This window comes from Azospirillum lipoferum 4B (assembly GCF_000283655.1).
GTDB classification, from domain to species: Bacteria; Pseudomonadota; Alphaproteobacteria; order Azospirillales; family Azospirillaceae; genus Azospirillum; species Azospirillum lipoferum_C.
The window spans coordinates 435,818-543,177 of the sequence record NC_016622.1; the positions used below are offsets into that span (position 1 = coordinate 435,818).

Below are 107,360 nucleotides of genomic sequence, written 5' to 3' on the forward strand. Positions count from 1 at the left end.
CGGCCTAGACGCAGCCCGAGACGAACAGCTCAGGCGCGCCTCCACGGGGGCGCGCCGACTGCTGAACGGAACATCCCCTTCGCGCCCGGTGCGCAGGGGATGTTCTTTTTCGTATCGGCCCGTCGCATCGGTCACAGTGTCGCCCGTCGGCCCCGCTTCGGTGGTTCGGCGCGCGGCCTTGTGCTGTCGGCGAAGCCCCAAAGCAGCTCGTGGAGTTCCGGTGACGCGTCCGCGTCATCGCTAAAAGGTGCAAGGGACGTTTGGACATGGACAGCCAGAACATCCGCATCCGTCTGAAGGCGTTCGATCATCGCGTGCTCGACCAGTCGACCAGCGAGATCGTCAACACCGCCAAGCGGACCGGCGCGCGCGTGCGGGGCCCGATCCCCCTGCCGACGCACATCGAAAAGTTCACCGTGAACCGCTCGCCGCACATCGACAAGAAGTCGCGTGAGCAGTTCGAGATCCGCACCCACAAGCGCCTGCTCGACATCGTCGATCCGACGCCGCAGACCGTGGATGCGCTGATGAAGCTCGACCTCGCCGCCGGCGTCGATGTCGAGATCAAGCTCTGATTTTGGTTGGTAAGGGACCTCTCCGGTAAGCGGATGTCCCTGGTCAGGAGATAAAGAACAATGCGATCCGGTTTGATCGCGCAGAAGGTCGGCATGACCCGCGTCTTTACGGACGACGGCCAGCATGTTCCGGTCACTGTGCTGAAAGTCGACAGCTGCCAGGTCGTCGCCGTTCGCACCGAGGAAAAGGATGGCTACACCGCCGTCCAGCTCGGCGCGGGCGCCATCAAGGTCAAGAACGTCAACAAGCCTGAGCGTGGGCATTTCGCCAAGGCGCGTGTGGAACCGAAGCGCAAGCTCGTCGAGTTCCGCGTCGATGCCGATGCCCTGATCGAAGTCGGCGCCGAGCTGTCGGCCGCCCATTTCGTCGCCGGCCAGTACGTCGACGTCACCGGCACCTCCATCGGCAAGGGCTTTGCCGGTGCGATGAAGCGCTGGAACTTCGGTGGTCTGCGCGCCACGCACGGCGTGTCGGTGTCGCACCGCTCGCACGGTTCGACGGGTAACCGTCAGGACCCCGGCAAGGTCTTCAAGAACAAGAAGATGGCCGGTCATCTCGGTGACGAGAGGGTTACGGTCCTGAACCTTCAGGTCGTCGCCGTCGACGAAGCTCGTGGTCTGATCATGCTCAAGGGTGCCGTCCCCGGCGCCGAGGGCGGTTGGCTGCGCATCCGTGACGCCGTCAAGAAGAAGGCTCCGGAAGGCCTGCCCTTCCCGGCCGGCATCAAGTCTGCTCCGGCGGCGGAAGCCCCGGCCGAGACGCAGGAGTGAGCGCCATGAAGGCCACGATCAAGAACCTGAACAACGAAGCCGTCGGCGAGATCGAGCTGTCGGATGCCGTGTTCGGCCTGCCGACCCGCACCGACCTGCTGGCCCGTATGGTGAACTGGCAGCTGGCCAAGCGCCGCTCCGGTAACCACAAGACCAAGGGCATCAGCGAGATCAGCGGCACGACCAAGAAGCCCTACTCGCAGAAGGGCACCGGTCGCGCTCGTCAGGGCTCCATCCGTTCGCCGCAGTTCCGCGGCGGTGCGACCATCTTCGGTCCGGTCGTGCGGTCGCACGCCCATGACCTGACGAAGAAGGTCCGCAAGCTGGCGCTCAAGACTGCCCTGTCGGCCAAGGCCGCCGAGGGCAAGCTGATCGTTCTCGAGGCTGCCGCTGCCGAGACGCACAAGACCAAGGAACTGGCTGCCCGTCTGGCCACCCTCGGCCTGACGTCCGCGCTGATCATCGACGGCTCGAACCTGGACGAGAACTTCGCCAAGGCTTCGCGCAACATCCCGTTGATCGACGTGCTGCCGGAGCAGGGCGCCAACGTCTACGACATTCTCCGCCGCGACACGCTGGTCCTGACCCGCAACGCGGTCGAGCAACTGGAGGCTCGCCTGAAATGAGCAAGCAGTCGAAACCTGCGGTGAGCCAGGAGCGGATGTACGACCTGATCCTCGCTCCCGTCATCACCGAGAAGTCGACGTTGGTGTCGGAGCACAACCAGGTGACGTTCCGCGTGCCGCTCACGGCCTCCAAGCCGGAGATCAAGGCCGCCGTTGAAGGTCTCTTCAACGTCAAGGTGACCGCGGTCAACACCCTGGTTTCCAAGGGCAAGACCAAGCGGTTCCGCGGCACCATCGGCCGTCGCTCGGACTTCAAGAAGGCCGTCGTCACCCTCGCCGAGGGTAACAAGATCGACGTGACCACGGGCATCTGAGCGGGAGTGTGATCCGATGGCTCTGAAGCAATACCGCCCGATTACGCCGTCGCTCCGTCAGCTGGTCATCGTCGACCGCTCGGAGCTGTGGAAGGGCAAGCCGGTCAAGACCCTCACCGAGGGCCTGACCAAGTCTGGTGGCCGCAACAACACCGGCCGCATCACTGCGCGCCGCATGGGTGGCGGTCATAAGCGGACCTATCGTCTGGTGGACTTCAAGCGTCGCAAGTTCGACGTTCCGGCCACCGTCGAGCGGCTCGAATACGATCCGAACCGCACGGCCTTCATCGCGCTGATCAAGTACCAGGATGGGACTCTGTCCTACATCCTGGCGCCGCAGCGCCTGAAGGTCGGCGACACGGTCGTTTCGGGCGAGCGCGTCGACGTGAAGCCCGGCAACGCCATGCCGCTGAAGAACATCCCCGTCGGTTCGATCGTGCACAACGTCGAGCTGAAGGCCGGCAAGGGTGGTCAGGTGGCTCGGTCCGCCGGTACCTACCTGCAGCTGGTCGGCCGCGACGGCGGCTACGCCCAGCTGAAGCTGCCGTCCGGCGAGCTGCGCATGGTTCGCGGCGAGTGCATGGCCACCCTCGGTGCCGTGTCCAACCCGGACCAGATGAACACCAACCTGGGCAAGGCCGGCCGCAACCGCTGGCTGGGCAAGCGTCCGTCGGTCCGTGGCGTCGCCATGAACCCGATCGACCACCCGCACGGTGGTGGTGAGGGTCGCACCTCGGGCGGCCGTCATCCGGTCACGCCGTGGGGCAAGCCGACCAAGGGCAAGAAGACTCGTCACAACAAGAAGACGGATGGCCTGATCCTGCGCCGCCGTCATTCGAAGTAAGGAGGTCGAACGATGGCACGCTCCGTTTGGAAGGGCCCGTTCGTCGACGGCTATCTGCTGAAGAAGGCGGACAAGAGCCGGGCTTCGGGCCGCAACGAGATCATCAAGATCTGGTCGCGTCGTTCGACCATCCTGCCGCAGTTCGTCGGTCTGACGTTCGGCGTCTACAACGGCCACAAGTTCCTGCCGGTTCTGGTTACCGAGCACATGATCGGTCACAAGTTCGGCGAGTTCGCTCCGACGCGGACCTTCTATGGCCACGCGGCGGACAAGAAGGCGAAGAGGAAGTAAGCCATGGGCAAGTCTGCCAATCCCAGCCGGATCGCGGAGAACGAGGCTCTGGCCCGCAATCCGATGATCCGCACCAGCCCGCGGAAGCTCAACCTCGTCGCCCAGCTGATCCGGAACATGGATGCCAGCCGCGCCGTGGCCGAGCTGACCTTCTCCAAGCGCCGCATCGCCGGCGAGGTGAAGAAGGTTCTGCAGGCCGCGATCGCGAACGCCGAGAACAACCACCAGCTCGACGTCGACCGTCTGTACGTGTCGTCGGCGACTGTCGGTCGCGCTCTGGTGATGAAGCGCTTCCACGCCCGTGCCCGCGGTCGCGGCGCCCGGGTCGAGAAGCTGTTCAGCAACCTGACGATCATCGTTCGCGAGCGTGACGCCGCCGTTGCCGAGGGGGCCGAGTAATGGGTCAGAAAATCAATCCGATCGGGCTGCGCCTCGGCATCAACCGGACCTGGGACAGCCGTTGGTTCGCCAAGCGCGACTACGCCAATCTGCTGCACCAGGACCTGAAGCTGCGCGGCTATCTGCAGGGTCGCCTGCAGCAGGCCGGTTGCTCGCGCGTTGTCATCGAACGTCCGGCCAAGAAGGCCCGCATCACCATCCACTCGGCCCGTCCGGGCGTGGTGATCGGCAAGAAGGGCGCGGACATCGAGAAGCTGCGTCAAGAGCTGTCGAAGATGACCGGCAGCGAGGTGAGCCTGAACATCGTCGAGATCCGCAAGCCGGAGATCGATGCTCGCCTCATCGCCGAGAACATCGCCAGCCAGCTCGAGCGCCGCGTGGCATTTCGTCGCGCCATGAAGCGCGCCGTGCAGTCCGCCATGCGTCTGGGCGCCCAGGGCATCCGGATCAACTGCTCGGGCCGTCTCGGCGGTGCGGAAATCGCCCGCATGGAGTGGTACCGCGAGGGCCGCGTTCCGCTGCACACCCTGCGCGCCGACATCGACTACGGTGTGGGCACCGCGAAGACCACCTACGGCACCTGCGGTGTCAAGGTGTGGGTGTTCAAGGGCGAGGTCATGGCTCACGACCCGATGGCGCAGGACAAGCGCATGGGTTCCGAGCCGGTGTCGACCGACGGCGAGCCGCGCCGCGATCGTCACGATCGCCGCGACCGTCGCGAGCGCTCCGAGCGCTCCGAACGCGAGTAAAGGGGCCGAGCGATGCTTTCTCCCAAGCGCACGAAATTCCGTAAGGCCCACAAGGGCCGCATCCACGGCAACGCCAAGGGCGGCACCGCCCTGAATTTCGGCTCCTTCGGCCTGAAGGCCCTGGAGCCGGAGCGCATCACCGCCCGGCAGATCGAAGCGGCCCGCCGCGCGATCACCCGTGCGATGAAGCGTCAGGGCCGCGTCTGGATCCGCATTTTCCCGGACCTCCCGGTCTCCACCAAGCCCGCCGAAGTCCGCATGGGTTCCGGTAAGGGTTCGCCGGAGTACTGGGCGGCCCGCGTGAAGCCCGGCCGCATCCTGTTTGAACTGGACGGCGTGCCGGCAGATGTGGCAAAAACCGCCTTCGCTCTGGCGGCCGCGAAGCTGCCGATCAAGGTGAAGCTGGTGACCCGCCTGGGCGGTGTCGAGGAGACCGCGGCATGAAGGCCGTAGACATTCGTACGAAGAGCGCGGATGAGCTGAACGATCAGCTCCTCCAGCTCAAGAAGGAACAGTTCAACCTGCGTTTCCAGAAGGCCTCCGGCCAGCTGGAGAACACCGCGCGGGTGAACACGGTGCGCCGCGACATCGCCCGCATCAAGACCATCCTCGGCGAGCGTGCCCGCTCCGCCGACGCCGGCAAGTAAGGGGGATCATCCATGCCTCGCCGCGTTCTGCAGGGCACGGTGGTCAGCGACAAGTGCGACAAGACCGTTACGGTTCTTGTCGAGCGCCGTGTCATGCACCCCGTGTACAAGAAGTTCATTCGTCAGTCGAAGAAGTACGCCGCCCACGACGAGGGCAACCTGTTCAAGGTCGGCGATACCGTTTCGATCATCGAATGCCGCCCGATCTCGAAGTCCAAGCGTTGGACGGTCGTGACGGAGTCCGCCGCCGACAGCGGCGCCGCGTGATAACGAAAGGTCGTAAACAATGATCCAGATGCAAACCAACCTGGAAGTCGCCGATAACAGCGGGGCGCGCCGGGTGCAGTGCATCAAGGTGCTTGGCGGGTCCAAGCGGAAGGTCGCGACCGTGGGCGACGTCATCGTCGTCTCGGTCAAGGAGGCCATTCCGAAGGGCCGCGTCAAGAAGGGCGACGTGCATCGCGCCGTCATCGTCCGCACCGCGAAGGAACTGCGTCGGGAGGACGGGTCGGCGATCCGTTTCGACCGCAACGCCGCCGTGCTGATCAACAAGCAGGGCGAGCCGATCGGCACCCGTATTTTCGGGCCGGTCACTCGTGAGCTTCGCGGCAAGAAGTTCATGAAGATCATCTCGCTGGCGCCGGAGGTGCTGTAATGGCCGCCAAGATCAAGACCAAGGACAAGGTCGTTGTCCTGACCGGCCGTGACAAGGGCAAGACCGGCGAGGTGTTGAAGGTTTTCCCGAAGGAGAACCGTGCCGTTGTGCAGGGCGTGAACGTGGTGAAGAAGCACCAGCGTGCCAGCGCTCGCTCGCAGGGTGGCATCATCGAGATGGAGGCGCCGATCAACGTCTCCAACCTCGCTCACGTCGATCCCAAGGATGGCAAGCCGACCCGCGTCGGTTTCAAGATCCTTGAGGATGGCCGCAAGGTGCGTGTCGCCAAGCGGTCCGGCGAAGTCATTGACCTGTGAGGGCCCGGGCATGACCGCACGTCTCAAAGAAGTTTACGATTCCAAGATCCGCGCCGCTCTGAAGTCGGAATTCGGCTATAAGAACGACCTGGAAGTTCCGCGGATCGAGAAGATCGTGGTCAACATGGGTGTCGGCGAGGCTGTCGCCGACTCCAAAAAGATCCAGCTCGCCGTGGCCGAGATGGCCGCCATCACCGGCCAGAAGCCGGTGGTGACCAAGTCGCGCAAGTCGATCGCCCAGTTCAAGCTGCGCGAAGGCATGGCGATCGGCTGCAAGGTCACGCTCCGTCGCGACCGCATGTACGAGTTCCTGGATCGCCTGGTGACGATTGCGTTGCCGCGCGTCCGTGACTTCCGCGGCATCCCGGGTGACAGCTTCGACGGCCGTGGCAACTACGCCATGGGCGTCAAGGAGCAGATCATTTTCCCGGAGATCGATTACGACAAGATCGATCAGATCCGCGGCATGGACATCATCATCGTCACTACGGCGAAGACCGACCAGGAAGCCAAGGCTCTCCTGAAGGGCTTCGACATGCCGTTCGTGAGCTGAGGCTGGAGCACGACCATGGCTAAGACCAGTGCCATCGAAAAGAACAAGCGTCGCGCCAAGCTGGCCAAGCAGTACGCGAACAAGCGTGCGCGCCTGAAGGCAATCGCGAACGACAAGTCCCTCCCGCCGGAAGAGCAATTCGCTGCCCGCCTCAAGCTGGCCGAACTGCCGCGCAACTCCTCGAAGGTGCGCATCCGGAACCGCTGCGAAATGACCGGGCGTCCGCGCGCGTTCTATCGCAAGTTCAAGCTGTCCCGCGTCACGCTCCGCGAACTGGCCTCGACCGGCCAGATCCCGGGCATGACGAAGTCGAGCTGGTAAGGAGGGTCCGAGAATGTCTTTGAGCGATCCGCTCGGCGATATGCTGACCCGCATCCGCAACGGTCAGCACGCCCGCATGTCCGTTGTGGTTTCCCCGGCGTCGAAGCTGCGCGTCAACGTCCTGGAAGTTCTGAAGCGTGAAGGCTTCATCCGCGGCTGGTCCGAGGAAGAACTGCGTCCGGGCGTCAAGAACCTGAAGATCGAGCTGAAGTACCACGAAGGCGAGCCTGTCATTAAGCAGATCGCCCGTGTGTCCAAGCCCGGCCGTCGCGTCTACTCGAAGATCGCCGACCTGCCCCGTGTCTACAACGGGCTGGGTCTGTCGATCCTGTCGACCCCGCGCGGTGTGATGTCGGACAATGAGGCCCGCGCCGCCAACGTCGGCGGTGAAGTCCTCTGCCGCGTGTTCTAAGGGGGATTGGCAGATGTCGCGCATTGGCAAGCATCCCGTGCCGGTCCCGGCTGGCGTCGACGTGAAGGTCGACGGTCAGCAGGTGACGGCCAAGGGCAAGCTGGGGCAACTCAGCCTGACCCTGATCGACGACATCACCGCCTCGCTGGAAGACGGCAAGGTGGTGGTGAAGCCGGCAAACGACAGCAAGCGCGCCCGCGTCATGTGGGCGACCTCGCGCACCCTGATCAACAACATGGTCACCGGTGTCAGCCAGGGCTTCACGATCAACCTCGAGATCAACGGCGTCGGTTACCGCGCGGCCGTGCAGGGCAAGGAGCTGGTCATGCAGCTCGGCTTTTCGCACGACGTGAAGTACCCGATCCCGGAAGGCATCACGATCAAGTGCGACAAGCCGACGGCCATTTCGGTCAGCGGCTATGACAAGCACAAGGTCGGCCAGGTGGCTGCCGAGATCCGCGGCTGGAAGAAGCCGGAGCCCTACAAGGGCAAGGGCATCAAGTACGAGACCGAAACCGTCCTGCGCAAGGAAGGTAAGAAGAAGTAACCGCCATGCTGAAGCCAAAGCAACTCCACGAGCGCCGCAAGCAGCGCGTGCGCGCGCAGATTGCCAAGAAGGCCGGCGGGCGTGTTCGCCTCTCGGTCTTCCGGTCGAATCTGCACATCTACGCCCAGATCATCGACGACGAAAACGGCAAGACGCTCGCGTCCGCCTCGTCGCTCGAGAAGGAGCTGCGCGAGCAGCTCAAGCACGGCGGCAACGTCGATGCTGCCAAGCGCATCGGCGAGCTGATCGCCGAGCGCGCCAAGGCCGCTGGGATTACCGAGGTCGTCTTCGATCGCGGTGGGTACATTTACCATGGCCGGGTCAAGGCCCTGGCCGACGCCGCCCGCGAGGGCGGGCTGTCGTTCTAAGGAGGCCCGGATATGGCACGTGAACGTGGGGAGCGGGATAACCGCGACCGGCAGCCGCGCGAGCGGGAAGAAAGCGAGCTGATCGAAAAGCTCGTCGGTATCAACCGCGTCGCCAAGGTGGTCAAGGGTGGTCGTCGCTTCGGCTTCGCCGCTCTGGTCGTCGTTGGCGACGGCAAGGGCCGCGTCGGCGTCGGCTCGGGCAAGGCCCGTGAAGTGCCGGAAGCGATCCGCAAGGCGACCGATCAGGCCAAGCGCGGCATGATCCGTGTTCCGCTGCGCGAGGGCCGTACGCTGCATCACGACACCAACGGCCACTTCGGTGCCGGCAAGGTCGTGCTGCGGGCGGCTCCGGCCGGTACCGGCATCATCGCCGGCGGTCCGATGCGCGCGATCTTCGAGGCTCTCGGCGTCGCTGACGTCGTGACCAAGTCGATCGGCACGTCGAACCCGCACAACATGATCAAGGCGACCTTCGACGCCCTGACCCAGGTCACCAGCCCGCGTTCCGTCGCGGCGCGTCGCGGTCGTCGCGTGAGCGACATCCTCGGCCGTCGCGAGGCCGGCGCCGGACAGGAGGCCTGATCATGGCGGAGAAGAAAACCGTCGTCGTGACCCAGATCGGCAGCCCGATCGGCCGCAAGCACGACCAGCGGGAGACGCTGGTCGGTCTGGGTCTCAACAAGCTGCACCGGACCCGCGAGCTGGAGGACACTCCGGCCGTGCGGGGCATGATCGCCAAGGTCGCGCACCTGGTCCGCGTCGAGAACGAGGGCTGAGATCATGACCAAGCTTAACGACCTGCGTGACAACGCCGGTGCCCGCAAGGCGCGCATGCGCGTCGGCCGCGGTATCGGTTCCGGCAAGGGCAAGACCGCTGGCCGCGGCGTGAAGGGTCAGACCTCGCGCACCGGCGTGGCGATCAACGGCTTCGAAGGCGGGCAGATGCCTCTGCACCGCCGCCTGCCGAAGCGTGGTTTCCGGAACATCTTCGCCAAGGAGTATTCGGTGGTCAACCTGGGCATGGTCCAGAAGGCCATCGACCTGGGCAAGCTGAATGCCTCCGAGACCATCGATGCCGCGGCGCTCAACGCCGCCGGCGTCACCGGCAAGGTGAAGAAGGACGGTGTCCGTCTGCTGGGCAAGGGCGAGCTGACCGCGAAGGTTTCCTTCACGGTCGCCGGCGCGTCCAAGTCGGCGATCGAGGCCGTCGAAAAGGCGGGTGGCAGCGTCACGCTGACCGCGCCCGCCGCCGAAGCCGCCGAGTAAGGTTCCGCGTGAAGCCCGTGCTTGCGCACGGGCTTTCGTGGCACTACAAAAAGCGAAGTCGCGAGGGGCGGCCTGCGTCATGCAGTGCCGCCCCGTTCGCGCTTACGGGACAGGGATTGGACCATGGCATCAGCGGCCGAGCAGCTTGCCGCCAACATCAATTTCGGGGCTTTCTCCAAGGCGACCGAGCTGAAAAAGCGGATTTGGTTCACCTTGGCGGCCCTGATCGTCTACCGGCTGGGCACCTACATCCCGCTGCCGGGCATCGACCCGACGATTCTCAGCGACGTCTTCAAGCAGCAGGGCGGCGGCATCCTCGGCATGTTCGACATGCTGGCCGGCGGCGCGCTCAGCCGCATGACCATCTTCGCGCTCAACATCATGCCGTACATCTCGGCGTCCATCATCGTGCAGTTGCTGACCGCCGTGTCGCCGCAGATGGAGGCCATGAAGAAGGAAGGCGAGGCCGGGCGCAAGAAGCTGAACCAGTATACCCGATTCGGCACGGTGGCGCTCGCCACGGTGCAGGCCTATGGCCTTGCGGTCGGCCTTGAGGCGATGCGCGGCTCCAGTGGGGCGGCGGTCATCGATCCGGGGCTGTTCTTCCGCGTCGCTACGGTCATCACGCTGGTCGGCGGCACCATGTTCCTGATGTGGCTGGGCGAGCAGATCACCGCCCGCGGCATCGGCAACGGCATCTCGCTGATCATCTTCGCCGGCATCGTCGCGGAACTGCCGCGCGCGCTGGTCAACACGCTGGAACTCGGCCGCCAGGGCGCCTTGTCCACCCTGTTCATCATCCTAATGCTGGTGATGTCGGTCGGCGTGGTGTTCTTCATCGTCTTCATGGAACGCGCCCAGCGCCGCCTTCTGGTGCAGTACCCCAAGCGCCAGGTCGGCAACCGCGTGTTCGGCGGCGAAGCGTCGCACCTGCCGCTGAAGATGAACACGGCCGGCGTCATCCCGCCGATCTTCGCGTCGTCGCTGCTGCTGCTGCCGCTGACTGCGGTGGGCTTCGCCGGCGGCGAGGGGCCGGAGTGGCTGCAGGCGGTGTCGCGCTATCTCGCGCACGGCACGCCGCTGTACATGCTGCTCTACGCCTCGCTGATCGTGTTCTTCTGCTTCTTCTATACGGCCATCGTCTTCAATCCGGCGGAGACGGCGGAGAATCTGCGGAAGTATGGCGGCTTCATCCCGGGCATCCGTCCCGGCAAGAACACGGCCGATCACATCGACTATGTGCTGAGCCGGCTGACGGTCATCGGCTCCGCCTACCTTGTGGCGGTTTGTCTCCTCCCCGAAATCCTGATATCCCAGCACTCGGTTCCGTTTTATTTTGGCGGCACCAGCCTGCTGATCGTGGTCACCGTCACGATGGACACGGTTGCGCAGATTCACTCCCACCTGCTGGCTCACCAGTATGAGGGATTGATCAAGAAATCGAAGCTTCGGGGGAGAAAGTAATGAACCTCATACTGCTCGGTCCGCCGGGCGCCGGGAAGGGGACCCAGGCGCGCCGTCTGGAAGACACGCGTGGCCTGGTGCAGCTGTCCACGGGCGACATGCTCCGCGCCATGGTGGCGGAAGGTGGGCCGCTCGGGCAGCAGGCGAAGGAGATCATGGCCGCCGGCAAGCTGATGCCGGACGAGCTGATGGTCAGCATGATCGCCGAACGCATTTCCAAGCCCGACGTCAAGAACGGTTTCATTCTCGACGGCTTCCCGCGCACCGTGGCCCAGGCCGAGGCGCTGGACAAGATGCTGGAGGAGAAGGGCCTGAAGCTCGACCATGTGATCGAGATGCGGGTCGTCGACGATGTCCTGGTGGAGCGCATCACCGGCCGCTACACCTGTGCCAAGTGCGGCAAGGGCTATCACGACAGCTTCGAGAAGCCGAAGGTCGAGGGCGTCTGCGACGTCTGCGGCAGCACCGAGTTCAAGAGGCGCGCCGACGACAATGCGGAGACGGTGACCACCCGCCTCGCCCAGTACCACCAGCAGACCGCGCCGATCCTGCCCTATTACCAGGGGCGTGGCGTGTTGAAGGCGGTCGACGGCATGGCCGACATCGATGAGGTGACGAAGGAGATCGAGGCGGTCCTCGCAAGCTGAGGATCGCATCGGCTCCATTGAGAAAGGCCGCAGTTTCCGGTGGGAAGCTGCGGCCTTTGTCGTTCTTCGGTACGGACGTGGAAGTGGCGGTTTCAGCCGGGCGTGCCCGGGGAGGGCGGGGCGCCAGCCTGGGGTGCCGCCGGTGTCGCCGGCTCCTCGGTCATGGTGCGGTAGCGGGCCAGGATCCAGCCGAGATGGGCGGTGACTGCATTGGCCGCGGCGTCGGGATCGCGGCGGGCGATGGCCTGATGGATGGCGCGATGATGTTCGATCATCAGCGCCTCGTGGTTCTCCATGAAGGGCTCGGTGTGCTTCATCTCCACCATGTTGCCGAGGATGTCGCGGATGGTGGAGAGCAGGTGCAGATAGACCGGGCTGCCCGATGCCTGGGCGACGGCGACATGGAAGTCCATGTCGTCGGCGGCGCGGCCGCCGTCGCGGTTGGTCTCGCTCATCGCCTGCAGGATGCGGCCGATGGTGTCGATCTGGTCCTGCGTCGCCCGTTCGGCGGCACGGCGGGCCGCCCAGCTTTCCAGCGCCATGCGGATCTCGACGAGGTCGCACAGGTTCTGGTGGGTGCTGCGCACCATGGCGGTCAGCGCGCCGTCCATCACCCCGGCGGAGGACACCACACGGGTGCCGCCACCCTGGACCGCGGTCAGGAAACCCTGGGTCTTGAGCTTCTGCAGGGCGGCCCGGACCGAGACCCGGCTGACATGCAACTGCTCGGCGAGCTGGCGTTCGCCCGGCAGACGCTCTCCCGGCACCAGCTCGCCGCGCGCGATGCGGTCGAGAAGCTGTTGAGCCACCCACTCCGAAATGCGCTGCGAGGAGGAGGGGACGTGAGCGCTGTCGTCGGTGCCGGGCACGGGTGATTCCCCTTCGGTCGAAAAGCGGTTCATTGGCAGTTGGTAATACCGGTAGCGGTCCCTGCGGGTCGGGTCAATGGTCGACAGGCCGGCTGCGGCGCCTTGCCCGCGGGATGAAAAAACAGGCCCGGCCGTCGGGCCGGCTCGATTGATGTCACCGGCTGCCGCGCCGGGCCAGCAGGATGCCCATCAGGATCACCGCGGCCCCCGCCGCCTGTAGCAACCCCAACGGCTCGTTCAGCAGAATCCAGGCCAGGATCGCGGCGGCGGCCGGCTGCAGCAGCAGGCTGACGGACGAGAAGGAGGCCGGGAGATGGGCCAGGGCGTAGGCGATCAGGCTCTGCCCGCCGGCATGGCTGAACAGCGCCAACCCGGCCAGCACCAGCCATCCGGCTGCGGTCGCCGGCAGCATCGTCTCGCCGCCAAACAGACCGAGCGGCAGAAGCACGGCTGCGGTGATGACGCCGCTCCAGGTCATGATGGTGGCGGTGGAGAACTCGGCGCGCAGATGCCCGACCGACAGGATGTAGCCGGCATAGAAGACCGCGGTCAGCAGGCCCAAGGCGTCGCCGAACAGATGGTCGGCGCTGAGCTGGAAGCTCTGCCCCATCAGCACGACGGCACCGGCCAGCGCCAGCAGCATGCCCAGGACGAAGCGTCCGGTGATCCGTTCCTTGAACAGGAACCACGCCACCGGTGCAACGAACAGCGGCGCGAAGTTGGCCAGCAGCGTGGCGTTGGCGACGGAGGTGTAGCGGACGGACGTGTGCCAGACCGCAAGGTCGCCGGCGAAGCAGAGGCCGGCCATGGACAGCCGGCCGTAATCGGCGAGCGAGGAGGGGCGCCGGCTGGCCCGGCCGGCACGCTGCCGCGACTCGCTTACCATCCATAGTGCCAGCACCGGGGTTGCCAGGGCCATGCGCCAGAATCCGATGGCGACCGGCCCGACATCGGACAGGCGGACGAAGATGGGAGCGAAGGCGATGCCGAGTGCGCCCAGCAGCAAGGCGATCAGGGCGACGCGTTGCGTCCGGGATGCATGGTCGACGGGGATTGCACTGGCGTCTGGCATGGGAGGGCTTATATCCGCCGATGATTGGGCAGACCAGCGGGACGCGCGTCATGGCTGCCGTGCGCGTTCAGGGTTCGCCTTTACGGTGTTGGCCCAGTGCGTCAGCGCGGACGGATGCGGCGCAGCGATACCGACTCGTCGTCTTCCGATCCGAAATCGTCATAGTGGATCGGGCAGCGGCCATCATTGCGCGGCCGGTCCTTCACCGTGGCGGGATACCAGTCGCCCTGCCACTCCACCTCAACCCGCATGCCGGGCTGGCACAGCGACGCGCCGGCCGGATAGCCGCCCGCGGAGGACGCAGGGGACTGAATCTGCGACTGGGCGGCGCCCGGCGGCATCGGGCTCAGCATCGGCGCCGCGGCTGGGGCCGGCTTGGGCTTCTCCTGGTCGCAGAAGGCGGTGCAGACGGTCCGGGCGATCACCTGGCCGCCGCAGCTGCCGCCGAAACAGTCGCGATAGTCGGCCTCGCACCGCGCCTCGCAGCTGCTGTTGCCGCAGGAGTAGGAGCGGTCGAAGTCGCTGACCGACCTCTTGATCGGCTTCTTTTCCGCCTGCTGCCGGTTGACATAGGCCTGATACTCGTAAAGCGCCCGCGACCGTGCCTCGTTCACGCAGGCCTGCTGGTTAAGGCCGCAGTTCTGGCGGCAGAAATTGCGGTTCTGCTGGCACTGGTTGACGCACAGCCGCCCCTCCGCCGAACTGGGCGGGATCAGGCTGTACTGGGTCTCATAGACGGGACCGCAAGCGCTGAGCAGCGCCATCACGGCAAGGCAGAGGGTGAGCAGGCGGAGCATGCGGGATGTCTTCCGGGTGGGTTCGCGCGGAAAGGGAAGAGCAGCGTAACAGCTTGCCGATCGGGCTACCACCATCGGCCGCGCTTCCGCCCGGTGTGGCGGTTGCGTTAGTGTGGCGCATGGTTGCCTCCATTCCTCAAGACTCCACGCGCGCCCCCGGCCAATCCCAGGACGGGCCGCCCGAACACCGCCAGCCGGTCACCGCGCCTGCACCCGCCCCGCGGATCGCCGTTCCGCTGCTTGGTCCCGACGATCCGCCGCCGGCGACCACGCTGAACCCCGATGCGGGCGGACCGCTGCTTCTGGTGTGCGACCATGCGTCGCGCGCAATCCCCAGGGCGCTGGGCGACCTCGGCCTGCCGGAAGAACAGCTTTGCCGCCACATCGCATACGACATCGGCGCGGCGGAGGTGACGCGGCGGCTGGCTGCGAGGTTCGGCGCCACGGCGGTGCTGTCCGGCTTCTCCCGGCTGGTGATCGACCCGAATCGGGCTTTGGAGGATCCGACCGCGATACCGGTGGTCAGCGACGATGTGGTGATCCCCGGCAACCGCGCTCTGGATGCCGGCGAGCAGGCCCGGCGGGTGGAGGCGCTGTTCCATCCCTATCATGCGGCGGTGGCCGCGGCGCTGTCGGTCATCCGCGGGCGCGGGCAGGTGCCGGTGATGGTGTCGGTGCACAGCTTCACCCCCGCCATGCGCGGGGTGGCGCGGCCCTGGCACATCGGCGTGCTGTGGGACAACGATCCGCGCCTGCCGGTGCCGCTGATCGAGGCGCTGACCGCCGACGGACGCTGGTGCGTCGGCGACAACCAACCCTATTCCGGCCGCGGCACGCTGGGCGGCACGGTGGAGACCCACGCGACGCCCGCCGGCTATCCCAACGTCCTGCTGGAGGTGCGGCAGGACCTGATCGCGACGCCGGAGGGGGCCGATCTGTGGGCGCAGGTGATCGGCGATGCGCTGGAACCGCTGCTGGCCTTGCCGTCGCTGGCGACCATCCAACATTTTCCGCGGGCCTGAACACCAGATGGAAACCGCCGTGACCGAACCGTCCTTCACCCTCGGCCTGGAAGAGGAATATCTGCTGGTGGACCGCGGCACGCGCGACATCGTGCAGAGCCCGCCGGACGACATGCTGGAGGCCTGTCAGGAGCAGGCGCCCGGCCGCATCCATCCGGAATTCCTGCGCTGCCAGATCGAGGTCGGTACTCCGGTCTGCAAGACGCTGGCCGAGGCGCGGGCCGAGCTGGCGGCCTTGCGTGCCACGGTGGCCGGGGTGGCCGACCGCTACGGGCTGGCGCCCATCGCCGCCTCCACCCATCCCTTCGCCGCGTGGGAGCCGCAGAAGCACACCAACCGCGACCGCTACAACATGCTGGCGCGCGACCTGGGGGCGCCGGCCCGCCGGCTGATGATCTGCGGCATGCATGTGCATATCGGGATCGAGGACGACGATCTGCGCATCGACCTGATGAACCAGGTCCGCTATTTCCTGCCGCATCTGCTGGCACTGTCGACCTCCTCGCCCTTCTGGCGCGGGCGCGACATGGAACGGCGGTCCTATCGGCTCAGCGTGTGGCACGAGCTGCCGCGCACCGGCATGCCCGCCGGCTTCCAGAGCTATGGCGAGTATCAGAGCCATGTCGCGGTCCTGGTGAATGCCGGGGTGATCGAGGATGCCAGCAAGCTGTGGTGGGACATCCGCCCGTCTTCGCGCTTTCCCACGCTGGAGATGCGCATCACCGACATCTGCACCCGGCTGGACGATGCGGTCACGGTGGCGGCGCTCTACCGCTGCCTGCTGCGCATGCTGTGGCGGCTGAAACTGCGCAACGTCACCTGGAGGCCCTACAAGAACCTGCTGATCGAGGAGAACCGCTGGCGTGCCCAGCGCTATGGCCTTGACAGCGGGCTGGTCGATTTCGGCCAGGGCCGCATCGTGCCCTATGCCGACCTGCTGGACGAGATCATCGACCTGACCCGCGAGGATGCCCTGCATTTCGGCTGCACCGCCGAGGTCGAGCGGGCGCGCGAGATCCTGGCCCGCGGCACCAGCGCGCACCGGCAGATCGCCATCTACCAGGAGGCGCTCGCGGGAGGCGCCGGCGAGGACGAGGCGCTGCGCCGGGTGGTGGACTGGCTGGTGGAGGAGACGATGGTGGGGGTGGCGGCCGACGGACAGGCGGCTTGAAACCTCGCCTGAACGCTGCTCCTCCCAACCACCTTGACGCGCGCGTCATGTCTCCATACGCTTCCGCACCGTCGATGCCGCTGGAATGCGGGTTGAACAGGGCTGGCAAATAAAAAGCTGAAAAGCAGAAGAGGGCCGCTCGACCATAAGCGGCCCTCTTTCCAATCCAAGGGGAGGGCGGGGCATGGCGGGCGCCAAGTTCCTGAAGTTCGATACGCAGACTCTGCATGCGGGACAGCGGCCCGATCCGGCGACCGGGGCGCGGGCGGTTCCGATTCACCTGACCTCCTCCTACGTCTTCAGCGACGTCGATCAGGCGGCGGCCCTGTTCAACCTGGAACGGCCGGGCCACATCTATTCGCGCATCTCCAACCCCACCGTCGCGGTTCTGGAAGAACGGCTGGCGACGCTGGAGGGCGGGGTGGGTGCGGTCTGCACCGCCAGCGGGCAGGCCGCGATGACGCTGGCGATCATGACGCTGATGGGGGCGGGCGGGCACATCGTCGCCTCCTCCTCCATCTATGGCGGCAGCCGCAACCTGCTGGCCTACACGCTGCCGCGCTTCGGCATCACCACCACCTTCGTCCATCCGCGCGACCTCGACGGCATCCGAGCGGCGATCCGTCCGGAGACCCGGCTGGTCTTCGGCGAGGTGCTGGGCAATCCGGGGCTGGAGGTGCTGGACGTGCCGAAGGTCGCGGCCATCGCGCATCAGGCCGGCATCCCGCTGATGATCGATTCGACCTTCACCACTCCCTATCTCTGCCGCCCGTTCGAGCATGGCGCCGACATCGTCATGCATTCCTGCACCAAATGGCTGGGCGGCCACGGCACCGCCATCGGCGGCGTGGTGATCGACGGCGGCCGCTTCGACTGGGAGGCCTCGGGCAAGTTCCCGACCCTGACCGAGCCCTATGCCGGCTATCACGGCATCGATTTCGCCGAGGAATACGGCCCCGCCGCCTTCATCGCCCGCGCCCGGGCCGAGGGCCTGCGCGATTTCGGCGCCTGCATGAGCCCGATGAACGCCTTCCAGATCCTGCAGGGGGTGGAAACGCTGCCGCTGCGGATGAAGTGCCACATCCATAACGCCCGCAAGGTCGTCTGCTTCCTGGAAGGGGAGCTGAATGCCGAGAAGGGTGCGGTCGCCTGGGTCTCCTACCCGGAACTGGTGGACCATCCCGACCATGCGCTGGCTTCCCGGCTGTTGCCGCACGGCGCCGGCTCCATCATCTCCTTCGGCATCCGCGGCAGCGGTCAAAGCGGCGGGCAAGGCGGCGTGGCGGGTGGCAGCCGCGAGGCCGGGCGCCGCTTCATCGAGTCGCTGACCCTGTTCTCGCACCTCGCCAATGTCGGCGACGCCAAGTCGCTGGTGATCCATCCCGCCAGCACCACCCACGCCCAGCTGGATGCCGAGGCGCTGGCCGCCGCCGGGGTGGGGGAGGACATGATCCGCCTGTCCATCGGGCTGGAGGATTGCGAAGACCTGATCGACGACCTGAAGCAGGCGCTGCGCGCCGCCACCAAGGGCTGAGGGCCGCGCCATGCAGCTGACCGTCAACGGAACCCCCGCCTTCGTCCACACCGGCGGCCGGGAGATCGATCCCGCCCGTCCGGCAATCGTGCTGATCCACGGCGCCGGCATGGACCACAGCGTGTGGAGCCTGCAAAGCCGCTATCTCGCCCATCATGGCCGCTCGGTATTGGCGGTCGATCTGCCGGGCCATGGCCGGTCCGGCGGAGAGCCTTTGGGCAGCATCGCCGCCATCGCCGACTGGGTGATCGCCCTGCTCGACGCCGCCGGTCTGGAACGGGCGGCACTGGTCGGCCACTCCATGGGTGCACTGGTGGCGCTGGACGCCGCCGCGCGGCACGGCGCGCGGGTGGAGGCGGTGGCGCTTCTGGGCGTGGCGGAACGCATGCCGGTGCATCCGGACCTGCTGGCCGCCGCCCATGCCGGCGAACAATCGGCCATCGAGATGGTGATCGGCTGGGGTCATGGGCCGCGCGGCCATGGCGGCGCCCAGGGCGGCAGCTGCCCGACGCCGGGCCTCGCGCTGATCCCCGGCGGCCGCCGGCTGATGGCGTCGATCCGGCCGGGCGTGCTGGGGGTCGATCTCGCGGCCTGCAACGAATACGGGCAGGGGGCGGATGCCGCGGCGTCGGTCGCCTGTCCCGCCCTGTTCCTGCTGGGGGCGCTGGACAAGATGACGCCGGCCAAGGCGGGGCGCGCTCTGGCCGCCTGCATCAAATCCTCGCAGGTCGTGGTCCTGCCCCAGACCGGGCATATGGTGATGACCGAGGCGCCCGATGCTGTGCTCGATTCGCTGACCTCTTTCCTGTCCTTGCGGCGGGGGTGAGGGTTACAACGGCGAAACCATTGGGGCCGAACCCGATTTTTACTGACATCACCCGTTAACGGTCGACTGCCTACTCTGACCGGCACGATCGGATTGCCGTCCCGAATTGAGACGGGCGGCAAGCCGGCCCAACCTCTCTTTGCCGGTTCGGAGGTGTCATCTTGCAGGCAGGCGAACGGTCGGTCGGCACCCCATCCCAGATGTTGGACGGAGCGGTTGCGGTGCTGTCGATGGACGGTCGCATTCTCCAGATCGGCCAAGCCGCGGCGGAGGTGCTGGGCCACACTCCCCAGGCGCTGACCGGCTCCCTGCTGGACCAGCATATTCATCCCGAGGATCTGCAGGTGGCGAAGCAGCGGCTTCGGACCCGGGCCGCCGCTCCGCAGGGCAGCAGCCGCCGTACCATCTTCCGCTTCCGCCATGCCGATGGCGGCTGGCGCTGGCTGGAGGTGACCGCTCGCAATGAACTGGACGATCCGGGGATCGGTGGGCTGGCCCTGACCGTCCGCGACGTCAGCGATGCCATCACCCTGTCGGAGCGGCTGCGCGCCAGCGAGGTGCGCTATCGCACGCTGGCGGAAGCGGCGCCGGTCGGGATCCTTCAGGCCGACGCGGCCGGTCAGGTGGTATTCGCCAATGCCCGCCTTTCGGCCATCACCGGGCTGGAGCCCGACCGGTTGCTCGGCGACGGCTGGCTCGGCGCCGTCCATCCCGACGACCGGGCGCGGGTTGCGGCGGAGTGGCGGATCGAGCCGGGCCGGGATCCGCAGCCCACCGATTTCCGCTTCCACGATCCGGAGGGGGCGGGGTCCGACCGCCGGGTGCTGTGCCAGCGCATCCTGATGGAGGACGGCGGCGCCATCGCCACCATCACCGATGTCAGCGAATATCTGCACACTGCCAACGCCCTGCGCCTGTCGGAGGCGCGCAACGAGGCGATCCTCGACACGGTTGCCGAAGCCATCCTCACTGTGGATGAGGCCGGCATCCTGCTCGGCTTCAACCGTGCGGCGGAGGCGATGTTCGGTGTTCCGGCCGGGGACATGCTGTGGCGTCCGCTCGACCGGCTGATTCCGCTGGCCCATCTGCGTGAGGAGGGCGGCGCCCGGCTGGAATTCGCGCCCGGCCAGACAACGGCCCTGGTTGCCCGCGATCGTGCCGCCGAGGCGGAACGTGCCGACGGCACCCGGTTCCCGGTGGAACTGTCGGTCAGCGCCAGCGAGGTGGAGGGGCGGCGGATCTATACCGCCATCCTGCGCGATGTGACCGAACGGCGCCGGGCGGAAGCCGAACTGCTGGCCGCCAAGGAGGCCGCCGAGGCGGCCGACCGCGCCAAATCGACCTTCATCGCCGCCATGAGTCATGAACTGCGGACCCCGCTTAACGCAGTGATCGGCTTCTCCCAACTGCTGGAGGCGCGGACGGACGCACCGTCAGCGGACCGGCGGGGGCAACAGCGCGATTGCGTCATCGCCATCAGGCAGGCAGGCGAGCAGCTGCTGGCCATCATCGACGATATCCTCGACATGGCACGAGTCGAGGCCGGCGGGCTGTCGCTGGCGGAAGAGCCGGTCGACCTGACGGCGCTTGCCGCCCAGGCGGTGGCCGATCTGGAGTTCCAGGCCACCCACCAGGGCGTGACGGTGGAGGTGGACGCAGCCGGCGATCTGCCGCCGATGCGGGGCGATGCGCGGCGCCTGCGCCAGGCGCTGGGCAATCTGTTGTCCAACGCCATCAAGTTCAGCCATCCGCAGGGCGTCGTGACGCTGGCCATGGCGCCCGCGCCCGACGGATGGGTGGAGCTGGCGGTGCACGACCGCGGCATCGGCATGCGGGCGGACGACATCGCGACCGCCCTGACCCCCTTCGCCCAGATCGACCAGAGCGCCACCCGCCGGTACGAGGGGATCGGCCTCGGCCTGCCGCTCGCGTTGCGTATGGTGGAGTCGCATGGCGGTACCCTGACGCTGGACAGCGCACCCGGTCAGGGCTGTACCGCAACCATCCGCCTGCCGCCGTCGCGTGTCATGACCATCGAGGACATGTTGGCGAGCATGATGTGATCGCCGCGACGCCCGTTCTGGCCCGATGCGCCGGGATGTGCCAAAAGCTGTCGCCATCCTTGCCCGTGACGGCGGGCAGCTTTGCAGAGGTGGGTGTGCGATGGCGGATCAGGACAAGACGATGGGTGCAGCGAAGGAAGCCGTGGTGCTGGTCAGCGGCGGCCTCGATTCGACGACGGTGCTCGCCATCGCCAAGGCGGAAGGCTATCGCGTCAACGCCCTCAGCTTCCGTTACGGCCAGCGCCATTCGGTGGAGCTGGAGGCGGCGCGGCGCGTGGTCGCGGCGATGGGGGTGGAGCGGCATGTGATCGCCGACATCGATCTGCGCGCCTTCGGCGGGTCCGCGCTCACCGACAGCATCGACGTGCCCAAGCATGACAGCGCCGCAGAGCTGGAGGCCGATCCGGGGCAGGGCATTCCCGTCACCTATGTGCCGGCGCGCAACACCGTCTTCCTGTCCTTCGCGCTGGCCTGGGCGGAAACGCTGGGGGCGTCCGACCTGTTCATCGGCGTCAACGCGCTGGATTACTCCGGCTATCCCGACTGCCGCCCGGAATACATCGCGGCCTTCGAAGCCCTGGCCAATCTGGCCACCAAGGCCGGGGTGGAGGGGACGAGCCGGTTCAAGATCCACGCGCCGCTGATGACGCTGGACAAGGCCGGCATCGTCCGCCGGGGGCTGGAGCTTGGGGTGGACTACAGCCTCACCCATTCCTGCTACGATCCGACGCCGGAGGGACTGTCCTGCGGTGCCTGCGACAGCTGCCTGTTGCGGCTGAAGGGTTTTTCCGAAGCCGGAATGAGCGACCCGATCCGTTACGCTGCCGGAACGGCACCGTAACGGAAAAGGTCGTTTCGCAAGCGGCCCTTGATTCCAAGGCCTCACTTCCAGGGCATGTCGGTCCACAGGGCGCGGAACTCGCCGTCCAGCTGCTTCAACTCCGCGGCGAAGGCATCGGGACCGACGATGCGCAGGGGCTGGAAGGTCTCGCGCGCCTTGGCCTGGAACTCCGGGTCCATCGCGGCCTTGGTGATCGCCTCGATCAGGGTGCGGCGGATGTCCGGCGGCAAACCCTTCGGGGCGCCGATGCCGCGCATGGACACCATGTCGATGGCATAGCCCTGTTCGCGGAAGGTCGGCAGGTCCGGCGCCATGTCCCAGCGCGACCGGCTCATCACCCCCAGCATGCGGACCGGATCGCCGCCGGCGATACCGCGCAGCCCCTCGCCCAGGTTCTGGTCGCAGATCCTGGTGTGGGAACCCAGCATCGCGCGGTAGTTCTCGGCGCTGCCGGCGAACGGCACATGGGTCATCTTCACCCCGGCCTGCCGTTCGAGCAGAAGCATGGCGAGATGGTCATCGGACCCCACGCCGGTGGATCCGACGGTAAGCGCGCCCGGATTGCCCTTCGCGAATTCAACCACGTCGGCGACCGAGCGGAACGGGCTGTCAGCGCGGACGGTCATCACGCCGGGATCGTCGACGATGTTCACCAGCGGGTCCAGCCGGTCCAGCGCATATCGCGCCTGCCGTTCGATCAGGATGGTGATCAGGTTGGGCGTGTTGATGAAGCCGATCGTATAGCCGTCCGGCGCGGCGTCGGCGATGGCGGCGAAGCCGATCTCGCCGCCGGCCCCCGGCCGGTTGAGGACGACGATGCGCCCGCCGCCGAGATAGCGCTCGATATAGGGCGCCAGCATGCGCGCCGTGACGTCGGTGGACCCGCCGGCGCCATAGGCGACGACCATGGTGATCGGCTTCTCGGGATAGGCGGCCTGCACCGCCGCAGGGGAGCCCGCGAGCCACAGCATCAGCGTCGCGAGCGCCGCAATCAGGAAAGAGGCGGCAGGGCCGCCGGCCATACGCTGGGGGAGAGACGCTGCTGTCATCGTTCGTCGTCCGATCCTTCGGGCTCCGCTCCCGGCCGCACCGGAGTTACCCGTTCATGATGCGTGTATGAATAAAGTAAGCGTATACCATAGCGGGTAATATGTCACAAATCCGATGCAAAAGATCTTGAACTTTCCGCCGATGTTCTCTCCAGACCGGCGGTCTGCGGCGAGAACGCGCTCGACGAGGGGGTGTCGTCCGGTAATAATGCAACTGGCGGAGATGGCGCCGGCGGCTGGATCGGCGGCCCCGGGTGATTTCCTCGGCGCTGCGGGCCGCATTGCCCGATGAAGCGGGTGTGGCGCCCGGGCCTTCCGCCGTCGCATGGCTGAGAGAGCGGACACATCCATCCAATGACACATACCCTGAGATCGCCCCGGTCGGCCGGATCCCGGCTGAGATCGCCCCAGGATCTCGCGGCCGGACTGCTGCTCAGCGCCATCGCCCTCGGCGGGCTCTGGCTGGCGCGCGGCTGGGAGGCGGGATCGCTGGCCATGATGCAGGCCGGCTTCTTCCCGCGGCTCGTCTGCTATCTCCTGCTGGCGGCCGGGCTGGCGTCCATTCTGCGCGGATTGACGGCGGAAGGACCGGCGACGCTGGCCTGGGCCTGGAGGCCGTCGGTCGCCATCACCATCGCCGTGATCGCCTTCGCGGCTCTGCTCGACAGGCTGGGTCTGGTGCTCGCCATCCTGGCGCTGATCGGCATCGGCGGATTGGCCGGACGGCCGCTGCGCCCCGGCCCCTTCACCGCATTGTGGGCCACGCTGGCCACGAGTTGCGTCGCCATCTTTTCCTGGGGACTGGGCCTGCCGCTCCAGATCTGGCCATGATGGACGTCTTCGCCAATCTCTGGCTCGGGCTGGGTGTGTCGGTCGAACCGATGAACCTGGTCTATTGCTTTCTCGGCGCGCTGATCGGCACGCTGATCGGCGTGTTGCCCGGACTGGGGCCGACGGCGACGGTGGCTCTGCTGCTGCCGATCACCTTCTACCTGCCGCCGGTGGGGGCGCTGATCATGTTGGCCGGCATCTTCTACGGCGCCCAGTATGGCGGATCGACCACGGCCATCCTGGTGAAGCTGCCGGGCGAATCCTCGTCCGTCATGACCTGCCTGGACGGCAACGCCATGGCGCGCCAGGGCCGCGGCGGCGTCGCGCTGGCGACGGCGGCGCTGTCGTCGCTGTTCGCGGGCTGCGTCACGACCCTGGTCATCGCGCTGGCCGGTCCGCCCCTGGCCGGGATGGCGCTGGCCTTCGGTCCGTCGGAATATGTGGCGCTGATGCTGGTCGGCCTGATCGGCGCGGTGACCCTGGCCCATGGGTCGGTGGTGAAGGCGGTGGCGATGATCCTGGTCGGACTGCTGCTGTCGATGGTCGGGACCGACGTCAATTCCGGCCAGATGCGCTTCACCTTCGACATTCCGCAGCTTTATGACGGGCTGGACTTCGTGCCGCTGGCGATGGGGTTGTTCGGCCTCGCCGACATCATCATCAACCTTGAGGAGACGGAGGGGCGGGGCATCGAACCCTCGCCGGTCCACCGGCTGTGGCCGAGCTGGCAGGACTTCAAGGATGCCTGGCCGGCGGCGGTGCGCGGCACGGCGCTGGGCGCCTTCCTGGGAATCCTGCCGGGGGGCGGGGCGACGCTCAGCGCCTTTTCCTCCTATGCCTTGGAAAAGAAGGTGGCGCGGGATCCTTCCGCCTTCGGCAAGGGCGCCATCCAGGGCGTCGCCGGGCCGGAAGCCGCGAACAATGCCGGCGCCCAGGCCAGCTTCATCCCGATGCTGAGCCTCGGCATCCCGTCGAACGCGGTGATGGCGCTGATGGTCGGCGCCATGATGATCCACGGCATCACGCCGGGGCCGCAGATCATGACCAAGCAGCCGGACCTGTTCTGGGGCATGATCGCCAGCATGCTGGTCGGCAACGTCATGCTGGTGGTGCTGAACCTGCCGCTGATCGGGCTGTGGGTGCGGCTTCTGCGCGTGCCCTATGCCTATCTGTTCCCGGCGATCCTGGTCTTCTGCTGCATCGGCACCTACAGCCTGAAGAACGACGTGTTCGACGTGCTGCTGATGGCCGGCTTCGGCGTGTTCGGCTATGTGCTGAAAAAGCTGGACTGCGAGCCGGCACCGTTGCTGCTCGGCTTCGTCCTCGGCCCGCTGCTGGAGGAGAATCTCAGCCGCGCCATGCTGCTGTCCCAGGGCGACCTGACCGTCTTCGTCACCCGCCCGATCAGCGCCGGCCTGATGGCCGTGGCCGCCGGCCTGCTGGCCCTCATCCTGCTGCCTGCCTTCCGCCGCCAGCGCGAGGTGGCCTTCAAGGAATAGGGCTGGCCTTACCCGCGACCCTATCCGGCAACCGAATCCCGTGGCGTCACGCCGCAGGATTCGGTTCTTGCCGAACAAGATAAAATTTTATATAAATACGCTTATACTTGTTCGGGATGATGGGAGCGCATCATGGCCGCCAATGTCTGGTTCGGACGCCGACTGCCCGGTGGCGCCATGCGCGCGGTGCTTCGCGAGCATCGCCGGGCGAACGCCCGCAAGCGTGCGCTGACCCGTGACGTCGCCCGCCTGATGCTGGTCGCCTCCGTCCTCGTGCTGGGCGTGCTGGCGGTGGAGATCGGCCGCAAGGCCGTCACCATCATCAGTCACGGCGCCGCGCAGAACTCGGTCGAACTGACGGGTTGAGCGGGCCGGTCAGGGCAGGACCACCACATAGCGCTTGGTCGTGGTCGCGACCACAGTCCAGCTGCCTTGGAAACCCGGTTCGATGACGAAACGGTCGCCGGCCTTCAGGGGCCAGGACCGGCCGTCGTCATGGGCGACGACGCTTTCGCCCTCCAGGATTTCGCAATACTCCCACTCGTCATAAGCGATGCGCCAGGAACCCGGGGTCGACCGCCAGGTTCCGGCGAACCGCTTGCCGTCGGTTGACTCGTAACCGTTCCAGGTGGTGAAGACGGGGGCTCCGGACAGGATGCGGTCGGCGGCCGGGCCGCCGGCTTCGGGGGCGATGCCGTCCAGGTCGGGCAGGGGAAGCAGGGTCATCGATCAGGCTCCTCACCAGGTCGCCAGCAGTGCCGGCAGGTCGCGCACCGAGTCGAGCCGGCGGTAATGGTCGTCGGGCACCTCGGCCTCTTCATGGGCCCAGGTGATGGCGTAGGGAATATGGACGGCATGGGCGCCGGTCGCCAGCACCGGCAGGATGTCCGACCGGACCGAGTTGCCGACCATCAGGAAGCGTTCCGGGTCGATGCCATGGCGGTCCATCACCCGCCGGTAGGTCGCCGGGTCCTTCTCGCTGACGATCTCCACCGCATGGAACAGCTCCGACAGACCGGAGCGGGCGACCTTGCTTTCCTGGTCGAACAGATCGCCTTTGGTGATCAGAACCAGCCGGTAGCGGGAAGACAGCGCCTCCACCACCTCCGCCACGCCGGGCAGCAGGTCCACCGGGTGGTCCAGCATCGCCTTGCCGAAGTCGATCAGGCTCTGCAGGTCGCGGGCGGCGACGTTGCCGTCGGTGACCGCAATCGCCGTCTCGATCATCGACAGCACGAATCCCTTGATGCCGTAGCCATAGACCCGGAGGTTGGCCCGCTCCGCCTCCAGCAGGCGGCGGTCGAGGTCGGTTGGGTCGGCGGCATGGGCCAGCAGGGCGCGGAAGCGGTCCTGCGTCATCGAGAAGAGCGATTCGTTGTGCCACAGCGTGTCGTCGCCATCGAACCCGATGGTCTCGAAGGTCTGCTTGCCGGGTGCGCCGCCGGGGGGCTGTATGCCGTTCATGGGAGTGTCCACAGGTTCGCGCGATTGATCAGTAAGTAAAACAATACATGGGCCAAGTCAGGTTGCCTTGTCCAGGGCATGAAGATGCGGGGGTCCGTTATTGTCCGTCTACCAAACCGTAAGTATCCGCAATGACGATTTTGCCACAGATCGGTGACATTCAGTGGCGAGTTCTTCGCTGCCTGCAAAGCGGGCATGTTGCCGCCGGGGGTGGCAACATGCCTCGAAGAAGCATAATTATATTTCCACACAAGGAGGACGTGATCGCCGACTGGCGGACCCTCCAAAACAAGACATCTCAGGAATCTCCATCATGGCCACCTTGCTGCATTCGGCCGAAGCCGGCCGTTCCACCTCCACCTTCTCCCACATCGTCGAAATGGCCTCGAACCTGCTGGGCCTGTGGCGCCAGCGCGTCGTGACCCGTCGTGAGCTGGGCTATCTGGACGACCGTATGCTCCAGGACATCGGCTTCAATCGCCTGGATGCCGAGCGCGAGATGTCGAAGCCGTTCTGGCGCGAATGAACGCCTGTACGCCGGCCGGCGAGTTCACCGGAAAAGGCCGCTTCCGTTGATCGGAAGCGGCCTTTTTCTTTGTCCGCGTTTTCGGCCTGCCCAAAGAATGGGCTGCACAAAAAGTGACCGGCAGGAAAAGAAAAGCCCGCCGCCGGATCGATCCGGCAGGCGGGCATTTTCTTGGACCAGATCCGGGAAGGGCAGGGCGCCGCCCCGCCGCCTTCTCAGATGCAGTAGTGCTGCAGCGGCGCGAAGCCGTTGAAGCAGACGGCCGAGTAGGTCGTGGTGTAGGCACCGGTGGCGTGGATGCGCACGCGGTCGCCGGCCTTCAGACCCATCGGCATCTTGTAGTCGGCACGCTCATACAGCACGTCGGCGCTGTCGCAGGTCGGACCGGCCAGGATCACCGCCTCGCGGTCTTCTTCCTGCTCATCGCCCAGCACCTCGATCGGGTACTGGATCGCCTCGTCCATCGTCTCGGCCAGACCGCCGAACTTGCCGATGTCCAGATAGACCCAGCGCTTGGGATCCTCGGCCGACTTGCGCGACACCAGGACCACTTCGCTCTCGATGATGCCGGCACTGCCGACCATGCCGCGGCCGGGCTCCACGATGGTTTCCGGCAGGTGGTTGCCGAAGTGGGTGCGCAGCGAGTCGAAGATCGCCTGGCCGTAGGCGGTGCATTCCGGCACGTCGGTGCGGTAGCGGGTGGGGAAGCCGCCGCCCAGGTTGATCATGCCCAGGTCGACGCCCAGCACCTCAAGCTCGCGGAACAACTGCGCCACCTGGAAGATGGCGTGGTCCCACTGCATCAGGTCCTTCTGCTGCGAGCCGACATGGAAGGACACGCCATAGGGCTGCACGTCCATGTCGCGGGCCTTCAGCAGCAGCTCGCGCGCCATCGTCAGGTCGCAGCCGAACTTGCGCGACAGCGGCCATTCGGCGCCTTCGCCCGAGGTCAGGATGCGGCAGAAGACGCGGGCGCCGGGGGCGGCGCGCTCGATCTTCTCCAGCTCCGGCTCGCTGTCGAAGGCGAACAGGCGCACGCCCAGCTCATAGGCGCGGCGGATGTCGCCTTCCTTCTTGATGGTGTTGCCGAAGGAGATGCGGTCCGGGGTGGCACCGGCGGCCAGCGCCATCTGGATTTCCGGAACCGAGGCGCAGTCGAAGGCGGAGCCGAGACGGGCCAGCAGGCTGAGGATTTCCGCGGCCGGGTTCGCCTTCACCGCATAGAAGATGCGGGCATCGGGCAGGGCGTCGTGCAGATCGTTGTAGTTCTGCTCGACGACATCCAGGTCGATGACGAGGCAAGGGGTCTGCGGGCGCTGCTCTTGGAAAAAGCGCGCAATCTTCTGGGTCATCTCAGTCTCCTGGGACGCAAGATGATGGAACGGAATGGGTGAAGTCGGGGGGGACGGAGCGGCCGGGCGGGCCGATCAGCAACTGAAAAAGCTGATCAGGCGCTCAGGCCGCCAATACTGGATTGCCCCGTACAGAACCCTGTTCTGTCCGTTTGGTCCAGGAGCGGCAGATTTCGGAGACGGGTGAGCACGCGCCCACCCACAACAACATCAACCATCGTAACCTCCAAGTCGCCGCCTTGTTTAAGGGACGGTCGGGGATCACGCGTTACGTCGTTGCATAACCACATCTCGGAGACGCCGAGGGGCGGGCCAGCGGCACGTGCGCTTGCGAGTTCGCGTTACATAGATCCAACGCGTTCGATTGCAAAGTGAAAAATGCCGCATGCCCCAAAAAAGTGGCAGACCATTTGAGGGGCCAAAAAACCGGAGCGATTTCATGGGCTTGACCACGGTTCTGACGATGGAGGAGATCGGATTGCGGCTGCTGGCTGCAGCCTTCTGCGGTGCGCTGCTCGGGCTTGACCGCGAGATGCGCGGCAAGGCGGCCGGCTTGCGCACGCACACGCTGATTTCCATCAGCTGCGCCCTGACGACTCTGGTGGCGCTGGAGCTCTATGTCGGCCTGCATACCGGCGGCGACGAGCGGCCGAGCGACCCGGTGCGCGTCATTCAGGGCGTGGCCCAGGCGGTCGGCTTCATCAGCGCCGGTGTGATGTTCCGTTCCGGCGACAGCGTGCGCGGGGCGACGACCGCCGCGGTGATCTGGGTGGCGGGCGGGCTGGGCATCGCCTGCGGTGCCGGATACTACCTGCTGGCGGGGATGGCGCTGGCCCTGTGCCTGATGGTGACGATCCTGTTCACCGTCCTGATGGACCGTTTCCCGCAGTTCGGCAAGGAGGACGGGGACGGCGGCAGGGTCGACGACGACCGCAAGCTGCGGGAGCGGCGCCGCGCCGCCCGCCCGCCGGGCCGGGTCAGGCGGATCGCCCGTCCCGCGCCGCGGGGATGACCAGCAGGCGGTGCGCCAGCAGCGCGCCCAGCGCCACCAGCCCGATGGCCCCCATCATCGGCAGGGCGCTGCCGTCGTTCATATGGCCGACGACGATGCCAATGGCGGCGGCGATGGTCATCTGCGCGAAGCCCAGCAGGGAGGAGGCGAGCCCGGCCATGGTGGCGTAGGGGCCGACCGCATTGGCAGTGGCGTTGGGCAGGGTCAGCCCGGCGCCGAGGATGAACAGGAAGACTGGAAGCAGGATGGCCAGCAGATGGACCACGCCGGCCAGAGCCAGCAGACCGCCCACAACTCCGCCGCCAAGCGAGAGCAGCGTGCCGATGCGGATCATCCGGGCGCCGCCCAGCCGCGGCGTCAGCCGTCCGGCCAGGAAGGTGCCCAGCATATAGCCCAGCACCACCGCGCCGAAGCTGGCGCCATACTGCGCCGGGGTCAGGTGCAACCGGTCGATCAGCACGAAGGACGAGCCCGAGATGAAGGAGAAGATGCCGCTGTAGGAAAAGCCGACCACCAGCACATAGCCGACGAAGCCGCGGTTGCGCAGCAGAAGCAGGTAGTTGGCGGCGAGCCGGCCCGGCCGCAACGCCTCCTCGTCGCGGTGGGCGTTGGTCTCGCCCAGCATCGACCACACCGCCGCCAATATGCCGCAGGCGAAGACGGTCAGCAGAACGAAATTGGCGCGCCAGCCGAACCACTCCGTCAGCACGCCGCCCAGCATCGGCCCGACCGCCGGGGCCAGCGCCATCGCCATCGACATATAGGCCAGCACCGTCGCCGCCCGGTCGCGGCCGAAGACGTCGCGCACCACCGCCCTTGCCACCACCGGCCCGCAGCAGGCCCCTAGTGCCTGGAAGAAGCGGGCGGCGATCAGCCCCTCGATGCTGGTGGCCATGGCGCAGACGGCGCTGGCCGCCAGATAGATCGCCACCCCGACCAGCAGGGTGGGGCGCCGGCCGAACCGGTCGGACATCGGGCCATAGATCAGCTGCGACACCGCGAAGCCGATCAGGAAGATCGACAGCGTCATCTGCACCGTGACGACATCGGTGTCGAACACCCGGACCAGCGTCGGCAGCGACGGCAGATAGAGGTCGGTGGACAGCGGACCGAAAGCGACCAGAGCGGTCAGCAGGACACGGATCGGCAGGGAATCGGGACGGGGCATGGCAGGGGCGGGCACCGCGGCGGGGAAGCGAGGACGGGGCCGCACTGTATCAGACGAAACCATCGCCGCCAGTGCCGATGACGGCCCGGCGGGACCGCCGCCTCACTTCGCCGGCAGAACCATGCGGATGCAGCGTGACAGCACGGTGTTGCCGGTCATCTCGCGGTAGTTCTGGATGACGACCGGCTCGGCCGCCCTGCATTGCTCCATGCTGGCGAACTCCAGCGTGGTCGGACCGCCTTGGTTCAGGATGAACAGCAGCATCAGAACCCGCTCCATCCCCGTCCTCCCCGTCAGCCGGCGGCCAGCACCGCGCGGGCGGCGGCGGCATCCTGAACGATCTGGTCCTTCAGCGCGTCGAAGCTGGGGAACTTCATCTCCGGCCGCAGGAAATCGATCATCTGCACCCGCAGATGCAGATCGTACAGGTTCAGGTCGACGTCGAACAGATGGGCCTCCAGCCGGGCAACGGTGCCGTCCACGGTGGGGCGGGCGCCGAGATTGGCGACGCCCGGCAGCCAGACGGTCTCGCCGCCGCGGTCTACGCCGGCGCGGATCGCATAGACGCCGAAGGCCGGGCGCAGATACTCGCCCAGTTCGATGTTCGCGGTGGGGAAGCCGATGGTGCGGCCGCGCTGGTCACCATGGACGACGCGCCCCTCGATCTCCCAGGGATGGCCCAGCACATGGGCGGCCTCGCGCGGCCGGCCGGCGACCAGCGCGTCGCGCACGCGGGTGGAGGAATAGACCCCGCCCTCGGCGTCGGACACCGGGCCGACCTCGGTCACGCCGAAGCCCTGGGCGCGGCCGGCGCGCAGCAGGAAGGCCGGGTCGCCCGACCGCTTGTGCCCGAACAGGAAATCATAGCCGCAGACGACATGCCGGACGCCCAGCCCGCCGATCAGGACCTCGTCGACGAAAGCCTGCGCGGTCTTGTGGCGGAAGCCGTCGTCGAAATGGCAGACGATCAGCTGGTCGACGTCCAGAGCCTCGATATGCCGGGTCTTGACGCGGAAGGGCGTCAGGCGGAAGGGCGGGTCGTCGGGACGGAAGACGCTGCGCGGGTGCGGTTCGAAGGTGACCACGGCCGACGGCGCGCCCATGTCGGCCGCAAGGCGCTGGGCGGTGCCGATGACCGTCTGATGCCCGCGGTGCACGCCGTCGAAATTGCCGAGCGCCACGACGGCGCCCCGCTCTTCGGCCGGCAGGTCGGCGGTGTGTCTGTACAGTCGCATGCGCGCCCCGGTGCTGTGGGCGGACCCCGGCGGGTCCGCTTGCTCGGGCGTCTATATAGACCGACGCCGGCGCGGGGTAAACGCGCCGGCGCTGTCCTGCCGCCCGAAGGCAGCGGTCAGGCGTCGAAAAATCAGCCGCGGGACGGGACCATCAGCAGCGCTTCGCCTTCCACCACCACGGTCTCGCCGACGGTGCAGACGGTCTTGATGACGCAGCGGCGCTTTTCCGGGATCAGTTCGGTGATGGTGGCGCGGGCGGTGACGGTGTCGCCGGCGCGGACCGGCGCCTTGAACTTCAGCGTCTGGCTCATGTAGATGCAGCCCGGCCCCGGCAGCTTGGTGCCCAGCACGGCCGAGATGAAGCCGACCGTCAGCATGCCGTGGGCGATGCGGCCCTGGAACATGGTGGTGGCGGCGTATTCCTGGTTGATGTGGACCGGGTTGGTGTCGCCGGAGATGCCTGCGAACAGGACGATGTCGGCTTCCGTCACCGTCTTGGCGAAGCTTGCCGTCATGCCGACGGACAGGTCTTCGATGCAGTAGCCTTCGGTATCCTTGCGGACCTGACGCACGTCGTCCATCGCAGCAATTCCTCTTTCTCTCGATGCCTGTTCCGGCGTCTCACGCACTGGCGCCGCGCCGTTCGCTGCGATGCGTCATGTGCACCGCAGCGATGGGAATGGCACCACGTCTCCTCCAAAAATGCAAAAAAATCTCTAACGTTCCGCACAAGACCGCGGACAAAGCGGCTGCGCCCTGCGGTATGCTTGTTCGCAATGGAAGGGCGCCATGCGCGACCGGATTACTTCCTGCCGAAGGTAGAGCGGCGGAATCATCGGCCGATCAACAGCTTAATGGGAAATCCCGCCAACCTCCGGCCTTTTGTGCCACCGTTGGCGCGACTGTTTGACGCCGCCCCACGCCGCAATGGCAAAGTCTGTTTCCTTTCAACTGATTGACTGTTCGGTGACTGTTGGTTCGGCAGCGCAATAAAAGCTGGAGCGCGGGCGCGGCGAATCGGGGAGCGTCTTCGCCGCGCCGCAGCATTACTTGCCAGAACCAGAGTGCGACACTGTGTCGCTGCCGGTTCCGCCACTATTGCCGCTGCCTTCGCTGCGGCGGTTTTCGCGGTCCGCCACCTGCCGGTCGGGGGTGAGCTGGTCGACCTTCGCCTCAACCTTGTCGCGGGCGGTGTCGGTCGGCTGTTCGGACGGCTTGACCTCCACCGTCACCGGGGCGGTCCCGTCCTCGATCATGTCCAGCTTCCTGGCGGCGGAGCGTGACAGGTCGATCACCCGGCCGTCGACATAGGGGCCGCGGTCGTTGACGATGACGTCGACGCTTCTGCCGTTCTCCTCGTTCGTGACGGTGGCCTTGGAACCGAGCGGCAGCGCGCGCGATGCCGCGGTCGACTTGTTCTGGTTCATCGGCTCGCCGCTGGCGGTGGTGCGGCCATGGAACTTGTGGCTGTAGAAGGACGCTTCCCCCTTGTGGACGAGGACTTCTTCGCCATCCTCATGCTCGACACGCATGGGCGGAACCTTGGCCTTCCCGTTCGCCAGCACCGGGACCACGGTCCCGCTCAGGGTCGTGGCGGCAAGCGCCAGGACGATGATTCGCATTGTCTTCATCGGTACACCTCCAACGGCGCACCAACGCCCTGCAAGGAAAAGAGTTCCCTCACGGATCGCATGCAAGACATCGCTACTATTTCCGGTTTCGAATATCTTGACGAATTCGGGGTGGGTGGTCCGCATCGACGCTCTTCCGATCGTCATCACAACGTTCAGGGGAGAAAACATGGCTGACGATGCCGCCTGGACTGCATCCGGGATCATGCCGGACCTGCGCCATGTGGAGATGCGGTCTGTCGCGATGGCCGACGGGGCGCGGCTGCGGGTCGCCGTCTGGCCGAAGCCGGAGCGGGTGCGCGGCACGGCGCTGGTGCTGACCGGCCGGGCCGAGTTCATCGAGAAATATGCGGAGACCGCAGGCGCGTTGGCCGCCCGCGGCTTCCGCGTGGTGGCGGTCGACTGGCGCAACCAGGGCCTGTCGGACCGGCCGCTGGCCAACCGGCAGATCCACCATCTCAGCGATTTCGCGCTGCTGGTCGACGACCTCGACGGCGTCTACCGGCAGGTCGTGGCGCCCGTCGCCGCGGAGACCGGAGGGCCGCTGATCCTGCTGGCGCATTCCATGGGTGGTCTCGTGGCGACGCTGGCGCTGGCCCGCCATGCCGCGGACGATCCCGGCCGCTATGCCGCCGTGCTGCTGGCGGCACCGATGTACGCCATCCACACCGGACCGCTGCCGCCCCGGCTGGCGCGGGCGCTGGCCTGCCTGGGGCTCGCCTGCGGATGGGGGGGCCGCTATGCGCTGTGGCAGGGCGATTACGACCCGGCGGAGGCCGTCTTCCGGCCGGACAACAAGATCACCGCCGATCCGCAGCGCTACGCCGCCTTCCATACCCCCTTCGCCGAGCGGCCGGAACTGCGCGTCGGCGGTGTCAGCTTCGCCTGGGTGGCGGCGGCGCTGGATGCGGAGGACGCGCTGCGCCATGGCGGCCTGCCGCTGGACCGGGTGCGGACGCCGGTCCTGCTGCTGAGCGCGCCCGGCGACCGGGTGGTCCGGGCGGAGCTTCACCGCATGGTGGCCGGCCGGCTCGGCAACGCCCATCTCGTCGAGTATCCCGGAGCGAAGCACGAGCTGCTGATGGAATGCGACGCCATCCGCGACCGGGTGTGGGCGGACATCGACGACTTCCTCGACAGGACCCTCGGTGACGGGACCGGCCACAAGACACTTGCGCAGTCCGGCGGCTCTGTCGTCGGATAGGCGCCTTCAGGACCAGAGGTGCCCCTCAGCATGACCGATTTCTGGACGGCGTCCGGCTTCCACCTGTTGGCCCGCGATGCCGACAACCATCTGGCGGTGACGCCCGATTTCCTGCGCGCCTATCTGCTGCGGCCCGAGATGCGCCCGCCGGAGGAGGCCTGCGACGCCGAGCGCACGCTGCACGCCGCCTTGCTGGACGATCCGGCGCGGACGGTGCCGGCCCCGCTGCTCGACGCCATCGCCGATCCGGATGCGCGGGAGAATTTCCAGGTCTGGCTGGCCTTCCGTGACCGGCTGCTGGCCGCCGGGACTCTGGAGGGCTGCTACATCCGCCTGTTCCGCGAGGGTGCCCGCGGCGTGCCCGGCCTGTTCATCGACCAGCTGGTGCATGCCATCCTGCGCGGCATCCTGGATGGAACCCCGTCGGGCCTGCGCACCCGTGCCGGCGAACTGTTCTTCCGCGAGCAGACGGTGTCGGTCGACGACGGCCGCGTCCGCGTCGCCGATGCCGAGACGGTGGAGACGATGGCGGCGTCGGGCGGCTTCGGCTCTCTCGGCCGTCTGGTGGTGGAGGCCGGAACCGCCCCCCGCAGTGTCGATCTGGACATCCTGGACGAGACCAACCACCCGCTCTACTGGGGCCGCGACGCCCGGCACGACACCGTGCTGGACATCACCTTCGCCGCCGCCGGGCTGGACGCGCTGGCCCGCGTGCTGGAGGCCTGGGTTGGGCATTTCCTGGGCGTGACGGTCGGCATCCAGCCGGTGCAGAACATCCGCGACGACCGCTGGGTCTGGCATGTCGGGCTCGACAGCTCCGCCACGGCGATCCTCAACGATCTCTACAACGGTGTGGAGGTGGGGGAGGACCGGCTGGCCCGCATCCTCGCCCTGTTCCGCCTGGACTTCGCCGACCCCGCCGCCATGCGTCCCGACCTTGCCGGCCGGCCGGTCTATCTGGGGCTGGCGATGACGGAAGGGCGGCGGCTGAAGCTGAAGCCGCAGAATTTGCTGGTGAATTTGCCGCTGGCTTCGGTGGCGTGAAGGAGGCGCTGGGGTTGCCCCCTCCCTAACCCTCCCCCGCCCTCGGCCGGCCGATGGCCGGTCCGATCACGGGAGAGGGGACTGCCGCCGCTATGCGAATCCACCCTCTCCCGCGAAGCGGGAGGGAGGGGGCAATCGCATTCACCCCCCCAACACCGCCCCCACCGGCTTCAGCGGCTCGTGCGCATCGAACAGGATCTTCAGGATCGCCAGGATCGGCACGGCCAGCAGCGCGCCCGGTATGCCCCACAGCCAGCCCCAGAACAGGATCGACACGAACACCGCGATGGGGTTCAGCGACAGCCGGCGGCCGACGATCATCGGCGTCAGGAAGTTGCCCTCGATGGTGGTCAGCGCCACGAAGGAGAGGGGCGGCAGCAGGATGGTGCCGAGACCGTCGAAGGTCAGGACCGACACCAGGAACAGGACCCCGGTCATAACCGCCGGTCCGATGAAGGGGATGTAGTTGGCCACCGCCACCAGCACCCCCCACAGCGCCGGGTTGGGCAGCCCCCACAGCCACATGACCAGACCGGTGGCGATGCCCAGCGCCACGTTGATCACGGTGATGGTCAGCAGATAGGCGGCGATGTTCTGCTGCAGCGTCGCCGCGACCATGGCGTAATGCACGCGGTCGTCGACGTTGCGCATGGTGCCGATCAGCGCCTCCAGCGAATGGCGGCCTCTCGCCAGGAAGAAATACAGCAGGACCTGCAGGATCAGGACATTGACGATCACCGATTCGACATGGCTGACCGCCTGTTCCATCAGCGACGGACCGCGCAGCACCACCTCGCGCACCGGTCCGGCCTCGTTGCCGGTCTCCTTGGCGATCTGCTCGATCTGGCGCGAGGCCTCGCGGGCCCGCTCGATGCCGGCGCGGATGTCGCCCAGCTTGAACTCCAGCTCGTGCAACACGCGCGGCATGCGGTTCACCCATTCCGCCGCCGGGGCCGACAGGGTGTAGACCGCCAGCAGCACGCTGCCGAACAGCGTGATCACCATGATGGCGGCGCCGATCCCTTCCGGAATGCCGATACGGTAGAGCGCGCGCACCAGCGGCCGCAGCAGGAAGCTGAGGATCAGCGCCAGCATGATCGGCAGCAGGACCTCGCGCCCGAAATACAGCGCGAACAGCACGGCGATCACGAACAGGCCGACGGCGGCGATGGTCAGCGGATCGCGGCGGTGGCCGGGCGGGGGCAGGGGCTCGGTCACCGGTTCCGGCGTTCCGGGAAGCGGGGCCTCGGGCGCGGGGGGATGCGCAGGGGGAACCGAGGCGAGCGGGCTGCGGTCTGTCATCGCGGTGGCCGGACCTCCGAAGGACGGCGCTTGACGGTGGCGCCGGACCCTCCGATCTAGGGGAGTATTTTTCCGGGCCGCGCTTTCTGCGGTCCCGCCCGTCCTTGCCGGAGACCCAGTCGCGATGCGCAGCCCGTTTCCCCTGATGAACGTTTCCGCCGGCCTTTTGGTTCTGGGTCTGCTGACAGCCGGGCTCACGCTCCGGTCCGCGGCGGCGGACGAGGTGGTCGGCCGCTTCTCCAACGACTGGACCGGCAACGGGCTGCAGGTGCAGGCGATCGAGGATCCCGGCGTGAAGGGCGTCACCTGCCATCTGGTCGATTTCGACCGCAGCCTGATCGACCGGCTGAGCAAGGGCAACTGGTTCGAGGACCCGTCCAACGCCTCCATCGCCTGCCGCCAGACCGGGCCGGTCACCGTCGGCGACATCGAGTTGTCGCAGAAGGGGGAGGAGGTCTTCTCCGAACGGAAAAGCCTGATTTTCAAGTCGATTGCCATCCGCCGCATCTACGACCGGCCGAACGACACGCTGGTTTATGTGGTGTACAGCCGGCAGGTGAAGGACGCATCCGCCAAGATGTCGATCTCGACCGTGCCGCTGTTCAGCGCCAACGCCACCTGGACGAAGGGCAAGCCGCCGGCGAAGTGAGCGGGTTTACCCCACGATCCGGCCCAGACGCACCGCCGTCTGGCCGGACTTCACCCGGCGGGCGGGCATGATCAGGACGCAGTCGTCATAAGGGGTCAGGACGGCGCGACCGTCGTCCCAGCCGATGACGGTGCCGGCGCGGCCGATCACCTCCATGCCGACGAAGGGGGCGGTGAAGCGGAAGCGCTCGCTGGACGCGGTGACGGCGTCGGTGACCTCGACCACCCGCTGAGAATCGGTGCGCGGGCGCAGGCGCGGACCGTTCCCCTGCCGGCCGATCATGTCCGAATCGATCATTTCCAGGCCGAGCAGCAGGCGCAGACAGCTTTCCAGCGCGACCGTCGCCGTCTCGGTCCGCCAATGCTGACCGCATTCGACCAGGATCGCGGTGCGTGACCCCTCCGCCTCGGCGAAGCTGCCATAGTCGATCAGCCGCTTCCCCCCGGCATGGCCGCCATCGGCCACTATCCAGGCCGGATAGCCGAGACCGAGCGCCAGGTCGCGCCCGCGCGTGGTCCGGCCGCACAGGGTCAGCGGGGCCGTGTCCGCGGTCATCGAATGGAGGTCGAGCAGCAGGTCCGCCGAGTCGTAGACCGGGCGCAGCACCCGGGCGCGCCGCAACTCCACACTGTCGCGCCGGCCGTCGAGCTGGTCGGGCGACCACAGCCGGTTGAAATCCTCGTCCAGATAGCGCGAGGCGTAGGGGTTCTGCCGGTCGAAGGCGGCGTAGGCGGCGGTATTGGCGAAGACGAAGGTCAGCCGCCCACGTCGTGGCCGCAGACCCATCCGCAGCAGCGCATCCAGCGCGATGGCGCCGCACAGCTCGTTGCCGTGGACGAGCGCATTGAGCACCACATGCGGTCCCGGCTCTTCCGCCGACAGGCTGGTGACGTGATCGATGCCGGTGTTGCCGCGCCGGTAGGGCGCGATGTCCGGCGGTGAGAGTTCGACGGGAGCGAAAAGGGGATCGGTCAAGCGGCAGGCTCGCCAGCGGTGGGGGCGCTCCGGTCAGTATGGCGAACCATGGGACCCCGCGCCAGTCCGGGGCAGGTCGGCGGCGTGGATTTTTCGGCTGATGCGGCTGGCGCGATGTTGCGGCGGCATGGCAGGATCGTGACAGATTGCCGTCGACTGCGGCTTGACGCATGGGTTATAGGATCTGCGGGATCCGTTTTTCACGGGATCCGCAGGATCAATGAAGGCGGCGGTCGAGCTTGCGGTTAACACAGTCTTGGCGTCTGGGCGGGGCCGGTCGATGAGCTTCGTGATCGATGACGTACTTGTCCGCAACGACCCGGTCGGCCATCGCCTGCCGGTGCTGTTCGATTCGCCCCACAGCGGCAGCGTCTATCCCGCCGATTTCCGGGTGGTCTGTCCGCATCCCCTGCTGCGCCAGGGCGAGGACAGCCATGTGGAGGAGCTGTTCGCCACGGCCCCCGACCATGGCGCGACCCTGCTGTGCGCGCTGTTTCCCCGCACCTGCATCGACGTGAACCGCGCGGTGGACGACATCGACCCGACGCTGATCGACGGCGACTGGCCGGTGCCGCTGCGCCCGACCGCGCGCAGCACGCTGGGCATGGGGTTGATCCGCAGCATGCTGCGGCCGGGGGTTCCGCTCTATGACGGCAAGCTGCCGGCTGCGGTGGTCGCCGACCGGATCGACCGCTATTACCGCCCCTACCATGCCCAGATGCGGCTGGCGCTCGACGGGCTGGCCGATCGCTTCGGCGCGGTCTGGCACGTCAACTGCCATTCGATGCCGTCGTCGCTGCGACCGGACGGGCGCGATCCGCTGGCGGCGGATTTCGTGATCGGCGACCGCGACGGCACCACAAGCGAGCCGGGATTCGTCCATCTGGTGGCGCAGACCCTGCGCGGCTTCGGCTATCGCGTGGCGATCAACGATCCCTACAAGGGGGTGGAACTGCTGGCGCGTTACGGCGATCCGGCAAGCGGCCGCCATTCGATCCAGCTGGAGATCAACCGGCGCCTCTACATGAACGAGGAGACGCTGGAGCGGCACGACGGCTTCACCCGGCTGAAGGGCGACATCGACCTGCTGATCGGCCGCATCGCCGACTATGCCGGGCAGAGCATCCTGCGCCGCGCAGCGGAATAGGCGGCCCGCCGCCGTTCCCGTTCGGGCGGCGGGTCCGCAGGACGGGAGGGGCCCCCGATCAGTCTTGCGTCACCTGCTGGCGCGCCAGATCCAGGAACTGGGCCATCTGCTTTTCCACCCGGTGGTCGGAGATGTCGACTCCGCGGGCGTGCAGGTCGGCGCACAGCTTGTCCCGGATGTCGTGCGGGCCGAGCGTGGCGATGTCGGTGTCCACGACCTCGCGGGCGTAGGCTTCCGCCTCGGCCCCGGTCAGCCCCATCAGGGTGGCGGCCCATTCGCCGGCCAGCCGGTCGCGCCGTGCGCGGATGCGGAAGAGCAGGTCCTCGTCATGTTGGAATTTGGTCTCGAAGGCCTTTTCGCGGTCGTCGAAGGTCGTCATGATGACCTGCGCTCCTTTATTGGTTTCACTCCCATTCCCAAGGATTATATAGCCGGGAAACGGCCGCCGTCACCGTCCCGCCGCGTCGCAGCCACGGATATTCCGCGGCCATTTCCACGGATTGACAGCGATTCCCGTTCCTCTCCCCCGACAAGACGAAACAGCGGACAGGGCAAGGCATGTGCAGCGTGATTCTCCTGCGGCGACCCGACGCAACCTGGCCGCTGGTCGTCGCCGGGAACCGTGACGAGATGGCGGGGCGGCCCTGGCTGCCGCCCGCCCGCCATTGGCCCGACCGGCCGAATGTGGTCGCCGGGCTGGACGAGCTGGCCGGCGGCTCCTGGATGGGGTTGAACGACGAGGGGGTGGTGGCGGTCATCCTCAACCGCTTCGGTACGCTGGGGCCGGAAGCCGGCAAGCGCTCGCGCGGGGAACTGGTGCTGGATGCGCTCGACCATGCCGACGCCGCCGATGCGGCGCGCAGCTTCGCCCATCTCGACATCCGCGCCTACCGCCCCTTCAATCTGGTGATCGCCGACAACCGCGACGCCTTTCTGGTGGTCCATCGCGGCGCCAACCCGCGCCACCGGCCGGAGGTGTCGTCGATCCCCGCCGGCGTCCATATGCTGACCGCTTTCGAGCTGGACGACCCGCAGGACCCCCGCACCGCCTTCTATCGCCCGCTGTTCGAGCATGCCGCGCCGCCGGCCACCGACGCCCCCGACGCGGAGTCCTTCGCCTGGGGCGGCTGGCCGGAATTGATGGGCAGCCGCATCTGGGAAGGCACGCCGGACGAGCGCGGCGCCATGGACTTCACGCTGCCGAGCGGCTTCGGCACCTCGTCCAGCTCGCTGCTGGCGCTGCCCAGGGTGGAGCGGCCCGACCTGAACCCGATCTGGCACTTCGCCCCCGGCCGGCCGCACGCGGTGCCCTATGCGCCGGTGGAGCTGTGAGAGAGTGTCGACTGCCGGGTCAGTTGCGCATGGCGGGCAAAATTGACACGGATGTCACGGATTTAGACACGGATTACACGGATTTTTCTGGGTTTGCCGAGATTCCGGCCTTTCCCGAAAGCCATGAATTTGGGACGCCACATCCGTGAAATCCGTATTCAAATCCGTGTAATCCGTGGAGATCTTGCCTCCGACGCCGCGCCCCAGGGGATCCGCGACCACACAATCCTGCCCTCCCGCCCCCGTCGTTGTGTTCGTGCACCCGGCTTGCTATATCACTCAGGCACATTCCTGGGCCGGCAAGCTCGCTTGACCGGTCCTTACGTATTTGGACGAAACACGCGATGACACGACGCCGGCGCATCTACGAAGGCAAGGCCAAGGTTCTTTTCGAAGGGCCGGAGCCGGGCACCCTGGTGCAGTACTTCAAGGACGACGCCACCGCCTTCAACAACCAGAAGAAGGGCGTCATCACCGGCAAGGGGGTGCTGAACAACCGCATCTCCGAATATCTGATGAGCCGCCTGTCCGAGATCGGCGTGCCCACGCACTTCATGCGCCGCCTGAACATGCGCGAGCAGCTGGTGCGCGAGGTGGAGATCATCCCGATCGAGGTCGTCGTCCGCAACGTCGCTGCCGGCAGCCTGTCGCGCCGCTTCGGCATTCCCGAAGGCACGCCGCTGCCGCGCTCCATCATCGAGTATTATTACAAGTCGGACGAGCTGAACGACCCGATGGTCTCGGAAGAGCACATCACCGCCTTCGGCTGGGCCGGCCCGCAGGATCTCGACGACATGGTCGCGCTGTCGTTGCGCGTGAACGATTATCTGTCCGGCCTCTTCCTCGGCATCGGGCTCAAGCTGGTGGACTTCAAGCTGGAGTTCGGCCGGCTGTGGGAGAACGAGGAGATGCGGATCGTCCTGGCGGACGAGATCAGCCCCGACAATTGCCGGCTGTGGGACGTCAAGACCAACGAAAAGCTGGACAAGGACCGGTTCCGCCAGGATCTGGGCCGCGTCGAGGAAGCCTATCAGGAGGTCGCGCGGCGCCTCGGCATCCTGCCGGAAGGCGGGCCGAGCGACGTCAAGGGCCCCAAGACCATCCAGTAGTCAGCAACCACCCCTCCACCCAACACCGTAAAGCGAGCGGACATCCGATGAAGGCCAAGGTTCACGTCACCCTCAAGCGCGGCGTTCTCGACCCCCAGGGCAAGGCCATTGCGCACGCGCTGCACACGCTGGGCTTCGACGGCGTCGAGGACGTCCGCGCCGGCAAGGTGATCGAGCTGCAGCTCAAGAGCACCGACGAGGCGACCGCCCGCAAAGAGGTCGAGGCGATGTGCAGCAAGCTGCTCGCCAACACCGTGATCGAGGACTACGCCATCGAGCTGGTGGCCTGAGCCACCGGTTGTCTGGAGCAGAGCGCGGCCGATGAGCGTCGAGCATGAACGCTGAGCATCTGGCCGCGCTCGACCCCATTTTCGCCGAATGCCTGCGCGTCGGCGGCCCGGTGATCCGCGATTTCACCCGGCCGACCGGCTTCGTCGGCCTGCTGCGCATGGTGATGGAGCAGCAGCTCTCCACCAAGGTGGCGCTGGCCCTGTGGGCCAAGCTGCAGGACCGGCTGGGCGGCGAGGTCACTCCCGGCGCCATATTGGCGCTGAACGACGAGACCTTGCGCGCCTGCGGTTTCTCCCGCCAGAAGATCGGCTACGCCCGCGGCCTTGCCGAGGCGGTGGCGAGCGGCCGGCTCGATTTCGACATCATCCATGACCTGCCGGACGAGGAGGCGATTGCCCGACTCGTCGCGCTAAAGGGCATCGGCCGCTGGAGCGCCGAGGTCTATCTGATGACCACGCTCGACCGGCCGGACATCTGGCCCATCGGCGATCTGGCGATCCAGCTGGGAGTCCAGCGGCTGAAGGGCTGGGCCGACAAGCCGACGGCGAAGCAGTTGATCGAGGTGGCCGAACCCTGGCGGCCCTACCGCTCGCTGGCGGCGCGGCTGGTCTGGCACCATTACGTGGCGCTGCAGGAGCAGGCTAGGGCGGCGAGGGTCGGCAAGGGATTGCCCCCTCCCTAACCCTCCCCCTCTTCGAGGGAGAGGGGACTGCCGCCGCCCTTGCACTTACTCCCTCTCCCGCGAAGCGGGGGAGGGTTGGGGAGGGGGCATCGTCAGCCGACACCTCCACAGCCTCACCCCGCCAGCACCGGCAACCGCCACCCCGCCAGCGCGATCTCCACCGGCAGCCGCGCCAGCACGTCGCCGTCGCCCTGCACTGCGTCGGCGAACAGCCCGTCGCCCGCCGGCCCTTCGATGCGCACGCGCTTCGCCGTCACCACGCGATACTCCGGAAAACGCGCCAGCCGCCCGGCGGTGACGCCCCAGACATAGCGCAGCGCGTTCAGCCGCCCGCCGCGCGGGAACAGGCAGACATGCAGCTCCGGCTCGGTCAGCCGGGCATCGGGCGCACAGATGAAGCGGCCGCCGTAGAAATGCCCCTTGGCGACGATGACCGACGCCACGTCGTGAGCCTCCCCGTCATCCAGCGTCACCCGATAGCGGTGATCCGGCCGGGTCGCCAGCTGCACCAGCGTTTCCGCCACATAGGCGCCCTTGCCGATCAGCCGCTTCACCCGCGGGTCGACCCGCTCCACCACCCGCGCGTCCAGCCCGACCCCGGCCATCAGCGAGAACACCCGCCCGTTCGCCAGCGCCGGCCAGATCATCGTCCGCCGCCCGCCGGCAATCGCCGCGGCGATGCGTTCCGCATCCATGCCCAGGCCCAGTTCGGCGGCCAGCACGTTGGCGGTGCCCATCGGCACGATGCCGAGCGGCAGCGGCAGGCCCGCCGCGGCATGGACCGCCAGCCCGTTGATGACCTCGTTGATGGTGCCGTCGCCACCGGCCGCGATGACGGCATCGACCTCGGCGGGATCCGCACCGCGGGCGAAGTCCTCGGCATCGCCGCGCTTGCCCGTCGGCTTGACGGTGACCGACAGGCCGCGCGCCTCCAGCCGGGACACCACCGCGCGCAGCCGCCGTGCCCGCCGCCCGCCCGCCGTCGGGTTGTGGATCACCAGCAGCCGCCGCACTTCGGCCGTGGCATCGCTTCCGCCGCCCGAGCCAACCGCCGGGTTCTCGTCCATCAGCACCGTGTCGCGCACCGATTCGCTCTCCCTGACCGGCGCACCGGGCGCCTTCTGTTGCAGAACCGTGAAGGGCAGGCGGCGATTTCATTGCAGTAAAACTGCAACGCTGTGACGAACGCCCAAATCACTGTCACGAATAGGTGCGGGCGTTCCAAATCATTGTCAAGATGTGGTACTTTCCTTTATACGGCTGTTGTCTTGATGGCCACCGGCCATGGCGACGACGGAGCGGATGATGGACGCCGTCCCAGCGGTCAAGCGCTACCGCAGCATTTGGATATCCGACGTTCATCTGGGAACGCGCGGCTGTCAGGCGGAGCTGCTTCTCGATTTCCTGAAGCATACCGAATCGGATCACCTGTTCCTGGTCGGCGACATCGTCGACGGCTGGCGGCTGAAGAAAAGCTGGTACTGGCCCCAGGCCCACAATGACGTGGTGCAGAAGATCATGCGCCGCGCCCGCAAGGGGGTGCAGGTCTATTACATTCCCGGCAACCATGACGAGGCGGCGCGCGACTATGTCGGCCTGCAGTTCGGCGGCGTGCATGTGGTCGACGAATGGGTCCACACCACCGCCGACGGAAAGCGCCTGCTGATCACCCATGGCGACAAGTTCGACGCGGTGGTGCGCTATGCCAAGTGGCTGGCCCTGCTGGGCGATCACGCCTACGTCACGCTGCTGCATGTCAACACCCTGTTCAATTGGGTGCGCCGCAAGCTGGGCTTCAATTACTGGTCGCTGTCGGCCTACCTGAAGCACAAGGCCAAGACCGCGGTCGAGTTCATCGGCAAATACGAAGAGGCGCTGGGCGACGAAGCCCGCCGCCGCAATGTCGACGGCGTCGTCTGCGGCCACATCCACACCGCCGAGATGCGCGATATCGAAGGAATCCTCTATTGCAACGACGGCGATTGGGTCGAGTCCTGCACCGCTTTGGTGGAGCACGACAGCGGCGTGCTGGAGATCATCCACTGGGCGGAGGTCATGGCGCGGCGGCTTCCCGCCCCCGGTCCGAGTGCGGGCAAGATCACGGCGAAGGAACGGGAAGCGGCGTGAACATCCTGATCGTCAGCGACGCCTGGCACCCGCAGGTGAACGGCGTCGTGCGCACCATCGGCACCGTGCGGGCCGAGTTGGAGGCGATGGGCCACAGCGTCGAGGTGATCGGCCCCGACCGCTTCCGCACCCTGCCGATGCCCACTTATCCGGAAATCCGCTTGGCGGTGGGGGCGAAGCGCCGGCTGTGGGCGATGATCGACGGCATGCGGCCCGACTGCATCCACATTGCCACCGAAGGACCGCTCGGCTTCGCGGCACGGTCCTATTGCCTGAAGCACGGCAAGCCCTTCACCACCGCCTATCACACGCGCTTTCCCGAATATGTGCGCGACCGCGCGCCGATCCCGCTGGCGCTGTCCTATGCGGTGGTCCGCCGCTTCCACAAGCCCTCCTCGGCGGTGATGGTGGCGACCCAGACCATCGAGGACGCGCTGAAGGGCCGCGGCTTCACCAACATCCGGCGCTGGACCCGCGGGGTCGATACCGAGCTGTTCCATCCCCGCGACAAGGGCTTCCTCGATCTGCCGCGGCCGGTGTCGATGTATGTCGGCCGCGTCGCGGTGGAAAAGAACCTGGAGGATTTCCTGCGCCTCGACCTCCCCGGCACCAAGGTGGTGGTCGGCGACGGCCCGGCGCGGGAGGAGCTGCAGCGCAAATACCCCGGCGTCCATTGGGTCGGCGCCAAGCATGGCGAGGAGCTGGCGAAGCACTATGCCGCCGCCGACGTCTTCGTCTTCCCATCGCGCACCGACACCTTCGGGCTGGTCCTGCTGGAGGCGCTGGCGTCGGGCGTGCCGGTGGCGGCCTATCCGGTGCCGGGACCGCTGGACGTGGTCGACGGCTCTGGCGCCGGCTGCCTGGACGTCGATCTGAAGCGGGCGGTCGAAGGCGCGCTGGCGATTCCGGCGCAGACCTGCCGGGACTATGCGCTGGGCTATTCCTGGCGCCGCTCGGCCGAACAGTTCCTGTCCAACCTGCGGCCGTTCACGTAACGGCGTCAGGTCAGCGGGGGCGGCGCTTCCCGGTGCCGTCCCCCGCCGTTGGCCCTGAGGCGCTGGCGCAGCAGCAACCGTGTCCGCGTCCGCGCGTCGTCCACCATCGGCACGATCGCCAGCAGCACCAGGAACGCGGCCAGCGGCACCGTCGTGACGTAGCCCACATATTTGAACCCGGCGGCCCCGATCACCCCGCCCAGGCAGAAGGCGGCGAGCAGCGCCACCAGCAGACCCAGCCGCGGCCAGTTGGTGCGCACCGGCTGGTAGCGAGCCGACTCGGTGCCGAGATTGATGTAGACCAGCTTGCCCAGCTCGATCCCGATGTCGGTGACGATGCCGGTCATGTGGGTGGTGCGGATCTCCGCATTGGAGATCTTGGTGACGATGGCGTTCTGCAGCCCCATGATGAAGCACAGCAGCAGAACCGTCACCGGCACGAACAGCGCCCGATGCTCGTCCAGGCTGTTGCCCAGCAGCCCGAATCCCAGCAGCAGCAGCGCCTCCCAGAACAGCGGGTAGGCATAGGCGCTGTGCATCCGGTGGTGCCGCCCCCAATTGACGAGAATGGTCGAATAGGCCGCCCCCGACACGAAGGCCGCCACCGACGCCATCCCCGCCGCCGCCGCCACGAGGTTCCCCAGGATCAGGTTGTCGGCGATGGACGAGACGATGCCGGTCATGTGCGAGGTGTATTGCAGCACCGCCAGCAACCCGCCCGCATTGATCGCCCCGGCGACGAAGGCCAGCGACACGCCGAGATGGACGTTGGCCCGCCTGGTTCGCTTGCTCTCCGAAAGCGTGCGCAGATATGAGACCGGCATGCATCACCGCAAGGCGGGGGATTTGGATCAGGATAGCGGAGGGATGGGGCGGGGGACAATGCGACGGGATGGACTTTCCCGACTTGCGAAACCATCCCCTTGGCGACGGTCCCGCGGCATGGTTCCATTCGGCTCTTCCACATTGGCGCGAGGTGTCCGCCCATGAGCCCCGAATTCCTCATCACCTCCCTGATCGTCGTCGCCTCGCCCGGCACCGGGGTGCTGCTCACCCTGGCGGCGGGGCTGTCGCAGGGGGCGCGGGCCAGTGCGATCACGGCGTTCGGCTGCACGCTGGGGATCGTGCCGCACATGGCGGCGGCCGTGCTTGGGTTGGCGGCGCTGCTGCACACCAGCGCCGTGGCGTTCCAGGGGCTGAAGATCCTGGGCGTGCTCTACCTGCTCTACATGGCCTGGGCGACGCTGAAGGAGCAGGGGGCGCTGAGCGTCCAGGCGGAGACGGCGCGGCTTCCGGCCGGGCGGATGATCCTGCGGGCGGTGCTGGTCAATGTGCTGAACCCGAAACTGTCGATCTTCTTCCTGGCCTTCCTGCCGCAGTTCGTCACCGACGCCGATCCGCAGCCGCTCGCCCGCATGCTGGAACTCAGCGGCGTGTTCATGGCGCTGACCTTCGCCGTCTTCGTCGTCTACGGCCTGTTCGCTGCGGCGGTGCGCGATCAGGTGGTCTCCCGCCCGCGGGTGATGGCCTGGATGCGCCGCAGCTTCGCCGCCGCCTTCGCCGCGCTGGGGGCCAAGCTGGCGCTGGCGGAGCGGTGAGATGGGAATTGGAGACCATGACGAGCTGGACTATATCTGACCAATCATCTGGTCAGGATGCCCGGACATGAACATGATCCCCCTTGCCGACGCCAAGGCCCATCTCAGCGATCTGGTCGCGCAGGCGGAAGCGGGAGAGACCGTCTGCATCACCAGGCGCGGAAAGCCTGTCGCCCGGTTGACGGCCGTGCAATCCGCTCGCCGTCCGATTTCCCTGGCGGAGCTGCAGTCGGTCACGAATTCGATGCCGATGCAGTCTGAAGATGCCGGGGATTTCGTCCGCAACATGCGTGACGGCGACCGGTATTGATCCATTATCTCGATACGTCGTTGGTGGTTGCCGCACTGACGAATGAAGCTGCGACGGCGCGCATCCAGGTCTGGCTGCACCGGCAGGATCCCGCCGGTCTGTTGATCAGCCCATGGGTCATGACGGAGGTATCGTCGGCATTGGCGATCAAGCTGCGCACCGGGCAGCTTGCTGCCAATCATCGCGCGGCGGCGTTGGCATTGTTCACGCGGCTTTGCGCAGAGACCTTCACCATTCTTCCGGTTGAAGCGGCGCATTTCCGAACTGCGGCCCGGTTTGCCGACCAGCACATGCTTGGCCTGCGGGCTGGCGATGCCCTGCATCTTGCCATCGCGGCGGAAGCCGGGGCTTGCCTGTGCACGCTCGACCGCCGCTTGGCGGAGGCGGGGCTCGCGTTGGGGATCGAAACACTTTCGCCTTGATGACCAACAGTTCCGCGGAGCCCCGACCTGCCGGCCACGCATCCCCATCGAACCGGCCCCTGTTACGGAACGGTTGCCGCGTGCTAAGGTGCCGCCGGGCGCGCTGCCGGTGTTCCGTATCAGGAGGACCGGCAACGCGCCCGTTGTCGTCCGTCTCCTGTTCCGGGCCTTGATGCTGCAATCCCTTTACCGTGGCCTGACGACCGTCGCCGGGCCGGCGGTGCGCCTCTATCTCGACCGCCGCCGCGCTGCGGGCAAGGAAGACCCCGTGCGTCAGGCGGAGCGGTTCGGCACGCCCTCGCGCCCGCGGCCGGCCGGACCGCTGGTGTGGATCCATGCGGCCAGCGTGGGCGAGGCGAATTCGGTCCTGGTCCTGATCGGCCGGCTTCTGGACGACGCATCCGACCTGACCGTGCTGATGACCACCGGCACCGTCACCTCGGCAGAACTGATGGGACGGCGGCTGCCCGAGCGGGCGATCCACCAATATGTGCCGGTCGATCTGCCGGATGCCGTCGACCGTTTTCTCGACCACTGGCGCCCCGACGCGGTGCTGTGGACGGAATCGGAGATCTGGCCGAACCTGCTGGCCGGCATCCGCGCCCGCGCCATCCCCGCCGCCCTGGTCAACGCCCGCATGTCGGAGCGCAGCTTCGCCCGCTGGCGCAACGCGCCGCGCTTCGTCGGCGGGCTGCTGTCGACCTTCCAGATCACGCTGGCCCAGACCGAAGGCGATGCGGAGCGGCTGCGCCGGCTGGGTGCCGCGGGAGTCGCCAGCGTCGGCAACCTGAAATTCTCCGCCGAGCCGCCGCCCGCCGCCGCCGCTGCGATGGAGCCACTCCGCGCGGCGCTGGCCGGCCGGCCGGTCTGGCTGCTCGCCAGTTCCCATCCGGGGGAGGAGGACATCGCCGCGGCGGTCCACGCGGCGCTGGCTCCGGCTCTGCCCGGCCTGCTGACGATCATCGTCCCCCGCCATGCCCATCGTGGCGAGGCCGTTGCCGAGCTGATGGGGGCGCGCGGCTTGCCGGTGCTGCGGCGAACGGACAGCCACCTGCTGCCGGGGCCGGAGCATGCCGTCTATGTCGCCGACACGATGGGCGAGCTGGGACTGTTCTACCGCGCGGCCCCGGTGGTGTGCATGGGCGGCTCCTTCATTCCCCATGGCGGGCAGAACCCGGTGGAGCCGGCGCAGCTGGGCTGCGCGGTGATCTACGGCCCGCACATGTTCAATTTCGGCGAGATCACCCACATGCTGGAGGCCGCCGGCGGCGCCCTGCCGGTCGCGGACGGCGAGGCACTGGCCCGCGAGATCCGGCGCCTGCTGACCGACGACCATGCGCGCGACCGCATCGTCGCGGGGGCGGCGCGGGTGACGGCGGACAACCGGCGGATCATCGACCGCGCGCTGGCCGCGCTGTCCCCGCTGCTGGACACCGCCGGCATCCCGACCGCCGCCTGAGGGATGAGCGTGAGGGGATGAGCGTTAGGGGATGACTGGCCCGTGAAGACCCCCGCCTTCTGGTACAGGCCGCCCGGCTTGGCTTCCTCGCTGCTGGCGCCGCTTGGCGCCCTCTATGGGTTTGCCGGACGGCGGCGCATTGCCGGGACCGTTCCGCACCGGGTCGCGGCGCCGGTGGTCTGCGTCGGCAATCTGGTGGCGGGCGGTGCCGGGAAGACGCCGGTCGGGCTGGCGCTGATCGCCGCACTGCATGCCCGCGGCGTTCCCGTCCATGCGCTGACCCGCGGCCATGGCGGACGGGAGGCCGGACCTCTGCAGGTCGATCCCGCCCGCCACACCGCGGCCGATGTCGGCGACGAGGCTCTGCTGCTGGCCGGCGCCGCTCCCTGCTGGGTGGCGCGCGACCGGGTGGCGGGGGCGCAGCGCGCGGTCGCCGCCGGGGCGGGGGCCATCGTCATGGATGACGGGTTTCAGAACCCCGCCCTGCACAAGAATCTGGCGCTGATCGTCGCCGATGGCGCGGTCGGCTTCGGCAATGGGCGGCTGGTGCCGGCGGGACCGCTGCGCGAACGGGTGGCCGACGGCCTCGCCCGTGCCGATGCGCTGGTGATCCTGGGGGAGGACCGCCATGGCCTCGCGGCGCTGGCCGGCGGGCGTCCCGTGCTGAAGGCGTGGCTGGAGCCCGATCCCGCTGCCGCCGCCCGGCTCGCCGGCCGTGACGTCCTGGCCTTCGCCGGCATCGGCCGCCCGGAAAAGTTCTTCGCCACGCTGGAGGCGCTCGGCGCCCGCGTGGTGGAGCGTGGGCCCTTCGCCGACCACCATCCCTACCGCCCGGACGAGGTCGCGGCCCTGATCGACCGCGCCGCGGCGACGGGCGCCTTGCCCGTCACCACCGCAAAGGACGCCGTGCGCCTGCCGCCGGACCTGCGGGGCAGGGTGGAGGTGCTGCCGGTCTCCGTCCGCTGGGAGGATGAGGGGGCGCTCGCCGCACTGCTGTGCCCTGTGCCGTTGAAAGGAAGCCCCGATGGCCAAGCCGCGTAGCCCGCTGCAACAATGGCTGACGCGCCATGTCGGCTACAAGCTGGAAGCGGCGCTCGTCCATGGCGTCTGCGCAGTGTTCCGGGCGCTGCCGCTCGACCGCGCGTCGGCGCTCGGCGGCTGGATCGGACGGACGGTCGGGCCATGGCTGCCCAACAGCGCCCGTGCCCGCCGCAACCTGACCCGCGCCTTCCCCGAAAAGAGCAAGGCGGAGATCGACGCGATCCTGCGGGGGATGTGGGACAATCTGGGCCGCACCATCGCCGAGTATCCGCATCTGGAGCAGATCGGCCGCGAGCGGATCGAACTGGTTGGCATCGAGCATGTCGACATGCTGCGCGAGGACGGCAAGGCGGGCATCCTGGTCTCCGGCCATCTGGCGAATTGGGAGGTGCAGTCGGTCACCGCCCGCCTGCACGGGCTGGAGTTGGGGCTGGTCTACCGCGCGCCCAACAACCCCATCGTCGGCGAGCTGCTGGTGAAGCTGCGCGGGGCGGCGACCGGCACCCACATCCCCAAGGGGCCGGACGGCGCCCGCATCCTGCTGCGCCATCTGACCAAGGGCGGCCATGTCGGCATGCTGATCGACCAAAAGATGAATGACGGCATTCCGATCCCCTTCTTCGGCCGCGACGCCATGACCGCACCGGCCGCCGCCATGCTTGGCATGAAGATGCAGCTGCCGCTGTGTCCCGCGCGGACCGAACGGCTGGAGGGCGCGCGGTTCCGCGTCACCGTCCTGCCGCCGGAGGAATACCCGACCAGCGGCGACCGCAATGCGGATGCTCGAATTCTGATGGAACGGCTGAACCGTCTGTTGGAGGATTGGATCCGCGAGAGGCCGGCGCAATGGCTGTGGATCCACCGCCGCTGGCCGGATTGACCGCGTCCCCATCGCCCGAAGGCCCGTCGCCATGACCCTGCCGCTCGATCCCCATCTGCTGCAACTCTACATGATCGCCGTCTGTGTCCTGGTCCTGGCGCCGGGACCGGATTCGCTGCTGGTGCTGACCCGCAGCATCGCCGACGGCCGGCAGGCCGGGGTGGTTGCGACTCTGGGCATCTGCGTCGGCAACATGGTGCATGCGCTGCTGGCCGCCGCCGGCATCTCCGCCCTGATCGCGGCCTCGACCACGCTGTTCGACCTGCTGCGCTATGCCGGCGGCGCCTATCTGGCGTGGATCGGCCTGCGGTCGCTGTGGAGCGTCTGGGCGAGCCGGGGCGCCGAACCCGCGCCGGCCATCGAGGCGCCGCCCTCGGCCCGCGCCGGCCGGGTGTTCGTCCAGGCGCTGCTGACCAACCTGCTGAACCCGAAGATCATCCTGTTCCAGCTGGCCTTCGTCCCGCAGTTCATCGCCCCCGCCCTGGGCCAAGTGGCGTTGCAGACCTTCATTCTCGGCAGCATCATCTCGGTGCTGGGCGGCCTCTATCTGGCCGGCGTCGCCGCCCTCAGCGCCGGCGCCGCCCGCCGCGTGCTGTCCAGCCCGCGGGTGCGCACGGCGCTGGACGGCATCGCCGGGGTACTGTTCCTTGGCTTCGCGGTGCGCCTGCTGCTGACGGACCGGAAGTTCGCGTAAGGGATAGGTAGGGGTCTAGCTGCGCACCGCAGCAACCCCTCACCAAAGATCGTCCTCGTCCTCCGCCCCGGTATCGACATCGAAGGTCGCCGTCTGCCGGACGACCGGGTGGCTGTCCTTCCACTCCTCGAAATCCGACACCACCGCCGGGCGGATGCCCAGCGCCAGCACCGGGCAGCCGCCGCCGCGGCCGGCATCCAGCCGGTAGAGCAGCTTCTTCATCCAGGTGGTGCTGGCGCCGTACTTGTTCTGGAAATTCTTCATCTCCACCCGCCGCGCCACCTCGGTGAACAGCGGGATCAGCTCGGCGCTGCGGGTCAGCAGGACGCCGGCATTGATGATGCCGCATTCGTAGAAGGTGCGGGCGGCGTAGAGATCGCGGTCGAAGGTCTGGTCCTTGCTGTTCCATTCCAGGTCGAAGGAGACCCGCCCCTTCACGAAGTCGATCTTGTGCCCATCGATGAAGCCGTTGACCTTGTAAAGCTCCTCGCGCTGGCGCTGCTCGGTCACGGTCTGGCCGCGGTTCTTGCCGGCGACGCGGCGCTTCTCCTCGTGCGTCACGATCATCTTGGTGATGAACAGGTCGCCGCGGATGCGCGTCTCGTTCCAGCCCAGCGGGTTCAGCATCCGCTCCATCGTCTTGGCGATCTGCGACTTGTTGCCGCCGGATGCCACGATGTCCTCGGTGCGGATGCGGAACTCCATCAGCCGTTCGGTGATCTCGCGGAACTCTGGCGTGCAGGCATAGGCCAGGATGCGGGCGGCGTTGCGGTAGCTGTGCACCTCGTACAGGTCGAGGAAGCCCGGCGGGAACAGATCGCCCAGGTCGGGATCCCGCGCCTCGATCAGCGGGGCCTTGTCGTGGATGCAGGCAAGCAGGGTCATGACGGCACATGCGCGATGGGAAACGGCGCCACCATGGCGGCTGCCGCCCGGCAAATCCACCCTTTCCGCCCGACGGCACCGCCTCATGAAGACAGCCGGGGGCCGAACTGGCGACCATTCCCGCACCTATGATAAGGTCCCCCGCGCGCCGGGGTGGAAAATGCGCGGCAAGTTCGCCGGGGGACCGTGATGAGCGACGAATTCCTGTTCGCGGATGAGGAGCCTGCCGTCGAGGTGCCGGCGGAGGCTGCCGAACCGGTCGAACCCTGGCTGATCCTGATCGTCGACGACGACCCCGCCATCCATGCCACCACCAAGATGGTGCTGCGCGGCTTCACCTTCGAAGGGCGCCCGGCACAGTTCCTGTCGGCGGCCACCGCGGCGGAAGCGCGCGGGGTTCTGCGCGACAATCCGGCCATCGCGGTGATCCTGCTGGACGTCGTGATGGAATCGGACGACGCCGGCCTGCGGCTGGTCCGCTACATCCGCAACGAGCTGAACAACCGCCGCGTCCGCATCATCCTGCGCACCGGCCAGCCGGGGCAGGCGCCGGAACGCGACGTCATCCTCAGCTACGACATCAACGACTACAAGTCGAAGACCGAGCTGACGGCGCAGAAGCTGTTCACCTCCGTCGTCGCGGCACTGCGCGGCTACCAGGACATTACCGCGATCGAGGACCATCGCGAGGGGCTGGAGCGCATCCTCGACGCCTCCTCCACGCTGCTGGGCAAGCGGACGATGGCGGAGTTCGTGCGCCATGCCGTGGCGCAGATCGTCGGCGTCTGTCCGCCCGCCAATGGAATGACGGTGGGCGGGGTGGCGCTGGTCAACCGCCTGTCCGACGACGGGCTGCAGCCGGCGGAACCGCTGGTGCTGGGCGGTGCCGGCCGACATGCCGGGATGGAAGGGACGCCGCTGGTCCTGGCCCTGCCGAACGATGCGGTGCAGGCGGTGACGGCGGCGCTGGCCGACGGCCGCAACCGGTTCGAGCGCGGGCACAGCGTCCTGGTCTTCCGCTCCGCCACCCAGCGGCACGACACCGCGGTCTATCTCGGCCATGGCCGCGCCCTGACGGCGGACGAGCGGCGGCTCCTGGAGGTGTTCTGCGCCAAGGTCGCCATCGGATTCGACAACGTCCATCTCTACGAGGAGCTGAACCGCAGCCTGGAAGGCCAGGTGGCGGAGCGCACGCGCGACCTCGTGGCGGCGCGCGAGGCGGCGGAGGCGGCGCGGTCGGAGGCGGAGGCGGCCAACCAGGCCAAGTCGCTGTTCCTGGCCACCATGAGCCATGAGATCCGAACGCCGATGAACGGCATCCAGGGCATGCTGGAACTGCTGGAGCACACCAGCCTGACCGGCGACCAGCGCGAACTGGTCAGCGTGGTGCGGGAATCGGCCGGCGCGCTGCTGACCATCATCAACGACATCCTGGATTTCTCGAAGATCGAGGCCGGCCGTCTGGACCTGGAGCGGGTGCCGGTGGCACTGGCCGGCGTGGTGGAGGGGGTGGCCGACACGCTGGCCCCCGGCGCGCGGGCCAAGGGCCTGTCGCTGGTCACCTACATCGACCCCGACCTGCCGGCGGCGGTGCTGGGCGATCCGGTGCGCATCCGGCAGGTGCTGTTCAACATCGCCGGCAATGCGGTGAAGTTCACCCAGTCCGGCTCGGTGACGGTGCGGGTGGAGCTGGCGCATTTCGACGGCGACCGCGTCGTCATCCGGGTCGCGGTGACCGACACCGGCATCGGCATCTCGCCGGAAAACCAGATCCGCCTGTTCCGTCCCTTCACCCAGGCGGAGGTGTCGACCACCCGCCGGTTCGGCGGCACCGGTCTCGGGCTGTCGATCTGCCGGCGTCTGGCCGAGTTGATGGGCGGCGACGTCGGCGTCACCAGCGAGCTGAATGTCGGCTCCACCTTCTGGTTCACCTTCGCCGCCGATCTGGTCCCGCAGGAGGATGACGCCTGCCTTCAGCGGGCTCCGCTGCAGGGCGTGACCGTGCTGCTGCTGGCGGCGGATGCGGAGGAGCGCGGATTCCTCGCCCGCTACCTGAACGCCGACGGCGCCCAGGTGGTGGAGGCGGCGGACGCCGACGCGGCGTTGCGCACCCTGCTGCCCACCGCCGCCTGCGACGTGCTGGTTTCGACCTTGGGCACCGACAGCGCGGCACTGGACAGCGACCCGCGTGGCCGGGTGCGCGGCCGGGTGCTGATCGGCGGCGACGCGCTGAACGCTGGCGATGCGGCCACGCCGGGCTCATCCGGGGCCGGGACCATCGTTCTCGGTCGGCCGGTGCGGCGGACCAGCCTGATCCGTGCCGTTCTGGCCGCCGCCGGACGCATGCCGGCAGGGGAGGGCGGGAGGACCGATCTGCAGCCGGAACCGGAGGAGCCCGCCGCTCCCGCCGCCGGCCGGCGCCGGCTGCCCACGGTGGAGGAGGCACGGGCACAGGGCCGCCTGATCCTGGTGGCGGAGGATCATCCGACCAACCGGCAGGTCATCCAGCGCCAGCTGACCCTGTTGGGCCATGTCATGGAAACCGCGGAGGACGGCGCCCAGGCGCTGGACCTTTGGCGGGCCGGCGGCCATGGCCTGCTGCTGACCGACTGCCAGATGCCGGAGATGGACGGCATGGAACTGGCCCGCAGCATCCGCGCGGCGGAGGCGGCCGGGGGCGGTCCCCGCCTGCCCATCGTCGCCATCACCGCCAATGCGACGGAGAACGAGGCCCAGCTTTGCCTGCTGGCGGGCATGGACGACACGCTGGCCAAGCCGGTCAGCCTCGCCGACCTGCGCCGCGTGCTCGACCGTTTCCTGCCGCCGCCGGACGGCGACGCGGAAGGCTGGCCGGAGGAGGAGCCCGACCGGCAAGCCGCCCTTCCGCCGCCCACCCTTCCACCGGTTGCCGTCGAGGTTCCGCCGCCGGTGCCGCAGGCGGCCGACCTGCCGCCGCTGGACATCGGGGCGCTGACCGCGCTGTTCGATGGCGACGGCGACTTCGTCCGCCATCTGCTGGGCGAATTCGTCACCTCCAACCTCACCTCCCACCGTTGGCTGACCGATGCGCTGGCGGGCGAGATCTGGGACGAGGTGCGCCAGGCCGCGCACAAGCTGGCGGGGTCCTCGCGCACCGTCGGCGCCCGCGATCTCGCCGCCGCCGCCGACGCGGTGGAGATGGCGGTGATCGACCGCCGGCTGGACGGCATCGCCGCCATGGTCGCCCGCGTCGGCGTCGAGCTGAACCGCGTCGTCGCCCATATCGAGGCGGTCTGATTCCGCACCCTCACAGGCTGTAACGAACCCGACATGGCAGCCCGCTTGTCGCCTTTGCGACAAGGCTGCGGTGCACTGCATCTCCTGGAAATTCTGAACGTTTTCCGCGGCTTGGCCGGCCTCGACCGGCTGGCACGCCGCTTGCTGTTCTGGCTGTATCCCGGCCCGGAGCCGGCCCCAAACCCACATGCGCGTCACAGCGAGAGCGGAAGCCAAGGAGAACGGGATGCACATCGTCGTCTGTATCAAACAGGTGCCCGACAGCGCCCAGATCCGCATCCATCCCGTCACCAACACCATCATGCGGCAGGGCGTGCCCGCCATCATCAACCCCTTCGACCTGTTCTCGCTGGAAGAGGCGTTGCGGCTGAAGGACAAGGTCGGCGCCCGCGTCACCGTGCTGACCATGGGGCCGCCGATGGCGGAGACCTCGCTGCGCAAGGCGCTGTCGCTGGGGGCCGACGACGCGGTGCTGCTGACCGACCGCAAATTCGCCGGGTCCGACACGCTGGCGACCTCCTACGCCCTGACCTCCGCCATCCAGAAGCTGGCGGAGGAGGAGCCGGTCGACATCGTCTTCTGCGGCAAGCAGACGGTCGACGGCGACACCGCGCAGGTCGGCCCCGGCATCGCCACCCGTCTCGGCTTCGAACAGCTGACCTACATCACCAAGATCGAGGACCTGAACATCGCCTCCAAGGAGATCGTGGTGCAGCGCCGCTCCGAAGGCGGCGTGCAGGTGCTGAAGACGAAGCTCCCCTGCATGATCACCATGCTGGAAGGCACCAACACCATCCGCTTCGGCAAGATGGACGACCTGTTCCGCGCCGCCCGCTACGAGCTGAAGACCTGGAGCCGCGACTTCACCGGCGCCGAAGAGGGCCGCGTCGGGCTGAAGGGCTCGCCGACCGTGGTGTCGAAGGTCTTCGTGCCGAAGCCGCGCGCCGAGAAGGCGAAGATGATCGTCGCCGACGCCGACACCCCCGATGCGCAGGCCGCCGCCGCCATCGACGCTATCTTCGCCGCCCAGCCCAAGCTGGCCGGCGATCTGCTCGCCCGCGCCGCGGCCGGGCTTTGACGATCCATCCGCGGGAGACCCGACGATGAGCGAACCGAGCAAGCCCCAGGGCCGCAAGTTCCAGCTTCCCGAACACCTGAAGGTTTACAAGAACGTCTGGGTGATCGTGGAGCAGGAGCGCGGCATCGTCCATTCCGTGTCGCTGGAACTGCTGGGCGAAGCCCGCAAGCTGGCCGACAAGCTGGGTGTGGAGGTGGGTGCGGTGGTGCTGGGCGCCGAAAGCCCCGACCTGAACCGCATCTGCGGCGACGCCATCGGCTATGGCGCCGACATCGTCTACAAGGTGACCGACCCGGCGCTGGCCGACTACCGCACCGATCCCTATTGCCGCGTCATGACCGACGTGGTGAACACCCACAAGCCGGAAATCGTGCTGCTGGGCGCCACCACGCTGGGCCGGGATCTGGCGGGCGCCATCGCCACCACGCTGGCGACCGGCCTGACCGCCGACTGCACCGAGCTGGACATCTACGCCGACAACCGCTCGCTGGCCGCCACCCGGCCGACCTTCGGCGGCACGCTGCTCTGCACCATCCAGACGCTGGCCTACCGGCCGCAGATGGCGACGGTGCGCCCGCGCGTGATGGCGATGCCGGAGCGCGACGATACCCGCACCGGCCGCGTCATCGAAATCCAGCCGGATCTCCGCGAAGAGGACATCGTCACCAAGGTCCTGAACTTCATCGCCGACCGCGAGCAGAACGAGGCGCAGCTGGCCTTCGCCGACATCATCGTGTCGGCCGGCAAGGGGCTGGGCAAGGTCGAGAACATGAAGCTGGTCTTCGACCTCGCCAAGGTCCTGGGCGCCGAGGTCGGGGTGACCCGTCCGCTGGTCCAGGCCGGCTGGGCCACCAACGACCGTCAGGTCGGGCAGACCGGCAAGACGGTGCGGCCGAAGCTCTACATCGCCGCCGGCATCTCCGGCGCCATCCAGCATCGGGTGGGCATGGAGAAGTCGGACCTGATCCTGGCGATCAACACCGATCCCAACGCGACGATCTTCGACTTCGCCCATCTCGGGCTGGTCGGCGACGCGCTGAAGATCCTGCCGGCGCTGACCGATGCCTTCGGCCGCCGCCTGTCCGTCAACCGCATGGCCGGCTGACCGCCGGACGAGAAAGGAGCCTGTCGACATGGTCGAAAAGTTCGACGCCATCGTCATCGGTGCCGGCCCGTCCGGCAATGCCGCGACCTACACGCTGGCCAAGCAGGGGCTGAAGGTGCTCCAGCTTGAGCGCGGCGAGTATCCCGGCGCCAAGAACGTCCAGGGCGGCATCATGTACGCCCACGAGCTGGAGAAGATCATCCCGGACTTCCGGGACGATTGCCCGACCGAGCGCCACATCATCGAACAGCGCGTCTGGCTGCTGGGCGACGACAGCTATGTCGGCACCAACTACCGCTCGGAATCCTTCAACAGCGACAAGCCGAACCGCTACACCATCATCCGCGCCAACATCGACAAATGGTGGGGCGAGCAGATCCGCAAGGTCGGCGGCCTGCAGATCTGCGAGACCACGGTGACGGAGCTGATCCGCGATCCGTCCGGCAAGGTGATCGGCGTGCGCACCGACCGCGAGGGCGGCGAGATCCACGCCGACGTCGTCATCATGGCCGACGGCGTCAACGCCCTGCTGGCCAAGCGCGCCGGGCTTCAGGGCGAAGCGGCGCCGGAGAATGTGGCGCTGGCCGTCAAGGAAATCCTCTTCATCGATCCGGAGCTGATCCAGCAGCGCTTCGGCATCAAGGAGGACGAAGGCGTCGTCATCGAGATCATGGGCAAGGTGACCAAGGGGATGGTCGGCACCGCCTTCCTCTACACCAACAAGGAATCGCTGACGATCGGCATCGGCTGCCTGATCTCCGACTTCAAGAACGGCGATTGCACGCCCTACAAGATGCTGGAGGATTTGAAGAACCATCCCGTCATCAAGCCGCTGATCGAAGGGGCGGAGATGAAGGAATACGCCGCCCACATGATCCCGGAAGGCGGCTACAAGGCGGTTCCGCAACTCTACGGCGACGGCTGGATGGTGGTCGGCGACGCCGCCCACTTCAACAACGCCGCCCACCGCGAAGGCTCCAACCTCGCGATGGCGTCGGGCCGGATGGCGGCGGAGACGGTGATCGAGCTGAAAGCCGCCGGCAAGGGCTACAGCGCCTCGAACCTGGCGGCCTACAAGAAGAAGCTGGACGACAGCTTCATCATGAAGGACCTGAAGAAGTACCGCGAGCTGCCCGGCATCATGCACGGCAACAAACAGTTCTTCGGTGCCTATCCCGACGAAATCACCTCCGCCGTCCACAACTGGTTCACGGTGGACAGTGTCGACAAGAAGACCAAGGAAAAGCAGATCATGAAGTCCTTCATCAAGCGCCGCTCGGTGATGGGACTGGTCGGTGACGCAATCAAGCTGGTGAGGGCCGTGCGATGAACATGATGGTCAAGGTCGAAGAGAAGCTCTATCAGAACCGCTACATCGTCGACGAGAGCCGGCCGCACATCCAGATCAAGAGCGAGGAGGCCTGCCAGAGCTGCGAGAAGCAGGCCTGCACCTTCTGCTGCCCGGCCGCCTGCTACAGCAAGAACGAGACCGGCGGCGTGACGCTGGTGACCGACGGCTGCCTGGAATGCGGCACCTGCCGCGTCGTCTGCCAGGACAAGGCCAACATCGCCTGGGACTATCCGCGCGGCGGTTACGGCATCAGCTACAAGTTCGGCTGATCGGCCATTTTTGGAGTCTTCCCCCGGAACTGCATGGCCTCCGCGCGGCGACGCGCGGGGGCCGATTTGTTTGGTGGGAAGTGGTTGCCGGGTAAGGTGTTTGCCCCCACCCTAACCCTCCCCCTCTTCGAGGGAGAGGGGACTGCCGCCGCTCTGCGACTAACTCCCTCTCCCGCGTTAGCGGGGGAGGGTTGGGGAGGGGGCCTGCGCCGACAATTTTCTAAACGCTACCCCGCAACACCCCCGCCGCATGGTCCAGCGCCCGTTGCAGCTCGGCCGGGAAATAGGGCTTGCGGACGAAGCCGAAGGGCTCGCAATCGGTGGCGCGGTGCCGGGTCTCGGCATCGGCGAAGGCGGAGGTGAAGATACAGCGGATGCCGGTGCGCGCGCGGATCGCCGCGGCGGCGTCGATCCCGTCGCGGGGACCGAGCAGGCGGATGTCCATCATCACGATGTCGGGGCGCAGCCGCTCGGCCGCCTCGATCGCGGCATCGGCATTGTCCTCGATGCCGATGACGGCGAAGCCCAGCATGCCCAGGACCTCTTCCAAAGCCATGGCGGCGAGACTTTCGTCCTCGACGATGAGGATGCGCAGGGGCTGGCCGGAGGCAGGCGTAAGGTCTGTCATCGTACTCGCGCAGGTGCTGTCACAAGAATTCTACAGGAGCCCCGCAGCAGGCGAACCCAAAAAGCGCAGGATTATGACCAATGGCGCGGTCTGCGCTGGATGCATGGCACCAGCGGGCAGGCATGGCCGCAGGTCGGCACAGATGTTCGATGGGGGTTGGCGCGCCCTTGTTTTTCACCCCATCGGCGTACCATCTCTATCCCATGGCTGTTTTCAGGACCGAACATCGCGGACCTGCGGGCGTCCCATGCGGACCATTGGCGGGGCCGCGCCCTATTCCATGAGGAGGACGGCGATGGACCTGCGTGTCTGTTTCGAAAACATGGAGAGCGTCAACGTCAACGACGCGGCGATGATGAAGCATTACGCCAAGAGCTATCTGGCGGATTTCGACCCCGAATGGGCCGGATTCATCATGCTCCCTCATGACGAGACCATGCGTGCGACGATGGAGCCCGCCTGGCAGGTGCTGATCCGCGACGCCACGCCGCGGACGGAGCAGCAGTTGCTGCGCTACATCGACGAGAACCCGATGGCCGCCTACCACATCCATGTCTACCGGCGCGACGACGGCCCCAACGAGAGCAAGATCCACTGACGGCGAAGGGGGCGCGGTCGGCGCCCCCTTCTGTCCGTTGCTCCGGGCCGGTCCACCGGTGCAGGCGGCTCAGCCGACCGGCGACCCCAGCAGGCTGTCCAGCGGGACGAAGCGGTCGGCCATCTTGCGCGCTTCTTCCTTGTGGACCTTGAAGGTCTTTTCCGCGATGGCGTTGGACACCACGAAATCCTGGTACGCCCGTTCCAGATGGAAGCGGTAGCGCGACGACATGCCTTCGTCGTCCAGCCCCTCCATCCCATGGTCCGCCGACAGGTAGTCGTGGAAGCGCTGCAGGATGTGCAGGCGGTTCACGTGGACCACGCGCTGGTCGTAGGTGACGTGGAAGAAGCGCAGGAAGTCTTCCGCGGTTTCCAGATCGTCGAGGTCGTCGGTGAAATCGCTCATCGTCGAAGGCTCCTCACGCGTGCTGCTGGGTGGAAGGGGAGGGGCCGCACCCCTCCTGGTCGCAGATGTTGCCACAAGAGCTGCAGGCAACGCCGTCCAAACGTATATCGCTGTGCATATCGTTCAGGCGAAATTCCGACAGGCGGATGTTCTTAGCAGGAAACTGTGACGGTTCGGTTGCGGTGTGGGCTTCCAGCCGGGCTTCGATGCGGTTGATGTGGTCGATCAGGCAGGCGATGGCCTTGCCGACCGGATCCGGCATCAGATGGTGTTCCAGGTCGATGTTGTGATCGGAGATCGGTCGGTCAGACGGCCGGCGCTGGGTCTCCGGCCGCACCACCCGGCCGGGAATGCCGACCACGGTCATGCCCGGCGGCACCGGCTTGGTCACCACCGAATTGGCGCCGACCCGCGCGTTGGCGCCGACGGTGATCGGCCCCAGGATCTTGGCGCCGGCCCCGACCAGCACCCCGTCCATCAGCGTCGGATGCCGCTTGCCCTTGGTCCAGGAGGTGCCGCCCAGCGTCACCCCGTGATAGAGCGTCACGTCGTCGCCGATCTCCGCGGTCTCGCCGATCACCACGCCGGCGCCATGGTCGATGAAGAAGCGGCGGCCGATGCCGGCACCGGGATGGATGTCGATGTTGGTCACCGCACGGGCGACATAGGACAGGAAGCGCGCCGGCCAGCGCAGCCCCCGCCGCCAGGCCGCGTTGGCGAAGCGGTACATCACCAGCGCATGGATGCCGGGATAGCAGGTCAGCACGTCGAAGACGTTGCGCGCGGCCGGATCGCGGTCGAACACGCAGGCGACGTCCTCACGCAGCAGGGCGATGATGCCGGGCCGGCGATCAGCTTTGCTCATGTCGCCGCCTCCAGGAAGGCATGCAGCTCCTCGGGCGTGGGCGGCCGCTTGGCGCGCGTCGCCAGCGCCCGGACGCGCGGCAGCACCGCCTGCGCCGTGGCGTCGTCGCAGGCGATGCCGAGCCGCTCATAGGCCAGCTTCACCGCCGCGGTGCCGGAATGCTTGCCCAGCACGATGCGGTGTTCGCGCCCGACCTCGGCCGGGTCGAAATTCTGGTAGGTGGCGCGGTCGCGCAGCAGCCCGTCGACATGGATGCCGGCCTCATGGGTGAAGACGGCGGCGCCGACGATGGACTTGTTGACCGCCACCGGCCGGTTGGACGCCCGCTCCACCAGATCGCTGATGGTGCTGAGCGAGCGCGTCTCGACGCCGGTGTCGATGTGGTAGAGGTGTTTCAGCGACACCACCACCTCCTCCAGCGGGGCGTTGCCGGCGCGCTCGCCCAGGCCGTTCACCGTGGTGTTGACATGGGTGGCGCCGCCCAGCACCGCCGCCAGCGAGTTGGCGTTGGCGAGGCCCAGATCGTCATGGGCGTGGATCTCGATCTCCAGGTCGGTGGCCCGGCGCAGCCGTTCGATGCAGGTGCGCGTCTGGAAAGGGTCGAGCACGCCCAGCGTGTCGGCGAAGCGGAAGCGGCGGGCGCCGGCCTCTTGCGCCACGGTGGCGGCGGCGATCAGGAAATCCATGTCGGCGCGCGACGAATCCTCGCCGCCGACGCTGACCTCCAGCCCATGGTCGCGCGCCTGTTTCACCCGGCGCTCGATCTCCGCCAGCGCCCAGGCGCGGCTGCGCTTCAGCTTCTTCGTGATGTGGATGTCGGACACCGGCATGGAGAGGTTGACGAAGCCGACATTGCAGGACAGAGCCGCCTTCAGGTCGGCGTCGTGCATGCGGCACCACACCATCAGCCGGCCCGTCAGCCCCAGCGCGGCCACGGCGCGGATGCCCTCGCGCTCCTCCTCGCCCATGGCGGGGATGCCGATCTCCTGCTCCGGCACGCCGGCGTCGTCGAGCGCGCGGGCGATGGCGATCTTCTCGTCGAGCGTGAAGGCGACGCCGGCGGTCTGCTCGCCATCGCGCAGCGTGGTGTCGTTGATGGTGGCGAAGGTGGTGGGCATGGGGGCACCTCGCGCGCGGAGGCAATCGCTGCCCCCATCAGAAGTGTCGCAGGCCGGGCCGGGGACCCGCCCCGACGGGGTGTCGTCGGGCGGGGTGCCGGGACGGGCCATCGACCCGGCCTGCGATTCCGGTGTTACGAATAAACGGGTGCGAATTCCTTGGGCTTGCCGGCTTCCTGCTGCCAGTAGGGCGACAGGCTGCGCAGCTTGGCGATGATGCCCGGCACCACGGCGATGACCCGGTCGATCTCCTCCTCCGTCGTTTCGCGCGACAGCGAGAAGCGGGTGGCGCCATGGGCGGCGGTGTAGGGTACGCCCATGGCGCGCATGACGTGGCTGGGCTCCAGCGAGCCAGAGGTGCAGGCGGAGCCGGAGGACGCGGCGATGCCGGCCTCGTTCAGCAGCAGGAGGATCGCCTCGCCCTCGATATACTCGAAGGCGATGTTGCAGGTGTTGGGCAGGCGGTTGTCGGGGTTGCCGGTGACGAAGCAGCTCGGCACCGCCGCCAGGATCGCCTGTTCCAGCTTGTCGCGCAGCGCCTTCACCCGCGTGTTCTCGTCGCCCATATGGACCAGCGCCAGCTGGGCGGCGGCGCCCAGCCCGACGATGCCGGGCGCATTCTCGGTGCCGGCGCGGCGCGAGCGTTCCTGATGGCCGCCGCGCAGCATCGGGCGGTAGCGCAGGCCGCGCTTGACGTACAGCGCGCCGATGCCCTTGGGGGCGTGCAGCTTGTGGCCGGACAGCGACAGCATGTCGATGGCGCTGTCGGCCAGCTTCACCGGGATCTTGCCGACCGACTGCACCGCGTCGGTGTGGAAAAGGGCGCCGACCTCCTTCGCCATGCGCGCCAGCTCCTCCACCGGGAAGATCGTCCCGGTCTCGTTGTTGGCCCACATGATGGAGACGATGGCGACCTGATCCGACAGCGCCGCGCGGTAGGCCTCCATGTCGAGGTTGCCCTTGCCGTCCACCGGGATGCGGTGGACCTTGTAGCCGCGCTTCTTCTCCAGATACTCGCAGAGCGCCAGCACGCCGGGGTGTTCGACCACGCTGGTGACGATCTCGCGCTTCTTCGGGTAGGCCTCCAGCGCCGACAGGATGGCGGTGTTGTCGCTCTCCGTCCCGCCGGAGGTGAAGACGATCTCGCTGTCATGGGCGGCACCCAGCAGGGCCTGGACTTGGCAGCGCGCCCATTCGATCTTGCCGCCCACCGCGGCGCCGAAGCCGTGCATGGAGGAGGCGTTGCCGAAATGCTCGGTGAAGAGCGGCAGCATCTCCTGCAGCACCTCCGGATCGACGCGGGTGGTCGCGTTGTTGTCGAGGTAGATTCCCTGGCTCATGGCTTGGCGCTCCCCTTAGCCCGCGTGGGCCGGCATGAGGGACGCGGGCTTGACCCGCACGAACTCGCCGAGCTTCTCGACCAGCTTCATCTGCACGCCCATCATCGTGCCGGCCGACTGCGAACAGCCGGAACAGGCGCCGGAGAGCCGGACGTAGATGTCCTTGCCGTCGATGTCGACCAGTTCCACGTCGCCGCCGTCGCGCTGGATCTGCGGCCGGATCTCCTCGATGGCAGACATGATGGCCTGCATGCGCTGGACATTCGTCAGCTTGGGCGCCGCGGTCGGTTCCGCCTTCGGCTCCAGCGGCTTGATGGCGTCGAGGCCGACGGTGCCGGGGGCATGCTTCTTGGCGGGCTTGAGCGCGCCGGTCTTCGCCAGCACCTCTTCCAGCACCTCCTCGATCTTCTCGTGGCAGGTCTGGCAGGAGCCGCCGGCCTTGGTGTAGTGGGTGACTTCCTCAAGCGTGGTCAGGCCGTTGACGCTCACCGCGCGCTCGATCATGGCGGCGTCGATGCCGAAGCACTTGCAGACCAGCTCGCCTTCCTCATGGTCGTCTTCCCACGCCTCGCCCTTGTAGTTGGCGATGGCGGCACGCAGTGCCTCCGCACCCATGACGGAGCAGTGCATCTTCTCCGGCGGCAGGCCGCCCAGATACTCGGCGATGTCGCGGTTGGTCAGGGTCAGCGCCTCGTCCACCGTCTTGCCGATGATCATCTCGGTCAGCGCCGAGGAGGAGGCGATGGCCGAGCCGCAGCCGAAGGTCTGGAACTTCGCATCCAGGATGATCTGGGTGTCGGGATCGACCTTCAGCATCAGACGCAGCGCGTCGCCGCAGGTGATGGAGCCGACCTCGCCGACCGCGTTGGCGCTGTCCAGGACACCGGAGTTCTTCGGGTTGAAGAAGTGTTCCTTGACCTTGTCGGTGTAGTTCCACATGTCGCTGCTGCCTTTCCGTGGGGTGCGCGCCTAGGGGAAGAGTGTCCGGGGAGACTTCAGTGCGTCGAATAGGGGGTCGACGATCCGCAGCTGGACGAGGAGGTCGAGCAGGAGCCGCCACCGCCTTCACCGGCCGAGAAGGACTTGCCGCAGCCGCAGCTGCTGGTCGCGTTCGGGTTGTCGAACTTGAAGCCGGAGCCTTCGATGCCCTCGACGAAATCGACCACCACGCCGCTGAGGAAGGGCTGGCTGTTGGCGTCGACGAAGATGGTGACCGGGCCGAAGCTGAGCACCGCGTCGTCGTCGCCGGCCGCCGCCTCCAGCCCCATCTGGTATTTCAGGCCGGCGCAGCCGCCGTCGGTCACGGCGATCCGCAAGCCGGCCGCCGCACCACCCGACTTCGCCAGGACCTGTTCCAGGGTGGAAACCGCCGCATCCGTCAGAGTCACCATGTCCCGCCTCCTCAAGCCGCGTTGCCGGGGGTGCCGGCCGATCTGACGGGGAATAAAGCAAGCGGTGTGCCAAACAGACAAAGCATTGATTTGCAATGATTGTCAGGTCGGAGGGGCGTGGCGATAGTCCGACAATGTTTCGCGTTCAAACGTTTTTGTCGGGTTTGGTTCGTGTCGGCTTTGCGACAGCCGCGACACTTCGCCGCACAAAAATATTGTGGTCTTTCCCTGTGCCCGCGCGCGTACCATGTGGCGTCGTCGGTGCGTCGGATGGTTGATTTTCTCAACAGAAAATCCAGGCAGCGGAAAGGTGAGGGAAGCGATGAGCGACGAACCGATCGAACTCAGGATGTCGAACGGCCGCATGGCCTTCGGCGACGTGCCCGAACAGATCGACGAACTTTTGCAGGAGGCGGTGAAGGCCCGTGACGTGCCGGAGGTCTGCGAGTCGCTGTTGTGGGAGGCGCATCGCAAGGGGCCGCGGGTGCTGCCGGTCTTCTATGCGCTCTATAAATTCTACTTCAATCGCAAGAAGCTGGGGGAAGCGGAGCGGGTGGCCCGCATCGGGCTGGATGCCGCCGCACTCCAGGGCGGTTTTCAGGCGGACTGGTCGCAGTTGACCGCGCGCTCCACCGACTGGACGGCGGCCGGGCCGGCGCGCTTCTTCCTGTTCACCATGAAGGCGCTGGCCTTCATCGAACTGCGCCGCCACAACCGCGACAAGGCGCTGGCGATCCTTGCCAAGATGGCGGAGATCGACCCGGCCGATCAGGTCGGCTACGGCACCATCGCCGCCTTGGCCCGCGGGCTGGACGGAGAGGGCGGGGCGGCGTAGAGGCCGCCTCCGCATAAAAAAGGCCCCCGGCCCAGGGGGGAACCGGGCCGGGGGCAGCGGGGATTTGCGTCTCACGACGCTCTCACGACGCGCTCTCTCACGTCGGGAGGTATTGCGGCCCCGCCGGGGCAGTGGGGCCGCAAACCGGTCAGGCGGCGACGGATTCCAGGGCCGGATAGTCGGTGTAGCCCTTGGCGTCGCCGCCGTAATAGGTGGTGCGGTCCGGCTCGGCCAGCGGCGCATCGGCACGGAAGCGCACGGGCAAGTCCGGGTTGGAGATGAAGGCCTCGCCGAAGCTGACCGCGTCGGCCTCACCCTTGGCGAGTGCGGCGTCGGCATCGCCGCGGCTGTAGCCGCCATTCAGGATGAACGGACCCTTGAAGGCGGCACGCAGGGCGGACGCCACATGCGGCGCCCCTTCCGGCGGGGCCATGTGGTGGCCGGGCCGTCCTTCGATCACATGCAGATAGGCGATATTGAACGGGTTCAGCGCCTTGGTGATCGCCAGGAAATGCGGCAGCGGGTCGCTGTCCTTCATGTCGTTGAACACACCGGTCGGCGACAGGCGGACGCCGATGCGGTCGGCGCCGACGGCATGGGCCGTGGCCTCAAGGATCTCCAGCAGGAAGCGGCAGCGATTCTCCACCGTTCCGCCATACCGGTCGGTGCGGGTGTTGGTGCTGTCGCGCAGGAACTGGTCGATCAGATAGCCGTTGGCCGCGTGGATCTCGACGCCGTCCAGGCCGGCATCGAACACCGCGCGCTTGGCCGCATCGGCGAAATGGCGGACCAGTCCGGGGATCTCGGCGGTTTCGAGGGCGCGCGGCACCGGGAACGGCTCCATGCCGGCACCGGTGTAGAGCTGGCCCTTCGCCGCGATGGCCGAGGGGGCGACCGGCGCGGCGCCGTTCGGCTGGAAGCGCGGATGGGAAATGCGGCCGACATGCCAGAGCTGGGTGACGATCCGCCCACCGGCATCGTGCACGGCGTCGGCCACCGCGCGCCAGGCCAGGGTCTGGGCGTCCGTGTGGATGCCCGGCGTGTTGGGATAGCCCTGGGCGGTGTCGCAGACCTGCGTCGCCTCGGTGATGATCAGGCCGGCCGAGGCGCGCTGCGCATAGTATTCGGCGGTGAGCGCGGTCGGGCAGTTGCCTTCGCCGGCGCGGCTGCGGGTCATCGGCGCCATGACGACGCGGTTCGGCAGCTCGATCGCGCCGAGGCGCAGTGGGGTGAACAGATCCGGAGCGGCGGTGCTGTGCGTGTCGGTGCTCTGCGGCATGGCGGGACTACCCCCTGTTGGGCGAAGCGACTTGTATGTATGTGAGTACATACTTGAACCGGAGCCTGCCGCTTGTCAAGTATGTATCTGCATACTTATTATCGAACCGGCGGCATCACGGGAGAGGGACGGGTTTTGGACGCAAGCAAGGATGGGGACGGCTGTTGCCCGGGCAACGGCGCCACTGACGGTGGATGCGAAGGCGGGGCGCGCAAGCGGGACCGGGCCGCGACCGAGGGCGCATTGCTCGACGCCGCCAAAGTGGTGTTCGCCGAGCGCGGCTTCGACGCGGCGACGACGCGCGAGATCGCCGGGCGGGCCGGGGTCAACGAACAGCTGATCCAGCGCTATTTCTCAGGCAAGAGCGGGCTGCTGGTGGCGGTGGTGGAGCGCTATTGGCGCGAGGAATCGGGCGGCTGCCACCTGCCGCCGCCGGACGAGGATCTGGAGACTGACCTTGCCCGCTTCCTGCACGCCCAGTTGAGGCACAGCTGGGCATGCCGCGACTTCACCCGCGTGGTTCTGGCCCGCGCCCTGGTCGATCAGGCGGTTGCCGACGAGATGGCCCGCACCCTGTCGCAAAGCCGCATTCCCTGCTTGCTGAAGCGGCTGGAGGGGTTCCGCGACCGCGGCGCCATCGCCGCCGACGCCGACCTCGCCAATGTGGCGGCTGGCATCGCGACGCTCAGCTTCGGGCTGGGCTTCCTCGATCAGGTGGTGTTCGGCCGCGACGAGGCCGGCATCTGCGCCATGGTCGGCACGCTGGCCCACACCATCGCCTACGGCCTGACGCCGCGGTAACGGTTATTCCGCAGCGGCGGCGGCGCGGGTGGCGGCGCGATGGCTGTGCACAGCGTCCGCGGTGAAGACGGCCAGCGCCACCCAGATGCAGGCGAAGGCGATGGCATGGCTGCTGGTGAAGGCCTCGCCATAGACCAGCACGCCCAGCAGAAGCTGCCCGGTCGGCCCGACATATTGCAGCAGCCCCATGGTGGTCAGCGTCAGTCGCGCCGCGCCGATCATGAACAGCACCAGCGGCACCGCGGTCATCGGCCCGGCCAGCACCAGAAGGGTGCTCTCCCCCCATTCATGGCCGAAGGCCCCGCTGCCGCCTAGCCACAGCAGATAGCCGAGGGCGGCCGGCAGCAGCAGCGCGGTTTCCACCAGCAGGCCGACCACCGGATCGACCGCCGCCTTCTTGCGCACCAGCGCATAGAAACCGAAGGACAGCGCCAGCGACAGGGCGACCCAGGGCACGGCGCCATAGCTGACGACGAGGCTGCCGACGCCGGCCGCGGCGATGGCGACCGCGAGGATCCGCCCGCGGCTGAGCCGTTCGTTCAGGAACAGCACGCCCAGCAGCACATTGACCAGCGGGTTGATGAAATATCCCAGGCTCGCTTCGACCAGCCGGCTGTTGACCACCGCCCAGATGAAGACGGTCCAGTTGGTGGTGACCAGCAGCGTGGTGACCAGGAACACGCCCAGCCGGCGCCAGCTTCCCACCGCCGCCACGATTGCCGCCGGTCCGCGGGTGGCCAGCACGCCGATGCCGACCAGCACCACCGTCCAGACCACGCGGTGCGCCACGATCTCCACCGCGCCGACATCGCCCAGCGATTTGAAGAAGACCGGGTTGACCAGCCCCCAGATCAGGTAGGAGGCCAGCGCCGCGACGAACGCCGCGGTTGTGGAGGTCGGGGCCTTGGCGGGCGGCGGAGTCTGAACCATACCGTCCGTTTAGCACATTGTTTGTGCAATCCGGCAGCGGGCGGCCGGACATGGCCGGGCTGCGCAACCGGCATCACTGCCGCCTCGCGCCCCATTCACCCAACAAAAAACCCCGCCGGAGCGGGGCTTTTCGCTGTGGTGCCCGAAGGAGCGACCGTGTCAGGCGGCGGTGGCGACGCCCTTGTCGGCCAGCAGGGTCTGCAGTTCGCCCGACTCGTACATCTCGCGGACGATGTCGCAGCCGCCGACCAACTCGCCCTTGACGTAGAGCTGCGGGAAGGTCGGCCAGTTCGAGTATTCCTTCAGGCCCTGGCGCAGGCCCGGATCCTCCAGGATGTTGACGCCCTTGAACTTGACGCCGACATGGCTCAGCACCTGGACGACGGCGGCGGAGAAACCGCACTGCGGGAACACCGGGGTCCCCTTCATGTACAGCACGACATCGTTGCCTTCGATATCCTGCTTGATGCGCTCGACGACGTTCTGATCGACCATGACTCGATAACCCTTCCGATTCGGCCCGGCGCTGCCGGGGCCTTGTCCGTTGCGACGTGTGTCCAGGCGCCTTCCGGCGGCTCTGACCTCAGGCGCCTTCCGGCACCGCTGTGGTCAGCGCCAGGGCGTGCAGTTCGCCGCCCATCTTCCCCTGCAGGGACGCGTAGACCATCTGGTGCTGCTGCACCCGGCTCTTGCCCTTGAAGGCGGCGGAGGTGACGAGCGCGGCATAGTGGTCGCCGTCGCCCCGCAGATCCGCGATCTCGACGACCGCGTCCGGGATGCCCTCCTTGATGAGCTTTTCGATCGTGGCGGCTTCCATCGCCATGGGTCCAATCCTCGTTCTGTTCAGGGCTCTGTTCAGGATTGCCCCGCCCGGGCACTTGCTTCTCAGGATAGAGTAGGTGCGGGCGGGCCGTTTGTCATCCACCGGCAAATATTTGCCGGAATGCGGAAGACGCCCCGACGGCCCGGCCCAACGGCCCACCCCATCAGACGGTCACTCGCCGAACACGCGCTTGAAGACCGTGTCGACATGCTTGGTGTGGTAGGTCATGTCGAACATCGGCTCCAGCTTGTCGCGGCCGATATGCTTGGCGATGTCGGGGTCGGCAGACAGCAGGTCCAGGTAGTTGCCGCCCTTTTCCCACACCTGCATGGCGTTGCGCTGCACCGCCTTGTAGCTGTCCTCGCGGCTCATGCCGGCCTGGGTCAGCGCCAGCAGCACGCGCTGCGAGAAGACCAGACCGCCCAGATCGTCCAGGTTCTTCTGCATGCGCTCCGGATAGACCACCAGCTTTTCCATCATGCCGGTCAGGCGCACCAGGGCGAAGTCCAGCGTGACGGTGGCGTCGGGGCCGATCATCCGCTCGACCGAGCTGTGGGAGATGTCGCGCTCGTGCCAGAGCGCGACGTTCTCCAGAGCCGGGACCACGGCGGAGCGCACGATGCGGGCAAGACCGGTCAGGTTCTCCGACAGGACCGGGTTGCGCTTGTGCGGCATCGCCGACGAGCCCTTCTGGCCGGGGTGGAAATACTCCTCCGCCTCGCGCACTTCGGTGCGCTGCAGGTGGCGGATTTCCGTCGCCAGATTCTCGATGCTCGACGCGATCACGCCAAGGACCGAGAAGTAGAAGGCATGGCGGTCGCGCGGGATGACCTGGGTCGACACCGGCTCCACCGACAGGCCCAGCTTGGCGGCGACATGCTCTTCAACCCGCGGGTCGATGTTGGCGAAGGTGCCGACGGCGCCGGAGATGGCGCAGGTGGCGATGTCCTGGCGCGCCTGGACCAGACGCTCGCGCCCGCGGGCGAAGGCGGCGTAATGGCTGGCCAGCTTCAGGCCGAAGGTCGTCGGCTCGGCATGAATGCCGTGGCTGCGGCCGATGGTGACGGTGTCCTTGTGCTCGTATGCCCGGCGCTTCAGCGCGGCCAGCAGCGCGTCCATGTCGGCCAGCAGCAGGTCGGCGGCCTGGGTCATCTGCACGGCGAGGCAGGTGTCCAGCACGTCCGACGAGGTCATGCCCTGGTGGACGAAGCGGGCCTCGGGGCCGACATACTCGGCGAGGTTGGTCAGGAAGGCGATGACGTCGTGCCGGGTCTCGCGCTCGATCTCGTCGATGCGGTCGATCTCCCACTTGCCGCGCTCCCACACCGCCTTGGCGGCCTCCTTCGGGATGACGCCCAGCTCGGCCTGCGCGTCGCAGGCGTGCGCCTCGATCTCGAACCAGATGCGGAAGCGGTTTTCCGGCTCCCAGATGCGGGCCATTTCGGGGCGGGTATAGCGGGGGATCATCGGCACTCTCCGGAGGATGCGGGCGCTGGATTGAGGGTGGCTTGCGGGTCTCATAGCACGCGCGCGCGACCATAGCGGCGTGGGCAGGCGTTTTAAAGCCTCGCGATGCTCCGGTTCGCCCGTCCGGACCGGGCCGTCCTCTGCCGCGTTAATATTTGCGGTCGAATCGTTGCCGGCCGAAGGGAATCCGCGCCTAAATCCCGGCAGGCGAAGTTTCCGCGATTTCCCTGTACACTCGTGGTCGCGCCGCGGATCGCCCATCCAAGGGCGAGGAAAACAGTCAAAGAGTCGCGCCTTGGTGGATTTGATTCGCTTGCAGTTGAATCCGGGCGAGCATTAAGCAACACTTGCACAGCGCATCGGGGCCGGCCCCAGTCGGTTTCCGCGAGCTCGATTCTGATCAGCCCATCCGAAGGGAGCCTTTCTTGTCCGACCCCGTCGCCGAGCTGGTCCGTGCGCCGTCGCGCTCGTCAGACGAGGCCCGGCTCTACCGCCTGCAGTTCCTGGCGTCGATGGCGCTGGTGTCGGCGCTCGTCCTCGGGCTCGGCTTCTATTTCGTCTGGCAGCATTGGGCCGACCTGGAGCACGACCTGAAGCAGAGCGAGGCGCGCTATGTCCAGGAGCAGCATCAGGCCCTGGTGCAGGAGGTGGAGAACGCCCAATCCTATCTGGCCTACATGCGCTCGCGCGTCGAACCGCTTCTGAAGGAGCAGCTGCGCGCCCAGGTGGATGAGGCGTATTCCATCGCCCGCAGCGTCTATGACAGGGAAAAGGACATCCTGCCCGATGCGGCGGTGAAGGAATCCATCAAGGAGACGCTGCGGCCGCTCCGCTTCTCCGGCGGGCGCGGCTACTATTTCATCCACGATCTGCACGGCGAGTCGGTGCTGATGCCGGTCGATCCGTCGCGGGAAGGAACATCGCCCTTCGCGGCTCCCGACCCGCAGGGTGCCGCGGTGGTGCGCGAGCTGACACGGGCGGTCCAGGACCCCAGCCTGCGCGGCTTCGCCCGCTACCGCTGGCGCATGCCCGACGACCCGTCGCAGTTGGTGGACAAGCTGGCCTTCGTCCGCCGGTTCGAACCCTATGACTGGCTGATCGGTGCCGGCGATTCGCTGGGAGCGGTGGAGGCGCAGCTTCAGCGCGAATCGCTGGAACGGCTGCGCGCCTTCCGCTTCGGAGAGACCGGCTATATCGGCGTTCTGCGCCAGGACGGGCAGGTTCTGCTGTCGCCCACCGCGCCGGCGTCGGAAGGGATGAACGCGCGCGACCTGCCGTGGAAGACCGAACGCGATCTCGTCACCCGCTTTCTGGAGCAGGGGCGCCAGGGCGGCGGGGAGGTGCGCTACGACTGGATCCATCCGGTCACCGCGCGGCCGACGCCGAAGATGGCCTATGTCTCCGCCCCCAGCGTGTGGGGCTGGATCCTCGTTGCCGGCTTCTACATCGACGATGTCGGCAAGGAGATGGAGGCCCGCCGGGCCGAGATCAGCCGCGGCGTCAACCTGCGCGTCTGGACCACGGTCGCGGTGCTGGGCGTGGCGCTGGCCGCATCCGTCGGCGTGTCATGGCTGGTCACCGGCTGGATCCGGCGCATCGTCGGCAGCTATCAGCTGCGGGTCCGGCACAGCGACAGCATGCTGCGCGAGCGGGCGCGGCAGCTCTATCTCGCCAATTTCTTCGTCGACCATGTGTCGGAGATCGTCGTCCTGGCCGATGCCAACCTGAACATCGCCTACATCAACCCCTTCGGCTGCAAGGCGCTGGGCGGGACGCTGGAAGACCTGGTGATGGGGCAGGCCGACCTGCTGAAGCGCTTCGCTGCGGAGGGCGAGGACGCGGCCAGCCATTACGAGACCGTCTACCACACCCCGGACGGCCGCACTCTGGAGCTGGAGGTCACCGCCAGCCGCATCACCTACGAGGGTGAGGTCTACTACTCCGCCATCGCCCGCGACATCAGCGAGCGCAAGCGGGCGGAATGGCAGCTGCGGCTGTCGGCCAAGGTGTTCGACAACGCGGCGGAGGGCATGTTCGTCGCCAACGAGCACCGGCAGATCGTCGCCGCCAACGATGCCTTCGCCCGCATCACCGGCTATGACCGGGACGAGGTGCTGGGCCGCGGTCCGGAATTCCTGCGCTCCGACCGCAATCCGCCGGGCTTCTATGACGATCTGTGGGCACAGCTGCGCGAGAACGGCCATTGGGCCGGCGAGATCTGGAGCACGCGCAAGAGCGGCGAGGTGTTCCCGGAATGGCTGAGCGTCAAGCTTGTGCGGAACGAGGATGGCGCGGTCGCCAACTACATCGCCGCCTTCACCGACATCACCGAGACCCGCGCGCAGGAGGAACGCATCCGCCATCTGGCGCAGTTCGATTTCCTGACCGACCTGCCCAACCGCTTCCTGCTGCGCGACCGGCTGGACCGCGCCATGCTGGCCGCCGGTCGCCACGGCACCAAGGTGGGATTGCTGTTCGTCGATCTCGACCGCTTCAAGACCATCAACGACAGCCTGGGCCATCAGGTCGGCGACGGGCTGCTGCGTGAGGTGGCGGCCCGGCTGCTCGGCACGGTGCGGGCCAGCGACACGGTCAGCCGCCAGGGCGGCGACGAGTTCATCATCCTGATCAGCGACATGGACAGCCCCGACGCGGCCGGCATCGTGGCGCGCAAGGTGCTGCACGCCCTGTCGGAGCCCTATCTGATCGACGGGCACGAGCTGCAGGTCACGCCCTCCATCGGCATCGCCGTCTACCCGGACGACGGCACCGGCATCGATGCGCTGCTGAAGAGCGCCGACATGGCGATGTACGCCGCCAAGGAGGCCGGGCGCGCCACCTACCAGTTCTTCACGCCGGAGTTGAACCGCCGCGCCTCTGACCGGATGTGGACGGAGAACAACCTGCGCCGCGCCCTGGCCAACAACGAGCTGGAGCTGCATTTCCAGCCGCAGTTCTCGCTGGACGGCCGCCGCCTGATCGGGGCGGAGGCGCTGGTGCGCTGGCGTCAGCCCGACGGCACGCTGATCATGCCCGGCCAGTTCATCCCCGTTGCCGAGGATACCGGCCTGATCCTGCCGCTGGGCGATTGGGTGCTGGGGGAGGCCTGCCGCCGGGCGGCGGAGCTGCTGCGGCACCAGGACCTGATGATCGCCATCAACCTGTCGGCCGTGCAGGTGCGCCGCCCCGGACTGGCGGAACGGGTGGCCGGCTGGCTGTCGGCCTACGGCATCCCGCCCTCGGCGCTGGAGCTGGAGGTGACGGAAAGCGTCCTGATGGACGATTCCGATGTGGTGTCGGAAACCTTCTCGCAACTGCGCGAGATGGGGGTGCCGCTCGCCATCGATGATTTCGGTACCGGCTACTCCTCGCTGGCCTATCTGAAACGGTTCCGGGTCGACAAGCTGAAGATCGACCGCAGTTTCGTCAGCGGCCTGCGCGCCGGCAATCCGGACAGCGGCGCCATCGCCGAGGCGATCATCGGCATGGCGCGCAGCTTGCGCATGCAGACGCTGGCCGAGGGGGTGGAGACGGAGGAGCAGTATCACTGCCTCGCCACCATGGGCTGCGACCAGTGTCAGGGCTATCTGCTGGGCCGTCCCATGCCCTACGAGGACTTCCTGGCCTTCGTCCGCCGCGATGCCGGCACGCCTCAGCCGCAGTTGGCGGAGGTGGTGGAGTAGGTGGCGGGAACCACCCGCCCTTGGCCACAGGGCTATCGCATATGAGGTTTCAAGCGAAGGCTTTTGCGTTTCGGATACCCTTCTCCCCTTGTGGGGCGGGATGAGGGGTACAGCGGCCGCAAGGCCGTGGGAATCAATGGTTTGCACCCCCTCACCCCAACCCCTCTCCCACAAGGGGAGAGGGGCTTCGTCGGCAAACAATCCAATATGCGATTGCCCTGCTCTTCACCCGTACCGCAGCAGTCGCGTGCCGTTGGCCTTCAGCCAGGCCCGCGGCAACTCGACATCCCGACCGGCGGTCAGGCTGGCGCACAGCGCCCAGAAGCGCGGGGAGTGGTTCATCTCGCGCAGGTGCGCCACCTCATGGCCGACGACATAGTCCAGCACCGGTTCCGGCGTCAGGATCAGGCGCCAGGAGAAGGAGAGCCGGCCGGTCGACGAACAGCTGCCCCAGCGGCTTTTGGTGTCGCGGATGGTGACGGCGGCGACGCGGGCGCCGATGGACGCGGCCTTGACGCGGGCGCGGGCCGCCAGTTCGCGCTTCGCCTCGGCGGTCAGGAAATCGCGGACACGGCGGGCCACATGTTCCGGCTGGCCGCCGACCAGCAGGGCGCCCTCCTCGATCCGGGTCGGGCCGCGCAGGCCGGGGTCGTGGCGGATCACATGCTCGACGCCCAGATAGGGCACGCTGGCCCCGTCGGCGAAGGGCAGGGAGGGCGGCATCGCCGCCAGACGCGCCCGCAGCCAGCCGTCATGCCGGCCGACGAACTGGCGGGCGTCGGTCTCCGACACGCCGACCGGGACGACAACCTGCACCAACCCGCGCCCGGCATCGACGCGCAGGGTCATGCGTGTGGCGCGCGTGCTCTCCCGCAGTTCCAGCGGAATCGGCAGGCCGGAAATCTCCAGCGCCCGCGGCGGCTGGGGCGGCCGGGCGGCGGAACGCTTGCGTTTGCGCAAGAGGGCGGGGAGGGAAGGGCGGCGCTGCACCATGCCGTCTTATAGCGCGGCTTCGGCCATATGCGGAAGCGTCCTCCCACCTCGACGGTAAAGGAGTTCCGGCACAGCCTCGGCTTAAAGCATTAGGGCCTTCGAACGAACCATAGGCTATGGGGTCGACTGAGGTCACATTTGACACGATCGATCGGAGCACAAGATAAAGCAGAGGTAACGCGGTGGTCCCACGATCCCCGTTTTCCCACAGTTCGAAACGTCTTTTTTTCTTTCTTCGGTCCTCCCCGCAGTTTTGCCGAGTACATGCAAATGACTCTCATCCAAGGACAGGCGCCGAGCCGCGCGGACTGGTTCGACGCCCTGCTGTCGGCCAACGACGCCCCCCATGCGTTGCTTGGCGAGGACGGGTGCGTGCTCGCGGCGAACCGCGCCTTCGCCGACGCTCTTGGACTTGTCCAGGATGCGGTGGAAGGGCGAAGTCTGGCGGAGGGCGGGCTGCCGGCGGGGGCGGTGGACGCGCTCGACGCGCTGCGGCGCCAGGTGCTGGCGACCGGCATACCGGCCAGCTGTGCCGGACCGTTTCCCGGCCTTGGGCGGGCCGTGGCATTGACCCCGGTGCGGGATGCCGGCGGCGCTATTCGCGCGGTGGCGCTGATCGCCGACGCCGGCGCTGCCGCCCTGGCGGAGGCGCGGGCGGAGGCTGCGCAGGCGCGTGCCGATGCGGAGCGCGCCCGCACCGCCAAGGGCAAGTTCCTGTCGGCGGCCAGCCATGACCTGCGCCAGCCCTTTCAGGCGATGCACCTGTTCCACCATCTGCTGATCGGCCGGCTGACCGATCCGACCTCCATCGAGCTGGCGAACAAGCTGGAGCAGGCCATCGTCGGCGGCGAGACCCTGCTGCGCGCCCTGCTGGAGGTATCGGCGCTGGAAGCCGGGCTGGTCACCGCCAAGCCGCAGACCTTCCCGGTCGACGAGCTGCTCGCCAAGATGCTGGAGGAGTTCGGGCCGGAGGCGGAGGCCAAGGGGCTGCGCTTCAACGTCCGTCCGCTCGATGCCCAGGTCACCAGCGATCCCGCGCTGATGGAACGGCTGCTGCGGCCGATCCTGGCGAACGCCCTGCGCTATACCCTGAAGGGCGGCATCCTGCTGGCGGCGCGGCGGCGTGGTGACGCCCTGCGCATCGAGGTGTGGGACACCGGCGTCGGCATCGATCCGGCCAACCATGGCGTGATCTTTGAGGACTTCCACCAGCTCGGCAATCCCGGCCGCGACCGCAAGCAGGGGCTGGGGCTGGGTCTCGCCATCGTGCGGCGGCTGTCGCAGGTGCTGGGGCACCCGGTGACGCTGCGCTCCAGGCTCGGCAAGGGCTCGGTCTTCGCGGTGGAGGTCCCGCTGACCGTTTCCAGCGGCGACCGGTCGGGCGACGAGTCCGCCGACAGCGAACCGGAGCCGGCCGCCGGACCGTCGGCTTCCGCCGCTCCGGCGAAGGCCGGCACGGTGCTGGTGATCGAGGATGACGCCATGCAGCTGGAAGGAATCGGCATGCTGCTGCGCGGCTGGGGCTATGCCGTCATCCCCGCCCGCGGCATCGTCGAGGCCTGCGCCGAGCTGGACAGTGCCGCCACCGCTCCGGACCTCGTGCTGTCCGACCTGCGCCTGTCGGGGCTGGAGACCGGCATCGACGCCATCCAGGCGGTGCGCGCCCGCTGCGGCCGGCGCGTGCCGGGCGTGATCGTGACCGGCGATACCGACCCCGACCGGCTGCGCAGCGTCGACCGAAGCGGCCTGCCCCTGGTCCATAAGCCCTGCGATCCCCGGGCGCTGCGCCGCCTGCTCTGCTGCTGCATGAACGCGGATGCCGGACCCGCTCCGAATGGCGGGAACCGGCCGGATGCCCCCTGTTCGCGTTAGCCTTTCCGCGCCGACGCGTTTTCGCTCTGCAACATTCCGGCCGACAGCTTTCCCGCGCCATCGAACTGTAATGCGGCGTCTTGACAGACCCGGCCATGCGTGGGCAGTGTGACGCTTAGTGCAACCAAACAATTTCGGAAGCGATCATCCGGTTATCGGTGCTTTTCGCAAGCGCAAACAGATGGCCGACACATGGCCGTATGCGCCTGCCACCAAAACTTCACGAAAGCGTCGCGGGACGGCAACCCAATGCCCTCATGACAACCGCGAACCATACCGGGACAGGGAGACCCACCGCATGTTGACCCGCCGCAAGCTTGCCCTCCTGACGGGCGCCGCCACCACCACCGCGCTGCTGTTCGCCGCGCTGCCGGGCTCCGCGCTGGCGCAAGGCAAGACGGTGATCGATTTCTGGCATGGCCTGCCGCAGCCGCTGGGCGGTCAGCTGGAACAGGTCGTCAAGGAGTTCAACGACAGCCAGCAGGCGGTGCAGGTCAACGCCTCCTACAAGGGCGCCTATCCCGAGACGATGCAGGCCGCCATCGCCGCCTTCCGCGCCGGCAACGCGCCGCACGTCGTCCAGATGTTCGAGGTCGGAACCGCTACCATGATGGCCGCCGGCCCGGCGGTGAAGCCGGTCTACCAGCTGATGCAGGAGACGGGGGCGGCCTTCGACGCCAATGCCTATATCCCGGCGGTGAAGGGCTACTACTCGTCCACGGACGGCAAGATGATGGCGCTGCCGTTCAACAGCTCCAGCACCATCATGTTCTACAACAAGGACGCCTTCCAGAAGGCCGGCCTCGACCCGAACAAGCCGCCGGCGACCTGGCCGGAGATGATCGAGGCGACGAAGAAGCTGAAGGCCTCGGGCTCCACCTGCCCCTTCACCACCTCCTGGCCGGTGTGGGCACAGTTCGAACAGCTGGGCGCCATCCACAACACGCCCTTCGCCAGCCAGGCCAACGGCTTCGACGGGCTGAACGCCGAGCTGAAGATCGACGCCCCGCTCTACGTCAAGCATGTGCAGACGCTGATCGACATGCAGAAGGAGGGGCTGTTCAAGTATGGCGGCCGCGACAACAAGCCGGACGCCCTGTTCCCGTCGGGCGAATGCGCGATGATCCACGGCTCGTCCGGCCTGCGCAGCCGCATCATGAAGGAGGCGACCTTCGCCTGGGGTGCCGCCCCGCTGCCCTACTGGCCGGAATTCGCCAAGGACGGCCCGAAGAACAGCATCATCGGCGGCGCCGCCTTCTGGGTCATGACCTCGCCCAAGCGCACGCCTGCCGAATACAAGGCGGTGTCGCAGTTCTTCAGCTACCTCGCCCGGCCGGAGGTCGACGCGAAGTGGCACATGGACACCGGCTATGTCCCGGTGACGATGAAGGGCTTCGAACTGACCAAGGCCCAGGGCTATTACGAGAAGAACCCCGGCGCCGACGTCCCGGCCGCCCAGCTGACCCGCACGCCGACCACCGAGAACAGCATGGGCCTGCGGCTGGGCAACCTGCCGGAAATCCGCAACATCATCCAGGAAGAGCTTGAGAAGGCCTTCCAGGGCCAGCAGGACGCCAAACAGGCGCTGGACTCCGCGGTAAAGCGCGGCAACGCCGTGCTGCGCAACTTCGAGCGCGCCAACAAGGGTTGATCGGCTGAGCGACCCCAGGATCCCCTCTCCCCCCGCTCACGCGCAAACTTCGTTTGCGCTGACGCGACAGGCGGACCTCCGGTCCGCCGAAAGCGGGGAGAGGGTTAGGGTGAGGGGGATGCGCGGCGTGGCTTTACAAGAATTGTGGCGCTTCGATCTTCCCCCAATCCACTCCATGCCTCCCCCTCACCCCGACCCTCTCCCCGGGGGGTGAGAGGGGGATAAGGCGGCCCCCAAACGTTACGCACAACCCACGAAAGACCATCCTTTGCAGCGTCGCGTGACTTTCGACAACCGGCTGCTGCCCTACCTGCTGCTCGCGCCGCAGGTGGCGGTGACGCTGGTGTTCTTCATCTGGCCGGCGGCCCAGGCGGTCTGGCAGTCGGTGCATCTGCAGGACGCCTTCGGCATCCGCAGCGAATTCGTCTGGTTCGAGAACTTCGAACATGTGCTGACCGACCCGAACTATCTCGACACGCTGAAGGTCACCGTCGTCTTCAGTGTCGCGGTGACCGTGCTGTCGATGGGCACGGCGCTGTTGCTGGCGGTGCTGGCCGATTCCAAGATCAAGGGTGCGCGCGCCTACAAGACGCTGCTGATCTGGCCTTACGCCCTGGCGCCGGCCGTCGCCGCGGTGCTGTGGATGTTCATCTTCAATCCCGACATCGGGTCCTTCGGCCGGGCGCTGAAGTCGCTGGGCTATGACTGGGACTACCGGCTGAACGGCGGGCAGGCGCTGTGGATGGTCATCATGGCCGCCAGCTGGAAGCAGGTGGCCTACAACTTCATCTTCTTCCTGGCCGGCCTGCAGGCGATCCCGCGCTCGGTGATGGAGGCGGCCGCCATCGACGGCGCCGGTCCGGTGCGGCGCTTCTGGACCATCACCTTCCCGCTCTTGTCGCCGACCACCTTCTTCCTGCTGGTGGTCGACATGGTCTATGCCTTCTTCGAGACCTTCGGCACCATCCACGCCCTGACCCAGGGCGGGCCGGGCAAGGCGACGGAGACGCTGATCTTCCGCGTCTACCATGACGGCGTGGTCAACAACGACCTCGGCGGATCGTCGGCCCAGTCGGTGATCCTGATGGTGATCGTCATCGCTCTGACGGCGGTGCAGTTCCGCTTCATCGAGCGCAAGGTCCATTACGCATGAAGCCGACCCGATTCATCGACCTCGTGCCGCACATCGTGCTGATCGTCGGCGTGCTGGTCTTCGCCTATCCGATCTATGTGACGCTGATCGGCTCCACCTGGGATTCCGGCACCATCGGCCGCGGCGGCCTGCCGCTGTGGCCGGGCGGGGAAGGGGTGGACAATTACGCCCAGGCCTGGGCGGGCGAGGCGGGGGCGCGCGCCAAATACACGCCGGTGCGCACCATGATGCTGAACAGCCTGATCATGGCGCTGGCCATCGCGCTGGGGAAGATCGCCATCTCGATCCTGTCGGCCTATGCGGTGGCGTTCTTCCGCTTCCCGCTGCGCATGGCCTTCTTCTGGCTGATCTTCATCACGCTGATGCTGCCGGTGGAGGTGCGCATCATCCCGACCTACAAGGTCGTCGCCGACCTCGGCCTGATCAACACCTATGCCGGGCTGGCGATTCCGCTCATCGCGTCGGCCACCGCGACGCTGCTGTTCCGCCAGTTCTTCCTGACCATTCCCGACGAGTTGCTGGAAGCGGCCAAGATCGACGGGGCCGGGCCGGTGCGCTTCTTCATCGACGTGGTGCTGCCGCTGTCGCGCACCAACATCGCCGCCCTGTTCGTCATCCTCTTCATCTATGGCTGGAACCAGTATCTCTGGCCGCTTCTGGTCACCAGCAGCGGTGACATGGAAACCATCGTGACCGGCATCACCAAGATGATCGGCACCGGCGAATCGGCCAACGACTGGAACCTCATCATGGCGACCACGGTGCTGGCGATGCTGCCGCCCGTGGCGGTGGTGGTGTTCATGCAGCGCTGGTTCGTCAAGGGTCTTGTGGACAGCGAAAAGTAAGACGCGGACGAAGGAAAGAAGAACAATGGCAACCGTTGAAATCCGCGACGTCCGCAAATCCTACGGGCCGGTCGAAGCGATCAAGGGCATCGACATCGCGATCCGGGACGGCGAATTCCTCGTCCTGCTGGGGCCGTCCGGCTGCGGCAAGTCCACCCTGCTGCGCATGGTCGCCGGGCTGGAGGGCATCACCGGCGGCGAGATCGCCATCGGCGGGCGCGTGGTCAACCATCTGGAACCCAAGGACCGCGACATCGCGATGGTCTTCCAGAACTACGCGCTCTACCCGCACATGACGGTCTTCGACAACATGGCCTATGGCCTGAAGATCCGCGGGATCCCCAAGACGGAGATCCGCGCCCGCGTCGACAAGGCGGCGGAAATCCTGGAGTTGGGCCGCTTTCTCGAGCGCCGGCCGAGCCAGCTGTCGGGCGGCCAGCGCCAGCGCGTCGCCATGGGCCGCGCCATCGTGCGCGAACCCGCCGCCTTCCTGTTCGACGAGCCGCTGTCCAACCTGGACGCCAAGCTGCGCACCCAGATGCGGGTGGAGATCAAGCGGCTGCAGGACCGGCTGCGCATCACCAGCCTCTACGTCACCCACGACCAGGTGGAGGCGATGACGCTTGCCGACCGCATCCTGGTGATGAACCATGGCGTCGCCGAGCAGATCGGCACGCCGCTGGAGGTCTACCAGCGCCCGGCCAGCCTGTTCGTCGCCGGCTTCATCGGCTCCCCGCCGATGAATGTTCTGGACGGCCGCATCGACGACCGCGGCGAGGCGGTGCTGCTGCCCGGCGGCCAGCGTCTCACTTTGCCGCAGCCGCGCCCGACCGACGCCGGCCGGCCGATCAAGCTGGGCATCCGCCCGGAGCATATGGCGGTCGCGGCGGACGGCTTCTCCATCGAGGTGGAACTGGTCGAGGCACTGGGGGCCGACACGGTGGTCTATGGCCGTCTGCCGGACGGCGAGACACTGCTGGTCCGCATGGCCGGCATCCCCACCGTGCGCGAGCGCGACCGGATGACAGTCGCCCCGCAGGACGGCGCCCTGCACCTGTTCGACGCGGTGACCGGCCGCCGGGTGGAGTGAGATAGACGCCGCCTACCGCCGAGTGAATCCCCTCTCCCCGGGGGGAGAGGGGGACTGTGGCACCCCTCAGAAATCCGAACAGCGTCCCTTGAACTCCCAGTCGCCGTAGCGGGTCGGCTCCGGTCCCTTCGGGCCGCCGATCTCGCCGGGCTTCTGCTCGGGACCCTTCGTCTCCGTGGTGTCCGGAGCGGTCTGGTCGGTCGCCGGTTCGGCGGCGTCCTGCTGGGGCTTGGTCGGTTCGGTCATCATGTCCATCACGAAACTGCGGGCATCTTGAACGCGGGCTCGGATCGGGCCCATATCTCGGGCAACGCTTGGAGCGGGGCGGGAAACCCCGCTTCGGCCCATCCTGAACCGATATGGCGATCATGACCAGCTATCTGAAGACCACCATTCTCCTTGCCGGCCTGACGGCGATCTTCATGGCGGTCGGCTTCCTGCTGGGCGGCAAGACCGGCCTGATCGTCGCCTTCGTCGTCGCGCTGGGCATGAACCTGTTCAGCTACTGGAATTCCGGCGACATGGTGCTGTCGATGTACGGCGCCCGCGAGGTCGACGGCTATTCGGCACCGGAGTTCCACGGCATCGTCGCCCGGCTGGCGGAACGCGCCGGCCTGCCGATGCCGCGCGTCTACATCATCCAGAACGACCAGCCCAACGCGTTTGCCACCGGCCGCGATCCGGAGCATGCGGCGGTCGCCGCCACCACCGGCCTGCTGCAGCGCCTGACGCCGGAGGAAATCGCCGGCGTGATGGCGCATGAGCTGGCCCATGTGAAGAACCGCGACACGCTGATCATGACGATCACCGCGACCATCGCCGGTGCGGTGTCGATGCTCGGCAATTTCGGCCTGTTCTTCGGCGCTTCCAACAGCGACGAGCGCGGCGGCAACCCGCTGGGCATGGTGGGGGCGATCCTGGCCGCCATCCTCGCTCCCATCGCCGCCACTCTGGTGCAGATGGCGATCAGCCGGACCCGTGAGTTCGAGGCCGACCGCATCGGCGCCGAGATCTGCGGCCGTCCCAACTGGCTGGCCGACGCGCTGACCAACATCCACAACAGCGCCAACCACATCCCCAATTATCAGGCGGAGGCGCACCCGGCGACCGCCCACCTGTTCATCGCCAACCCCCTCAGCGGCGCCAGCATGGCCAGCCTGTTCTCCACCCACCCCGACATGGGCGAGCGGGTGGCGCGGCTGCGCGCGATGGCGGCCCAGACCGGCGGCTTCGGGAGTGGCGGTTTTGGTGGCGGCTTCGGTGGTGGCCACACCCCGCCGCGGGATGGCCGCTCGCCCTGGGGCGCACCGCCGCAGGGTAGCGGCCAGGGCGGCTTCATGCCGCAGAACCGCCGCGGTCCCTGGGGCTGATCTCCGAAGCGGCCGCTGTTAAAGGATTGCGCGCCGGACGGGTGGACGACTAACCTTCCGGCCAGTGCTCAACCAAGACGGCCGCCAGGGGAAGCTTCCATGTCCGAAGTCGCGAAATACCGCCTTGTCACCCGTTCCGATTTCGATGGGCTGGTCTGCGCCGTCCTGCTGAAAGATCTGGGCATCCTCGACGAGATCAAGTTCGTCCATCCCAAGGACATGCAGGACGGCAAGATCGAGATCACCGGCCGCGACATCACCACCAACCTGCCTTACGTCGAGGGCGCCCATCTGGTGTTCGACCATCATCTGTCGGAGACCATGCGCGTCGGCGAGAAGGCGAACCACATCATCGACCCCAAGGCGCCCTCCGCCGCCCGTGTCGTCTATGACTATTACGGTGGGAAGGAGCGCTTCCCCAGCATCTCCGACGAGATGATGGCGGCGGTCGATCAGGCCGACTCGGCGCAGTACCAGCGCGAGGACATCCTCAACCCCACCGGCTGGACCCTGCTGAACTTCATCATGGACGCGCGCACCGGTCTCGGCCGCTTCCGCGAGTTCCGGGTGTCGAACTACCAGCTGATGATGGACCTGATCGACTACTGCCGCAGCCACAGTATCGAGCAGATCCTGGAACTGCCCGACGTGAAGGAGCGGGTGGAGCTCTACACCCAGCATGCCGAGCTGTTCGTCGACCAGCTGAAGCGCTGCGCCACCGTCCGCGGCAACGTCGTCGTGCTCGACCTCCGCAAGGAGGAGACGATCTATGCCGGCAACCGTTTCATGATCTACGCGCTGTTCCCCGACACCAACGTGTCGATCCATGTGCTGTGGGGCCTGAAGCAGCAGAACACCGTGCTGGCCTGTGGCAAGTCGATCCTGAACCGCAGCTCCAAGACCGACATCGGCCCGCTGATGCTGCAATATGGCGGCGGCGGCCATCAGGCGGCCGGCACCTGCCAGGTCGACAACGACCGTGCCGAAGAGGTACTTGAGGCCATCGTCGCCCGCATGCGGGCGGACGGCTGACACCTCACCGACCGGGTCCTGAGCGATTGAGCGCCTTTCCTCCCTTCCCCGACGGCACCCTGTTCGACGCCGGCTGGCTGTCCGCCCTGTCCGACGAGGTGCCGCGGGCCGAGGCGCTCGACCGCGCCCGCCCGGTGGTTGCCGACGCCATCGCCCACACCGGCGCGGCCGGGGCGGCGGCTCTGGCCCGCATCGACGCGCTGGTGGCCGGGGCGGTGCTCGACGCCATTCCGGCTCTGCTGGCGGCCGAGACCGATGAGTTGCCGGAGGCCGCCGCGACGGCGGAACGCTCCATCCACGACCTGATGAGCCGCGTTGCCTACAAGCGGCGGGAACTGATGCCGCTGTTCCCGGAGCTGATCGAGCGGGTCGCCGCCGTCCATGCCGCGGCGGTGCAGGCCTGCGGCAATGCCCGCTGGCGCTTGATGGCGGCGCGCGCCCGGACGCAGCCGGGCCGGCCGTCCAGCCCGATCCAGGGGTCCGGCACCCGCTATGTGAAAAGCGACCGTTTCGACGCCCGCGCCGTCGAAAGCCTGCCCGCCATCGACCGCACCCGCGCCGACCGCATCCTGAAACGGCTGGGCGAGGCCCCGGTGCCGGACGAGTTGGAGCTTCGCCCGCTGGATGACGGCGACGATCTCTGGACCATCAAGGCCGGCGGGACCAGCCGCTTCATCCTGCGGGTCGAGCGCGACCGGCGGGGGCCGTTCTACATGGTGGAGGATGTCGGGCCGCAGGCGGCCGGGCAAATCACCGTCTAAATCCCCGCCACGCCCCACAGCAGCAGCGCCACCAGCCCGACCAGCAGCAAGGCGGCAACGGCCGATAGAGCGAGCGCTCGCCCGATGTCGGCGGGGGTGACGCGGGCTCGGCCGTCGCCGATCCAGCTTTCGGTGATGACGACGCCGCCGTCGCGGTGCGGGCCGCCCAGCGCGAGGCCCAGCGCGCCCGCCATCGCTGCAATCGGCCAGCCCATGTTCAGCGACGGATGCTTGCGTGCGTCGCTGCGCAGCGTGCGGAAGGCGCCGCTGGCCTTGGCGGTGCCGATGAAGGGGGCGGCGAGCGCCAGCAGCAGGCCGGCCAGCCGGGCGGGCAGGGCATTCAGTGCATCGTCCAGCGTCGCCGCAGTCGATCCGAAGCGGCCATGGCGGACGCCGGGGCTGCCGAGTGCCGCGTCGGCGCCGTCCATCGCGGTCCAGACGAACAGGCCCGGCACGCCGAGCAGGGCATAGGCGAAGACCGGCGCCACCAGCTTGCGATTGAAGGCACGGGCCGCAGCTTCCACCGCCGCGCGGGCGATGCCGTGCTCGTCCAGGCCATAGACATGGCGGCGGGTCAGCGACTGGATCGCCTCCTGTCCGGGCACCACGCCGCCGCTCTCCAGCGCGCGGCGCACCGCCCGCACGCGGGTCCAGGCCGCCCGCCCGCGCAGGCCGCAGAGCAGGGCCAGCAGTTCCAGCATCCAGCCGCGGCCGATGGAGCCGACCCATTCGACCGCCAGCCCCGCCGCCACGGCGACGAGCAGCAGCGCCAGCACCACCAGCGCCCCGCGGAACAGCTGCGCCGAGGCGCCGCGCTCCGCCCGGTTCAGCCGGGCATCGGCCGCGTTGCAGAAGCGACGCGACAGCCCCGCCGGGTCGGGCAGGATGCGGTCCAGCCAATCGCCGAACAGCGCGTCGATTCCCAGCGCCAGCAGCAGAAGCAGCAGCGGGCCGGGACCGCCGAATGCCGAACCGAACATGGCGTCTCCGCGACTAGATGATGTGCATCAGCGCGCGCCGGCTTGGCGCAGCAGGGTGCCGACGCGGGCGTTGCGGCTTTCCTGCGCCCAGTTCAGCGCGGTGCGGCCGGTGAAGTCGGAGCGGTCGACCTTGGCGCCGGCCTTCAGCAGCCGCTCCACCACGTCGGCGCGTCCGGCGCGAGCGGCGACCATCAGCGGGGTCATGCCTTCGCGGTTTTCCATATCGACCTTGGCGCCCTTCTTCAGCAGCAGGTCGATCAGCTCCGGGTTGCCGCTTTCGGCCGCGGCCAGCAGCGGGGTGTTGCCGGCCTTGTCGGCGCGGTTGACGTTGGCGCCGCTGTCCAGCAGCAGGCCGGCCATCGCCGGGCTGGACCGGTCCACCGCCGCCAGCAGCGCGGTCTTGCCGTGGATATCGGCCTGGTTGGGATTCTCGCCCCGCAACAGGGCGCCCTTCACCTTGGCAACGTCGCCATCGTTGACCGCCTGCATCAGTCCGGTGTCCTGGAACAGGCTGATCTGGGCGAGCGCCGGAGCGGCGGAGCCGGCGGACAGGCCGGCGGCGAAGAGGGTGGCGAGCAGGAGCCGCTTCATGGCGGGGTCCTTCCTTGACAGCAGGGGTGCCGGATACTAGCCAAAAGACGGGCGCCTTTGCCAGAACGGCCTTGCCTTGCCGGCGAATGGGTCGCATCCGCGCCGCATCCGCCTGGGGAACCGCCATGCTCCGCAACCCGCTTGCCCGTCACATCGCGCTTTTCCTGTTGGTGAAGGCCGTGCTGATCGGGCTCGGCCTCTGGTGGTTCCTGAGTGCCATGCCGGAGCCGCGCGGTGCCGTGCCGCCGCCCGCCGCGGCTGCCCGCTCCTGATCGAACGGCTCATCGGACGCCCTGGCAAAAGCATGGGCGGAACCTTGGCCCCGCTTTGCGGTTGGATCCGGATTGTACGGACATCCTGCGAAGCGAAGGGGTGGAGGCATGATCGAGAGCCGCGACCAGAACCCGACCACAATCGATTCCAGCGCCTGGACCGGAGACAGCGGAGGGACGACGGACGCCACGGTGCGAGAGGCGGTGGCGATTCTCGACAGCCGCGAGTCCCTGCAGAAGGCCATCGACGACCTGACGCTGGCCGGTTTCCAGCGCCATGAGCTGAGCCTGCTGGCCAATGACGAGACGATCCGCGAGCGGCTGGGCAGCGTGCCGGGCGACGTCGGCAGCCTTGCCCACGATCCCGACGCCCCGCGGCAGGCCTACATCTCGCCGGAGGACATCGGCAGCGGCCAGGGTGCCGCCGTCGGCTTCCCCGCCTATGTCGGCGCCATCATCGCCACCGGCGCCATCCTTGCCACCGGCGGAACCGCGCTTGCCGCCGCCGCGGCTGCGGCTGCCGCCGGGGTGGGCAGCGGGGCCGCCGGCTCCTTCCTGTCGCAATGGATCACCGACAAGCGCAACGAGCCAATGCTGCAGCATCTCGACAAGGGCGGCATCCTGCTGTGGGTCAATGTCGGCGACGCCGCCCGCGAACGCATCGCGCTGGAGGTGCTGAACCGCCACGCCATCCACCCGGCCGAAGTCCACGACGTGCGGCAGACCGGGTCGACGTAAGCATGGGAGTCCTCACCCCCGCCGGCCGCGGCGGACCAGGGCCTCGGGGGTGAAGTCCTCCGGCTTGAGCGGCGCGTCGAACTGCGGCGGCGGCAGGCCGTTGTCCATGCCGCGGGCGACATAGCGGTCGGCGGTCAGGTCGAAGGCGAACTCCACCGTCGGGACCAGGACCGGGACCTGCCAATGCGGGATCGGATGCGCCTCGGCGTAGCGCAGAAGCTCGCCCTTGCCGTTGTAATGCTCCGACGCCAGGATCTGCCAGCTGTCCTCGTCCAGGTAATAGGTGCGGTCGGGCAGGGCGTGCTGGAAATTCGGCTTCAGCCTTGCGTCCACCACCCAGACCCGATGCATCTCGTACCGCAGGAATTGCGGGTTGGGATGGCCCGGCCACAGGATATCCCGCGCCGTCAGGCCGGGGTTGGTCAACCGTTGGGCGTTGTAGGGCATGTACATTTCGCGCCGCGTCACCAGCGTGAAGTCGAAGCGGTCCAGCGCGCCGCTGAACATGTCCAGCATGTCGGCGGTGCAGATGCCGCCCGTCACCGGGTCCGGCGTGTCATAGGCGAAGTCGGGCGCCCGCACCACCCGGCCGCGTTCGCCCTCTCGCGCCCAGGCGCGGGTCCGCGCGGCGATGGGGTCGAGCGTCGACTGGACGATCAGGCTGTTTCCCGCCTGCTCGCGGGGTTCCAGGACGGTGCGGCGGTAGAGCAGCGGCGGTGCCGTGGCATCCCCGGCGGCGTAGGGAGAGAGGAAATCCTCGCGCAGCCGGGTTCCGGACCGCGAGCCGTCGCCGGACTGGACCATGGTCAGGCTGGTGCGCGTCACCCGCTCGCCGCGCCAGCGCAGCTTGTGGTTCCACATCGCCTGCAGCCCGTTGGTGGGGATAGGGAAGGGCACGCCGACGGCGGCATCGCGCAGGATCAGGCCGTTCGCCCCCAGCGAGGCCCGGTCGGCGTTCGCCATCGACGCGTCATAGATGCGCTGCGGAGCGGCGGCGCTGCGGCGGCAGGGGAACAGCGCCAGCTCGAAGCTTTCCGGGTATTTTTCCAGCAGCGCCTGTTGCCCGGCGGTCAGCCGGATCTTGTAGCGCTCCACATCGGCGGCGCCGACGGTGAACCAGCGGACATCCTCGATATAGGGATCGGGGGAGGGGCGATCGGGCACATAGCCGCGCGGCGCCTGGGTCAGCCCGCCGGTCCAGGGCGGGATCGCCCGCGTGCGGTTGCCGGCGCGCACCGCCCCGAAGGGTGTCAGTTCCTCGCCCAGCCGCGGCACGCCGACATCCGCAGGGGCCTCTTGGGCGGTTGTATCCTGGGCCCGCACCGGCGACGCCGCCGTCGCCACCGTGGCGCCCAGCAGAAGGCCCAGCGCCTCCCGCCGGCTGGGATGGCAGGTGACCGGATCGTTCATCGTGCCGAACTCTCCGCTTCGGCCAGTTCCTTGCCGATGGCCTCGCAGGTGGCCGCGAAGCTGGCGCGCAGCCGGTCGGCCGCCTCCGCCAGCTGGGAAAGCGGCGCGCCCTCCGCGGCGGCCTGTTCCAGGACACGGGCGGCCTCCGCCAGCGGCTTGGCGCCGGCATTGCGCGAGGAGCCTTTCAGATTGTGGGCGCAGGCCCGCACCCGGTCGCGATCGCCCTTGCCCAGCGCCGTATCCAGATCGGCGACGATCCCGCGGCCGATGGTGACGAAGTCGTCGAGCAGTTCCGCCAGCATCGCCGCATCGCCGCCGCACAGCGCCCGCAGGCTGCCGAGCTCGATCAGTGCGTCACCGTTGGCCGGCGGCGGTGCAGGCGGTGGCGGTGCAGGCGGTGGCGGAACGCTTTCCTCCGCATCGGGCGAAACCGGTGCCGGCGGCATCCAGCGGGCGAGGGCGACGGCCAGTTGCGACAGCTCCAGCGGTTTGCTCAGCACATCGTCCATGCCGGCGGCGCGGTAGCTCTCGACGTCGGCGGGGGCGGCGTTGGCAGTGATCGCGACGATCGGCAGGCGGGCGCCCAAGCCGGAATTGCCGATATCCGCTTCGGCGGCGCGGATGCGCCGGGTCAGCTCGAAACCGTCGATCTCCGGCATCTGGACGTCGGTGAGCAGCAGGGCGTAGCGGCGCCGGCCCTGGCGCATGGCGTCCAGGGCGGCCAGCGCCTCCGCTCCGCCCGGCGCCATCTCCGCGGCATAGCCCAGCGCCTGCAGCTGCATCAGCAGAACCTTGCGGTTCACCGGATTGTCTTCCGCCACCAGGATCAGGCGCCCCTGGGCCATCGCCTCCTCCTGACTGGGCGCGGCGGGCGCGGAAGGTTGCGTGGTGCCGGTGCGGCGGCCGGCGGCGGGTGTGGCAGGGGCAGCCTCAGGGGAGCAGGCAGGGGCGGCGGGCAGGGGAACCGGCCGCCCGGCGGCGGCGGCCACCGCGCGCAGCAGCACCAGCCGGCGTATCGGGCGGCTCAGCACCACTGTGCCGGGCTCGGCGCCCCGCGTGCCGGGACGGGAGGTGGCGGACGCCTCTCCCCCCGTTTCGTGGCAGAGCAGGACCACCGGCGGCCGGGGTTCGCCGCTGCGGCGGCCGAACTCGTCGGGTGCGCAGGCCGCGGCGGGAACATGCAGCGCCTCGTCGATGGTGACGACGCCGACGGCGCATCCCGCCTCCCGCGCGATGCGGGCCTGGGTCGCCAGTTCGGGTGGGGAGGCGGCGGGCAGCACGCGGGCGCCGGCCTGTTCCAGATAGCGGGCGAGAAAGCCGCGCTCGGTGTCGTCGGGCACGCCCAGCAGCACCGTCAGGCCATCCAGTCCGATGGTGTCGCTGCCGTTCTCCGCCGGGGCGGGTGCCGCCGTGCGGGCCAGCGGCAGGCGCAGCCAGAAGGTGGAGCCGGCGCCGGGCTCGCTTTCCACACCGATCTCGCCGCCCATCAGCGCCGCCAGCCGGCGGCTGATCGACAGCCCCAGTCCGGTGCCGCCGAAGCGCCGGGTGGTCGAGCTTTCCGCCTGGGTGAAAGGCTGGAACAGGCGCTGGCAGGTGGATTCGGCAATGCCGATCCCGGTGTCGCAGACGGCGATGCGCAGCAGCGGCTCGGCGTCGCCGTCCGATGTAGCGGTCTCCAGCTCCGCGCGCAGGACGACGCGGCCGGTCTCGGTGAACTTGATGGCGTTGCCGGCGAGGTTGAACAGGATCTGGCGCAGCCGCACCGGATCGCCCAGCAATGCCTGCGGAATTGCCGGGTCGACATAGGTCAGCAGCGCCAGCCCCTTCGCCCCGGCGGCGGGCGCCAGCGTTTCCGCCACCCCTTCGACCAGTGCCGGGACCGACAGCGGAACCCGCTCCAGATCCATCTTTCCCGCTTCGATCTTGGAGAAATCCAGGATGTCGTCGATGATCCGCAACAGCGCGCTGGCCGATTCGCGCATGGTGGCGACGGTGTCGCGCTGGTGCTCGTCCAGGTCCGTCCGTTCCAGCAGGCCGAGCATGCCGAGCACCCCGTTCATCGGCGTGCGGATCTCGTGGCTCATGGTGGCGAGGAAGGCCGACTTGGCCTTGGTCGCCTCCTCCGCCTGCTCGCGGCTTTCGCGCAGCTCGCGCGTGCGTTCCGCCACGCGGGTTTCGATGGATTGGATCTGGTCGAAGGCGCGCAGCGCCGCGATCACGGCGGTGAACAGGCTTTCCGCCGACAGGTCGGCCTTCGGCTTGTAGTCGTTGATGTCGTAGTCGACGATCACGTCGCGCTGCGGCGCCTGTCCCGGCTGGCCGGTGCGCAGGATGATGCGGACGTCGCGGTTGCCCAGGTCGTCCCTGATCCAGCGGACCAGCTTCAGGCCGGAATCATCCTCCTCCATCACCACGTCCAGCAGGATCACCGAGATGTCGCGGCGGTGTTCCAGCACTGCGCGGGCATCCGCCGCGGTGAAGCAGCTGACGAGCTCCAGCCGCCGCCGCTGGAAGGCGACGTCGGCCAGCAGCAGGCCGGTCATCGAATGGACGTCCGATTCGTCGTCCACCACCAGGATGGTCCAGGGCGGGGCGGCCGGGTCATGCGCCGGCGCCCGCTCGACCGCCGTGGCGCCGGAGCGATCCGAAAGGCCCTCCGCCTCCTCGTCGGCGAACAGGATCTCGTCGTCGTCAAAGGCGGCGCCGGTGCTCATGCGGGGTCGGTCTCCAGCGGGACGGGCGTCGGAAGGTGGGACGGCTGCGGCTGCGCCGGGGGGTGCGCGGCCGGCTGCGGGTTGGCGGCGGTCCGCGGAATGCGCAGGGTGAAGGTAGTTCCATCGCCGGGAACGCTGTCAACCGAGATCCGCCCGCCGAGCGACTGGGTGACGAGGTTGAAGACGATGTGCAGCCCCAGCCCGCTGCCGCCCGACCCGCGCCGGGTGGTGAAGAAGGGCTCGAACACCTTGGGCAGATTTTCCGCCGGAATGCCGACGCCGTCGTCGGCGAAGCGGATCTCCACCTCGTCGTCCGGTATCTCGTCGACGTCGATCACCATGTGCCCCTTGCTGTCGACCGGGAAGGCATGGGTCAGGGCGTTCATCACCAGATTGGTCACCACCTGGCTGAGCGCGCCGGGGAAGCTGTCCATCAGGATGCCGGGCGAACAGGCGATGGCGACGCGGTGGCGGCTCTTGCGCAGGGTGGGGCCGAGCGAGGTCACCACCTCCTCCAGATAGGCCAGCAGGTCGAAGCGGCGCCGCTCCTCGCTGGTCTGGTCGACGGCGACCCGCTTGAAGCTCTGGATCAGTTCGGCGGCGCGGGTCAGATTCTGCTCGATCAGGCGGGAGGATTCGCTGGCGGTGGCCACATAGGCGGCCAGCTCGGACTTCTTCATCGTCCCGCGCTCGAACGCCTCGGCCAGGGAGCCGGTCCGTCCCGACAGATGGGTGGCGCAGCCGAAGGCGATGCCGATGGGCGTGTTGATCTCGTGCGCCACGCCAGCGACCAGCAGGGCGAGCGAGGCCATCTTCTCCGCCTGGACCAGATTGGCCTGGGTCTCCTTCAGGTCGGCATAGGCGCGCTCCAGCTCCTGCATGGCGTTGAAGATTTCCTCGGCCGACCGCGCCTCCACCGTCACGTCGGTCAGGGTGCGGACGAAACCGCCCTCCGGCAGCGGGTTGGTGCGCACCTCCACGATGCGGCCGTCGGGGCGGCGGCGCTTGAAGGTGAAGGGCTGGTCGATGGTGCCGGCCGGCTCGTCGAGTCGCCCGCCGGGGCCGCCGCCGGAACCACCGCCGGGACTGCCGTCGAGCCCGCCGATTCCGTAGCTCAGATACAGGTCGGGGTCGTCGCCCATCTCGCCGAATTCGCCCTGGCGGCGCTGAAGGGCGACCACGTCGGCGAAGCGCGGACTGCCGGCCAGCACGTCCGGCGGGATGTTCAGCAGTTCCGCCGCGCGGCTGTTCGCCATCACCACGCGCCCGTCGCCGTCGACCTTGAGGATGCCCTGGTCGGTGTTGTCCAGCGTGACCTGCAGGACGTTGCGCTCATGCGCCAGGTCCAGCTCCGCCCGCACCCGTTCGGTGACGTCGGACATGGTGCCGGTCAGCCGCCGGGCGCGGCCGTCGGGATCGCGCTGTGCGGTGGCGCGATCCTCGATCCAGGCCCAGCGGCCATCGCGCCGGCGCATCCGGTAGACCGCGGTGTAGGCCATGGCCCGGTCGCGCAACCGGCGCCGCGAATCGGCCATCACCCGTTCCGCCTCGTCCGGATGCAACAGCGAGGCCCAGGTCTCCGTCGTCATGGTCAGCTCGTTCGGCCCGTAGCCGAGCAGGGCGGGGAACTCCTTCGACCACCAATACAGCCCGGTCCGCAGGTCGTAATCCCAGACCGAGGAGCGCGTGGCGGTGATGGCCAGTGCCAGCCGCTGCTCGCTCTTGCGCAGGGCGGCTTCCTCCTGGCCCAGCCGGGCGAGCATGGCGTTGTGCGCCTGGATCACCCGGCCGAGCTCGTCCGAGGCGCGCCAATCCACCGGCTGCAGCCCGCCGCCGCGTTCCGATTCCAGGATGGAGGCGATCAGCCGCCGAAGCGGCCGTCCCACCGTCAGCCGAAGCGCCGCCAGCGCCGCCGCGATGGTGCCGGCCAGCATCAGCAGAAGGAGGACCGCGGTGTTCACCACCTCCTGCCGCAACTGTTCGCGCGCGACCTTGTGATTGTAGTGCAGGGTGATGGTGCCGACCTGGAGGTTCTGTACCCGGATCGGGCGCCGTTCGATGTCGGCGTCGCCGCTCAACGGGCAGCTCGGCCCCGGCCAGGCGAACAGCCCGTCGGCCAGATCGTCCGTCACCTCGACGCAGACCAGCTCGCGGTTGGCGCCGATGGCCTGGATCACGTTGCGGATCGCCTGGACGTCGAAGGTCCACAGGTTGTTGGACAAGGCCGCCGCATTGATGTCGGCGATGGTCGCCACCTTGGCCCGCAGGGCCGCCTGCAGATCCTGGTAGCGGTCGTAGAAGAACAGGGCTGAGAACAGCGAGACGGTGACCACCAGGCTGGGCACCAGGATCAGCAGGAATTTTGCCGATACCGCCGGCACGCGCCGCCACGCCTCAGCGATCCTGGTCATGCACTGCCGTTCCGGACGTTCGTTTGTGCGGCACGCAGCGCGCGTGCGCCCATCCAGACGTTCTACCCCGTTGCGGACAGCGCGTCCATGGGGGTGAATCCGGGGGCATCGCGCAGGGAAAAGTGTCGCGCAAGGGTGAAAGGCGCCGTCCGGACGGCATCCGAGCTTGAGGGGAAGCCCGGCCTTGCACTACTGTGCATAGGCAAATGTCGGGTGTTTCGCGCGCATTCGTATGAGGGCTGTCAGGGCTGCACGCGCAGGGCCGGTCAGCGACCGATGGGTGAGGGAAAGTTATGGAATTCAAGACGATCAGAACCGAAGCGGTGCCCGAGATCCGGCTGTCCGGACGGATGGAGTTCACCGACCACGACCGTCTGGTCGAAATCGTGACCGAGCTCAACGAATTGCGGGCCAGCCGGGTCGTGCTCGACCTGTCGCAGCTTGAGTTCATCGACTCCGCCGGTCTCGGCATGCTGCTGATCCTGCAGGAAGAGGCCGAGAGCCGGAACACCAAGCTGATCGTCCGCGGGGCGGCCGGCGATGTGAGGCGGTCGATCGAGCTCGCCCGCCTGTCCGAGATCATCACCTTCGAACATTGAACATCCGGCAGCCGGTCTCCAGCGGCCGGCAGCACAGGTCCCTTGCACTGGGGAGATTGCCGCCATGGACGCCGTCCTTCCCGACAGCCCGGCCGAACCGGCGCTCCGTGCCTTCAGCGTGCTGCGCAACCGCGTGCCGGCGGACATGGCCGCCCGGATCTTCTCCCGCTTCGACGGCACCGGGGTCGGGACCGAAGGCCTGCCTGCCGACGCGGAGGCCGCCTGTCCGGCGGTGGAGGCCCAGCTGCTGGAACGGGCGGACCGCGACCGGCTGCGCGCTGCCTTCGATCGCAGCCCCTTTCTGACGGTCGAGCTGGGGGAGGGAACCGACGAGTGCGCGGCCCTGCTGGACGACTGGTCGGGGGCGCCGGCGGCGGAGCATCCGCGCCTGCCCGGATTCTACCTGTCGCTGACCACCGGCAGCGCCTATGGCCTGCAATGCCCGGTCCTGGTCTGCGACGAACTGGTGCGGCGCGGGGCGCTCGATCCGCAACGCCGTTCCAACGTGGAGCTCTGCCTGCACGAAGCCGTCGCCAACGCCATCGTCCACGGCAACCTGGGCCTGTCGAGCGCGGTGAAGGGCGAGCCCGGCGGCTATCGCCGCTTCGGCGAGATGATGCGCGACCGGCTGGGCGACCCTGCCGTGGTGCGGCGGCGGCTGGACATCTTCTGCCGCTGGACCGATCACAGCATCGCCATCGCCGTGGTCGACCAGGGCGGCGGCTTCGACACCGAACTGGCCCCGGCGATCACCGGCAACAAGGCGCGGTCGGGCCGCGGCTTCGTCTTCATGCGCACGCTGGCTTCCCGCGTGACGGTGACCGACGGCGGGCGCTGCACCGTCCTGCAGTTCGACCGCTGACGGAGGACGCATGCCCGTGCCTGCCCTGTCTCTGTCGGATTGCCGCGTCCTGATCGTCGACGACAACGAATTCAACCGCAAATCGCTCGCCCTGGTGATCCGCCGCGCCGGCATCACCGACATCGCCTTCGCCGAGAACGGGCGCGAAGGGCTGGCGGCGGTCGACCGCTTCCGCCCCGACCTCGTGCTGCTCGACGTCGACATGCCGGTGATGAACGGCTGGGAGATGTGCGAGGCGTTGCGCCGCAACGCGACGCATGAGGAGCTGCCGGTGCTGTTCCAGACCGCGCTGGACAGCGACGAGGAGCAGGTGCGCTGTTTCGAGGCGGGCGGCAGCGATTTCATCTCCAAGCCGATCAAGCCCGGCGAATGCGTCGCCCGCGTCCGCCATCAGTTGGAGAAGCGCAAGCTGTTCAACGATCTCGCCGCCTTCCGCGAGCGGGTCCAGCGCGAGCTGTCGCACGCCCGCGCCATGCAGACCTCGCTTCTGCCGGAAAAGCGGCGGCTGGCCGAGGTGGCCGACCGCTATGGCCTGACCCTGGACGCCCATTTCGAGACCTCGTCGGAACTGGGCGGCGATTTCTGGGGGCTCTATCCGCTGGGCGACCGGCGGCTCGGGCTTCTGATCGTCGATTTCGCCGGGCACGGCATCACCGCGGCGATCAACACCTTCCGTCTGCACACGCTGATCGACCGCTTTCCCATGCACCATGTGGCGCCGTCGCAATGGCTGGCGCAGCTGAACGCCGCGCTGAAGGACGTGCTGCCGACCGGACAGTTCGCCACCGCCTTCTTCGGCATCCTCGACCTTGCCACCGACACCTTGACCTTCGCGGCGGCGGGCTCGCCCAACCCGGTGCTGGGCACGCCGGCCAGCACGAAGGGCGATGGGCCGGACATCCGGCTGCTCGATTCGGCCGGTCTGGTGCTGGGCGCCTCGCGCCGGGCACACTATGTCGACCGCAGCTTGCGCCTGCCGCGTGGCGGCTTCCTGTTCCTCTACAGCGACGCGCTGATCGAATGCGGCGGCGACGAACACGGCCCGCTGGGGCAGGACGCCGTGCCCGATTTCGTTCGCGAGGCGCTGGCCAAGGATCGTGCACACCCGCTCGGCCCGATGATGGACAGCTTCTATGCCCGCACCCGCCTGCCTCTGCGCGACGACCTGACCGCGGTGTGGGTCGCGAGAAGAGCGTGAAAGGGGCGGGGGTAAGGGGTCAGGGCGCGAACTGCTCCTTCAGGATGCGTTCCTCGAAATTCAGCTCGGGGTCGAACAGCAGGGTCAGTCCGACCTCGCGGCATTCCTGAACCTCGACCTGCAGGACCTCGCGCACCTCGGTGAAGTCGGCGACGGCGCTGACCGGGCGCTTCACCTCTTCCAGAACGTCGAAGGTGATCCGGGCGGCATGGGGCAGCAGGGCGCCGCGCCAGCGCCGCGGGCGGAAGGCGCTGATCGGGGTCAGGGCCAGCACGCCGGCATTCAGGGGAACGATGGGGCCGTGGGCTGACAAATTATAGGCGGTGCTGCCGGCCGGCGTCGCCACCAGGGCGCCGTCGCAGATCAGCTCCGGCAGCCGGACCACCCCGTCGATGGTGATGCGCAGCTTGGCCGCCTGCCGCGTCTCGCGCAGGAGCGACACCTCGTTGATGCCCAGCGCCTCCACCCGCTCGCCATTCATCCTGGTGGCGATCATGCGCAGCGGGTGCAGGCGGACATGCTGCGATGCCACGATGCGCTCCGCCAAATCCTCCTCGCGATAGGCGTTCAGCAGGAAGCCGACCGACCCGCGGTTCATGCCATAGACCGGAGTCGGCCGCTCGCGGTCGCGGGTGAGCGCCCGGTGCAGCGTTTCCAGCAGGAAGCCATCGCCCCCCAGCGCCACGATCACGTCGGCCTCGTCCGGCATGGCGTTGCCGTAGCGGTGGACCAGCCGGGTACGGGCGGCGCGTGCCTCATCCGTGTCGGCGCAGGCGAAGGCGATGCGCAGCGCGTCGGGCGCGGGCAGCAAGGGCGCCTGCGCGTCCGCGGACTGCTGGGCGGCTGACGGCATGGCGGCGGGCTGCTTGGCGGCGGGATCGGTCATGCGGCCGACCATAGCGCAGTCCGGCGTTCGCGCAAAAGTATCGCGCGGTGACGAGACGATGCAAAAGAGCGCATCCGCCGGGAGGACAACAAAAAGGGGGCCGCGGACGGCCCCCCTTTTTCACGATATGGAACGGGGTGGTCGGGTTACTCGACCATCTCCGACACCATTTCCTCGTCGTCGTCGCCGGACGTACGCTTCGGCCGGTTGCCCTCGGCATACTCGAAGGCCGGCTTGTCGTCCTTCACGGTGACCTTGACCAGACCGCCCTTGCTGAGCTTGCCGAACAGCAGCTCTTCCGCCAGCGGCTTCTTGATGTACTCCTGGATCACGCGGCCAAGCGGACGGGCGCCATAGAGCGGGTCGTAGCCCTTCTTGCCCAGCCACTCGCGCGCCTCTTCGTTCAGCTCGATGGACACGCCGCGGTCTTCCAGCTGCGCTTCCATCTGCATGATGAACTTGTCGACGACGCGGTTGATGACCTCCTGCGTCAGCGGCGCGAACGGGATGATCGCGTCGAGACGGTTGCGGAACTCCGGCGTGAACATCTTCTCGACCGCTTCGATATCCTCGCCGACCCGGCGGTCACGCTCGAAGCCGATGGCGGGCTTGGCCATGTCGGCGGCCCCGGCGTTCGAGGTCATGATCAGGATGACGTTGCGGAAATCGACGATCTTGCCGTTGTGGTCGGTCAGCTTGCCGTGGTCCATGATCTGCAACAGGATGTTGAACAGATCCGGGTGGGCCTTCTCGATCTCGTCCAGCAGCAGGACGCAGTGCGGGTGCTGGTCGATGGCGTCGGTCAGCATGCCGCCCTGGTCGAAGCCGACATAGCCCGGAGGGGCGCCGATCAGGCGCGACACCGTGTGCCGCTCCATATACTCCGACATGTCGAAGCGGGTCAGCTCGATGCCGAGCGTCATAGCGAGCTGGCGGGCCACCTCGGTCTTGCCGACACCGGTCGGGCCGGTGAACAGGTAGTTGCCGATGGGCTTCTCCGGCTCGCGCAGGCCGGCCCTGGCCAGCTTGATGGCGGAGACCAGCGCGTCGATCGCCTTGTTCTGGCCGAAGACCATGGTCTTCAGGTCGCGCTCCAGGTTCAGCAGCGTTTCCTTGTCGTCGCGGCTGACCGACTTCGGCGGGATGCGGGCGATCTTGGCGACCACTGCCTCCACGTCCTTCACGCCGATCTTCTTGCGGCGCTTGTTCTCCGGCAGAAGCATCTGCGCCGCACCGACCTCGTCGATGATGTCGATGGCTTTGTCGGGCAGCTTGCGGTCGCCGATATACTTGGCCGACAGCTCCACCGCGACGCGGATGGCGTCGTTGGTGTAGGTGACCTTGTGGTGCTTCTCGTAGTACGGCTTCAGGCCCTGCAGGATCTTCACCGCATCCTCGACCGACGGCTCGTTGACGTCGATCTTCTGGAAGCGGCGGACCAGCGCCCGGTCCTTCTCGAAGTAGCTGCGGTACTCCTTGTAGGTGGTCGACCCGATACAACGCAGCGAACCGGAGGCCAGTGCGGGCTTCAGCAGGTTCGAGGCATCCATCGCACCGCCCGAGGTGGCGCCGGCGCCGATCACCGTGTGGATCTCGTCGATGAAGAGGATGGCCCCCTCCGTCGCCTCGAGTTCCGACACGACGGCCTTCAGCCGCTCCTCGAAATCGCCGCGGTAACGCGTGCCGGCCAGCAGCGAGCCCATGTCGAGCGCGAAGATGGTGGCGTTCCGCAGCACCTCCGGCACTTCCTGCTGGACGATGCGGCGGGCCAGGCCCTCGGCGATGGCGGTCTTGCCGACACCGGGGTCGCCGACATACAGCGGATTGTTCTTCGACCGCCGGCACAGGATCTGGATGGTCCGTTCGACCTCCTGCTCCCGGCCGATCAGCGGATCGATCTTCCCGCCGGACGCCTTCTTGTTCAGGTTGACACAATACGCCTCGAGCGCTTCGCTGCCTTTTTTCACGACCTTCTCCGCCGCCGCCTCGTCGTCAGCGCCCGAGACCCGCTTGGTTTCCGAGCGGCCCGGAGCCTTCGCGATTCCGTGAGAGATGTAGTTGACCGCGTCGAACCGGGTCATCTCCTGCTCCTGCAGGAAATAGACCGCGTGGCTCTCGCGTTCAGAGAACAAGGCAACGAGGACATTTGCTCCCGTCACCTCCTCACGTCCCGACGACTGGACGTGGATGGCCGCACGCTGCAGAACCCGTTGGAAACCAGCCGTCGGCTTGGCGTCATCGGGCCTGTTCGTGATAAGGTTCGCAAGTTCGTTGTCGAGGTAATCCGACAGTTCCGCGCGCAGTCGGTCGAGGTCGATCCCGCAAGCGCGCAAGACGGCGGTAGCATCGGAGTCTTCGGTCAACGCGAGAAGCAGATGTTCGAGCGTCGCGTATTCATGCCTGCGCTCGTTCGCGTGGGCCAGGGCTCGGTGCAGCGTCTGTTCCAGGTTACGCGACAGCATGTGTGGGTCTAATCCTTTTCTAACGTGCATTGCAGCGGGTGCTGGTTCTGGCGCGCAAAGTCCATCACCTGCGTGACTTTCGTCTCCGCCACCTCGTAGGTGAACACGCCGCACAACCCCACACCCCGCCGGTGCACATGCAGCATGATCTGTGTCGCTTCCTCCCGCGATTTGCTGAAGAAGCGTTCGAGAACGAGAACGACGAACTCCATGGGAGTGTAATCGTCGTTCAGCATCAACACTTTGTACATCGACGGCTTTTTGGTCTTCGGTTTGGCCTTTACGACCACGCCGCTGTTCGTGCCGTCGTTGCCCTGCTTGTCAGAGTCGGCCATGGTCCCAGTCGAATGTCATCGCGATGCACTGTCTATGTGAATGATATGGGCATTTCGGTCGCGGTGGGAAGGGGCCGTTTTCAGTCTCCCTCCATTTGGCGGCTCTCTTTCCGCCGTACTGCCGCCTCGTGAGGCCGATCGTCTGGCTCGTCATTTTACCTGCAGGGGGGTGCATAGGCAGCATCAGGACGGGGCATATCTTCCGGGGGCCCCTTTTGCCGTTCATCCTCTTGAAAGTAAGGACGGCCTTGCATATGTCCACAAGTCAGGTTCGACCCTGGTGCATCTCACACATCTTCGGCACGTCGTTTGCCTCGGAATGAGGCAAGCGGCTCTATGGATCTTGTCGGCTCTGCCCGTTCGTGGCGACGCGCATTTCTAGCGATAGAGTTCGCTGGAAAGTAGCGTTTTGCGCGAATAGCTGTTGACTCACTATCCTTCGGGGATGTATCCCCTGAGGACCGTAGGGTTTTGCCCGATTGATCGTTCGCTCGGTTGATCGTACGTGATCAAGATAAAGAAGAACGTGTTGGGAAGGGTGCTGCCATGACTGATACGAACCAGCCTTGCTCGCCAGGGGCGGCATTATCGCTGCCGGTTGCCGATACACGGGAGCGTAAGGTGGTGACTGCGCGGGATATGTTGGCGCGCCCCGGCTTTCGGGAAAGGATATCGGAAAAGCAACCCAATCACTTCGAGACTCACAATCGAGCTCTGGCTGAGTCGCAATTGGAGGCTCGTGTGGCTGCTCTATACCAATGCACCGAGCAGACCGACTGAATCCCGTCGGAGGCTTCGATTCGGAAGCTTTCCGAGCTAAGGGTATTTTGTTCCTCCGATTAAGTGAATTTGTTTCCCGATTCAGGTGTAAATCCAAGCGACGGCCGGCGAGGCTTGCGCTGAAAAGTATTTCTTTTTGTCAAGGGGTCTGTCTTGCCGACTGTTCATTGCGATCAAGATGAGAGAGGCCATTGCGATTATCAAGCCAAGGCATCTTGTAAAGCGATGCCACTCGTCTGGGGGGAGTACTGCAATTATGAGATCGCTTTTATAGACGATCGGTTTCAGGGGCTGAAAATTGTTTACGCAGCCTTTGAGAAATTTTTCAAAGACAAAGTTGGAGGCCACAAATTTTGGCTCAATGAGACTATTTTGTGGGAAATTTGTTTTATTTACGCAAATGATCTGAAGCCGGTGCGACAGTTTCATGCAGTCGATGGTGGGTGTGATCGCAACCGTCGTGCGGCGTTTCTGGCGCGTCTAATTTCTCTGCACCGACCGATTTATATCGAAGAAATGGCCTCTCCAGACGTTGACCAGCTATCGTCCAAGACCATTTTGATTCTGAACGAGCATTTCGCCTTGAATGCCATGATGCATTTCCTGGAGCTTCCGGCAGAAGCGTTCGGCGAAACAGGAATCGGCAAGATTGCAAAAGATCTGATTTTCATTTTTGGGCATCGCGATCCACAGCCCGAATCGCTAGTGACCATCGCCCGCCTGATGACGAACCTTTATTCTCTCTATGGCCGTTTCATTGCGGAACGCAAACGTGCAGAGGCCGCGGAGTTGGAGGTCAAGAACCTGTCGGCCCGGTTGGCTGAGTTGAGGTAGCAGATAAGCCTATCCCGCTCCGAAGCTGGGCGAATACTAGGGCCTGTTGACATTCACCGTGTTTCCAAGACGGTAGCGACGAGGTTGATGGCAGCGGCGTAGCTTGTGTCTGTTTTGTCGTATCGCGTGGCAGTACGGCGAAATTCCTTGATTTTGCAGAAGAAGTTCTCGACCAGATGGCGCCATTTGTACATTTCGGCGTCATGGGGAATCGGAGTGGTGCGGCTGGTCTTGGACGGAATGACGGCGACCGCGCCACGCTCGGCGATCAAGGTGCGGATGGCGTTGCTGTCGAAGGCTCTATCAGCCAGCAAGGCGGAGAACTCGATACCGTCCAGCACCGGTTCGACGCCAACGCTGTCATGTCGTTGGCCCGGCAGCAGGATGAAGCGCCCAAGGTTTCCCAACCCATCGACGACGGCCAGGATCTTGGTCGTCAGTCCGCCGCGAGAGCGGCCAATGGCCTGAGCCTGAGTCCCCCCCTTGCGCCGGTGCCGTGCTGATGCACCCGGACAATCGTTCCATCGATGATCGCGTACTCGAAGTCCGCGTCGCTCGATAAGGCGGCGAAGACCTCATCGAAGACACCGGCCTTGGCCCATCGGCGAAAGCGTTGGAACACCGAGTTCCAATTACCGAAGGCTTCGGGCAAGTCCCGCCAGGGTGACCCAACACGGACGATCCACAGGACCGCCTCCAGAAACAGCCGATTGTCCGCCCCCGAGCGGCCGGGATCGCCGACTTTGCCCGGAAGAAGCGCCGCTATCCGCTCCCACTGATCGTCCCGCAGAACCATCCGATCCAAGGATACCTCCTTTTTGGAAGCCTTGAATCAGATTTCAGAGGCCAGCGGAATCCCCTTTCGTTCCTCAAATGTCAACAGGCCCTAGGACTGATACATGAGAATGCCCGGCGTTTCGTTCAGAACGCCGGGCATTTTGCATCTTTGGCACAGAGTGGCCGGTGACCGGCCCCAATGCGATTGGCCTCAGGCGGCCTTCTTCGACATGACCTCGACCGTGGCGTTGACGCGGGCGCTCAGCGGGGCCAGCGCCTCGTTGGCGATCTTGACGGTCAGCTCCTGCATCTTGGTGCTTTCCGACACCAGCGCGTCGATGCTGGCCTTGGTGTAGGCGTTCTGCAGCTCGATCAGTTCCTGGATCGTCTTCACCGCCAGCAGGGCCTTGGCGTTCGACACGCTCTTCTCCAGCGAGGACTGGGTGAAGGCGGCGACCTGCTTGCCGGCCTCTTCGGCGCCCTTGGCGACGACGGTGCCGGACTTCACGAAGGCGTCGACGTTCTGCTTGGTCAGCACGGTCAGCTCGTCATAGCCCTTCAGCACCTGGGCGGAGGCCTTTTCGATCTGCTCCTGCTGGGCCTTCACGAGGCCTTCCAGGTTCTGCTTGGCGGTGGCGATGGCGTCTTCGACGGACTTGGTGACGGCGGTGATCTGGTCGGACATGGCTATGCTCCTCGCGCTCTCTCAGGGGTCAACCGCGCGGCCCCGACGATGCGGCGACCGGGTGCGGAGTGGGTTGAAACCCTCGGACCCCGGCAGGGCGGGCGCCCGAGATATGCTGCACTGCAACATAAGCAGAATGTATGGAAAGCCGGGGCCTGAGTCAATGGGGGAATTGTGCACTGCACAAAAATCCGGACGTGCATGCCAAACCCCGGTGGAACGCAAACGGCCCGGCAACCGCGTGGAGGTTGCCGGGCCGTTTGCGAAGCCGGGAGCCATCGCTGGACCCCGGCCGTCACGCTCCGTCGGATCGTGCCGATCAGGCGGCGATCGGCTTGGAGAAGGTCTCCACCGTCGCGGTGACGCGGGCGTTCAACGGGGCCAGCGCCTCGTTGGTGACCTTGGTGGTCAGCTCCTGCAGGCGGCCGGTCTCGGCCAGCATCGCGTCGAAGCTCGACTTCAGGAAGTCGTTCTGCAGCTCGACGACTTCCTGCAGGGTCTTGGCGGCCAGCAGGGCCTTGCCGGTGGTGATCGACTTGTCCAGCGCTGACTGGCCGTAGGCGACGACCTCGCGGCCCAGATCCTCGGCGCCCTTGGCGGCGATGGTGCTGCTGGCGATCAGCGCCTCGACATTGGCCTTGCTGGTCGCCTGCAGATCCTCATAGCTCTTCAGCAACTGGGCGGCGGTCTTCTCGAACTGCTCCTTGGCGGCGGTCGCGGTCTGCTCGAACTGCTTGACCGTCTGCTCCTGGCCGGCCTTCACCAGACCCTCATACTGTTCCTTGGCCTGGGCGGCGACGGTTTCGATCGACTTCGGCGTGAACTGGTTCATGACGCGCGTTCCTTCCTGGCTGATGCCGACGTTTGGAAGATGGGCCCGGCCGCCGCGGAGCGGGGCGCGATGCCTGCCGGCAGCGGTTTGCGTTGCGTTTATCCGTTGTGC

At 67.3% G+C, this 107,360-nt stretch carries 117 protein-coding genes; 74 read left to right on the forward strand and 43 right to left on the reverse strand.

Annotation, left to right across the window (positions count from 1 at the left end; translation table 11 throughout):
• Positions 1-266: 266 nt before the first annotated feature.
• From rpsJ to AZOLI_RS02050, 23 genes are all read left to right on the forward strand, one after another.
• Positions 267-575 carry a 30S ribosomal protein S10 gene (gene rpsJ, locus AZOLI_RS01940; protein WP_012973204.1) on the forward strand — a complete coding sequence of 103 codons (309 nt, stop codon included), beginning with the start codon at positions 267-269 and terminating at the stop codon, positions 573-575.
• 60 nt (positions 576-635) lie between these two features.
• Positions 636-1,346, forward strand: coding sequence for a 50S ribosomal protein L3 (gene rplC, locus AZOLI_RS01945; protein ID WP_044549480.1), 711 nt, complete (start codon positions 636-638; stop codon positions 1,344-1,346).
• 5 nt (positions 1,347-1,351) lie between these two features.
• On the forward strand, positions 1,352-1,972 hold the full coding sequence (gene rplD / locus AZOLI_RS01950) for a 50S ribosomal protein L4 (protein ID WP_044549482.1): 621 nt from the start codon (positions 1,352-1,354) through the stop codon (positions 1,970-1,972).
• Complete coding sequence (locus AZOLI_RS01955; protein WP_012973207.1) at positions 1,969-2,286, forward strand: 50S ribosomal protein L23; 318 nt, start codon at positions 1,969-1,971, stop codon at positions 2,284-2,286. The genes rplD and AZOLI_RS01955 overlap by 4 nt, the downstream gene beginning before the upstream one ends.
• Before the next feature lie 16 nt (positions 2,287-2,302).
• Positions 2,303-3,130 (forward strand): 50S ribosomal protein L2, encoded by an 828-nt coding sequence (rplB, locus tag AZOLI_RS01960; protein ID WP_014246891.1) that lies wholly within the window; start codon positions 2,303-2,305, stop codon positions 3,128-3,130.
• A 12-nt stretch (positions 3,131-3,142) separates the two neighbouring features.
• A complete protein-coding gene (gene rpsS, locus AZOLI_RS01965; protein ID WP_012973209.1) occupies positions 3,143-3,421 on the forward strand; it encodes a 30S ribosomal protein S19 in 279 nt (92 codons plus the stop codon).
• Positions 3,422-3,424: 3 nt separating this feature from the next.
• Entirely contained in the window at positions 3,425-3,820 is a 396-nt protein-coding gene (rplV, locus tag AZOLI_RS01970) for a 50S ribosomal protein L22 (protein ID WP_014246892.1), read from the forward strand.
• Entirely contained in the window at positions 3,820-4,569 is a 750-nt protein-coding gene (gene rpsC, locus AZOLI_RS01975; protein ID WP_014246893.1) for a 30S ribosomal protein S3, read from the forward strand. The genes rplV and rpsC overlap by 1 nt, the downstream gene beginning before the upstream one ends.
• A 12-nt stretch (positions 4,570-4,581) precedes the next feature.
• The gene (rplP, locus tag AZOLI_RS01980; RefSeq protein ID WP_014246894.1) at positions 4,582-5,013 is read left to right on the forward strand and encodes a 50S ribosomal protein L16; all 432 of its coding nucleotides are present in this window, start codon (positions 4,582-4,584) and stop codon (positions 5,011-5,013) included.
• Positions 5,010-5,216 (forward strand): 50S ribosomal protein L29, encoded by a 207-nt coding sequence (rpmC, locus tag AZOLI_RS01985; RefSeq protein WP_012973213.1) that lies wholly within the window; start codon positions 5,010-5,012, stop codon positions 5,214-5,216. The genes rplP and rpmC overlap by 4 nt, the downstream gene beginning before the upstream one ends.
• Before the next feature lie 12 nt (positions 5,217-5,228).
• A complete protein-coding gene (gene rpsQ, locus AZOLI_RS01990; RefSeq protein WP_014246895.1) occupies positions 5,229-5,483 on the forward strand; it encodes a 30S ribosomal protein S17 in 255 nt (84 codons plus the stop codon).
• Between the two features lie 19 nt (positions 5,484-5,502).
• Entirely contained in the window at positions 5,503-5,871 is a 369-nt protein-coding gene (rplN, locus tag AZOLI_RS01995) for a 50S ribosomal protein L14 (protein ID WP_012973215.1), read from the forward strand.
• The gene (gene rplX / locus AZOLI_RS02000; RefSeq protein WP_014246896.1) at positions 5,871-6,188 is read left to right on the forward strand and encodes a 50S ribosomal protein L24; all 318 of its coding nucleotides are present in this window, start codon (positions 5,871-5,873) and stop codon (positions 6,186-6,188) included. Before rplN ends, rplX begins: the two co-directional genes overlap by 1 nt.
• 10 nt (positions 6,189-6,198) lie before the next feature.
• Positions 6,199-6,741: a 50S ribosomal protein L5 gene (rplE, locus tag AZOLI_RS02005; RefSeq protein WP_014246897.1), complete on the forward strand. Its 543-nt coding sequence runs from the start codon at positions 6,199-6,201 to the stop codon at positions 6,739-6,741.
• Between the two features lie 15 nt (positions 6,742-6,756).
• Entirely contained in the window at positions 6,757-7,062 is a 306-nt protein-coding gene (gene rpsN, locus AZOLI_RS02010; protein WP_014246898.1) for a 30S ribosomal protein S14, read from the forward strand.
• 13 nt (positions 7,063-7,075) lie between these two features.
• Entirely contained in the window at positions 7,076-7,474 is a 399-nt protein-coding gene (gene rpsH / locus AZOLI_RS02015; protein ID WP_042694090.1) for a 30S ribosomal protein S8, read from the forward strand.
• Positions 7,475-7,487: 13 nt separating this feature from the next.
• Positions 7,488-8,021 carry a 50S ribosomal protein L6 gene (rplF, locus tag AZOLI_RS02020; protein WP_014246900.1) on the forward strand — a complete coding sequence of 178 codons (534 nt, stop codon included), beginning with the start codon at positions 7,488-7,490 and terminating at the stop codon, positions 8,019-8,021.
• Positions 8,022-8,026: 5 nt separating this feature from the next.
• Complete coding sequence (gene rplR / locus AZOLI_RS02025) at positions 8,027-8,389, forward strand: 50S ribosomal protein L18 (RefSeq protein WP_014246901.1); 363 nt, start codon at positions 8,027-8,029, stop codon at positions 8,387-8,389.
• 12 nt (positions 8,390-8,401) lie between these two features.
• Positions 8,402-8,971 (forward strand): 30S ribosomal protein S5, encoded by a 570-nt coding sequence (gene rpsE / locus AZOLI_RS02030; RefSeq protein WP_014246902.1) that lies wholly within the window; start codon positions 8,402-8,404, stop codon positions 8,969-8,971.
• Between the two features lie 2 nt (positions 8,972-8,973).
• Entirely contained in the window at positions 8,974-9,165 is a 192-nt protein-coding gene (gene rpmD / locus AZOLI_RS02035; protein ID WP_014246903.1) for a 50S ribosomal protein L30, read from the forward strand.
• A 4-nt stretch (positions 9,166-9,169) separates the two neighbouring features.
• Positions 9,170-9,655 carry a 50S ribosomal protein L15 gene (gene rplO / locus AZOLI_RS02040; protein WP_014246904.1) on the forward strand — a complete coding sequence of 162 codons (486 nt, stop codon included), beginning with the start codon at positions 9,170-9,172 and terminating at the stop codon, positions 9,653-9,655.
• A gap of 123 nt (positions 9,656-9,778) precedes the next feature.
• Entirely contained in the window at positions 9,779-11,119 is a 1,341-nt protein-coding gene (secY, locus tag AZOLI_RS02045; protein ID WP_014246905.1) for a preprotein translocase subunit SecY, read from the forward strand.
• Positions 11,119-11,766 (forward strand): adenylate kinase, encoded by a 648-nt coding sequence (locus AZOLI_RS02050; protein ID WP_014246906.1) that lies wholly within the window; start codon positions 11,119-11,121, stop codon positions 11,764-11,766. Before secY ends, AZOLI_RS02050 begins: the two co-directional genes overlap by 1 nt.
• A 92-nt stretch (positions 11,767-11,858) precedes the next feature.
• Here AZOLI_RS02050 and AZOLI_RS02055 read toward each other — a convergent pair whose 3' ends face one another.
• The 3 genes from AZOLI_RS02055 to AZOLI_RS02065 form a co-directional block, all read right to left on the reverse strand.
• Entirely contained in the window at positions 11,859-12,635 is a 777-nt protein-coding gene (locus AZOLI_RS02055; RefSeq protein ID WP_014246907.1) for a FadR/GntR family transcriptional regulator, read from the reverse strand.
• A gap of 154 nt (positions 12,636-12,789) precedes the next feature.
• Positions 12,790-13,707, reverse strand: coding sequence for a DMT family transporter (locus AZOLI_RS02060; protein WP_014246908.1), 918 nt, complete (start codon positions 13,705-13,707; stop codon positions 12,790-12,792).
• Between the two features lie 101 nt (positions 13,708-13,808).
• The gene (locus AZOLI_RS02065) at positions 13,809-14,504 is read right to left on the reverse strand and encodes a hypothetical protein (RefSeq protein WP_014246909.1); all 696 of its coding nucleotides are present in this window, start codon (positions 14,502-14,504) and stop codon (positions 13,809-13,811) included.
• 119 nt (positions 14,505-14,623) lie between these two features.
• Here AZOLI_RS02065 and AZOLI_RS02070 point away from each other — a divergent pair, with 119 nt between their 5' ends.
• The 6 genes from AZOLI_RS02070 to queC all read left to right on the forward strand — a co-directional run bounded on the left by AZOLI_RS02070 (position 14,624) and on the right by queC (position 21,961).
• Entirely contained in the window at positions 14,624-15,526 is a 903-nt protein-coding gene (locus AZOLI_RS02070; RefSeq protein ID WP_014246910.1) for an N-formylglutamate amidohydrolase, read from the forward strand.
• A 19-nt stretch (positions 15,527-15,545) separates the two neighbouring features.
• Positions 15,546-16,697 carry a carboxylate-amine ligase gene (locus AZOLI_RS02075; protein ID WP_044550331.1) on the forward strand — a complete coding sequence of 384 codons (1,152 nt, stop codon included), beginning with the start codon at positions 15,546-15,548 and terminating at the stop codon, positions 16,695-16,697.
• Between the two features lie 184 nt (positions 16,698-16,881).
• Complete coding sequence (locus tag AZOLI_RS02080) at positions 16,882-18,231, forward strand: O-acetylhomoserine aminocarboxypropyltransferase (RefSeq protein ID WP_014246912.1); 1,350 nt, start codon at positions 16,882-16,884, stop codon at positions 18,229-18,231.
• 10 nt (positions 18,232-18,241) lie between these two features.
• Positions 18,242-19,057: an alpha/beta fold hydrolase gene (locus AZOLI_RS02085; protein WP_014246913.1), complete on the forward strand. Its 816-nt coding sequence runs from the start codon at positions 18,242-18,244 to the stop codon at positions 19,055-19,057.
• A gap of 161 nt (positions 19,058-19,218) precedes the next feature.
• Positions 19,219-21,120: a PAS domain S-box protein gene (locus AZOLI_RS02090; RefSeq protein WP_014246914.1), complete on the forward strand. Its 1,902-nt coding sequence runs from the start codon at positions 19,219-19,221 to the stop codon at positions 21,118-21,120.
• Between the two features lie 100 nt (positions 21,121-21,220).
• Positions 21,221-21,961 carry a 7-cyano-7-deazaguanine synthase QueC gene (gene queC / locus AZOLI_RS02095; protein WP_014246915.1) on the forward strand — a complete coding sequence of 247 codons (741 nt, stop codon included), beginning with the start codon at positions 21,221-21,223 and terminating at the stop codon, positions 21,959-21,961.
• Positions 21,962-22,002: 41 nt separating this feature from the next.
• On the opposite strand, the gene AZOLI_RS02100 is transcribed toward queC, so the two are convergent.
• Positions 22,003-23,010: a tripartite tricarboxylate transporter substrate binding protein gene (locus tag AZOLI_RS02100; RefSeq protein ID WP_162487949.1), complete on the reverse strand. Its 1,008-nt coding sequence runs from the start codon at positions 23,008-23,010 to the stop codon at positions 22,003-22,005.
• Positions 23,011-23,364: 354 nt separating this feature from the next.
• Between AZOLI_RS02100 and AZOLI_RS02105 the strand changes: the two genes are divergently transcribed.
• From AZOLI_RS02105 to AZOLI_RS02115, 3 genes are all read left to right on the forward strand, one after another.
• Positions 23,365-23,841, forward strand: a complete 477-nt coding sequence (locus tag AZOLI_RS02105; protein WP_014246918.1) for a tripartite tricarboxylate transporter TctB family protein — start codon at positions 23,365-23,367, stop codon at positions 23,839-23,841.
• Positions 23,838-25,340 carry a tripartite tricarboxylate transporter permease gene (locus tag AZOLI_RS02110; RefSeq protein ID WP_014246919.1) on the forward strand — a complete coding sequence of 501 codons (1,503 nt, stop codon included), beginning with the start codon at positions 23,838-23,840 and terminating at the stop codon, positions 25,338-25,340. Before AZOLI_RS02105 ends, AZOLI_RS02110 begins: the two co-directional genes overlap by 4 nt.
• A gap of 132 nt (positions 25,341-25,472) precedes the next feature.
• On the forward strand, positions 25,473-25,706 hold the full coding sequence (locus AZOLI_RS02115) for a hypothetical protein (protein ID WP_014246920.1): 234 nt from the start codon (positions 25,473-25,475) through the stop codon (positions 25,704-25,706).
• Between the two features lie 9 nt (positions 25,707-25,715).
• On the opposite strand, the gene AZOLI_RS02120 is transcribed toward AZOLI_RS02115, so the two are convergent.
• Together AZOLI_RS02120 and AZOLI_RS02125 are read right to left on the reverse strand one after the other, a co-directional pair.
• Positions 25,716-26,066 carry a cupin domain-containing protein gene (locus AZOLI_RS02120; RefSeq protein ID WP_014246921.1) on the reverse strand — a complete coding sequence of 117 codons (351 nt, stop codon included), beginning with the start codon at positions 26,064-26,066 and terminating at the stop codon, positions 25,716-25,718.
• Between the two features lie 12 nt (positions 26,067-26,078).
• Positions 26,079-26,804 (reverse strand): HAD family hydrolase, encoded by a 726-nt coding sequence (locus AZOLI_RS02125; protein ID WP_014246922.1) that lies wholly within the window; start codon positions 26,802-26,804, stop codon positions 26,079-26,081.
• A gap of 313 nt (positions 26,805-27,117) precedes the next feature.
• Here AZOLI_RS02125 and AZOLI_RS02130 point away from each other — a divergent pair, with 313 nt between their 5' ends.
• Entirely contained in the window at positions 27,118-27,330 is a 213-nt protein-coding gene (locus AZOLI_RS02130; protein ID WP_014246924.1) for a DUF1127 domain-containing protein, read from the forward strand.
• A 215-nt stretch (positions 27,331-27,545) separates the two neighbouring features.
• Here AZOLI_RS02130 and AZOLI_RS02135 read toward each other — a convergent pair whose 3' ends face one another.
• Complete coding sequence (locus AZOLI_RS02135) at positions 27,546-28,682, reverse strand: type III PLP-dependent enzyme (protein WP_014246925.1); 1,137 nt, start codon at positions 28,680-28,682, stop codon at positions 27,546-27,548.
• A gap of 439 nt (positions 28,683-29,121) precedes the next feature.
• Here AZOLI_RS02135 and AZOLI_RS02140 point away from each other — a divergent pair, with 439 nt between their 5' ends.
• Positions 29,122-29,694 (forward strand): MgtC/SapB family protein, encoded by a 573-nt coding sequence (locus AZOLI_RS02140; RefSeq protein ID WP_014246927.1) that lies wholly within the window; start codon positions 29,122-29,124, stop codon positions 29,692-29,694.
• On the opposite strand, the gene AZOLI_RS02145 is transcribed toward AZOLI_RS02140, so the two are convergent.
• The 5 genes from AZOLI_RS02145 to AZOLI_RS02160 all read right to left on the reverse strand — a co-directional run bounded on the left by AZOLI_RS02145 (position 29,660) and on the right by AZOLI_RS02160 (position 33,728).
• Positions 29,660-30,862: a multidrug effflux MFS transporter gene (locus AZOLI_RS02145; RefSeq protein ID WP_014246928.1), complete on the reverse strand. Its 1,203-nt coding sequence runs from the start codon at positions 30,860-30,862 to the stop codon at positions 29,660-29,662. The two genes, AZOLI_RS02140 and AZOLI_RS02145, sit on opposite strands and share 35 nt — an antisense overlap.
• Positions 30,863-30,964: 102 nt before the next feature.
• A complete protein-coding gene (locus AZOLI_RS32840) occupies positions 30,965-31,141 on the reverse strand; it encodes a hypothetical protein (RefSeq protein WP_014246929.1) in 177 nt (58 codons plus the stop codon).
• Positions 31,142-31,155: 14 nt separating this feature from the next.
• Positions 31,156-32,097 carry a bifunctional riboflavin kinase/FAD synthetase gene (locus tag AZOLI_RS02150; protein WP_014246930.1) on the reverse strand — a complete coding sequence of 314 codons (942 nt, stop codon included), beginning with the start codon at positions 32,095-32,097 and terminating at the stop codon, positions 31,156-31,158.
• 131 nt (positions 32,098-32,228) lie between these two features.
• Positions 32,229-32,678, reverse strand: a complete 450-nt coding sequence (locus tag AZOLI_RS02155; protein WP_012973248.1) for a MaoC family dehydratase — start codon at positions 32,676-32,678, stop codon at positions 32,229-32,231.
• 465 nt (positions 32,679-33,143) lie between these two features.
• The gene (locus tag AZOLI_RS02160) at positions 33,144-33,728 is read right to left on the reverse strand and encodes a septal ring lytic transglycosylase RlpA family protein (protein ID WP_014246931.1); all 585 of its coding nucleotides are present in this window, start codon (positions 33,726-33,728) and stop codon (positions 33,144-33,146) included.
• Between the two features lie 169 nt (positions 33,729-33,897).
• Here AZOLI_RS02160 and AZOLI_RS02165 point away from each other — a divergent pair, with 169 nt between their 5' ends.
• Together AZOLI_RS02165 and AZOLI_RS02170 are read left to right on the forward strand one after the other, a co-directional pair.
• Complete coding sequence (locus AZOLI_RS02165; protein ID WP_014246932.1) at positions 33,898-34,932, forward strand: alpha/beta hydrolase; 1,035 nt, start codon at positions 33,898-33,900, stop codon at positions 34,930-34,932.
• A gap of 30 nt (positions 34,933-34,962) precedes the next feature.
• Entirely contained in the window at positions 34,963-35,976 is a 1,014-nt protein-coding gene (locus AZOLI_RS02170) for a DUF6352 family protein (protein WP_014246933.1), read from the forward strand.
• 141 nt (positions 35,977-36,117) lie between these two features.
• Here the strand turns inward: AZOLI_RS02170 and AZOLI_RS02175 are convergent, their stop codons facing one another.
• Positions 36,118-37,194, reverse strand: a complete 1,077-nt coding sequence (locus AZOLI_RS02175; RefSeq protein ID WP_244442500.1) for an AI-2E family transporter — start codon at positions 37,192-37,194, stop codon at positions 36,118-36,120.
• A 208-nt stretch (positions 37,195-37,402) separates the two neighbouring features.
• Between AZOLI_RS02175 and AZOLI_RS02180 the strand changes: the two genes are divergently transcribed.
• Positions 37,403-37,927: a CreA family protein gene (locus AZOLI_RS02180; RefSeq protein ID WP_014246935.1), complete on the forward strand. Its 525-nt coding sequence runs from the start codon at positions 37,403-37,405 to the stop codon at positions 37,925-37,927.
• 6 nt (positions 37,928-37,933) lie between these two features.
• Here AZOLI_RS02180 and AZOLI_RS02185 read toward each other — a convergent pair whose 3' ends face one another.
• Positions 37,934-38,902, reverse strand: a complete 969-nt coding sequence (locus tag AZOLI_RS02185) for a succinylglutamate desuccinylase/aspartoacylase domain-containing protein (RefSeq protein ID WP_014246936.1) — start codon at positions 38,900-38,902, stop codon at positions 37,934-37,936.
• A gap of 280 nt (positions 38,903-39,182) precedes the next feature.
• On the opposite strand from AZOLI_RS02185, the gene AZOLI_RS02190 reads away from it, so the two are divergent.
• On the forward strand, positions 39,183-40,049 hold the full coding sequence (locus tag AZOLI_RS02190; protein WP_014246937.1) for an N-formylglutamate amidohydrolase: 867 nt from the start codon (positions 39,183-39,185) through the stop codon (positions 40,047-40,049).
• Between the two features lie 58 nt (positions 40,050-40,107).
• Here AZOLI_RS02190 and AZOLI_RS02195 read toward each other — a convergent pair whose 3' ends face one another.
• Positions 40,108-40,428, reverse strand: coding sequence for a DUF1476 domain-containing protein (locus AZOLI_RS02195; protein WP_014246938.1), 321 nt, complete (start codon positions 40,426-40,428; stop codon positions 40,108-40,110).
• A gap of 179 nt (positions 40,429-40,607) precedes the next feature.
• Here AZOLI_RS02195 and AZOLI_RS02200 point away from each other — a divergent pair, with 179 nt between their 5' ends.
• From AZOLI_RS02200 to AZOLI_RS02215, 4 genes are all read left to right on the forward strand, one after another.
• Positions 40,608-41,381 (forward strand): NRDE family protein, encoded by a 774-nt coding sequence (locus tag AZOLI_RS02200; RefSeq protein WP_014246939.1) that lies wholly within the window; start codon positions 40,608-40,610, stop codon positions 41,379-41,381.
• Between the two features lie 344 nt (positions 41,382-41,725).
• On the forward strand, positions 41,726-42,490 hold the full coding sequence (gene purC, locus AZOLI_RS02205; protein ID WP_014246941.1) for a phosphoribosylaminoimidazolesuccinocarboxamide synthase: 765 nt from the start codon (positions 41,726-41,728) through the stop codon (positions 42,488-42,490).
• A gap of 47 nt (positions 42,491-42,537) precedes the next feature.
• Complete coding sequence (gene purS, locus AZOLI_RS02210) at positions 42,538-42,780, forward strand: phosphoribosylformylglycinamidine synthase subunit PurS (RefSeq protein ID WP_014246942.1); 243 nt, start codon at positions 42,538-42,540, stop codon at positions 42,778-42,780.
• A gap of 44 nt (positions 42,781-42,824) precedes the next feature.
• Positions 42,825-43,463: a DNA-3-methyladenine glycosylase family protein gene (locus AZOLI_RS02215; protein WP_014246943.1), complete on the forward strand. Its 639-nt coding sequence runs from the start codon at positions 42,825-42,827 to the stop codon at positions 43,461-43,463.
• Positions 43,464-43,576: 113 nt separating this feature from the next.
• Here the strand turns inward: AZOLI_RS02215 and AZOLI_RS02220 are convergent, their stop codons facing one another.
• The gene (locus AZOLI_RS02220) at positions 43,577-44,548 is read right to left on the reverse strand and encodes a diacylglycerol/lipid kinase family protein (RefSeq protein WP_014246944.1); all 972 of its coding nucleotides are present in this window, start codon (positions 44,546-44,548) and stop codon (positions 43,577-43,579) included.
• 199 nt (positions 44,549-44,747) lie between these two features.
• Here AZOLI_RS02220 and AZOLI_RS02225 point away from each other — a divergent pair, with 199 nt between their 5' ends.
• Positions 44,748-45,590, forward strand: a complete 843-nt coding sequence (locus tag AZOLI_RS02225) for a UDP-2,3-diacylglucosamine diphosphatase (protein WP_162487952.1) — start codon at positions 44,748-44,750, stop codon at positions 45,588-45,590.
• Complete coding sequence (locus tag AZOLI_RS02230) at positions 45,587-46,585, forward strand: glycosyltransferase family 4 protein (RefSeq protein ID WP_014246946.1); 999 nt, start codon at positions 45,587-45,589, stop codon at positions 46,583-46,585. The genes AZOLI_RS02225 and AZOLI_RS02230 overlap by 4 nt, the downstream gene beginning before the upstream one ends.
• 5 nt (positions 46,586-46,590) lie before the next feature.
• Here the strand turns inward: AZOLI_RS02230 and AZOLI_RS02235 are convergent, their stop codons facing one another.
• Positions 46,591-47,409 carry a YoaK family protein gene (locus tag AZOLI_RS02235; RefSeq protein WP_014246947.1) on the reverse strand — a complete coding sequence of 273 codons (819 nt, stop codon included), beginning with the start codon at positions 47,407-47,409 and terminating at the stop codon, positions 46,591-46,593.
• Between the two features lie 162 nt (positions 47,410-47,571).
• Between AZOLI_RS02235 and AZOLI_RS02240 the strand changes: the two genes are divergently transcribed.
• From AZOLI_RS02240 to AZOLI_RS02270, 7 genes are all read left to right on the forward strand, one after another.
• Complete coding sequence (locus AZOLI_RS02240) at positions 47,572-48,183, forward strand: LysE family translocator (RefSeq protein WP_014246948.1); 612 nt, start codon at positions 47,572-47,574, stop codon at positions 48,181-48,183.
• Between the two features lie 67 nt (positions 48,184-48,250).
• Positions 48,251-48,493, forward strand: a complete 243-nt coding sequence (locus AZOLI_RS02245) for a type II toxin-antitoxin system Phd/YefM family antitoxin (RefSeq protein WP_014246949.1) — start codon at positions 48,251-48,253, stop codon at positions 48,491-48,493.
• Positions 48,490-48,915 (forward strand): type II toxin-antitoxin system VapC family toxin, encoded by a 426-nt coding sequence (locus AZOLI_RS02250; protein ID WP_014246950.1) that lies wholly within the window; start codon positions 48,490-48,492, stop codon positions 48,913-48,915. The genes AZOLI_RS02245 and AZOLI_RS02250 overlap by 4 nt, the downstream gene beginning before the upstream one ends.
• 172 nt (positions 48,916-49,087) lie before the next feature.
• Positions 49,088-50,374, forward strand: a complete 1,287-nt coding sequence (locus tag AZOLI_RS02255; RefSeq protein ID WP_044550337.1) for a 3-deoxy-D-manno-octulosonic acid transferase — start codon at positions 49,088-49,090, stop codon at positions 50,372-50,374.
• A gap of 42 nt (positions 50,375-50,416) precedes the next feature.
• Positions 50,417-51,415, forward strand: a complete 999-nt coding sequence (gene lpxK, locus AZOLI_RS02260) for a tetraacyldisaccharide 4'-kinase (protein WP_014246952.1) — start codon at positions 50,417-50,419, stop codon at positions 51,413-51,415.
• Positions 51,399-52,295, forward strand: coding sequence for an LpxL/LpxP family acyltransferase (locus AZOLI_RS02265; protein ID WP_014246953.1), 897 nt, complete (start codon positions 51,399-51,401; stop codon positions 52,293-52,295). The genes lpxK and AZOLI_RS02265 overlap by 17 nt, the downstream gene beginning before the upstream one ends.
• Positions 52,296-52,326: 31 nt before the next feature.
• Positions 52,327-52,989, forward strand: coding sequence for a LysE family translocator (locus AZOLI_RS02270; RefSeq protein ID WP_014246954.1), 663 nt, complete (start codon positions 52,327-52,329; stop codon positions 52,987-52,989).
• 39 nt (positions 52,990-53,028) lie between these two features.
• Here the strand turns inward: AZOLI_RS02270 and AZOLI_RS02275 are convergent, their stop codons facing one another.
• Entirely contained in the window at positions 53,029-53,874 is an 846-nt protein-coding gene (locus tag AZOLI_RS02275) for a BglII/BstYI family type II restriction endonuclease (RefSeq protein WP_014246955.1), read from the reverse strand.
• Positions 53,875-54,063: 189 nt separating this feature from the next.
• Between AZOLI_RS02275 and AZOLI_RS02280 the strand changes: the two genes are divergently transcribed.
• From AZOLI_RS02280 to AZOLI_RS02300, 5 genes are all read left to right on the forward strand, one after another.
• Positions 54,064-57,150 carry a hybrid sensor histidine kinase/response regulator gene (locus AZOLI_RS02280; RefSeq protein ID WP_014246956.1) on the forward strand — a complete coding sequence of 1,029 codons (3,087 nt, stop codon included), beginning with the start codon at positions 54,064-54,066 and terminating at the stop codon, positions 57,148-57,150.
• Between the two features lie 226 nt (positions 57,151-57,376).
• Complete coding sequence (locus AZOLI_RS02285) at positions 57,377-58,228, forward strand: electron transfer flavoprotein subunit beta/FixA family protein (protein WP_014246957.1); 852 nt, start codon at positions 57,377-57,379, stop codon at positions 58,226-58,228.
• Positions 58,229-58,253: 25 nt separating this feature from the next.
• A complete protein-coding gene (locus AZOLI_RS02290; protein WP_014246958.1) occupies positions 58,254-59,333 on the forward strand; it encodes an electron transfer flavoprotein subunit alpha/FixB family protein in 1,080 nt (359 codons plus the stop codon).
• A gap of 28 nt (positions 59,334-59,361) precedes the next feature.
• Entirely contained in the window at positions 59,362-60,663 is a 1,302-nt protein-coding gene (locus tag AZOLI_RS02295; RefSeq protein ID WP_014246959.1) for an FAD-dependent monooxygenase, read from the forward strand.
• Positions 60,660-60,953 (forward strand): ferredoxin family protein, encoded by a 294-nt coding sequence (locus AZOLI_RS02300; RefSeq protein WP_014246960.1) that lies wholly within the window; start codon positions 60,660-60,662, stop codon positions 60,951-60,953. The genes AZOLI_RS02295 and AZOLI_RS02300 overlap by 4 nt, the downstream gene beginning before the upstream one ends.
• 220 nt (positions 60,954-61,173) lie before the next feature.
• Here the strand turns inward: AZOLI_RS02300 and AZOLI_RS02305 are convergent, their stop codons facing one another.
• Positions 61,174-61,581, reverse strand: a complete 408-nt coding sequence (locus AZOLI_RS02305; protein ID WP_014246961.1) for a response regulator — start codon at positions 61,579-61,581, stop codon at positions 61,174-61,176.
• A 295-nt stretch (positions 61,582-61,876) separates the two neighbouring features.
• On the opposite strand from AZOLI_RS02305, the gene AZOLI_RS02310 reads away from it, so the two are divergent.
• Complete coding sequence (locus tag AZOLI_RS02310) at positions 61,877-62,179, forward strand: hypothetical protein (protein WP_014246962.1); 303 nt, start codon at positions 61,877-61,879, stop codon at positions 62,177-62,179.
• Between the two features lie 69 nt (positions 62,180-62,248).
• On the opposite strand, the gene nifW is transcribed toward AZOLI_RS02310, so the two are convergent.
• From nifW to AZOLI_RS02340, 6 genes are all read right to left on the reverse strand, one after another.
• Positions 62,249-62,584 (reverse strand): nitrogenase-stabilizing/protective protein NifW, encoded by a 336-nt coding sequence (gene nifW / locus AZOLI_RS02315; RefSeq protein WP_014246963.1) that lies wholly within the window; start codon positions 62,582-62,584, stop codon positions 62,249-62,251.
• A 13-nt stretch (positions 62,585-62,597) separates the two neighbouring features.
• The gene (gene cysE, locus AZOLI_RS02320) at positions 62,598-63,449 is read right to left on the reverse strand and encodes a serine O-acetyltransferase (RefSeq protein WP_014246964.1); all 852 of its coding nucleotides are present in this window, start codon (positions 63,447-63,449) and stop codon (positions 62,598-62,600) included.
• Positions 63,446-64,567: a homocitrate synthase gene (nifV, locus tag AZOLI_RS02325; protein WP_014246965.1), complete on the reverse strand. Its 1,122-nt coding sequence runs from the start codon at positions 64,565-64,567 to the stop codon at positions 63,446-63,448. Before nifV ends, cysE begins: the two co-directional genes overlap by 4 nt.
• Before the next feature lie 134 nt (positions 64,568-64,701).
• Entirely contained in the window at positions 64,702-65,907 is a 1,206-nt protein-coding gene (gene nifS / locus AZOLI_RS02330; protein WP_014246966.1) for a cysteine desulfurase NifS, read from the reverse strand.
• Positions 65,908-65,922: 15 nt separating this feature from the next.
• A complete protein-coding gene (gene nifU / locus AZOLI_RS02335; RefSeq protein WP_014246967.1) occupies positions 65,923-66,846 on the reverse strand; it encodes a Fe-S cluster assembly protein NifU in 924 nt (307 codons plus the stop codon).
• Positions 66,847-66,902: 56 nt separating this feature from the next.
• Positions 66,903-67,298 (reverse strand): HesB/IscA family protein, encoded by a 396-nt coding sequence (locus AZOLI_RS02340; protein WP_014246968.1) that lies wholly within the window; start codon positions 67,296-67,298, stop codon positions 66,903-66,905.
• 322 nt (positions 67,299-67,620) lie between these two features.
• Here AZOLI_RS02340 and AZOLI_RS02345 point away from each other — a divergent pair, with 322 nt between their 5' ends.
• Positions 67,621-68,133: a hypothetical protein gene (locus tag AZOLI_RS02345; RefSeq protein WP_014246969.1), complete on the forward strand. Its 513-nt coding sequence runs from the start codon at positions 67,621-67,623 to the stop codon at positions 68,131-68,133.
• A gap of 148 nt (positions 68,134-68,281) precedes the next feature.
• On the opposite strand, the gene AZOLI_RS02350 is transcribed toward AZOLI_RS02345, so the two are convergent.
• Complete coding sequence (locus AZOLI_RS02350) at positions 68,282-69,412, reverse strand: alkene reductase (protein WP_014246970.1); 1,131 nt, start codon at positions 69,410-69,412, stop codon at positions 68,282-68,284.
• A gap of 135 nt (positions 69,413-69,547) precedes the next feature.
• Here AZOLI_RS02350 and AZOLI_RS02355 point away from each other — a divergent pair, with 135 nt between their 5' ends.
• Positions 69,548-70,213, forward strand: a complete 666-nt coding sequence (locus AZOLI_RS02355; RefSeq protein ID WP_014246971.1) for a TetR/AcrR family transcriptional regulator — start codon at positions 69,548-69,550, stop codon at positions 70,211-70,213.
• Positions 70,214-70,216: 3 nt separating this feature from the next.
• Here AZOLI_RS02355 and rarD read toward each other — a convergent pair whose 3' ends face one another.
• From rarD to purB, 4 genes are all read right to left on the reverse strand, one after another.
• Positions 70,217-71,143 carry an EamA family transporter RarD gene (gene rarD / locus AZOLI_RS02360; protein ID WP_014246972.1) on the reverse strand — a complete coding sequence of 309 codons (927 nt, stop codon included), beginning with the start codon at positions 71,141-71,143 and terminating at the stop codon, positions 70,217-70,219.
• Between the two features lie 159 nt (positions 71,144-71,302).
• Positions 71,303-71,638 (reverse strand): Grx4 family monothiol glutaredoxin, encoded by a 336-nt coding sequence (grxD, locus tag AZOLI_RS02365; RefSeq protein ID WP_014246973.1) that lies wholly within the window; start codon positions 71,636-71,638, stop codon positions 71,303-71,305.
• Between the two features lie 88 nt (positions 71,639-71,726).
• Complete coding sequence (locus tag AZOLI_RS02370; RefSeq protein ID WP_012973287.1) at positions 71,727-71,966, reverse strand: BolA family protein; 240 nt, start codon at positions 71,964-71,966, stop codon at positions 71,727-71,729.
• A 171-nt stretch (positions 71,967-72,137) separates the two neighbouring features.
• Entirely contained in the window at positions 72,138-73,433 is a 1,296-nt protein-coding gene (gene purB, locus AZOLI_RS02375) for an adenylosuccinate lyase (RefSeq protein ID WP_014246974.1), read from the reverse strand.
• A gap of 425 nt (positions 73,434-73,858) precedes the next feature.
• On the opposite strand from purB, the gene AZOLI_RS02380 reads away from it, so the two are divergent.
• Positions 73,859-77,116 carry a bifunctional diguanylate cyclase/phosphodiesterase gene (locus tag AZOLI_RS02380; protein ID WP_014246975.1) on the forward strand — a complete coding sequence of 1,086 codons (3,258 nt, stop codon included), beginning with the start codon at positions 73,859-73,861 and terminating at the stop codon, positions 77,114-77,116.
• Positions 77,117-77,341: 225 nt separating this feature from the next.
• Here AZOLI_RS02380 and AZOLI_RS02385 read toward each other — a convergent pair whose 3' ends face one another.
• Positions 77,342-78,109 carry a M48 family metallopeptidase gene (locus AZOLI_RS02385; RefSeq protein ID WP_014246976.1) on the reverse strand — a complete coding sequence of 256 codons (768 nt, stop codon included), beginning with the start codon at positions 78,107-78,109 and terminating at the stop codon, positions 77,342-77,344.
• 270 nt (positions 78,110-78,379) lie between these two features.
• Between AZOLI_RS02385 and AZOLI_RS02390 the strand changes: the two genes are divergently transcribed.
• The 5 genes from AZOLI_RS02390 to AZOLI_RS02410 all read left to right on the forward strand — a co-directional run bounded on the left by AZOLI_RS02390 (position 78,380) and on the right by AZOLI_RS02410 (position 84,720).
• The gene (locus tag AZOLI_RS02390; protein ID WP_014246977.1) at positions 78,380-79,981 is read left to right on the forward strand and encodes an ATP-binding response regulator; all 1,602 of its coding nucleotides are present in this window, start codon (positions 78,380-78,382) and stop codon (positions 79,979-79,981) included.
• Positions 79,982-80,279: 298 nt separating this feature from the next.
• The gene (ugpB, locus tag AZOLI_RS02395; RefSeq protein ID WP_014246978.1) at positions 80,280-81,632 is read left to right on the forward strand and encodes a sn-glycerol-3-phosphate ABC transporter substrate-binding protein UgpB; all 1,353 of its coding nucleotides are present in this window, start codon (positions 80,280-80,282) and stop codon (positions 81,630-81,632) included.
• Between the two features lie 268 nt (positions 81,633-81,900).
• Positions 81,901-82,785, forward strand: a complete 885-nt coding sequence (gene ugpA, locus AZOLI_RS02400) for a sn-glycerol-3-phosphate ABC transporter permease UgpA (protein WP_014246979.1) — start codon at positions 81,901-81,903, stop codon at positions 82,783-82,785.
• Positions 82,782-83,630: a sn-glycerol-3-phosphate ABC transporter permease UgpE gene (ugpE, locus tag AZOLI_RS02405; RefSeq protein ID WP_014246980.1), complete on the forward strand. Its 849-nt coding sequence runs from the start codon at positions 82,782-82,784 to the stop codon at positions 83,628-83,630. The genes ugpA and ugpE overlap by 4 nt, the downstream gene beginning before the upstream one ends.
• Before the next feature lie 25 nt (positions 83,631-83,655).
• Positions 83,656-84,720: a sn-glycerol-3-phosphate import ATP-binding protein UgpC gene (locus AZOLI_RS02410; protein ID WP_014246981.1), complete on the forward strand. Its 1,065-nt coding sequence runs from the start codon at positions 83,656-83,658 to the stop codon at positions 84,718-84,720.
• A gap of 66 nt (positions 84,721-84,786) precedes the next feature.
• Here the strand turns inward: AZOLI_RS02410 and AZOLI_RS02415 are convergent, their stop codons facing one another.
• The gene (locus AZOLI_RS02415; protein WP_014246982.1) at positions 84,787-84,975 is read right to left on the reverse strand and encodes a DUF1674 domain-containing protein; all 189 of its coding nucleotides are present in this window, start codon (positions 84,973-84,975) and stop codon (positions 84,787-84,789) included.
• Positions 84,976-85,079: 104 nt separating this feature from the next.
• On the opposite strand from AZOLI_RS02415, the gene htpX reads away from it, so the two are divergent.
• The 3 genes from htpX to AZOLI_RS02430 all read left to right on the forward strand — a co-directional run bounded on the left by htpX (position 85,080) and on the right by AZOLI_RS02430 (position 87,883).
• Complete coding sequence (gene htpX, locus AZOLI_RS02420; RefSeq protein WP_014246983.1) at positions 85,080-86,090, forward strand: zinc metalloprotease HtpX; 1,011 nt, start codon at positions 85,080-85,082, stop codon at positions 86,088-86,090.
• A 99-nt stretch (positions 86,091-86,189) separates the two neighbouring features.
• The gene (locus tag AZOLI_RS02425; RefSeq protein WP_014246984.1) at positions 86,190-87,122 is read left to right on the forward strand and encodes an exopolyphosphatase; all 933 of its coding nucleotides are present in this window, start codon (positions 86,190-86,192) and stop codon (positions 87,120-87,122) included.
• A gap of 26 nt (positions 87,123-87,148) precedes the next feature.
• A complete protein-coding gene (locus AZOLI_RS02430) occupies positions 87,149-87,883 on the forward strand; it encodes a hypothetical protein (RefSeq protein ID WP_014246985.1) in 735 nt (244 codons plus the stop codon).
• Here the strand turns inward: AZOLI_RS02430 and AZOLI_RS02435 are convergent.
• Positions 87,880-88,863 (reverse strand): cobalamin biosynthesis protein, encoded by a 984-nt coding sequence (locus AZOLI_RS02435; protein WP_014246986.1) that lies wholly within the window; start codon positions 88,861-88,863, stop codon positions 87,880-87,882. The two genes, AZOLI_RS02430 and AZOLI_RS02435, sit on opposite strands and share 4 nt — an antisense overlap.
• Before the next feature lie 27 nt (positions 88,864-88,890).
• Positions 88,891-89,454, reverse strand: a complete 564-nt coding sequence (locus tag AZOLI_RS33570) for an ankyrin repeat domain-containing protein (protein WP_014246987.1) — start codon at positions 89,452-89,454, stop codon at positions 88,891-88,893.
• A 125-nt stretch (positions 89,455-89,579) separates the two neighbouring features.
• Here AZOLI_RS33570 and AZOLI_RS32845 point away from each other — a divergent pair, with 125 nt between their 5' ends.
• Together AZOLI_RS32845 and AZOLI_RS02445 are read left to right on the forward strand one after the other, a co-directional pair.
• Positions 89,580-89,726, forward strand: coding sequence for a hypothetical protein (locus AZOLI_RS32845; protein WP_014246988.1), 147 nt, complete (start codon positions 89,580-89,582; stop codon positions 89,724-89,726).
• Positions 89,727-89,834: 108 nt separating this feature from the next.
• The gene (locus AZOLI_RS02445; RefSeq protein ID WP_014246989.1) at positions 89,835-90,464 is read left to right on the forward strand and encodes a hypothetical protein; all 630 of its coding nucleotides are present in this window, start codon (positions 89,835-89,837) and stop codon (positions 90,462-90,464) included.
• 12 nt (positions 90,465-90,476) lie between these two features.
• Here the strand turns inward: AZOLI_RS02445 and AZOLI_RS02450 are convergent, their stop codons facing one another.
• From AZOLI_RS02450 to AZOLI_RS02460, 3 genes are read right to left on the reverse strand one after another with little or no spacing between them, the layout of a single operon-like run.
• Positions 90,477-91,874 (reverse strand): DUF1329 domain-containing protein, encoded by a 1,398-nt coding sequence (locus AZOLI_RS02450; RefSeq protein WP_014246990.1) that lies wholly within the window; start codon positions 91,872-91,874, stop codon positions 90,477-90,479.
• Positions 91,871-94,588 (reverse strand): response regulator, encoded by a 2,718-nt coding sequence (locus tag AZOLI_RS02455; RefSeq protein ID WP_014246991.1) that lies wholly within the window; start codon positions 94,586-94,588, stop codon positions 91,871-91,873. The genes AZOLI_RS02450 and AZOLI_RS02455 overlap by 4 nt, the downstream gene beginning before the upstream one ends.
• Positions 94,585-96,999, reverse strand: coding sequence for an ATP-binding protein (locus AZOLI_RS02460; protein ID WP_014246992.1), 2,415 nt, complete (start codon positions 96,997-96,999; stop codon positions 94,585-94,587). Before AZOLI_RS02460 ends, AZOLI_RS02455 begins: the two co-directional genes overlap by 4 nt.
• A 293-nt stretch (positions 97,000-97,292) precedes the next feature.
• Between AZOLI_RS02460 and AZOLI_RS02465 the strand changes: the two genes are divergently transcribed.
• The 3 genes from AZOLI_RS02465 to AZOLI_RS02475 all read left to right on the forward strand — a co-directional run bounded on the left by AZOLI_RS02465 (position 97,293) and on the right by AZOLI_RS02475 (position 99,658).
• Positions 97,293-97,598, forward strand: coding sequence for an STAS domain-containing protein (locus tag AZOLI_RS02465; RefSeq protein WP_014246993.1), 306 nt, complete (start codon positions 97,293-97,295; stop codon positions 97,596-97,598).
• A gap of 64 nt (positions 97,599-97,662) precedes the next feature.
• The gene (locus AZOLI_RS02470) at positions 97,663-98,460 is read left to right on the forward strand and encodes an ATP-binding protein (RefSeq protein ID WP_014246994.1); all 798 of its coding nucleotides are present in this window, start codon (positions 97,663-97,665) and stop codon (positions 98,458-98,460) included.
• A 10-nt stretch (positions 98,461-98,470) separates the two neighbouring features.
• On the forward strand, positions 98,471-99,658 hold the full coding sequence (locus AZOLI_RS02475; protein WP_014246995.1) for a PP2C family protein-serine/threonine phosphatase: 1,188 nt from the start codon (positions 98,471-98,473) through the stop codon (positions 99,656-99,658).
• A 19-nt stretch (positions 99,659-99,677) separates the two neighbouring features.
• On the opposite strand, the gene AZOLI_RS02480 is transcribed toward AZOLI_RS02475, so the two are convergent.
• The 3 genes from AZOLI_RS02480 to clpS all read right to left on the reverse strand — a co-directional run bounded on the left by AZOLI_RS02480 (position 99,678) and on the right by clpS (position 103,341).
• A complete protein-coding gene (locus tag AZOLI_RS02480) occupies positions 99,678-100,544 on the reverse strand; it encodes an NAD kinase (RefSeq protein WP_244442501.1) in 867 nt (288 codons plus the stop codon).
• 146 nt (positions 100,545-100,690) lie between these two features.
• Complete coding sequence (gene clpA, locus AZOLI_RS02485; protein ID WP_044549503.1) at positions 100,691-103,006, reverse strand: ATP-dependent Clp protease ATP-binding subunit ClpA; 2,316 nt, start codon at positions 103,004-103,006, stop codon at positions 100,691-100,693.
• 8 nt (positions 103,007-103,014) lie between these two features.
• Positions 103,015-103,341 carry an ATP-dependent Clp protease adapter ClpS gene (gene clpS, locus AZOLI_RS02490; RefSeq protein WP_014246998.1) on the reverse strand — a complete coding sequence of 109 codons (327 nt, stop codon included), beginning with the start codon at positions 103,339-103,341 and terminating at the stop codon, positions 103,015-103,017.
• A 933-nt stretch (positions 103,342-104,274) separates the two neighbouring features.
• Between clpS and AZOLI_RS32240 the strand changes: the two genes are divergently transcribed.
• On the forward strand, positions 104,275-104,955 hold the full coding sequence (locus AZOLI_RS32240; protein ID WP_014247001.1) for a hypothetical protein: 681 nt from the start codon (positions 104,275-104,277) through the stop codon (positions 104,953-104,955).
• A gap of 53 nt (positions 104,956-105,008) precedes the next feature.
• Here the strand turns inward: AZOLI_RS32240 and AZOLI_RS30930 are convergent.
• The 3 genes from AZOLI_RS30930 to AZOLI_RS02515 form a co-directional block, all read right to left on the reverse strand.
• Positions 105,009-105,760, reverse strand: a protein-coding gene (locus AZOLI_RS30930) for an IS5-like element ISAli9 family transposase (protein WP_085938454.1) whose coding sequence is annotated in 2 segments (ribosomal slippage) — positions 105,009-105,439 and positions 105,439-105,760 — 753 coding nt in all. Because the reading frame shifts where the segments join, the coding sequence is not laid out codon by codon here.
• A 183-nt stretch (positions 105,761-105,943) separates the two neighbouring features.
• Complete coding sequence (locus AZOLI_RS02510) at positions 105,944-106,417, reverse strand: phasin family protein (protein WP_014247002.1); 474 nt, start codon at positions 106,415-106,417, stop codon at positions 105,944-105,946.
• A 319-nt stretch (positions 106,418-106,736) separates the two neighbouring features.
• On the reverse strand, positions 106,737-107,249 hold the full coding sequence (locus AZOLI_RS02515) for a phasin family protein (protein ID WP_014247004.1): 513 nt from the start codon (positions 107,247-107,249) through the stop codon (positions 106,737-106,739).
• Positions 107,250-107,360: the final 111 nt, after the last annotated feature.

What these genes read in the sequence shown, in the direction of transcription:
- rpsJ (WP_012973204.1), top strand. Translation starts at nt 267, where the DNA reads ATGGACAGCCAGAACATCCGCATCCGTCTGAAGGCGTTCGATCATCGC.
- rplC (WP_044549480.1), top strand. Translation starts at nt 636, where the DNA reads ATGCGATCCGGTTTGATCGCGCAGAAGGTCGGCATGACCCGCGTCTTT.
- rplD (WP_044549482.1), top strand. Translation starts at nt 1,352, where the DNA reads ATGAAGGCCACGATCAAGAACCTGAACAACGAAGCCGTCGGCGAGATC.
- AZOLI_RS01955 (WP_012973207.1), top strand. Translation starts at nt 1,969, where the DNA reads ATGAGCAAGCAGTCGAAACCTGCGGTGAGCCAGGAGCGGATGTACGAC.
- rplB (WP_014246891.1), top strand. Translation starts at nt 2,303, where the DNA reads ATGGCTCTGAAGCAATACCGCCCGATTACGCCGTCGCTCCGTCAGCTG.
- rpsS (WP_012973209.1), top strand. Translation starts at nt 3,143, where the DNA reads ATGGCACGCTCCGTTTGGAAGGGCCCGTTCGTCGACGGCTATCTGCTG.
- rplV (WP_014246892.1), top strand. Translation starts at nt 3,425, where the DNA reads ATGGGCAAGTCTGCCAATCCCAGCCGGATCGCGGAGAACGAGGCTCTG.
- rpsC (WP_014246893.1), top strand. Translation starts at nt 3,820, where the DNA reads ATGGGTCAGAAAATCAATCCGATCGGGCTGCGCCTCGGCATCAACCGG.
- rplP (WP_014246894.1), top strand. Translation starts at nt 4,582, where the DNA reads ATGCTTTCTCCCAAGCGCACGAAATTCCGTAAGGCCCACAAGGGCCGC.
- rpmC (WP_012973213.1), top strand. Translation starts at nt 5,010, where the DNA reads ATGAAGGCCGTAGACATTCGTACGAAGAGCGCGGATGAGCTGAACGAT.
- rpsQ (WP_014246895.1), top strand. Translation starts at nt 5,229, where the DNA reads ATGCCTCGCCGCGTTCTGCAGGGCACGGTGGTCAGCGACAAGTGCGAC.
- rplN (WP_012973215.1), top strand. Translation starts at nt 5,503, where the DNA reads ATGATCCAGATGCAAACCAACCTGGAAGTCGCCGATAACAGCGGGGCG.
- rplX (WP_014246896.1), top strand. Translation starts at nt 5,871, where the DNA reads ATGGCCGCCAAGATCAAGACCAAGGACAAGGTCGTTGTCCTGACCGGC.
- rplE (WP_014246897.1), top strand. Translation starts at nt 6,199, where the DNA reads ATGACCGCACGTCTCAAAGAAGTTTACGATTCCAAGATCCGCGCCGCT.
- rpsN (WP_014246898.1), top strand. Translation starts at nt 6,757, where the DNA reads ATGGCTAAGACCAGTGCCATCGAAAAGAACAAGCGTCGCGCCAAGCTG.
- rpsH (WP_042694090.1), top strand. Translation starts at nt 7,076, where the DNA reads ATGTCTTTGAGCGATCCGCTCGGCGATATGCTGACCCGCATCCGCAAC.
- rplF (WP_014246900.1), top strand. Translation starts at nt 7,488, where the DNA reads ATGTCGCGCATTGGCAAGCATCCCGTGCCGGTCCCGGCTGGCGTCGAC.
- rplR (WP_014246901.1), top strand. Translation starts at nt 8,027, where the DNA reads ATGCTGAAGCCAAAGCAACTCCACGAGCGCCGCAAGCAGCGCGTGCGC.
- rpsE (WP_014246902.1), top strand. Translation starts at nt 8,402, where the DNA reads ATGGCACGTGAACGTGGGGAGCGGGATAACCGCGACCGGCAGCCGCGC.
- rpmD (WP_014246903.1), top strand. Translation starts at nt 8,974, where the DNA reads ATGGCGGAGAAGAAAACCGTCGTCGTGACCCAGATCGGCAGCCCGATC.
- rplO (WP_014246904.1), top strand. Translation starts at nt 9,170, where the DNA reads ATGACCAAGCTTAACGACCTGCGTGACAACGCCGGTGCCCGCAAGGCG.
- secY (WP_014246905.1), top strand. Translation starts at nt 9,779, where the DNA reads ATGGCATCAGCGGCCGAGCAGCTTGCCGCCAACATCAATTTCGGGGCT.
- AZOLI_RS02050 (WP_014246906.1), top strand. Translation starts at nt 11,119, where the DNA reads ATGAACCTCATACTGCTCGGTCCGCCGGGCGCCGGGAAGGGGACCCAG.
- AZOLI_RS02060 (WP_014246908.1), bottom strand. Translation starts at nt 13,707, where the DNA reads ATGCCAGACGCCAGTGCAATCCCCGTCGACCATGCATCCCGGACGCAA.
- AZOLI_RS02065 (WP_014246909.1), bottom strand. Translation starts at nt 14,504, where the DNA reads ATGCTCCGCCTGCTCACCCTCTGCCTTGCCGTGATGGCGCTGCTCAGC.
- AZOLI_RS02070 (WP_014246910.1), top strand. Translation starts at nt 14,624, where the DNA reads ATGGTTGCCTCCATTCCTCAAGACTCCACGCGCGCCCCCGGCCAATCC.
- AZOLI_RS02080 (WP_014246912.1), top strand. Translation starts at nt 16,882, where the DNA reads ATGGCGGGCGCCAAGTTCCTGAAGTTCGATACGCAGACTCTGCATGCG.
- AZOLI_RS02085 (WP_014246913.1), top strand. Translation starts at nt 18,242, where the DNA reads ATGCAGCTGACCGTCAACGGAACCCCCGCCTTCGTCCACACCGGCGGC.
- queC (WP_014246915.1), top strand. Translation starts at nt 21,221, where the DNA reads ATGGCGGATCAGGACAAGACGATGGGTGCAGCGAAGGAAGCCGTGGTG.
- AZOLI_RS02100 (WP_162487949.1), bottom strand. Translation starts at nt 23,010, where the DNA reads ATGACAGCAGCGTCTCTCCCCCAGCGTATGGCCGGCGGCCCTGCCGCC.
- AZOLI_RS02105 (WP_014246918.1), top strand. Translation starts at nt 23,365, where the DNA reads ATGACACATACCCTGAGATCGCCCCGGTCGGCCGGATCCCGGCTGAGA.
- AZOLI_RS02110 (WP_014246919.1), top strand. Translation starts at nt 23,838, where the DNA reads ATGATGGACGTCTTCGCCAATCTCTGGCTCGGGCTGGGTGTGTCGGTC.
- AZOLI_RS02115 (WP_014246920.1), top strand. Translation starts at nt 25,473, where the DNA reads ATGGCCGCCAATGTCTGGTTCGGACGCCGACTGCCCGGTGGCGCCATG.
- AZOLI_RS02120 (WP_014246921.1), bottom strand. Translation starts at nt 26,066, where the DNA reads ATGACCCTGCTTCCCCTGCCCGACCTGGACGGCATCGCCCCCGAAGCC.
- AZOLI_RS02125 (WP_014246922.1), bottom strand. Translation starts at nt 26,804, where the DNA reads ATGAACGGCATACAGCCCCCCGGCGGCGCACCCGGCAAGCAGACCTTC.
- AZOLI_RS02130 (WP_014246924.1), top strand. Translation starts at nt 27,118, where the DNA reads ATGGCCACCTTGCTGCATTCGGCCGAAGCCGGCCGTTCCACCTCCACC.
- AZOLI_RS02135 (WP_014246925.1), bottom strand. Translation starts at nt 28,682, where the DNA reads ATGACCCAGAAGATTGCGCGCTTTTTCCAAGAGCAGCGCCCGCAGACC.
- AZOLI_RS02140 (WP_014246927.1), top strand. Translation starts at nt 29,122, where the DNA reads ATGGGCTTGACCACGGTTCTGACGATGGAGGAGATCGGATTGCGGCTG.
- AZOLI_RS02145 (WP_014246928.1), bottom strand. Translation starts at nt 30,862, where the DNA reads ATGCCCCGTCCCGATTCCCTGCCGATCCGTGTCCTGCTGACCGCTCTG.
- AZOLI_RS32840 (WP_014246929.1), bottom strand. Translation starts at nt 31,141, where the DNA reads ATGGAGCGGGTTCTGATGCTGCTGTTCATCCTGAACCAAGGCGGTCCG.
- AZOLI_RS02150 (WP_014246930.1), bottom strand. Translation starts at nt 32,097, where the DNA reads ATGCGACTGTACAGACACACCGCCGACCTGCCGGCCGAAGAGCGGGGC.
- AZOLI_RS02155 (WP_012973248.1), bottom strand. Translation starts at nt 32,678, where the DNA reads ATGGACGACGTGCGTCAGGTCCGCAAGGATACCGAAGGCTACTGCATC.
- AZOLI_RS02160 (WP_014246931.1), bottom strand. Translation starts at nt 33,728, where the DNA reads ATGAAGACAATGCGAATCATCGTCCTGGCGCTTGCCGCCACGACCCTG.
- AZOLI_RS02165 (WP_014246932.1), top strand. Translation starts at nt 33,898, where the DNA reads ATGGCTGACGATGCCGCCTGGACTGCATCCGGGATCATGCCGGACCTG.
- AZOLI_RS02170 (WP_014246933.1), top strand. Translation starts at nt 34,963, where the DNA reads ATGACCGATTTCTGGACGGCGTCCGGCTTCCACCTGTTGGCCCGCGAT.
- AZOLI_RS02180 (WP_014246935.1), top strand. Translation starts at nt 37,403, where the DNA reads ATGCGCAGCCCGTTTCCCCTGATGAACGTTTCCGCCGGCCTTTTGGTT.
- AZOLI_RS02190 (WP_014246937.1), top strand. Translation starts at nt 39,183, where the DNA reads ATGAGCTTCGTGATCGATGACGTACTTGTCCGCAACGACCCGGTCGGC.
- AZOLI_RS02195 (WP_014246938.1), bottom strand. Translation starts at nt 40,428, where the DNA reads ATGACGACCTTCGACGACCGCGAAAAGGCCTTCGAGACCAAATTCCAA.
- AZOLI_RS02200 (WP_014246939.1), top strand. Translation starts at nt 40,608, where the DNA reads ATGTGCAGCGTGATTCTCCTGCGGCGACCCGACGCAACCTGGCCGCTG.
- purC (WP_014246941.1), top strand. Translation starts at nt 41,726, where the DNA reads ATGACACGACGCCGGCGCATCTACGAAGGCAAGGCCAAGGTTCTTTTC.
- purS (WP_014246942.1), top strand. Translation starts at nt 42,538, where the DNA reads ATGAAGGCCAAGGTTCACGTCACCCTCAAGCGCGGCGTTCTCGACCCC.
- AZOLI_RS02215 (WP_014246943.1), top strand. Translation starts at nt 42,825, where the DNA reads ATGAACGCTGAGCATCTGGCCGCGCTCGACCCCATTTTCGCCGAATGC.
- AZOLI_RS02225 (WP_162487952.1), top strand. Translation starts at nt 44,748, where the DNA reads ATGGCGACGACGGAGCGGATGATGGACGCCGTCCCAGCGGTCAAGCGC.
- AZOLI_RS02235 (WP_014246947.1), bottom strand. Translation starts at nt 47,409, where the DNA reads ATGCCGGTCTCATATCTGCGCACGCTTTCGGAGAGCAAGCGAACCAGG.
- AZOLI_RS02240 (WP_014246948.1), top strand. Translation starts at nt 47,572, where the DNA reads ATGAGCCCCGAATTCCTCATCACCTCCCTGATCGTCGTCGCCTCGCCC.
- AZOLI_RS02245 (WP_014246949.1), top strand. Translation starts at nt 48,251, where the DNA reads ATGAACATGATCCCCCTTGCCGACGCCAAGGCCCATCTCAGCGATCTG.
- AZOLI_RS02255 (WP_044550337.1), top strand. Translation starts at nt 49,088, where the DNA reads ATGCTGCAATCCCTTTACCGTGGCCTGACGACCGTCGCCGGGCCGGCG.
- AZOLI_RS02265 (WP_014246953.1), top strand. Translation starts at nt 51,399, where the DNA reads ATGGCCAAGCCGCGTAGCCCGCTGCAACAATGGCTGACGCGCCATGTC.
- AZOLI_RS02270 (WP_014246954.1), top strand. Translation starts at nt 52,327, where the DNA reads ATGACCCTGCCGCTCGATCCCCATCTGCTGCAACTCTACATGATCGCC.
- AZOLI_RS02275 (WP_014246955.1), bottom strand. Translation starts at nt 53,874, where the DNA reads ATGACCCTGCTTGCCTGCATCCACGACAAGGCCCCGCTGATCGAGGCG.
- AZOLI_RS02280 (WP_014246956.1), top strand. Translation starts at nt 54,064, where the DNA reads ATGAGCGACGAATTCCTGTTCGCGGATGAGGAGCCTGCCGTCGAGGTG.
- AZOLI_RS02285 (WP_014246957.1), top strand. Translation starts at nt 57,377, where the DNA reads ATGCACATCGTCGTCTGTATCAAACAGGTGCCCGACAGCGCCCAGATC.
- AZOLI_RS02290 (WP_014246958.1), top strand. Translation starts at nt 58,254, where the DNA reads ATGAGCGAACCGAGCAAGCCCCAGGGCCGCAAGTTCCAGCTTCCCGAA.
- AZOLI_RS02295 (WP_014246959.1), top strand. Translation starts at nt 59,362, where the DNA reads ATGGTCGAAAAGTTCGACGCCATCGTCATCGGTGCCGGCCCGTCCGGC.
- AZOLI_RS02300 (WP_014246960.1), top strand. Translation starts at nt 60,660, where the DNA reads ATGAACATGATGGTCAAGGTCGAAGAGAAGCTCTATCAGAACCGCTAC.
- AZOLI_RS02305 (WP_014246961.1), bottom strand. Translation starts at nt 61,581, where the DNA reads ATGACAGACCTTACGCCTGCCTCCGGCCAGCCCCTGCGCATCCTCATC.
- AZOLI_RS02310 (WP_014246962.1), top strand. Translation starts at nt 61,877, where the DNA reads ATGGACCTGCGTGTCTGTTTCGAAAACATGGAGAGCGTCAACGTCAAC.
- nifW (WP_014246963.1), bottom strand. Translation starts at nt 62,584, where the DNA reads ATGAGCGATTTCACCGACGACCTCGACGATCTGGAAACCGCGGAAGAC.
- cysE (WP_014246964.1), bottom strand. Translation starts at nt 63,449, where the DNA reads ATGAGCAAAGCTGATCGCCGGCCCGGCATCATCGCCCTGCTGCGTGAG.
- nifV (WP_014246965.1), bottom strand. Translation starts at nt 64,567, where the DNA reads ATGCCCACCACCTTCGCCACCATCAACGACACCACGCTGCGCGATGGC.
- nifS (WP_014246966.1), bottom strand. Translation starts at nt 65,907, where the DNA reads ATGAGCCAGGGAATCTACCTCGACAACAACGCGACCACCCGCGTCGAT.
- nifU (WP_014246967.1), bottom strand. Translation starts at nt 66,846, where the DNA reads ATGTGGAACTACACCGACAAGGTCAAGGAACACTTCTTCAACCCGAAG.
- AZOLI_RS02340 (WP_014246968.1), bottom strand. Translation starts at nt 67,298, where the DNA reads ATGGTGACTCTGACGGATGCGGCGGTTTCCACCCTGGAACAGGTCCTG.
- AZOLI_RS02345 (WP_014246969.1), top strand. Translation starts at nt 67,621, where the DNA reads ATGAGCGACGAACCGATCGAACTCAGGATGTCGAACGGCCGCATGGCC.
- AZOLI_RS02350 (WP_014246970.1), bottom strand. Translation starts at nt 69,412, where the DNA reads ATGCCGCAGAGCACCGACACGCACAGCACCGCCGCTCCGGATCTGTTC.
- rarD (WP_014246972.1), bottom strand. Translation starts at nt 71,143, where the DNA reads ATGGTTCAGACTCCGCCGCCCGCCAAGGCCCCGACCTCCACAACCGCG.
- grxD (WP_014246973.1), bottom strand. Translation starts at nt 71,638, where the DNA reads ATGGTCGATCAGAACGTCGTCGAGCGCATCAAGCAGGATATCGAAGGC.
- AZOLI_RS02370 (WP_012973287.1), bottom strand. Translation starts at nt 71,966, where the DNA reads ATGGCGATGGAAGCCGCCACGATCGAAAAGCTCATCAAGGAGGGCATC.
- purB (WP_014246974.1), bottom strand. Translation starts at nt 73,433, where the DNA reads ATGATCCCCCGCTATACCCGCCCCGAAATGGCCCGCATCTGGGAGCCG.
- AZOLI_RS02385 (WP_014246976.1), bottom strand. Translation starts at nt 78,109, where the DNA reads ATGGTGCAGCGCCGCCCTTCCCTCCCCGCCCTCTTGCGCAAACGCAAG.
- AZOLI_RS02390 (WP_014246977.1), top strand. Translation starts at nt 78,380, where the DNA reads ATGACTCTCATCCAAGGACAGGCGCCGAGCCGCGCGGACTGGTTCGAC.
- ugpB (WP_014246978.1), top strand. Translation starts at nt 80,280, where the DNA reads ATGTTGACCCGCCGCAAGCTTGCCCTCCTGACGGGCGCCGCCACCACC.
- ugpE (WP_014246980.1), top strand. Translation starts at nt 82,782, where the DNA reads ATGAAGCCGACCCGATTCATCGACCTCGTGCCGCACATCGTGCTGATC.
- AZOLI_RS02410 (WP_014246981.1), top strand. Translation starts at nt 83,656, where the DNA reads ATGGCAACCGTTGAAATCCGCGACGTCCGCAAATCCTACGGGCCGGTC.
- AZOLI_RS02415 (WP_014246982.1), bottom strand. Translation starts at nt 84,975, where the DNA reads ATGGACATGATGACCGAACCGACCAAGCCCCAGCAGGACGCCGCCGAA.
- htpX (WP_014246983.1), top strand. Translation starts at nt 85,080, where the DNA reads ATGGCGATCATGACCAGCTATCTGAAGACCACCATTCTCCTTGCCGGC.
- AZOLI_RS02425 (WP_014246984.1), top strand. Translation starts at nt 86,190, where the DNA reads ATGTCCGAAGTCGCGAAATACCGCCTTGTCACCCGTTCCGATTTCGAT.
- AZOLI_RS02435 (WP_014246986.1), bottom strand. Translation starts at nt 88,863, where the DNA reads ATGTTCGGTTCGGCATTCGGCGGTCCCGGCCCGCTGCTGCTTCTGCTG.
- AZOLI_RS33570 (WP_014246987.1), bottom strand. Translation starts at nt 89,454, where the DNA reads ATGAAGCGGCTCCTGCTCGCCACCCTCTTCGCCGCCGGCCTGTCCGCC.
- AZOLI_RS32845 (WP_014246988.1), top strand. Translation starts at nt 89,580, where the DNA reads ATGCTCCGCAACCCGCTTGCCCGTCACATCGCGCTTTTCCTGTTGGTG.
- AZOLI_RS02445 (WP_014246989.1), top strand. Translation starts at nt 89,835, where the DNA reads ATGATCGAGAGCCGCGACCAGAACCCGACCACAATCGATTCCAGCGCC.
- AZOLI_RS02450 (WP_014246990.1), bottom strand. Translation starts at nt 91,874, where the DNA reads ATGAACGATCCGGTCACCTGCCATCCCAGCCGGCGGGAGGCGCTGGGC.
- AZOLI_RS02455 (WP_014246991.1), bottom strand. Translation starts at nt 94,588, where the DNA reads ATGAGCACCGGCGCCGCCTTTGACGACGACGAGATCCTGTTCGCCGAC.
- AZOLI_RS02460 (WP_014246992.1), bottom strand. Translation starts at nt 96,999, where the DNA reads ATGACCAGGATCGCTGAGGCGTGGCGGCGCGTGCCGGCGGTATCGGCA.
- AZOLI_RS02465 (WP_014246993.1), top strand. Translation starts at nt 97,293, where the DNA reads ATGGAATTCAAGACGATCAGAACCGAAGCGGTGCCCGAGATCCGGCTG.
- AZOLI_RS02470 (WP_014246994.1), top strand. Translation starts at nt 97,663, where the DNA reads ATGGACGCCGTCCTTCCCGACAGCCCGGCCGAACCGGCGCTCCGTGCC.
- AZOLI_RS02475 (WP_014246995.1), top strand. Translation starts at nt 98,471, where the DNA reads ATGCCCGTGCCTGCCCTGTCTCTGTCGGATTGCCGCGTCCTGATCGTC.
- AZOLI_RS02480 (WP_244442501.1), bottom strand. Translation starts at nt 100,544, where the DNA reads ATGACCGATCCCGCCGCCAAGCAGCCCGCCGCCATGCCGTCAGCCGCC.
- clpA (WP_044549503.1), bottom strand. Translation starts at nt 103,006, where the DNA reads ATGCTGTCGCGTAACCTGGAACAGACGCTGCACCGAGCCCTGGCCCAC.
- clpS (WP_014246998.1), bottom strand. Translation starts at nt 103,341, where the DNA reads ATGGCCGACTCTGACAAGCAGGGCAACGACGGCACGAACAGCGGCGTG.
- AZOLI_RS02510 (WP_014247002.1), bottom strand. Translation starts at nt 106,417, where the DNA reads ATGTCCGACCAGATCACCGCCGTCACCAAGTCCGTCGAAGACGCCATC.
- AZOLI_RS02515 (WP_014247004.1), bottom strand. Translation starts at nt 107,249, where the DNA reads ATGAACCAGTTCACGCCGAAGTCGATCGAAACCGTCGCCGCCCAGGCC.